This window comes from Flavobacterium erciyesense (assembly GCF_018069925.1).
In the GTDB taxonomy this organism is placed as follows: domain Bacteria; phylum Bacteroidota; class Bacteroidia; order Flavobacteriales; family Flavobacteriaceae; genus Flavobacterium; species Flavobacterium erciyesense.
On the sequence record NZ_JAGPXB010000005.1, the window covers coordinates 115344 to 230686 of the forward strand.

Sequence of the window (115343 nt, forward strand, 5' to 3'; positions counted from 1 at the left end):
TTGGTCGCCCCAATAAGTTGGCATGGCATCTACAAACTCTCGTACTTGATCTTCTCGAGCTCCTTGACCAATTAAATACTCATATACATTACTATCAGTGCCTACTGCTTCACTATTTGATCCTCCAAAAAGCCTTGGAGCAATTAAGTTAAAACTTTCTGTAATGCCGTAACTGTACTCGGTTATATACTCTGTAGACATAGCCGATGTAGTTTCATTCTTGCTACCATCCGGATTATAAGTCAACTCGCTTTTACCACGAATACTATAATCGGTATATTCTTTAGTAGCTAAAAGACTTGTAGCGTTGGCCCCAAGAGACAATATTCCAGCAATCAAAAGCACTCCAAAGGCGATACCTAAACCTTTGTAATCTTTTGACTTAATAAATTGATAGGTATAAAAAACAACTAAAAATAATAACAAAAACAACAAATAATACGTCATTTGGAAATGGTTCGCATTGATTTCTAAAGCCGTAGCAATCAATGTTAATAATCCACCAAAGATGTACCTTTTTTGAAAAACTAGCATAAAACCAGCTACAACTAGTGGCATGTAGGCAATGGCGTGCGCTTTAGCATTATGTCCAACACCAAGAATTACGATTAAATATGTAGACAATCCAAAAGCTAAAGCACCAAAAAACGCTTTAAGCGGATCTACCTTAAGCACTAACATCAACCCGTAAAAACCTAGGAAGTATAAAAATAAATAATCGGCTGGACGCGGTAAAAAGCGCAAAATATCGTCTAGCACTCCCACATAATCATGCGGATATTGCGCTCCCAATTGGTACGTTGGCATACCACCAAATGCAGAATTAGTCCAATAAGGTTCTATATTTTCAGCCGCTCTGAAGTCGTTTTGCTCCTTTGCCATTCCGGTATATTGAACAATATCCGATTGAAATATTTGTTTACCTTGTAAAACAGGGTAAAAATAAAGAACAGAGACCAAAACGAATCCCAGTAAAGCAAGAACGTGCGGATAGAACTTTTGTACTATTTTCAATGTAAAAAGAATTTGAATTAAATAAATCTAATGCTAAAAAGCGCAAATTTAGTCTATTTCTTCGTAATCCACATACTCTCCTACTTTTTTGGTCTCACGTGGTTTTTTTACGTTTTCGGTATTGTAGACAACATCTTCATTAGCGCGTGACTTGTTCCAGTTATTTTGCTGCTGGTATTGCTGTTGCTGCATATTTTGACCTGCTTTTTCAACTACTTTTTTTACAACTAGCGGTAAAAATAATTTAGCCAAAAAGCGAAAAATATAGTAGAAAGCAATCATGAAAAATATTGCATTCATAAAACCTTTAAATGAAGCTGTTTGCATATTGGTATATTTTTTTTCAAAATTACTAAATCCAAAGTTCAAAAGTAAGTTATCAATCTTAAATAAATAATAAAAAATAGTACATTTGAAGAGCCTTGTTAATTTTAAAATCAAAAAACAATGAAGCATTTAAAACTCTTTCTATCTTGCACAATGATGGCCTTTTGCACCGTCAATTATGCACAACATACTGATGAAATCAATTCAAATCGTCCCGGAGAAACCATGTCTGCTTTTTCAGTTGGTAAATCTGTTATTCAAGTAGAAACGGGAGTCTACGGCATTCGTCAAAAGCATTCTATTTTAAATTATGAATCAAATGGCTTTGGGGTAGACGCTGTGTTGCGTTGGGGAGTTTTTTCAGAAAAATTAGAACTTATTGCCGATTTACAGTATCAAAACGAAACAATCAATAGTTTATTTAGCTCAACAAAAATATCTAATTTAAAACAAACAGTACTTGGTGCCAAATACTTGATTTACGACCCGTTTAAAAACTACGAAAAAAAGGTAAATGTCTACAGCTGGAAGGCCAACAGAGCTTTTAATTGGAGACAATTAGTACCTGCAGTTTCCGTTTTTGCTGGCGCAAATGTTACTATGGCAGACAATCCCTATGCTTTTGATTTACAATCGAGTATTTCACCGAAAATCATGCTGATTACTCAAAACCATTTGGGCGATGGCAAATGGGTTTTTGTAACTAATATTATTGCTGATTACATTGGTACAGAATTCCCAAGTTATGGCTACGTACTTACTTTAACCAGAGGCATTACACAAAAATGGTCAGGGTTTGTAGAAAATCAAGGCTACAAAAGCGACTTTTACAGCGATGCCATTGTTCGAGGTGGAGCCGCTTACTTACTTAATAAGGATATGCAAATTGACGCATCAATTAGTACGAGTTTAAAAAACACACCCTCTATTTTTTACGGAGGGCTTGGATTTTCTTGGCGATACGATGCTAATTATAAAGAGGTACGCATCAATATCGATAGCCCAAAATCGGCATCAAAAAAATCCAAGAACAACAAAACATCTAAAACGGGATCAAAAAATTAACACCAGACTTTTCTAAACATAATGATTACAATACACGAAGCGATTACCAAAAAAGAATTAACTGATTTTATTAAGTTCCCTTTTACCATTTACAAAAACAACGAAAACTGGATTCCGCCGCTAATTGCAGATGAATTAGAAGGCTTTGATAAAAAAAACAATCCAGCTTTTGAAAATGCTGAGGCATATTTCTATGTTGCCAAAAGAAATCAAGAAATAGTAGGACGAATTGCTGCCATAATTAATTGGAGCGAAGTAAACGACCAAGACAAACGCAAAGTCCGTTTTGGCTGGTTTGACGTAATTGATGATATCGAAGTTACAAAAGCACTATTAGAAAAGGTATACGAATTAGGTAGAAAACACCAAATGATTTATGCTGAAGGACCAATGGGTTTTTCCAACTTAGATAAAGTAGGGGTTTTAACCGAAGGTTTTGATCAAATTGGCACAATGATTACTTGGTACAACCATCCCTATTATGCACAACATTTTGAACAATTAGGTTATATCAAAGAAAAAGAATATATCGAAAGTACCTTTCCTTTTGCTAATGTGAAACCCGAGTTTTTTGAGAAAGCAAATGACTTGGTTCGTAAAAGATACCAACTTAGTCCACTTAATTTCAAAACTACTGCAGAGGTAATGCCTCATGTAGATAAAATGTTCGATTTATTTAACAAGTCTTACGCGTCACTATCGTCGTTTGTAGCTATTTCTGACACTCAAAAAGAATATTTCAAAAAGAAATACATTAGTTTTATAAATCCTGAATACATCAAGTTTGTGGAAGACAAGGACCACAATATCGTCGCTTTTAGCATCGTTATGCCTGACTTTGCCCCAGCTTTGAAAAAGGCAAAAGGAAAGTTATTCCCTTTTGGATTTATCCATCTTTTAAAAGCCAAAAAACAGAGCAAAAATGTCATTTTTTATCTAATTGGTGTTTTGCCCGAATATCAAAATAAGGCAGTGACCGCCATCATCTTTAAGGAATATTACGAAACTTTTAAAAAATTGAATATTCAAGATTGTTTTAGAACACCTGAACTTGCGGACAATGCAGCTAGTATGAATTTATGGAAACATTTTGATCCAAAAATTCACAAACGCAGATGTACCTACAAAAAAGATTTGTAGAACTATTGCGTAAGCCGAAACTTAAAACCATAAAAAAAGGAGTAAAACAATGTTTTTCTCCTTTTTTAATTTATCTCCAAGAACTTAAAATAGTTAACTTCTTTGAACTATGTTGTCTAAATTCGTTTCGGAATTATGCTTCCATATCTACAGTAGTGGTTGCTGCAATTTGTTTGTAAGTTCCATTTACTAATTTCTCGCGGATAGCTTCAAAAGCTGCCAAAGTTTCATCAATATCAGCTAAAGTATGTGAAGCAGTTGGAATCATACGTAATAAAATAATTCCTTTTGGAATTACTGGATACACCACAATTGACAAGAAAATACCGTAGTTTTCTCTTAAGTCGTTCACCATTACCATTGCTTCAGGAATACTTCCTTCTAGGTAAACAGGTGTAATACAAGTGTTCGTATCTCCAATATTAAAGCCTTTTTGTTTTAATCCGTTTTGCAACGCATTAACATTCTCCCATAATTTATCTTTTATCGCAGAAGATTCACGCAATAATTGTAAACGTTTTAACGAACCGATGGTTTGAATCATTGGTAATGCTTTAGCAAACATTTGAGAACGCATGTTGTATTTCAAATAATCAATAATGTCTTTATCTGCTGCTAAAAAAGCACCAATATTCGCCATTGATTTTGCAAAAGTCGAAAAATACACATCAATTCCGTCTTGACAACCTTGCTCCTCACCTGCTCCAGCACCGGTTTTTCCTAAAGTTCCAAAACCATGCGCATCATCAACTAACAAACGGAAATTGTATTTTTCTTTTAAAGCTACAATCTCTTTCAATTTTCCTTGTTGCCCACGCATTCCAAAAACACCTTCGGTAATGAACAAAATCCCGCCGCCAGTTTCGGTTGCCATTTTAGTAGCACGCTGCAGGTTTTTCTCCATACTTTCGATATCGTTATGCTTGTATGTAAAACGTTTTCCACTATGCAAACGTACACCATCAATAATACATGCGTGCGCATCAACATCATATACAATAATATCGTTTCTTGTTACAAGAGCATCAATTGCTGACATGATTCCTTGGTAACCAAAATTCAATAAATATGCTGATTCTTTCATTACAAAAGCAGCTAATTCTTGCTCCAATTGCTCATGGTATTTCGTGTGTCCACTCATCATACGCGCACCCATCGGGTAAGCAGCTCCAAATTGCACAGCTGCATCAGTATCTGCTTTACGTACTTCAGGATGATTGGCTAGACCTAGGTAGTCATTCAAACTCCAATTCAAAATATTTTTTCCACCAAACTGCATTCTTGGTCCTAATTCACCTTCTAATTTTGGAAAAACAAAATAACCTTCGGCTTGAGAAGCCCATTTCCCTAAAGGTCCTTTATTGTTTTGAATCCTTTCGAATAAATCTTTTACCATAATATGTCAAGTAATAATTTTAATTTTAAGAAGTTGCAAAAATAATTATTTAATTTTATAAAGGACTTGAAAATAAATTTATTTTTTTCGGTTATAAATAGCTTAAAATCATGAAGAATTCCTGCAGACAAGTAAAAACTTCACAAATTATGCAAGCAATTTTCTAACAGTCGATAATATTGTAGATTATAATTTTCATAGTACCGTTGCCATTTTAACTTTGTATATTTGGCTGCAGCTTGTTAAACAATAATAGATCATGTCACAAAACACCAAAGAGTTAAAATTAGCCGTATTAATTGACGCCGACAACGTACCTTACAGTAATGTAAAAGGTATGATGGAGGAAATTGCAAAATTTGGCACACCCACCACTAAACGCATTTATGCAGATTGGACCAAACCAAACGCTGCAGGTTGGAAAAGTGTTTTGTTAGAACACGCCATTACTCCAATTCAGCAATACAGCTACACTGTGGGTAAAAACTCTTCAGATTCAGCAATGATAATTGATGCCATGGATTTATTGTACTCTGATAAAGTGGATGGATTTTGTATTGTGTCTAGTGATTCCGACTTTACTCGACTAGCCATTCGATTGCGTGAGTCAGGCATGAAAGTAATTGGAATTGGAGAACAAAAAACACCAAATTCATTTATTGTAGCTTGTGACCGATTTGTTTACATCGAAGTTTTGGATGGTGCCACAAAAAAAGTGTCTCCCAAAAGAGCCAACACCGATACGAAAAAGACCGTGACCAAAAGCCTAAACAAAATTGATTTGCAAACCATTGAACTTATTGAGGCAACAATTGAAGATATTGGTGACGAAAGCGGCTGGGCTTTTCTTGGTGATGTAGGCAATTTGATTGTCAAGAAAAAACCTGAATTTGACCCCAGAAATTATGGATACACGAAACTAACACCCATGTTAAAATCACTAACTGATATTTTAGAGATCGACGAACGCGACTCCGATAAAAAAGGAATAAAACACGTATACGTACGCTTGCGTTTTAGCTAAGTAATCGCTGAACTATTTCGAACAAAGTTTCTTTTTTTATAGGTTTTGTAATGTAATCATTCATACCTATTTCTTTAACTCGATCTCTGGTAGTTTCCATTACGTCTGCGGTAACGGCCACAATTGGTACATTGGTATTTTGCATTCCTGCCTCGCCGTTTCTTATTGCAATTGCGGCTTCATAACCATCCATAATTGGCATCTGCAAATCCATTAGAATCAAATCATAATCACTTTCCAATAGAAAATCAATGGCCTCTTGACCATTATTTGCGTAGGCTACATTAGTGTTTAGCCATTTTTTGGTAATCATTTTTATAACCATCTGATTAATCGGGTTATCCTCTACAACCAAAATAGATTTACCAGACAAATCATACTCAATCACCGTTTTAATAGGCTTGAATTTTTCAACATCCTTCAAAACAGCAAAATCAAGAGCTATTACGCAGGTCGTACCAACATCAACTGTGCTATTAATTCGGACTTGTCCTTTTTGCATATCAACCAAGGTTTTAACGATATATAAACCCAAACCTAAACCACCAAATTTTCGTTTGTTATTGATATCATTTTGCGAAAAAGAATCAAAAATACTTCCAATTTTTCTTTTGGAAATCCCAATTCCAGTATCAGAAACAGTCAATACCACATGAGCATTATTACCCTCAATGATTTCGCAACTTATAGTAAATTTGACATGACCTTGACCTGTAAATTTTATAGCATTATTCAAGACATTGTTGACAATTTGAACAAATCTATTTACGTCTCCTTCCACACGATCGGGAAAAGTACCACTTTGCACAAACTCAAACTCGAGTCCTTTGTCTTTGGCGCGATAAATGGCATTATTTTTTAAATTATTCAATACTTCAAGAAGATTGAAAGGACTTTTATCTAATCTTAGTTCTCCTTTTTCAATTTTAGAAAAGTCTAAAATATCGTTTACAGAACTCAATAAACTGTGCGAAGAGTATTTAATAATTTGACAATTTTCTCGAATTTTATCATCTTGAACCTCAGTAGAAATATTTTCGATTAAGTTTAAAATGGCATTCAGCGGCGTCCGCAATTCATGACTTATGTTCGATAAGAAGTACGATTTCAAATCGTTCATCTCTTCAGAACGAACCAAAGCAAGACGATTTAATTCGTTTTTTTCGTTCTTAAGATTTCGAATTAAATTAGACATTGATAATGATAGAAAGATTACCTCAAGTGCTGTACCTAATTTAGAGCTATTTTGTGTAAAAAAAGTAATAGGTAACAATCCAAAATTGTATAATAGAAAAACACCAAAACCTAAAATTAAAAACAAAATTCCTACCGTAAAATAGGAGTCTACCGGTTTTTTAGTATAATATAAAAAACCTATTGAATACACAATAAGTAATAAAAAAACTAAAGTTAAGACGTTTACTAATACATAAGAAAACAACAAAATACTCGGTAAAAAAAACACGGAAAATAGGAGAAAAATCAACAAACCATAGGCCACCTTAAAAAGCATATAGATTGTTTTACTGTTTTCTTTAATTTTCAAGTATAGTTGGCTGTACATACCTGTCAAAAACACTGCAACGATAGCAATAAGCAAAATGGCATGTTTAGAAAACCAACTTCCATCAGACACCACTAGTTTATAAAAGAAACCATCTAATGCAAATTGTAAAAAACCAACAAACAAGACATACAAACTGTAAAAAAGAAAGATTTTTTCCTTTAAAGCCAAGAAGAAGAAAAAGTAAATAATGGCAACAATCAATAACATGCCATAGAATATACCGAAAAATAGATTTTCATTAGCCAACTTAGCAACGTAACTATCCGTTGAGTAAATCAGCATTGGAGTTTTAAGAACCTCGCCATCACTCTTCAAATGCAAATACAAATCAAACTGACTATTTGGAGGTAGAGTTAATTCAAAAATTGATTTTCGACTAGTAAAGTCACGACTCTCGAAGGGTTTTGCGTCTCCACTAATTTTTTTGGTGGTTTTACCAGTTATACGATCAATAACATACAATTCAACGACATCAGTCATTGGTCTTGCCGTTTCTAAATAATAATGAAACTCCACATTTGTAGCGTTTGCTATACCTGTTTTTAACCAAAAATGATGTTGTGAGAAACCTAAATCATCATTTTCAGTCTGCAAAGGAGTAGGTTTAAAACTATCAAAACCTTTTGTCACTTGCTCAATAGTTAAAACACGATCTTCAACGTCAATTATAGAAGTATACTCGTGTAAAGAAAACGTATTTAATGAAGTATTACTTTTTATAACAAATTGTGCTCGGGAATTAACAGAGAGTAAAATAACTAAAACCAAACCCAAAAAAGCGAAATTATTTTTTGTCTTTTTTTCTCCCATACTGCTATAATTCTAGAATCCCTGCGATGATATTTACGTGCGAATCGCACATTTGGTTTTACTTGACAAGCTAAAGTTAATTATAAAAAAGACACAAAAGTAAAATTTAATAAAAGGTTTTAGTGAAAAACACTATTAAAAAACAAAATCGAATTGATTCGTGAATAAATTGTACTGCTACTAAAACAAGAAAGTAATTTACTTGTATCGTTTCCCTAGGCCTTCTGCAAATTATTATATTTGCTAAAATAAACAGATATCATGAAAATAGTTTTTGCCTCCAACAACCCAAATAAAATAGCCGAATTACAAAGCATGATGCCAGACAGCATTACCATAATGTCACTGGAAAGTATTGGTTGTCATGAAGAAATCCCCGAAACTGCATCCACAATTGAAGGCAATGCCATTTTAAAAGCGAATTACGTTACCCAAAACTACGGCTATGATTGTTTTGCCGATGACACAGGTCTTGAAGTAGCTGCATTGAATGGCGAACCGGGAGTTTATAGCGCCAGATATGCCGGAGAGCAACGCAATGCTGATGACAATATGAACAAACTTTTAGGAGCACTTGCAACCAAAAATGATCGAAGTGCTCAGTTCAAAACAGTTATTGCACTGAACCTTAACGGAGAACAGCATCTTTTTACAGGAATTGCAAAAGGAGAAATAACAACTGAAAAAATTGGTAATGAAGGCTTTGGATACGACCCAATTTTTCAACCCGAAGGATATCAAGAAACATTCGCTCAATTGCCCCTGAGCTTGAAGAACAAAATCAGTCATAGAGGTAAAGCAACACAGCAATTGCTTGATTTTCTTCGTGAAAAAAAATAGCACTGTTGAAACATAACATTTTTACAACAATTCCATACTAAACAAGTCATAATTTAACACATTATTTTTTAAAAAGCCTTTATCTATTTGAACAACAAAACATAACTTTCTGATAATCAAATTGTAATAAAACCACAAATCTTCAGATTGCATTAGTTTATATGGATATTTTAGAGTAATTTTGCACCCTATTTTAAAAATACATATGAATAAATTTGAACAATTAGGATTGAGTGAATCGTTACTGAAGGCGGTTTTAGATCTAGGATTTGAAAATCCGAGCGAAGTACAGGAGAAAGCGATTCCCCTATTATTGGAAAAAGATACAGATATGGTTGCGTTGGCTCAGACAGGGACAGGGAAAACGGCAGCTTTTGGTTTTCCAGTTATCCAAAAAATTGATGCTAACAACAGAAACACACAAGCATTAATTTTATCTCCAACGCGCGAGTTGTGTTTGCAGATTACCAACGAACTTAAAAACTACTCTAAATACGAAAAAGGTATTAATGTGGTAGCAGTTTACGGTGGAGCTAGCATTACAGAACAAGCTAGAGAAATAAAGAGAGGCGCACAAATCATTGTGGCAACTCCAGGAAGAATGCAAGACATGATTAACAGAGGTTTAGTAAACATCACTGGAATCAACTACTGCATTCTAGATGAAGCAGATGAGATGCTAAACATGGGATTCTACGAAGACATTGTTAACATTTTATCTACAACTCCAGACGACAAAAACACTTGGTTATTCTCTGCAACTATGCCTGCTGAAGTAGCACGTATTGGTAAGCAATTTATGACCGATCCAGTTGAAGTAACTGTAGGTGCTAAAAACTCTGGTTCAAACACAGTATCACACGAATTTTACTTAGTTAACGCACGTGATCGTTACGAAGCTCTAAAGCGTTTGGCCGATGCAAATCCTGATATCTTTTCAGTTGTTTTTTGTCGTACCAAAAGAGACACACAAGCAGTTGCTGAAAAATTGATTGAAGACGGATATAGCGCTGCAGCACTGCACGGAGATTTATCTCAAGCACAGCGTGATGGAGTTATGAAATCGTTCCGTGGTCGTCAAATTCAAATGCTTGTAGCTACTGACGTTGCCGCTCGTGGAATTGATGTTGATAACATTACACACGTAGTAAACTATCAATTACCTGACGAAATTGAAACTTATAACCACCGTTCTGGCCGTACAGGTCGTGCAGGTCGTTTAGGAACATCAATTGTTATTGTTACCAAAAGTGAATTGCGTAAAATTTCTTCCATCGAAAGAATTATTAAGCAAAAATTCGAAGAAAAAGTTATTCCATCAGGAATCGAAATCTGCGAAATTCAATTGTTGCACTTAGCTACAAAAATAAAAGATACTGAGGTTGATCACGAAATTGACAACTATTTACCAGCTATCAACAGTGTTCTTGAAGGTTTATCTAAAGAAGAGTTGATCAAGAAAATGGTTTCAGTTGAATTCAACCGTTTCATCAATTACTACAAGAAAACAAGAGACATTTCTTCACAATCTGGAGAAAGACGCGAAAGAAGCGACGACAGAGAACCGAGAGAAAACAACAATGGCGGAGCAACTCGTTATTTTGTAAACATCGGGTCAAGAGATAACTTTGACTGGATGTCATTAAAAGATTACTTGAAAGAAACATTAGACTTAGGTCGTGATGACGTTTTCAAAGTAGATGTAAAAGAAGGTTTCTCTTTCTTTAACACGGATCCAGAACACACTGATAAAGTAATGGAAATATTGAATAACGTTCAATTAGAAGGACGTAGAATCAATGTTGAAATTTCTAAAAATGACGGTGGCGGAAGACGTGATCACAACGGAAGAAATTCTGGTGGTGGTTTTGGCGGAAGAAGTTCAGCTCCTAGAAGAGAAGGAAGTTTTGCACCAAGAAGAGAAGGTTCAGGCGGATTTAAAAGTGATAGAGGCGGTTTTTCTTCAAGAAGAGAAGGCGGTTTTTCATCGGATAGATCAAGAAGCGAAGGCGGATCTGACAGAGCACCAAGACGTTCTGAAAGTTTTGGAGACGCTCCTAGACCAAGAAGACCAAGAAGAGACTAACGTTTAGTTAATTTTCTTATAATTATAAGAGAACTACAAAATATTTAATCTTGATTTATTACTTTTAAAGTCTTAAATCTAAGTATGAAATATTTTGTAGTTTTTCTATTTATAACACTTTCAATATCTGCTTTTTCGCAAGTTAGAGAGCCATCACAAAGAGTAGAAGGAATCATCCTGAGTAACACGACCAAGCAACCGCTTTCGAGCGTAAACATCATCAACGTCAATAAAGTACGAGGAGCCACAACTGATGAAAGCGGCCACTTTGAACTTGATGTACAAGTAAATGACACTTTACACATTACTAGTTTAGGATATCAATCTTTGCGCGTGCGCGTTACCAATGACTGGATCAAAAACAGAACCACTAAAATTCAATTGACAGAAAAGGCTATTGCACTTGAAGAAGTTGTTATTAGACCTTTCAATTTAACTGGATATTTAGAGGTAGACAGCAAGATAATCCCTGTAAAAGAAAACTACCGCTACAGTATTTCAGGCTTAACACAAGGCTATGAAGCTGGGCAATACTCTCCAAACGCATTTGGAAAAGTTTTAGGATCGATATTCAATCCCGCCGATTTACTCTATAATTTCTTTGGTAAAAATCCGAAAGAATTGAAGAAGTTAAAAGAGATGAAAAAAGATGATACGGTACGCAAACTACTAGAATCTAAGTTTGACCGAGAAACCATTGCGGTTTTATTAGGGATAGATAAAAATGAAATCCCTGAAATATTACAACGTTGCAACTACTCTGAATCGTTTATTAAAACTGCTAACGATTTGCAAATTATGGATGCCATAAGTGCTTGCTACGAAGATTATAAAGTCCTAAAAAAGAAATAAAATAAAATAGAATAAAGTTACTTATTGATAAAATCCTCTTTTGATAAAACAAAAAGAGGATTTTTTATTTAAAAGAATTTCAAACAAAAAAAACACTCCTAAAAGAAGTGTTTTCAAAAAGATTTTATGACAATCTGCAGCTCCTAATTTCATCAAGAACTGCGGTCAAAAATTATTTTATTTAAGAGGAATATTAGCCAATATTTCAACGAAGAATTTCCAAAACTTTTGAGAAGAGGATATGCTCGCTCTTTCATCTGGCGAATGCGCTCCGTGAATTGTTGGCCCAAATGAAATCATATCCATATCTGGATAATTTGTTCCCAAAATACCACATTCTAAACCGGCATGACAAGCCACAACTCGTGGTTTTTCGCCATTTTGCTTTTCATAAAGCGGCACCAAAACATCTAAAATTTCAGATTTAGAATTCGGTGTCCAACCCGGATAAGAGCCTGAAAACTCTACTTCGCAGCCCATTAATTCAAATGCAGATCGCAAACCATTAGCCAAGTCAAACTTAGCTGTTTCAACAGATGAACGAGTTAAACACTGAACTGTAAGTTGCCCCTCTCCTAGCATCACTTTTGCAATGTTATTGGAAGTTTCAACTAAATTATCAAAGTCGGCACTCATACTGTACACGCCATTGTGTGCAGTGTACATAGCGCGCACAAAATAAAACTGCGCAATCGAAGGCATTACTTTAGCTGGTGTCGCCTCTAATTTTTCAAAAACAACTTCTAAATTTGGCTCGGTCGTTTTTAATTCGGTTTTGATTTCGTTTACAATTTGCTGCATGTCAAAAACAAAAGCCTCATCGTACACTTCGGCAATAATTACTTTAGCCACACTTTCTCTCGGAATAGCGTTGCGCAAGCTACCACCTTTTATTTCAGCAATTTGCAATCCAAAATTATCAAATCCGTCAAATAACAAACGATTCATAATTTTGTTGGCATTTCCTAATCCTTTGTGAATGTCCATACCTGAGTGCCCACCATTTAAGCCTTTTACCGTAATGTTGTAACCTACAGAACCTTCAGGAGTTTCCTCTTCGTCATATTCGGCTGTGGCTGTAACATCAATACCACCAGCACAACCTATGTCAATTTCATCATCTTCTTCAGTATCTAAGTTCAATAAAATTTGACCTTGCAAAATACCACCTTGCAGGTTCAACGCTCCCGTCATACCAGTTTCCTCATCAATGGTAAACAAAGCTTCAATAGCTGGATGCGCAATTGTAGTGCTCTCTAAAACAGCCATAATTGCTGCTACTCCTAAACCATTATCGGCACCTAAAGTGGTACCGCGCGCACGAACCCAGTCGCCATCAACATACATGTCAATACCTTGCGTATCAAAATCAAATGCGGTGTCTCCGTTTTTTTGATGCACCATATCCAAATGTCCTTGAAGCACAATAGGTTTGCGGTTTTCCATTCCGGCAGTAGCAGGTTTACGAATAATCACATTGCGAATTTCGTCTTCAAAGGTTTCCAAACCAAGGCTTTCGCCGAAGTTTTTCATGAAAGCAATTACACGATCTTCTTTTTTTGAAGGTCGAGGTACTGCGTTCAAATCTGCAAATTTATTCCAAAGCGCTTTCGGCTCTAGGTTTCTTATTTCTTGACTCATGTCGTCTATTTAGATGTTTACATTATTGAAAGTTCAAAGTTACAAAGTTTAAAATCGATTACGATAGAAATGATATTGTAATTATATTTACGGGAATAAAAAAAATACTCGTGCGCAAATCCTACTTCTTGTCCCTTTTTCTATTATTTCAAATTGTACTATTACAAATTTTGCCGTATTTCCCTGAACAGGTCGAAACATTGTACAGCCACACGTTATACCCTATTTTTTCGCGATTTTTAAGAAGTAGTTTGGGAAAAATTCCTTTTTCAGTGGGAGATGTTCTCTATTTTATTTTGATATTGTTTTTAATACGATGGGTTTGGAATTTAAAAAAATCTTGGCTTTCCAATCGAAAGAAAACCATTCTGGGAATACTAAACTTTTGTTCGGTGCTTTATTTTTGTTTTCACTTTTTGTGGGGATACAATTACTACCGACAACCTTTGCACGAAAAGCTACAGCTTCAAAAAGAATACAGCAACGAAGATTTACTGCTTTTTACAGAAAAATTAATCGTTAAAACCAACGCTATTCATCATCAAATTACGGGAGTAAAAAACAAAAAAATGATGATCCCTTACAGCGCCGCTGCTATTTTCAAAATGAATCAAAACGGTTACGATAACTTAGCAAAAGAATATCCTTTCTTGAAATACGAAAAAGCGAGCATAAAAAAATCGCTTTGGAGTACACCCTTAACTTACATGGGTTTTGGTGGTTATTTGAATCCTTTTACGAATGAAGCTCAGGTAAACTCGCTCGGACCGATGTACAGTTTGGCCATGACTACCAATCATGAAATGGCGCACCAAATAGGATATGCAAGCGAAAGCGAATGTAATTTTATTGGATTTATGGCTAGTACTAAAAACACGAATCCTTACATCAAATATTCTGGCTACAGCCTTGCGCTGCGGTATTGCTTGGCTAACTGGCAGGCTCGAGATGAAAAACAATATCAAATTTTACTAAAGAAAATAAATCCTGGAATCATTCAGAATTACAAAGAAAGCATTGCTTTTTGGGAACAATACGATACTTTTATCGACAAGGCTTTTCACGCTTTTTATGATCAATTTTTGAAACTCAATCAGCAACAAGACGGCTTAAATAGTTACAGCAAATATGTTGATTTGATGGTAAACTATTACAAAGACAAACCGCTGTAACAAAACAATAAATTCGGCATATTGAACAGAATAACAAGCTACATTAGACTACAATTCATCAGTAGTAAAAGTGGTAAAACTTCTTTTTTTGTAGGGTCTAATAATTAATCGGCCTTCACGATCAAATCGAATATAGTTGTACACCCAATTCAAGAAAACAACAGCTCGGTTTTTAAAACCAATCAAGGCAAATAAATGCACAAACATCCAAACGAACCAAGCAAAAACGCCATGAAAATGATATTTTGGCAAGTCGACTACCGCTTTGTTCCTACCGATAGTTGCCATAGAACCTTTGTCATTGTATTCAAAAGCTTTCATGGGTTTGTTATGCATGAGTTGCACTAAGTTTTCGCCTAATAATTCTCCTTGCTGTAAGGCAGGCTGCGCCATCATAGGATGCCCTTGCGGAAACAAGTCTGACTCCATAGTAGCTATATCACCAATGGCGAAAACGTTATTACATCCGCGAACTTGATTGAATTCGTTGACTCTAATTCTAGCTGCTTTATCCACGAGTTCACTCCCTTTGATTCCGGCTAGTAAAGCACCTTGTACGCCCGCTGTCCAGATCACAGTAGCGGTTTCAAATTGCAGCTCAGAATTGGTACTAATTGTTCGACCATCATAATTGGTCACACGTACATTTTTCCAAATCACCACACCCAAGCTTTCTAGAAACTGTTGCGCCGCTGCAGATGATTCTTCGCTCATAGTATTTAAAATGCGATCACCACTTTGGATTAGATTAATTTGCATTTTGCCCATGTCTAAATCGGGATAATCCTTTTGCAAAATGGCTTTTTTCATTTCGGCCAGAGCACCCGCTAATTCTACTCCCGTTGGGCCGCCGCCCACAAGAACAAAGTTCATCAACGCTTTTTGCTCTGTAGGATCTTGTGTGAGCACCGCTTGTTCAAAATTTTCAAGAATCAAACTGCGAATATTAAGCGATTGCGGTATGGTTTTCATTGACATACTGTTGCGTTCAATTTCTTTATTACCAAAAAAATTGGTTTTAGAACCAGTTGCAATTACTAGATAATCATAGGTTAAATCACCAATTTCGGTACTGATTTTCTGGTTTTGAGTATCAATTTCTTGCACATTGGTTAACCTGAAATAAAAGTCGCGGTACTCCTGAATTACTTTTCGGATGGGATAAGCAATCGAGCCCGCCTCTAAACCTCCAGTGGCCACTTGATACAACAAAGGTTGAAACGTATGGTAGTTGTGTTTGTCAAGCAACACGACTTGCAAATTTTTGTTTTTGAGTTTTTTAGCAACTGCTAAACCAGCAAATCCGCCTCCAATGATAACAACGCGCGGCAAAGTAGATTTAGGAATATTCATAGTATTCAAAATGAAAATAGTGTATTCAAAGGTACATTTATTTTGTAAGTAGCAAGATCAAAGCAATAAAAAGCCAAAATAAAATTATTAGTTTTATGAAAATTAATCGACTTTAGAGCCCCGATAGCAGCGGCATCCCTCGCCATTTTTTTTGGCGAGGATATAGCGGAGAGCGGGACTAGGCGACTTATGGAAAGGGAAAATTCCTGCTCCTAGAAAAAAAATTAGGACTTTTGTAACAAAATTCAGAAGCGCAGTACTAACGTAAATATGAATACACAATTAGAACAATCCTTTGTGCAGCAATTGCAAGAAAACCAGAATATAATCCACAAGATTTGTCGGTTGTATACCAATGGTGACGATGCGCATAAAGACTTGTTTCAAGAAATCACGATTCAATTATGGAAGGCGTATCCTAAATTTAGAGGGGATAGCAAGTTTAGCACTTGGGCCTACCGCGTGGCCCTAAACACAGCCATTACGCTTTACCGCAAAACCAAACGCTCAATAAATACCGTTGAATTTGAAGGGAGGCAGCATTTTTTAAATGAGGTGGAGTACAATTATGAGGAGGAAGAACAATTAAAATTAATGTATGCCGCTGTTTACCAATTGAATGATATTGAAAAGGCGTTAATTTTTATGTATTTAGAAGATAAAGATTACCAAGAAATATCAGAAACATTGGGTATTAGCGAAGTTAACGCAAGGGTAAAAATGAACAGAATTAAAGGGAAATTAAAAAAAATATTAAATCCATTAGGATAATGAAAGAACTGGATTTACTTAAAAAAGACTGGCAAAGGAGCGAAAACTCTTTCGAACAAGTGAGCGCAGATGCGATTTACCAGATGATACACAAAAAATCATCATCGGTAGTGAAATGGATATTAATTGTGAGTATATTAGAGTTTGTTTTATTGAATGGTTTATCATTTTTCCTAAACAGCAAGGAATACGATGCTTTTGTGTTGGCGCATCCGATTATCAAAACGATTGAGATCATCAATTACGTTGTAATTTTTGGTTTTATTGTATTGTTTTTCAGGAACTACAGATTAATATCCACCCTAACCTCGGCTAAAGAACTCATCAAACAAATTTTGACCACACGTAAAGTCGTTAAATTTTATATTTTGTGGAATATAGTGTTTGGTGGACTCACAGGTACCTATACAGCAATAGAAGGTTTCAATGAAGGGCAAAAAGCAGCAAATTCACAAGCAGAGCTTTTAGATAGCGAAAACATACTTGTAATATTGATTTTTGCACTGATTATCATGGGTTTAATTTGGTGTTTTTACAAGCTCATTTACGGTAGTTTCTTGTCGAGATTATCAAAAAATTACACCGAATTGAAAAAAATTGACTTATAATATGAAGTTATGACCTCAATGAAATACAAACAGACAAAGTTTTTCATTATGGAGATTCACTTAAAAAATAAAAGTTCGTAAGCACGGAAAACGTTTTATAAAACCAAGGAACCAAAAAACAATCGCACTGTTTTTTGGTTCCTTTTTTTATGTGAAATTAGAGTATAAATAGTTTCAAATAAAATCTGATTTATATTTACTTCCACAATCGCATCATTTACTGAAACAAACCTAGGCCAACTATTGCTTGTGTTTTTGTAAAGGGCTATATTTGCAGTATAAAACTATCAAACAATGATTAAGATTACTTTGCCCGACGGGTCAATTAGAGAGTTTGCTCCAGGAGCGACTCCCATGGATGTTGCTAAAAGCATAAGCGAAGGATTTGCAAGAAATGTAATTTCGGCTTCTTTCAATGGTACCACTATTGAAACCACCACTGCATTGACCACCGACGGAAGTCTAACATTGTATACTTGGAACGATGCGGAAGGAAAGAAAGCTTTTTGGCACTCGACTTCGCACGTAATGGCTCAGGTTTTAGAAGAAATGTACCCAGGTATAAAGTTAACTCTTGGACCAGCTGTTTCTAATGGATTTTACTATGATGTAGACTTTGAAAATCATAAAATTACTGATGCTGATTTCAAAAAAATCGAAGACAGAGTTTTAGAGATTTCAAGAGGGAAACACGAATTTAAATTGCGTCCGGTGTCAAAAGCGGAAGCACTCGAACTATACAAAGACAACGTTTACAAAACAGAATTAATCACTAATCTAGAAGACGGAACGATTACGTTTTGTGATCACGATACTTTCACAGATTTATGCCGTGGTGGCCATATTCCGAACACAGGAATTATCAAAGCCATGAAAATCATGAGTGTTGCCGGAGCTTACTGGCGTGGAGACGAGAAAAACAAACAGTTGACTCGCGTTTACGGTACCTCATTCCCAAAACAAAAAGACCTAACAGAATACTTAGAATTACTTGAAGAAGCGAAAAGACGCGACCACAGAAAGCTAGGTAAAGAGTTAGAGCTATTTGCTTTTTCACAAAAAGTTGGACAAGGATTACCATTGTGGTTACCAAAAGGAGCTGCATTGAGAGACCGATTGGAGCAATTTTTGAAAAAAGCACAGAAAAAAGCGGGTTACGAGCAAGTAGTTACGCCACATATTGGTCAAAAAGAATTGTATGTAACATCAGGTCACTATGCAAAATACGGAGCAGATAGTTTTCAACCAATAAACACGCCTGCTGAAGGAGAAGAGTTTTTATTGAAGCCGATGAACTGTCCGCATCACTGTGAAATTTACAATGTACGTCCGTGGTCATATAAAGATTTGCCAAAGCGTTACGCTGAATTCGGAACTGTTTACCGTTACGAACAGAGTGGAGAATTGCACGGTTTAACTCGAGTACGTGGATTTACTCAAGATGATGCACATATTTTTTGTACACCAGAACAACTGGATGAAGAATTCAAAAAAGTAATTGACTTGGTACTTTACGTTTTTGGATCACTTGGTTTCGAGAACTTTACCGCTCAAATATCATTGCGCGATAAAGAAAACAGAGACAAATACATTGGTACGGATGAAAACTGGGAAAAAGCAGAAAATGCCATCATCAATGCCGCAGCAGACAAAGGTTTAAATACCGTTGTAGAATACGGCGAAGCGGCGTTTTACGGACCAAAGTTAGATTTCATGGTTAAGGATGCTTTAGGAAGACAATGGCAGTTAGGAACCATCCAAGTAGATTACAACCTTCCGGAGCGTTTTGACTTAACCTACAAGGGTTCTGACAATGAATTACACCGCCCTGTGATGATTCACAGAGCACCATTTGGATCGATGGAACGCTTTATAGCTATATTATTAGAGCATACAGCAGGAAACTTCCCTCTTTGGTTAATGCCTGAACAAGCTATAATATTGTCTTTGAGCGAGAAATATGAAATATATGCGAAAAAAGTTTTAGATTTGCTAGAAAATCACGAAATTCGCGCCCTCATTGACAACAGAAATGAGACTATCGGCAAGAAAATTAGAGATGCCGAGATGCAAAAAACACCGTTCATGTTGATTGTAGGTGAAGAAGAAGAAAAGAACGGAACTATTTCAATTCGTCGTCACGGACAAGAAGGAAAAGGTAATGTTACCGTTACAATAGAAGAATTTGCAGCTATTGTAAATGAGGAAATTAGCAAAACATTGAAAGTATTTACAGTTTAACTTAAATTATAAAGTCATAGCAATAAGAAGCAACAGAGGTTACCAACCTCGCGTAGAAAAAAAAGATGCACACAGAATAAATAATCTTATTCGTGGTGTACAAGAAGTAAGGCTTGTAGGAGAAAACATCGAACCAGGTGTTTTTAAACTAGCAGAAGCATTGCGTTTAGCCGATCAGTTTGAACTAGATTTAGTTGAGATCTCGCCAAATGCAGAGCCGCCAGTTTGTAAAATCATGGATTACAAGAAATTTGTTTACGAGCAAAAGAAACGTGACAAAGCGCTAAAAGCGAAATCTACACAAGTTGTGGTAAAAGAAATCCGTTTCGGACCTCAAACAGATGAGCATGATTATGAATTTAAAAGAAAAAATGCTGAAAAGTTTCTAAAAGAAGGAGCTAAATTAAAAGCATTTGTATTTTTCAAAGGACGTTCTATCATTTACAAAGATCAAGGTCAAATTTTGTTGTTAAGATTAGCAACAGATTTAGAAGAATTTGGAAAGGTAGAAGCGATGCCAGTTTTGGAAGGAAAGAGAATGATTATGTTCATTGCTCCTAAGAAGAAAAAATAAGTCTTAAAGTCAAAAGTCTTAAAGTCAAAAGTAAATAACTTTCGGCTTTAAGACTTTAAAAGCTTTACGACTATGCAATATAAGTAAGTAAGAATAAATTAAAAACACTAGGAAAAAATGCCTAAAATGAAAACCAAATCTAGCGCCAAGAAACGTTTTAAAGTTACTGGTTCTGGAAAGATTAAAAGAAAGCATGCTTTTAAAAGTCACATCTTGACTAAAAAATCTAAAAAACGTAAATTAGCTTTGACACACTCAGCGTTAGTTCACAAAACAGATATGAAAAGCATCAAACAACAATTAAGAATTATCTAATAAGTCCAAAGTTAGAAAGTCTTAAAGTCTAAAGTTCACACTTTCGACATTCGGCTTTTGACATTTGACTAAAGATTTCTTTAGGTTAAAACAATTTCAATAACCTTGGAGTATGGCCTTTAAGTTCTCTTGATTAAATTCGGGACGCCTGCTACAAAAAAAAATTAAAAATTATGCCAAGATCGGTAAATTCAGTTGCTAAAAGAGCAAGAAGAAAAAAAATAATGAAGCAAGCCAAAGGTTTCTTTGGTAGACGTAAAAACGTTTGGACAGTTGCTAAGAACGCAGTAGAGAAAGCAATGTGCTACGCTTACCGCGATAGAAAAGTGAATAAGAGAAATTTCCGTTCATTGTGGATTCAGCGTATTAACGCAGGAGCTAGATTAGAAGGAATGTCTTACTCACAGTTTATGGGTAAAGTAAAAGCTAACGGTATCGAATTGAACCGTAAAGTTCTTGCTGATTTAGCGATGAATCACCCAGAAGCTTTCAAAGCAGTACTTAATAAAGTAAAATAAACGTTTTATCAACATATATTTAAACTTACTTACTTATAAAAAATCCCAATCTAACGATTGGGATTTTTTTTTATAATTATTATTACAAAACAATATATCAGTACCTTTGAAATAATCACTTTTTTAATAAATAATGCAGCCAAAAATTTTAACCTTAAATAGCAATGATGGATTACCAAATGATCAAATCCATAAAATTGCAAGCGATTCCTATGGGCGACTTTGGCTTCCAGGGCCGTCTGGCATATCCTTTTACAACGGTAATAAAATTAAAGTTTTTGATACACAAAATAGTTTAGATTGCCCAGGACTTAGAACAGTAACAATTTCAAAAAATCAAACTATTTGGATTGGTACTGACCAGGGAATAGAAGCTTTAAAAATAGATGGCTCAAAAATTAAACTTCATCTAAATTTTAATTGGAATTTTGGAATTGCAGAAAGTATATTTATTGATGATAATACCATTTGGATTGGAACGTCTTATGGATTAATTAAGCTTGAGAACAATAATTTTAAACTAAATTTAATTGCGTCTTATGATTTAGGTTTGGTAAAAAATATTATTCAAAAAAACAAAGAAAATATAGTAGCAATTAGTGCAAAAAAAGGAGTTTTTGAATTATCTGATAATCAAATAAATGTTTTATGTTTAGATTTTTTAAATGAAATCTACCCAACTTCAATACATAAATCTATAGATAATCACTTTTTTCTAGGAACAACTAATGGGCTTTATTTCCTAAATTCAAAATTTGAACTATTACAGCATTGTACACCCAAGACTGGTAGTTATAAAGTAACATCTATTAATAGTACATCAAACGAATTGATTGTAGGTTTTAATAAAAATATAATTATTTATGAGTACAATTCCAGCTCATTAAATGAAACAGAAGTTATTTATATAAATAGTCTAATCAATGATATTTATATAGATGGTATTAAAAATATATGGGTAGCAACCAACAATAATGGACTAAGAAAGATATCTAATATCAGAAAATCAATTTTTCAAATTGATACAGGATTTTTGGATGCTGCATTTTCAATATCTCAATCAAAAAAAGGGAACGGAATTTTAATAGGGGGATCAGAGTATTTTTCTCTTATATCTAAACTTAATTTGAACCTAGAAAACCAATCACTATTTAAATCAATAGTTTGGGACGTAATTGAAGATTTCAACCAAGACTCCAATATTTGGTTAGCCACTCAAGATGGATTATTTTATACGAATATTAATAATCTTGCGAAATTAGAGCATAAATTTTCATCCGTTATTTCAAGTCCAAATCGAGTTTTATTATCCCGAAATGATGAATTATGGGTAGGTACTGTTAGTGGATTATTTTGCATTAAAAACAATACTGCAAAAGAAATATTAACCAACAAGAACGAAAAATTTGGCTATGTATATACCCTCACGTTAGATGTAAATAATAGAATTCTAATTGGTACCCTAGGTCAAGGTTTATGGATTGAAGCAGAGGAAGGGATAAAAAAAATCACAAATGAATTAATATCAGAAAATGGGAATACATATTCAATCATTTCAAATAATAGTGGAAGACTTGTCATTATTCAAGAAGAAAATATTCTATTAATTGACGAAAATTATAAAACCTCTTTAATTTTAAAAGAATTCCCGCTTGGTGGTTGGACTGCAGTTTGGATAGACGATAATACTATTGCAGTTGGTTCTAGTGATGGAATTTGTATAATAGATGTTGCAAATAATAAACTGCTTCATCGAATAAATCTATATTTAGACAAATCTGAATGGCAATTTACCAGCTCAAGAGCTTTGTTTTTAGATGCTGAGAAAAATTTATTTTGTGCGCTTAACAACGGTTTGTATTTTGTTGATTTTAAAAATATAATTTCAAAACCCACTCCTCCAAATGTACTTGTAAACGAAATAATTTGGGAAAATACCACTCCCATTTTAAACAACAATACTTATGAATTAATTGAAGGGAAATGGTCAGTAAATATCTCTGTTTTTAGCGATTGGTATGTTGACGAAAAACAAATAAAATACAGATTTATGTTAGCTGGTTTCGACAATGGATGGACAGAATTGAATAATGGTACAATAAAATACAACTCATTAAATACAGGCAAATACGAATTATTAGTTCAATCGCACACTCCTATAACAGGCTATAGTGACCCATTTGTTTTACTTATTTTTAAAGTAAATTACACCTGGAATTCGAAAATTAATTCACTAAGAAAAAAAATCGGCTTGTTTTTTGATCTTTTTAAATCATCATCTTTTAAAAACAATTTGCTTTTAGAACAAAATGAATTATTCAAAAAAGAACTTCAAGAAAGAAAAATTATACAAAATGAATTAACACAATATAAAGAGCAATTAGAAGACCTTGTTTATAATAGAACCAAAGAATTAGAAAAAGAAAAAGAAAAAGCTCAAAAAGCCGACAAATCAAAATCAACATTTTTAGCCAACATGTCTCACGAAATAAGAACACCGCTAGGTGGAATTATTGGATTAAACAATATTTTACAAAAAACAATTTTAGATGAAAATCAAAAAGATTATGTTGAGAAAATTGAGAATTCGGCAGATCATTTATTACAAATTTTAAATAACATATTAGATATTTCTAAAATTGAATCTGATGAAATTGAGTTAGAAAATATTCCTTTTTCATTAGAAAAATTAATTTTTGATCTCAAGGAATTTGCTCAAATAAAACTAATTGACAAACCAACATCTTTCATTATTAATAAAAACATAGAAACCCAATATATGTTAATGGGTGATGTTTTAAGATTAAAACAAGTTTTAATCAACCTTTTAAGTAATGCCCTAAAATTTACCGAAGAAGGCACTATTACTTTATACATAAATCAACTAAAATCAATCGAAGAAAAAACAATATTACACTTTATTATAAAAGATACTGGGATAGGAATGACCCCAGAACAAATTAAAAATTTGTTCATAGCTTTCAAGCAAGCAGATTCAAGCATTTCTAGAAAATATGGCGGAACAGGTTTAGGATTAAATATTAGTTTTAAAATTGTAGAATTAATGGGGGGCGTTTTACATTGCAAAAGTACGCCTAAAAAAGGAACTAGTTTTTCATTTACAATTGCATTTGACACAAATGATAGTATTGATAATATGTTACAACAACCAAAACTTATTAATGATATTGTACAAAATTCTGATTTAGAATTAAATCTTGAAAACAATGAAATCAATATTCTAATTGCTGAAGATAACTTAATCAATCAATTAGTGATTAAAAAAACGCTCGAATTCAAAGGATATAATGTTACTCTGACTAACGATGGACAGAAATGTGTTGATGCTTTTAGTCAAAATTCAAACTTTGATATCATTTTTATGGATATCAATATGCCAAAAATGAACGGAATTGAAGCAACAAACTATATAAGAAAGACGCTAAAAAACACTACAATCCCAATCATTGCACTCACAGCCGATGTGACTCTAGAAACTCAAAACAGTATTGCTAAATACGGAATGAACGATTATCTTTCAAAACCCATCAGCGATGAAATGCTGCAAAAAATCCTTGAAAAATGGTTGTTAAAAAAATAAATAAAAGTTTTAATATTATGCTTAAAATAACCTTGAAGTATGGCCTTAGGTTTTATTGAATTGAACCGTAAAGTTCTTGCTGATTTAGCAATGAATCACCCAGAAGCTTTCAAAGCAGTACTTAATAAAGTAAAATAAACGTTTTATCAACTCAATTTAGATTACTTACTTATAAAAAAAACCCATCCACATTCGAGAGATGGGGTTTTTTAATTGTTCTAAATGGAAGAATTAGAAGATTAAAATTATTTTGATTTTAAAATAAAATAGGTATTTTCGTAATATGAAATACCACAAAATTTCCCACCTCTTTTTATTGTTTACAATTATATTTATCTCTTTTTCTTGCCAAAAAGAGAAAGTAAATCCTGCTTTTAAAAAGAAAAAACTAGCAGAGATTGAAAAACTATTTGAACGTGGATATTCTGATTTCGACGAAGCAAAGCACGACAGTGCTTTTTACTATTTTAATAAAGCCAAAAACCTAGCTGAGCAAATTCAAGATACTTCCAGAATTATTTATTCTTTGACTTGGATAGCGACAATAGAGCACAATCAAGGAGACTACGTCGGTAGCGAAGCTACAAGTACTGAAGCACTACCCTATTTAAATGGACCAAGAAGATTCCCTTATGGAGAAACCAATATCTATGCTCACATTGGTTCAAATTACATCGCTACCCAAGATTATAAAAACGCCGTTTACTATTTAAAAAAAGCAATTAACTATAAAACTGATGAATTATTTAAAGGAACCATTTACAACAATATTGCACTAGCTTACAAATATCAGGAGCTTTACAATAAAGCTGAATCTATATTAAGACCACTTTCTTCCAAAAAAATAATATATCAAGATTCATCCTTAGTAGCAACTATAAAAGATAATTTGGGCTTTGTGCAATACAAATTAAACAAACCCAATTCTCTAGCAAACATGATGGAATCTTTCAAAATAAGAAAAGCTATCAAAGATAATTACGGCTTACTTTCTAGTTACAATAATCTCTCTCTTTATCATGCTAATTCTGAACGTAAACTGGCAATAGCATATGCAAAAAAAGGATATCAAACAGCACTTAAAATTAGTCATCCTGATTCCGTTTTAGAGTTTTTAAAATTATTAATCCAAACCGATCCCGGTAAAGATCTTAAAAAATATGCAGATAATTACATTAGGATTAATGACAGTCTTGTTGGAGCAAGACAAAAAGCCAAAAATACATTTGCAAGGATTAAATACGACTCCAAGCGAGAAAAAGATGAAAATTTACGTCTTAAAAACGAAAGTATTCAGCAAGCACAAAAAATACAAAAACGCAATATAACCATTGTCCTCACCATTGCAACTATGACCTTGATTGGATTTTTTATCATTAGAAAAATCCGACTTAATAGCAAAAAAGAAAAAGTAAATGCTGCTTATTCTACAGAAGTACGATTGTCACAAAAACTACACGATGAGTTAGCAAATGATTTATTTCAAACCATAGCATTTGCCGAAGGTCAAGATTTATCAACAAAAGAAAATAAGGAAACACTCATTGCTAATTTGGATATAATATACAATCAGACTCGAAATATTTCACGAGAAAATAATAGTATAGAAACTGAAGCGAGTTACTTGCCCAATTTAAAAGGACTGTTTTTTGACTTTAATACGCAACAACAGCATATTATTACCGTAGGACTAGACACTATAAAATGGAACAGTATTGAAAACCATACAAAAATCACTATTTTCAGAATCATACAAGAACTATTAGTCAATATGAAAAAACACAGCAATTGCACTGTAGCTGTTTTTAACTTTGAAATAATATTGAACGTATTACAAATTTCATATCGCGATAATGGGCTTGGTTTACAAAATCAAACATTACAATTAAAAAACGGTTTGTCAAATTTAGAAAGTAGAGTTCAAAGTATTGACGGAACAGCTACTTTTAATACGATGAATGAATCTGGTTTTAATGCACAATTTCAAATTCCGATATAACATCTCTTATGTTTAAAAAAGTTTTAATAGCTGAAGATTTAGATGCAATTGCAGTCTCCCTCATTGATACGATCAAAGAAATTGGGGTTGAAGAAATTCATCATACCAAATATTGTGATGATGCCTATTTACAAGTAAAAAAAGCCTTAAACCAGAACAAATCTTTTGAGCTTGTTATTTGTGACTTATCATTTAAACCAGACCACAGAGAAAACAAAATCAATTCTGGAGTAGAGTTAATAAATGCCATTAAAAAAATTCAAAAAAACATAAAAATAATTGTATTCTCGATTGAGGATAAATCTTATCGCATTCAATCACTTTTTAAGAATTCTGGCATTAATGCATATGTCCCTAAAGGGCGCGATAGTTTAACCGAATTAAAAAAAGCTATTGAACAACTGTATAACAACGAAACTTATACTCCTATTAATTTTGTAGCAAATGCACTGCAAGACAAAACTATTTTTGAAATCGAGCATTATGATATTGAACTTTTAAAGCTGTTGGCAAATGGATGTACAATTGAAGAAATTTCACTGTCTTTCAAAAAAAATGGACTCACGCCCAATGGTCACAGCAGCATTGAAAAAAGAATCAATAAACTCAAATTATCTTTTAAGGCAAATAATAATGTTCAATTAATAGCTATCACTAAAGATTTTGGATTGCTTTAATATTTGAGAATTTTAAGTTTTTACGTATTTCAACAGCAATTTAATGCCAGTAATCGTTTTTTTAACAGTTTTTCTACTCATTTAAACCAAAAAAAAGTAAGCCTTTACGGATTCCCGTAAACTTTTGTGTTTTAAAGATGCTACGTTTGTAACTGCAAAACTTTAAGACAACAAATAATGGCCCTTTTTACAAGTAAAGATTTATCCTATTCTGGTTATTCACAATCAATTATTGATAGTACTCATCCTGATGCCATAGCTGTTTTGCAGGGCGAGTATGTTGACAAAGCAGAGGAAGCCGAAGTAGTTTACTTTTGTAATCAATTTCTTAAAAAATATAAAGTTCCCAAAACTAAAGCTACTTTTCAAAAAGTTGAACATTTTTTGCACCACGAAGCGTTAGAAAATGAAATACATAGAAGTCAGTTACAAGATTGGATTGCTACCAATTGGATCAAACTGTAGTAGCAATTTCAATGCTTCCATTCGCTTATTTTTATAGTTTATAGTATTATCTTTTTTAAACTAAATATTCCAGCTCCTACTTTTTATGGAATGAATCTAGATATAAAATTGTCTATAAACATAACGCTAATGGTAAATTGTTTTTTAAGTATACGCTTAATCTTTGTAAACCCAAAACCAACAACTAGACTGCTGCAACCATAAAAAATGAAAAAAACACTTTGGATTTTAACATTAGTTTTAATTTTAATCTTTTCATTCCCGGCAAAACAAAAACACATCGGAATAATAGAGTCCGATTATACGAACACAAATACCATCTTGTTCAAGCAGCACTTTAAACGAGACGATGATACCAGATTATCGATTAGTCGCATCAACAAAGAAAATCGCGTAAAAAGTGATCCCAACTATCGTACCCGACGTAAAAAAGGAAAGATAATATTTTCGAATTCTGTACTTTTACAATCGGAATCTAAACCTGATTTTAAAACCAAAAAATAGTCGGATGAATACCATTTCTATTTACGGAACACCATTACAATTATTCATTGACAATCTATAGTACCATTTAACGGTTTGAAAAGATTTATACCTCTATTGCTGCTATTTTTTATTTCATTTTACACTTTTGCTCAACTAAAAGTAGCCTCTTGGAATATTGAAAACCTTGGTAAGTCAAAATCTGCAAACGAAATACTTTTTATAGTCAATACCGTAAAAGATTTTGATATAATTGCTATCCAAGAGGTGGTTGCAGGACCCGGAGGAGCACAAGCTGTTGCTCAACTCGTTGACGACCTCAATCGAAAAGGGAAGCAATGGGATTATGTAGTAAGCGATCCTACAAGCAGTAGTGCTTATAAAACCGAACGTTATGCTTTTATTTGGCAAGCATCAAAAGTTAGGAAGCTAGGAAATGCTTGGCTTGAAAAAAAATTCAATAAAGAAATTGATAGAGAACCTTTTTACTGTACATTCAGAAACGGGAATAAAACCTTTACTTTGGTAAATTTTCATGCCATCACCAAGCAACGTCAACCCGAAACAGAAATCAAATTTTTTAAATTATTACCCGAGCAATACCCAAATCTAAACTTGATATTCATAGGCGATTTTAATTGCCCACAATCTCACAGCGTATTTAATCCTTTAAAAAAAATGGGATATGAACCAGTTTTTAAAGGCCAAAAAACTTCGTTAAAAAAGAAATGTATTGCAGGAAATTGTTTGGCATCAGAATTTGACAACATTTTTTACAACAAAGTAAAGATAAAAGTAGATCAAAAAGGCGTAGTGCCTTTTTATATAAGTTTCACTACGTTACTTGAGGCAAGAAAAATTTCAGACCACATTCCTATTTGGTTTCAATTTTCGTTGCTCTAATTTTTAAAAAAAAATCTTTACCTGTTTTACACTTTGTACAACATTATAAAAGATTTAGATTATTAACCGAATTGCTTTAGGTTTTTAACTTCTTTTTCTTTGCTGCGGGAAATAAAACATTGTTCAAAATTAATCTGAAACCAGGAGAATTGGGATGCAAATCGAGAACCGTTGGCGCATCACCCACTTGATGTTGGTAATCTTCAGGATCATGACCTCCGTAAAAAGTAAACATTCCTTTGCCTTTTTGCCCATGAATATAGCGTGCTTCGTTATTGAGTTCACAAGCTCCCATGACCAAAACATTAGACTTTATTAAATTAGAATCATAAGCAGTGGTTTGCCCCATAAATCCTTTTACTAACTGTGTATGATTTTGACATAACATACTTGGGATAGGATCCCATTTTGCCGAAAATTCCATTAAAGTAAAATAGTCTTTATCCATCGGAATACGGCGTTTAGAAGTCATGTCAATATCTGAAAACTCATATTGTTCCGGTTTACGCTCTAAAGTAAAATCCTTAAAAGCGAAAGCGCTCGTATAATTCAATTTTGATTGGTAATTGGCCTCACTCGCATCACCATCAAACATAGTTTCGCAAATGTCTAATCCATCAGCTGCCAATGCAATATCGAAGCTGTCAGTTGCTGAACACATCGCAAACATAAATCCTCCACCAATTACAAAATCTCTAATTTTTTTTGCAACTGCTCCTTTTTCGTTTGATACTTTTGCATACCCTAAAGAGGAGGCTAAGGTTTCAGCTTCTTTTTTTTGCTCAATGTACCAAGGTGTATTTTTGTACGCACCATAAAACTTACCATATTGTCCCGTAAAATCTTCGTGATGTAAGTGTAGCCAATCATACAAAAGCAATTGGTCTGTCAAAACCTCCGAGTCATATATAGCTGTAAAAGGAATTTCGGCATAGGTAAGCACGAGTGTTACGGCATCATCCCACGGTTGTTTGCCTTTTGGGGTGTAAACCGCAATTTTTGGAGCTTTTTCTAAGAGAACAGCTTCCATATTTTGGGACGGACTGTTTATCTCGTTCAAGATTGTTTGTTGCTCATCATCTGAAAGTACTTCAAAACTAACTCCTCGAATTTGGCATTCTTTTCTAATTTCATCGGCATCAGGTAATAAGAAAGATCCGCCTCGGTAATTTAAAAGCCAGCTAGCTTTGTAACTTTTATCGATACACCAAAACGTGATTCCATAAGCTTTAAGATGATTTTTTTGCGAAGTTTCATCCATTGGCAACAAAATAAAAGAGGCTTTTGCCTGTATCGAAAGGAACACTACCGCTAAAAAAAGAAGTCGCTGCATCATAGGATATTTTTTTTGATATTTCAAAGATAGAAACTAAGGAGAATAGTAAATCTAATTTTAACTATAAAATGACTCCGCATGTTAAATTTACTTCAAATCACGTAAAAACACGTACAAATGGTTTCTAGTGTAGTGCTAAATTCGCAAGTAGTTAAAACCAAAACTATGAGAACCTTAATAATGATACCAAACCCAAACAACTCACCATTTAAAATGTTGACATTATTAAAAAAATTAGGAATTATAGTCCTAATTGGGTGTATACTATTTTTCTATATTTTGTGCTTCCGGTTTTTAAGCCAATAACCTAATTCAATAAACACTTTTTCTTTTGAAAAATTACCACGTCAATATCGCCCAAGAAATGCTTTCGATTGCTCAAAAAGGAGGCGATACTAGTGCGCATCGCAGACAACTGTTTTATATTCGAGCCTCAAATCTTCAAAATAGCCTTACAAACGATTGTTTAAAAATTGTATTTTGGCTCAACTTATACAATGCTTTTTACCTATTACAACAAAATGAAATAGCACAAAATAAACAGCACCATAAATTAAAAAAGATAAAAGTAGCTCGATCAGTGCTTTCTTTGCATGATATCGAACACGGTATTTTAAGAAAAACAAAACTAAATATAGGTTTTGGGTATTTAAAAAATCCTTTTTACTCTTCCTTCATTAAAAATATGGCCGTAGAGCAATTGAATTACAATGTGCATTTTGCTTTACAAAAAATCAAAACAAATTCCGGCGGAACGATAATCTATGATGCCGAAATCTTACACACGCAGCTAAAAAAAACTGCTATTACCCTCTTACAAGAGCAAACTCAAGAAGACACAGCACAAAATATACTTTTTACACCTTCTTTTTTACGCCAATATGCAGGTGATTTTGGTGGCTTTGGTAGTATCAAAAATATACTGCAATTAATTTTAAACAGAGACTTACAAAAACACAGCTTGCGATATAAAAAATTCACGTAATATAAATGAAATTTTTTTTATAAGTCAAAGAGCATTAGGTCGTTCTGCACCGCAAAAACTACTAAACCTGCACTGTTTTTAGATTCTGTTTTTAAAAGTAAATTATTGCGATGCCCTTCAACAGTTCTGGGACTTATAAAAAGTATTTCAGCAATTTCTGCTGTACTTTTTTGTGCGCAAATTAGTCCTAAAACCTCAATTTCACGAGCCGTCAAAAAATTAGCATCAAAAACAGATTTCATTTTTTTAGAATTCAAACTATCTTCTTGAATAATTTTTAAGACATCCTCTGTATAATAAAAACCTTTTTCAGCAACCTCATTTATAGTAAGCAAAAGCTCTTGCGGAGTGGCGTTTTTAATTAAATAAGCCACAGCTCCTACTGCAATCATGTTCGCTATAAAAGATTTGGTTTGGTAACTTGTCAGTGCTATTATTTTTATATCTGGAAAAGAAGTATGAATAATTTTAGTAGCCTCGACTCCATTTATTTCGGGCATTTTAAGATCCATAATAATGATATCAGGCACATTAACATTTTCATCATGTAAAGCATCTAGGAGTTCTTGTCCGTTCGCCGCTTCAAAAACAACGTTAATATTTTCTTCGCGGTCTAGTAAAAATAATATTCCTTTGCGAAATAAAATTTCATCATCTACAAGCGCAATTTTTACAACGTTTTTCATTTTCTAAAAATTAAAATTTACTTTGACTCCTTCATTAATTCCTGATTGCAACTTCAAATTCCCATTCAAAAAAGTCACTCGGCTCTCGATGTTTTTCATTCCTAGACCTTTTTGATTCTCAAATATTTTTTGATCGAAACCGACTCCATTATCAGTATAAAAACCGTGTTTTTTGCCGTTTTTTTCATCTAATACAAGATTAATTTCGGTTGCTTTACCATGACGCAAAGAATTATTCATTAATTCTTGCAGAATCCTAAAAACATGTAAATGTCTATCATTTTCGGCAAGATCAAAACTAGTATTGCAGGTAAAATTCACTTTAACTGCCTTACTACTACTGAACTCCTCACAGAGCTCTTCGATTCCTGCTTGCAAACCAAATTTCTCCAAAACTGGAGGCAGTAAGTTATGAGCTATTTTTCGCGAATTATCAAGTGCTTTACCTGTTAAATCAATAATGGTAGTTGTGATTTCCTTGACTTGTAATTCTGATAATTTGGGGGTGTTAAGCAAATGACTATTCAAAGAAACAATGTTCAATTTAGAACTTATATCATCATGTAAATCTTGTGCAATACGTTTCCTCTCCTCTTCTTGTGTAAGAATTACAGCAGTCAATAGCTCTTTTTGATATTGAATTTCTAGATCTTTTTTCTCAAGCTCTTTTTGAATAATTTTCTTTCTTGAAAAATAAAAAAACAAGACCAACACAATTCCCATCAGAATAAATGTAACGCAACTATAGATAATAATCTCTATTATTTCATTTTCAGCAAGGGTGTTTGGTTTCATAATTCGCTCTTAATTTCGTTGTATGAAAATCTTCTTTTCCAATCGATCAAAATAATTATTTGATACAAAAGATACATAAAACTATTCAAAACCCATGGTATTTTATTAAATTCTGCACTCAACGACGTCATTAAATTACCTACAAGAAATAAAATGGTACTTCCTAATAAATAAACTAGAATCCCAATGTTCACGTAATAAAATTCTTTTTTTTCATTCAGTAAATTATAAAAATGAAAACTTGCCAACACAACTAATACAATTGAAGTAATTACAATTTCTAATAAATTGAACCTAAAAAACAAAGTGTTATCAGAAGCAAATTGCACGCCTAAAATCAATAAAACAACTACGAAACAAGCTGTTACAATTTTATTTTGCATACCATCTTGTTTTAATATTTGCTTGTAAAACCCACTTAACAAGATGAATTGTCCTATAAAATAAAAATGAGAAAGGAATAAATTACTACTCTTTTGCAAAATTAAAATTTCAGCCCACACTTGAATAATACAGGAGAGCGCGAGATAAATTGTAAAGATTTTATAGGCCTTGGTTTCTTTAAAAAATTGAGTAGAAAAAAGAATTAGATTAAGTAATAAAACAAAATATCCTGTGTATGCGAGAATTGTAATCATTTCTATTTTTGTAATAATGGACTACTTTCATCACATACAGTTGGACAGGGTCTGGTAAAATCATAAATATCGTCTTCTCCTTGGGTAACACCATCAACACCAACAGTAATCATGTCAACGTATGTATTTGTTGCTGCATCAAACTTAGTACCTACGATCATTAATTTTTCTACATTGTTGTCATCAACTCCAATATAAGCTCTTACCGCATCAACACCCTCGGCCAAAACTTCAAGTAAGTCTTCCTTTGGAATTAAAAATGCATTTAACCGATGGTGTTTGTTATAATCACCTTCTTTTTTAGACCAACGTTTGGCCCATTTTTGAGCAGTTTTTAATGAAATTGAATTTGGTTTTTTACTCGTTATACTTTCTTTTGAATTGGTTTGTTTTTCCATTATTGAAAGAATTAGGTTGCTTAATTTGATTCAAGAAAATGATAGGCTAAACTACCATTTTTTTATTATTTTAACAAAAAGAATACGATATTACAATTTACTAAAAAAGCCTAAACTTTTTGAAATTTAGGCTTTTATATCATGCAAATACTTTTTTCGACTACTTTAATTAAAACGGAACATCACTATCATCATCATCATCATTGAAATTACTACCAAAAGCCTCATTTGCTGATGGTAAATTTTTAGTAATAAAAGGATTATCTTCTTGATTCATACTTGAAGGCAAATCATCATAACCTCCGCTGTAATCTTCCAAGTTATCAAATTTACCTAGGTGTCCTAAGAATTTCAAACGAACGTTCTCGATACTACCATTACGGTGCTTGGCAATCATAATTTCGGCTTGACCCGCTGTTGGCGCTGCTTCGTCATCATCCCATTCATCAATTTTATAATATTCCGGACGGTATAAGAACGATACAATATCGGCATCTTGCTCAATCGCTCCAGATTCACGAAGGTCAGAAAGCAATGGTCTTTTACTTGAACCACGAGTTTCAACGGCACGAGACAATTGCGAAAGTGCAATTACTGGCACATTTAATTCTTTTGCTAATGCCTTCAAGTTTCGAGAAATCGTCGAAATCTCTTGCTCTCGATTTCCTCCTCCTTTTCCGCTACCACCAGCAGTCATTAATTGCAAATAATCGACAATGATGATTCGAATTCCGTGTTGCGAAACCAAACGTCTTGCTTTTGCACGCAAATCAAAAATCGATAATGAAGGTGTATCATCTATAAAAAGGGGCGCTTTCTCCAAATTTTTAACCTTAGTACTCAACTGCTCCCACTCGTGTTTTTCTAATTTTCCGGTACGCAATTTTTCTGAAGACAAACCAGTTTCTGAAGATATCAAACGTGTAATCAACTGTACCGATGCCATCTCCAAAGAAAACAAGGCTACAGGCATTTTAAAATCGATTGCCATATTACGAGCCATAGACAATACGAATGCCGTTTTTCCCATCGCAGGTCTCGCAGCAATGATAATTAAATCACTTGGCTGCCAACCAGAAGTCACCTTATCTAATTTGTCAAAACCAGTGGCTACACCACTCAAGCCTTCTTGACCAGCAATTTCTTCGATTCGCTTTTTAGCTTGTAAAACCAAACTTTGCGCTGTTTCAGAACTACGTTTGATATTTCCTTGCGTTACTTCGTATAGTTTAGATTCTGCTCTGTCTAATAAATCAAATACATCTGTAGTTTCATCGTAAGAGTCTTCGATAATTTCAGTAGAAATTCGAATCAAACTACGCTGAATGAATTTTTGCAAAATGATTCGCGAGTGAAATTCAATGTGTGCCGAAGATGATATTTTTTGAGTCAGTTGAATTAAATACAAATCGCCACCAGCGAGCTCCAATTTGGCATTCTTTTTTAATTGTGCCGATACAGTCAACAAATCAATAGGTTGCGTATCAGTAAACAATTGGGTGATTGCTTCAAAAATATGCTTGTGTGCTTCTTTGTAAAAAGCATCAGGTTGCAGAATATCAATAACATCATCTACACCTTTTTTATCAATCATCATGGCGCCAAGTACAGCCTCCTCTAATTCAATAACTTGAGGTTGTAATTTTCCTTTTTCTAGGCTTATAATTGTCGATTTATCAACCTTCACTGGATTGATGTTTCTGAAGTTTTCCATAGCACGAAAGTAACAAAATTTAAAAAAAGATTAAGCCGGAGTTATTACAAATAAATGTTCATAAGTAACTATTTTTTGTTTATAACCCCAAAAAAAACCGTCTCATAGCAGTACGAGACGGTTAGGTAAATATAAGTTTGGAGTGCTTATTCCTTGTACTCTCCCATTTTGCTGTATTTCTCCATTCTTTGCGCAATTAAATCAGCTGTTGATAAGTCTTTCAGCTCATTATAACCTTTCAAGATGTATTGCTCTACGGTTTTAAACGTAGTTTCTCTATCGTAGTGCGCTCCTCCAAGAGGTTCTGGAATGATATCGTCAACTAATTTTTGTTTTTTCATATCGGCTGATGTCAATTTCAAAGCCTCAGCAGCTTGTTCTTTGTACTCCCAACTTTTCCATAAAATTGAAGAACAAGATTCAGGTGAAATAACAGAGTACCAAGTGTTTTCCATCATGTAAACTCTATCTCCCACTCCTATTCCTAGTGCACCACCTGATGCTCCTTCACCCACAATGACAGTAATAATTGGCACTTTCAAGTTAACCATCTCAAAAATGTTTCTCGCAATAGCTTCTCCTTGTCCACGCTCTTCAGCCTCAAGCCCTGGATAAGCACCGGGAGTATCAATTAGGGTAACAACTGGAATACCAAATTTTTCAGCCATTTTCATCAAGCGCAATGCTTTTCTGTAACCTTCAGGATTTGCCATCCCGAAATTACGAAACTGACGCATTTTAGTATTGATCCCTTTTTGTTGACCAACAAACATAAATGATTGCCCGTTTATTTGGCCTAAACCACCTATCATGGCTTTATCATCTTTAAATGCTCTATCCCCAAAAAGTTCCAAAAATGTACCTTTCGTAAGATTAGTGATATGCTCTAAAACATAAGGTCTATTTGGATGTCTAGACAGCTGAACACGTTGCCAAGCTGTAAGATTTTTGTAAATATTTTTTTTGGTTTCTTCTAGTTTTTTGTTGATTTGTTTACAGGTATTTGTAACGTCAACATCTGATTCTGTACCAATGATAAGACATTTCTCTAACTGCTCTTCTAACTCTTTTATAGGAAGCTCAAAATCTAAATATTCCATAGGATTTTTGCGTTTTTGTTTTTATTTCGAACCGCAAATATAAAATTTTAAATCGTTCGAAAAGGTAATTATTGTGTTAATGTATATTTTTTTGAATGATTTGAATAGGTTACTATTCCTTAATTTTTGCTTTTTGATAATGTTTGATTACCCCATTTAACAACACAGTAAGTACTATAATCACAGCACCAACATAAAACTCGAAACTCATTTTTTCTTTTCCGCCCAGGATAAAATAAGCTAATACAATTCCGTACACAGGCTCTAAATTAGTGGTTAACATAACCGTGTAAGGAGTAAGTTTTTGCATCACTTTGACCGAAGCTGTAAAAGCATAGGCAGTACATACTGAAGCCAAAACTAAAATTAGCACCCAATTTTTGGTAGTTAACGTAAAAAAGTCAGCAGTAAAAACGCCTTGGTACAACAAATAGATCGAAATAAAGAAAACGCCAGCTACAAATTCATAAAACGAAATTACAGCGGGATCGTGCTTCGCAATTAGCTTTCCGTTACTGAGGGTAAATAAAACGCCCAATACAATTGAAGCTAAGGCAAACAACATTCCGTTGATATAATTTACCTCAACTTGCATGATCAAAGCCAAACCAGCGATAATTATTAATCCAAAAAACACCTCGTACCAGAGTACTTTACGTCCATAAAAAAGTGGTTCTAATAGGGACGCAAAAAAGGCTCCCAAAGAAAATACAGAAAGCGTAATGGACACGTTTGAAACTTTTATAGCTTGAAAAAAGAAAATCCAATGCAAGGCAATTAGCAACCCTACAAAAAGTAGTTTGAAGAAAGATCGTAAAGGCACACGAAACGATTTTTTGGTAGCCACTATAAAAAGTGCCAAAAACAGTCCGGCAAAAAACATTCTAAACCAAACCAAAGCATCCGATTGAATGGTAATCAATGCGCCTAAAATGGCCGTAAAACCCCAAATAAATACAATTAAATGAAGGTTTAAGTAACTTTTTAAATTATCGTTTTGCATTTCGTAATAAGTAAATGGCTAAAATTCCAAAAGCAATATTTGGCAACCAAACGGCTAGTAATGGCGGGATACTCGATTTTTCGGCCAGTACACCAAATATTTTATCAAAAAATACAAAGGCAAATGCTAGTGCAATACCTATTGCTAAATTGGTCCCCATACCGCCTCTACGTTTCATTGACGAAACCGCAACGGCTATAATGGTTAAGATAAAAGCTGAAACAGGAATACTGTATTTTTTGTACAACACCACCAAATACACATTGATATTCGATGAGCCACGTTCTCGTTCTTTGGCAATAAAAGCATTCAATTTGCCCAAATTTAAGGTCTCTGCAATATAAACAACAGGAGTTAAATCTTCTAAATCAAAAGCAAAAGTGGCTTTTTTTTCAGGTAACTTCACAATAACATCACTTAATTTGCCTACGGTTCGTTTGGTGTAATCGTATAATGTATAGGTACTGTCCTTTGGATTCCAAGTAATTCTCGTTGCGGTTATTTTGTGCAGCAACTTATCATTCTTGAATTTTTCAAGTGTAAAATTGTAGGCTGTTTTGGTTTCGGTATTAAAGCTGTTTACGTAAATAAACTCATTGTCATTCAATTGGCGGTATACATCAGTATTATCGCCACGCATGGCCTCTTTACCATTTCCTTTTAAGTAAGTGTACCTAAAATTATTAAACCCTTCACTTGCTGATGGCACTACGTAAAAACCCATCAACAAAACAAAAACCGACACAATAGAAGCGCCAATCAAATACGGTCGTAAAAAACGAGTAAATGAAATTCCGGAACTCAAAATAGCAATAATCTCAGTATCATTAGCCAATTTTGACGTAAACCAAATCACCGACAAAAACAAAAAGATAGGAAATAGCGAGTTAGCAAAGTACACCGTAAAGTTGTAATAGTAAAGTGCTATATCTGCAAACGGAACCTTGTTTTCGAGTAATTTATTAATCTTTTCAGATACGTCAACCACGATTCCGATTGGGATAAACAGCAACAACATGACCACAAACGTGGCCAAATATCTTTTCAGGATGTACTTGTCTATTATTGTAAGCATGTTTTTGTTTAAAGTTTAAAGTTTCAGGTTTAAAGTAAGCGCTAGAACGTTAAACTTGAAACCTTAAACATTTTTTTTACAAACGTTGACTCATGTTTTTCACCATCATTTCTTTCCATGGCTTGAAATCGCCAGCTAAAATATGCTTTCTAGCCTCACGAACCAACCACATATAAAAACCAAGGTTATGTATTGTAGCAATTTGTTTACCCAAGTATTCGTTGGCAGCAAACAAATGACGCAAATAAGCTTTGGTATACTCCGTATCCACGAAAGTGATTCCCATTTCATCAAGTGGCGAAAAATCGGCTTCCCACTTTTTATTTTTAATATTGATGGTACCGTTGGCTGTAAACAACATTCCGTTTCTCGCGTTACGAGTAGGCATCACACAGTCAAACATATCAACTCCTAACGCAATATTTTCTAGAATATTTATTGGCGTACCTACACCCATTAAATACCTTGGTTTGTCTTCTGGTAAAATTTCGCAAACCACTTCGGTCATGGCATACATTTCCTCAGCAGGTTCTCCTACTGATAAACCTCCAATGGCATTTCCTTGTTGATTTGAATTGGCAATATACTCTGCTGATTGCATACGCAAATCCTTATACGTACTACCTTGAACAATTGGGAAAAAAGTTTGCTCGTACCCGTATTTAAAAGGTAATTTATCCAAATGACTAATACATCTATCCAACCACCTGTGCGTCATTTTCATAGAGCGTTGTGCGTAACGATAATCACAAGGATAAGGCGTACACTCATCAAAAGCCATGATAATATCAGCACCAATAGTACGCTGAATTTCCATTACATTCTCTGGCGTAAAAAAGTGGTACGAACCGTCAATATGCGATTTAAACTTTACCCCTTCTTCTTTAATTTTACGATTTGCTGATAACGAATACACTTGATATCCACCAGAATCGGTCAAAATATTACGGTCCCAATTCATGAATTTGTGCAATCCGCCTGCTTTTTCGAGAATTTCAGTTTGCGGACGCAAGTATAAGTGATAGGTATTTCCCAGAATAATATCTGGATTGATATCGTTTTTTAATTCACGCTGATGCACTCCTTTTACAGAGGCTACCGTACCTACAGGCATAAAAATTGGGGTCTCAATCACCCCATGATCAGTAGTTATACTTCCCGCTCTAGCTTTGGATAGCGGATCTTTTTTTAATAAATCAAATTTCATCTGGTACTTCTATTTTTTCAGTCGCCTAAACCTTCCACAAAGACTTTCTTTAACAAAATCAGCCTGCGTAACGCCTTTCGTGCGAACCTATTTCACCCGTTTGTTCGGCTGGCAAAGATAGGTTAAATAGAAATCCGCATCAAAAAAAATATTCCAAGCCGTTTACATACTCATTTTGTGAACTACAGTAGCATCAAACACCATATTTCTTTGGGCGCGACCCCATTTCACTAGCGTTACATTTGGGGTCGGGCTATTCGTTGCAATCTTTTTTAGCGCACAGCTATTCGCTGTTCTCTAAAAAAGGATTTCCACTGCTATCCCTCGCGCAAAAAAAACTGTTTACAGCACAAAATAGCTGCAAAACGAGGAATTGCTTATTGAGTCACACTATCCATAAAACGAATCATTTCTTCAAATCTAGCGCTCCAAGGTTTAAAATATTGTACCACCATCGGAACATGCTTTTTCCTCAAACGAATGGTTTGCACCTCAGGTTGAAAAACTTTGATGGCTTTTTCAAAACGTTGGGTTCCCTCAATAATAGAGGGATAGGTTTTTGTACCAACATACAATAAAACTGGCGGCGTTTGGGCATTAACATAATAAATTGGCGAAGCTGCTTTCCATTGCTCAGGATCGGAAGTCCAAGTGGCTAAATAATCGTCTTGATTGGTAGGAGGATATTTCTCGAGATAGTTTTTCATATCGAGTCCAGCCGCATCGTTTAAAATAATTCCAGCAACACTCTTAGGTTGCACACCATATTTAGGATTCATAACCGCCAAGGCACCAAGATGCCCACCTGCAGAATGTCCGGTTACAAAAATCTGGTTCGCATTGCCGTTGTACTGACTAATATTCTTTTTAGTCCACTCAATCGCAGTTGCAATTTGCTGGGCCATAACATCATAGTTTACCTTAGGACTCAGCGTATAATCAGGTATAACGGTTATAATTCCTCTTTTGGCAAAATTACGACCTAATAAATTATAAGTTTCCTTACGCCCGCTATTCCAATTTCCACCATGTACAAAAATCAAAACTTTAGCTCCTGCTTTATTTACTTTTTGAGGAACAAAAATATTGAGCTTGGGCGCTATAGTCGCATTTTCAACCGTAGTTGGTTGGTAAACAATATTAGAAGTCTTTTTGGAGGCACAACTCGTTATCAGAAAAACCGATATTAAAACAGTAGGGATTTTAAACAAACGCATCATGTATTTTTTTTTACGAATATACTATTTAAAAAAATCGTAGCCATTAGCAAGTCTCTAAAATTGACCCAACAATGCCTGTAGACTTAAAGTAATTTTCTCCTTTGGCACATTGTAAATCAAAAAAAACGGTCAATATCAAGGATACGAACCGTTTTTAATGAAGCTTTTGATTAACAAATGACAATCAAATAAGAATTATTTAGATTAATTAAATTGCGCTGTCACGTACTCAACTAAACTTTGATCTGACATTTTATTTGAAGTGCTTTCTGTAGCTACTACATTTTTGTACTGTGGAGTTTCATTCAAAAAATTTATAAATTGCTCCTGAGCAGTTCCTGTTCCTGTTACGTGCAATTCATCTACGTTTTGCATGTGAGCGGTAATGCTTTTAAATAGTTTTCGCAGCTGATCTCTCTCGGCATTGTTAGCGGCATTTTCACTGGTATTGTAGCCTTGTCCGTCAACGGTTTCATGACCTAGTACTAAAAAATCTCCGGAATCTACATTTTCTCTTCCTACAATGGTAGCGTGATGGGAATCCATCCACACTCCAAATTGCTTTTTGCTGTTCTGTGACATGATTATTTATTTAAGTTATAACACCTTTTGCATCAGCTGTATTTTGCTGATTATTAGTATTCTTATAAAGGTAGCCCATCTACATTTAATAAAGTTGCATTTAACAAAGTCTTATGCTCTCTAAAAATTGAAGTCCAAATTCTTATTTCACAGAAACAGTTCTAAAAAATTCAATTTTAAAGCGGTAAAGTAGTTAATTAGTTGTCAAATAAAATACCATTTTTTTATAGGTACTTCAGTAACACAGCAACAAACAAGACTCTAAAAACGGGAATTGTTTGTATCTTTACTAGCTCATTAAAAAACTACTATTTGTGCGATGTACGACTCACTAATTCGTTATATCCAAAGCAGAGCTGCAATAGAAAAAGAACAATTGGATCTCATTTGTTCCCGTTTTTCTGCTTTAAAAACAAAACGAAATGAAATTTTAGTACGCTACGACGATATTTGCCAACACTATTATTTTGTAAACAAAGGATGCATTCGCCTTTTTACCATCAATAAAGAAGGGATAGAAACCTCTCGCTTTTTTGCTTTTGAAGGAAGTTTCGGAACGGCATTGCCTAGTTTTATTGATCAAAAACCCACTTTTGAGTACTTGCAAACCATAGAAAAATCGGATCTACTTGTTATTTCTAGAACTGATTTTTATCAATTAGTAGACACCATTCCTGCTTTTGAAATGATTTACAGAGAAATTCTAGAGTTGGGTTTTATAACTGCTCAAAAACGAATCTATGGCTTTCAAGGATTTAATGCTTTAGAAAAAGTGCAATGGATTATTGCTAATCAACCTCAATTTTTATTACGTGTGTCCAATAAAATGGCTGCCTCCTATTTAGGGATTACGCCATCAACATTAAGCCGCATCAAATCCAAACTCTAAAAAATGTTGACATAGGACAATCTTTATAACGTCGCTCATTTTTAATTTTGACAAAAAATTAATTATGAAAACAACCGCTTTTTTATATGCACTGCTAATCCCAATATTTGCAGCAGCACAAAACAAATCGCCAACTAACCCTGCGGGTAACCAACTGCCTTTGCAGCAGGAACAACAGTTTACTAAAACAGTTAAACAATTAACACTTAAAGCGGCCGTTGCTATTACTGAAAATGCAAGAAAAGCTGCAACGGGTTTACAAAAAAATGTTACTATTGCCATCCTTGACCATTCAGGACAAACCTTGATGATTACTCGAGGCGAAGAGGTTGGCCCACACAATACGGAAGCCGCAAGACGAAAAGCGTACACCGCACTATCAACTAAAACACCCACATTATTACTTTCTAGAAACGCTCGAAATAATCCCGATACGCAAAATTTAACATCACTTCCTGAACTGTTATTACTGGCAGGCGGCTATCCGCTTTGGTACAACGGGCAAGTCATAGGAAGCATAGGAATTGCCGGCGGAGGAAGTCCAGAAAATGACGATTTTATCGCTAAATCAGGAGCAATACCAAGTGCTCAAATCACTACATATTAATTCACATAAAAATAAAAAAAATGAAAAATTTACTTTTTAGTTTTCTATTTCTAGTTGCAGCAACAGCAACCTACGCACAAAATAACAACTATCAACTATCTAGTCATATCCTAGATATTTCAACAGGAAATCCCGCAGTAGGTGTTCCAGTGGTATTAGAAAAATACGATGAACCTACAAAAGTTTGGTCGTATGTCACTGAGAAAATTACGGATAAAAACGGACGTATAACCGATTTTTTACCTAACAAAGAAAGTAACAACGGAATCTATAAACTTCGATTTTTAGTTGACGATTATTTTAAAACTAAAAAAACAGCAAGTTTTTATCCTTTTATCGAAGTGGTATTCCAAATCAAAGATGCAAACCATTACCATGTTCCTATCACCCTTTCAAGCTTTGGTTATTCCACATATCGTGGCAACTAAGTGTAAGAAGCATGATCAATATCTTTAGCAGTATTTAAAAATTTCAAACGCTACTCTTCTGTTTGAATAAAATGTTACCGATAAAGCTTTATTTTTGTAACAATGAATTTTAGATTCGAAACAAAAATAATCCCAATGAAAATAGCTCAAATTATTAAAGAAAAAAGAGGAACCTTAATTGACGTGCGCTCTTATGCAGAATTTACTGGAGGTCATGTTGCTGGGTCTTTAAATATCCCGCTTCAAGAAATACCACATAGAATACAGGAAATCCAAGAACTTAAAACACCATTAGTATTGTTTTGTGCCTCTGGTAACAGAAGCAGTCAAGCACAAGTATTACTAACTGCGCAGGGAATTGAATGTTATAACGGCGGTTCTTGGCTGGATGTAAATTTTATGCAAGCACAAGCTGAGTAATATTTAAAATGATGATTATTTTCAATTGAAATAATAAAATGTAAAAGCCCGCTACTTGCGGGCTTTTGCATTTTATTGATTCGTCTAAATCAATTTTTTCAATAATCAAAAGACTTAGTCATTCAAAGCTGGATAATCTGTATATCCTTTTACTGTATCGGTGTAAAATGTAGTTGGATCAGGTGTGTTCAAAGGCGCATCCGTTTCATATCGTGCTACCAAATCAGGATTTGCAATAAAAGGAACGCCATAAGCTACCAAATCAGCATCACCATCTTCTAACACTTTCATTCCTGTTTCCTTATTGAAACCTTTGTTAATAATCAAAGTTCCTTTGTACAACGGTCTGAAGTGTTTGGCTACTTCAGTTACTGCAAAAGGCACTTCAGATACATCTGTAAAAGGTTCCGTTAAGTGAACATACGCTAATCCGTAGTCATTTAATTTGTTGATAATGTACTCGTAGGTCGGAATTGTTTCTTCATCCAACATCATCCCTTGCGCATTATGCAAGGAAGGATTCAAACGCACTCCCACTTTTGAATAGTCGATAACTTCTTTCAAAGCATCTAGAATCTCAAAAAGGATTTTTGATTTGTTTTCAATAGATCCGCCGTATTCATCGGTACGATGATTGGAATAACCATTAAAAAATTGTTGCAACAAATAGCCATTAGCAGCATGCAATTCAACACCATCAAATCCTGCAGCAATTGCATTTTTCGCTCCATTTTTGAAATCTAAAACAGTTTGTTTGATGTCTTCGATTGTCATTTCCTTTGGCACTACGGTATCTTGAAAACCATCTTTGGTGTACGCTTGCGCAAAAGGATTCAATGCCGATGGCGCATGCGGCAATTCACCGTTGTGCAAATCTGGATGCGACATGCGACCTGTATGCCATAATTGTGCAAAAATAGTCCCTCCTTTTTCGTGTACCGCATTGGTAACCAGCTTCCATCCTTCGGTTTGCGCTTCACTATAAATTCCTGGTACATTAATAAAACCAACTGCTTTGGTACTTACAAAAGTTCCTTCAGAAACTATTAAACCTGCTGTTGCTCTTTGTGCATAATATTCTGCTGTAAGTGCTGTAGGAACGTTTCCTTCATTATTAGAACGGCTGCGAGTCATAGGTGCCATCACCATTCGATTATTTAAAACACTATTTCCTAAAGTGTAAGGCTGAAATAAAATTGATTTACTCATTTGATTTTTTTTTAGATAATTAAAACCGCCACCACATAAATTCAAATCATGCAGTAAAACGGTAAGTAAGAGAAGAAATTAAACAGACACACATTATTTTCTTGATGCACGTCAGTTTAAATAAAAGTTCTATCTCCTTTCTTTATCGTACAAAGGTAAATCAGGACCACAACTTATTTCGTTGACCTAGGACAAGAAACGACATAGATATAAAATTTTTTAGCTGCTAATTTTTCTCCTAACCCTACTAAGTGTGGCCGGAGTACAACCCAAATAAGAAGCTATCATGTGTTGCGGAACTCTTTGAACAATGTTTGGGTATCGATGAAGCAATTGAACGTATTTCTCCTCGACGGATGCAGTCAGCACACTGTTAATGCGCTCTTGATTGGCAACGTAGGCATTTTGCAAAAGCAAACGCTGGTATCTTTCAAATAAAGGCACTTGCTCCATTAAAACCTCACGAGTGGCTGAAGTTAGTAATAATACCTCTGAATCCTCAAGCGCCTGAATCGTGTAAATAGAAGAGCTTTGGGTTAAAAAACTAGCTAAATCAGTAATCCACCAGCCTTCGACTGCAAATTGAATCGTATGTTCATTGCCTTTTTCATCGACATAAAAGGATCGAAGTACTCCTTTTTCAACAAAAATATTATATTGACAAATTCCGCCAGAAACTTGTAGCATTTCTTTTTTTAAAACTCTTTTAGGTACAAAATAAGTTTTACACAACTCGCGCTCTGCTTCACTCAAAGCTACTTTTTCTTGAATACTTTTAAACAATTGATCAAACATGTTTGCAAGTTACAAAATACTATAAAAACAGTAGCGTAGCATTTACAACTAATAACAATTCAACCTTGATAACTAATGATAAATCTAAAAATGGAACCTAATATTAATCAAATTATCTGATTATATTTGCCGAGTCTAATTTAACACACAAATGAAACCAAACACACAACAATTAAAGGATTTAACAATCCAAGTTAGAAGAGATATTCTTCGCATGGTACACGCAGTCAACTCAGGACACCCAGGTGGTTCCTTAGGTTGTGCTGAATTTCTTGTCGTATTGTACCAAAACATAATGGATCGCAAAGAAGGTTTTGAAATGGACGGAATAGGTGAAGATCTTTTCTTTCTTTCTAATGGTCATATCTCACCTGTATTGTACAGTGTATTGGCCCGAAGCGGTTATTTTCCAGTTGCTGAATTAGCTACTTTCCGTTTGATCAATTCTAGATTACAAGGTCACCCAACTACACACGACCATCTTCCAGGAGTACGTATTGCATCTGGTTCTTTAGGTCAAGGATTATCTGTAGGGATTGGTGCTGCTCAAGCTAAAAAGCTGAATGGTGACAATCATATCATCTACACCCTTCACGGTGATGGTGAATTACAAGAAGGTCAAAACTGGGAAGCTATCATGTACGCATCTGCTAAAAAAGTAGATAACTTAATTGCAACAATCGATTTAAACGGAAAACAAATTGATGGAACTACTGACGAAGTTTTAGCTATGGGAAGTATCCGTGCTAAATTTGAAGCTTTTGATTGGGATGTTTTAGAAATCGAAAAAGGAAACGATATCGAGGCTATTATTGCTGGTATGAACGATGCCAAATCAAGAACTGGAAAAGGAAAACCAGTTTGCGTATTGTTACACACAGAAATGGGTAACGGTGTCGATTTTATGATGTACAGTCATGCATGGCATGGAAAAGCGCCAAATGATACGCAATTAGAAATTGCTTTAGGGCAAAATCCAGAAACTTTAGGTGATTATTAAAAAACGTTTAGTTGCCAGAAATTAGTATTCAGTAGATTAGAGATAAAAATCAAAATAGAACAGTGAAAAAAAGTATCTTGATTATCGTAATTCTCATTTATCAAAACGTGCTTTGTCAATCGTTTACATTTGATAGATTTATTGAATACAAAGACAATATGGGTCGGACCTCTATTTTTATGATCAACTCTAAAAACAGTTCATATCATTTTTTTGGAAGTAGTTTTACAAATGAAATTTCAGGTAGTGTTTTTGATACTAACAAGAATATCAGGCACCATTATTCATTGAAAAATGTTGCAAACGCTGTTCAGTTCGATTATATCGACTCCTCTTTTGAAAAACCAAATAAGATACCATGTTACGATAATAAAAACATAATTGAGGTAAAAGAAAAACAGCTAGATAGTGCATCAACTAATTTTAAAGTTCTAAAATTCAAGAATAGTAAAAAAAAGAAGGCGATTCAAAGTTCAAACATAAAAGCTATTAAATCTGGAATACCAGTTTTTTCACTAATAATAAAGCCGTTTTTCGGTCACTTTATTTTTTGTAAGAAGATAGAATTACCTGAAAATTATTTACCTACTATTGTTGAAATAGATTATTTCAACGGCATTAAGACCAACACTGAACTGATTCAAAATAAAGAAGTTAATGTTCTTTTATCACTAAATAAACAAGACATTAAATTAAGAAATTAAGAAAATGAAAAAATATACAAATACAGGAAGTAAAGATACTCGCTCAGGTTTTGGAGCGGGAATGACTGAATTAGGTCAAAAAAACGAAAATGTAGTAGCACTTTGTGCCGATTTAATTGGTTCTTTAAAATTTGACGATTTTAAGAAAAACCATCCAGAGCGTTTTTTCCAAATCGGAATCGCAGAGGCGAACATGATCGGAATTGCAGCAGGATTAACCGTAGGAGGAAAAATTCCTTTTACTGGAACTTTTGCTAACTTTTCTACAGGAAGAGTGTACGATCAAATTCGTCAATCAGTTGCGTACTCTGAAAAAAATGTAAAAATTTGTGCATCACATGCTGGATTAACTCTAGGAGAAGACGGAGCAACACACCAAATCCTTGAAGATATCGGGTTGATGAAAATGCTACCTGGAATGACTGTAATTAACACATGTGATTACAACCAAACCAAAGCGGCTACTTTAGCACTTGCTGATCATAACGGACCGGCTTACTTGCGTTTTGGTCGTCCGGTTGTGCCTAACTTTATGCCAGCTGACGAACCGTTCGTAATTGGTAAAGCAATCACCCTTACAGAAGGATCTGATGTGACGATTGTAGCTACAGGACATTTGGTTTGGGAAGCGTTGCAAGCTGCTGAAGCTCTTGAAGAAAAAGGAATTTCTGCAGAGGTAATCAACATTCACACTATCAAGCCATTAGATGAAGAAGCAATTTTGAATTCTTTAGCAAAAACAAAATGTATTGTTACTGCTGAAGAACACAATATTTTAGGTGGTCTTGGCGAAAGCATCTCTAGAGTATTGGCTTTAAACAGTCCGGCTCCACAAGAATTTGTTGCGGTAAATGACAGCTTTGGTGAATCAGGAACGCCAGAACAATTAATGGAGAAATACAAACTGAACGATCAAGCCATTATCGAAGCAGTAGAAAGAGTAATGAAAAGAAAATAATCTTTTCGATTTATTCCATAAAAAAAACCAGACTGCCTTAGCAATCTGGTTTTTTTATGCCTTTTAATTTCTAGTTACATTTAACCAAATGCCTTTTTATTCTTGCTGGATTGGTGACATTACCATCACAACTAGGAATGTCAGCAAAAGGAATTAACTTGCCGTTAACTGTAATTTCAGTTCGTGTACTTACACCATCGCCATCATCATCAGTATCTAAATAATTAGGAATACCATCTTTATCTGTATCATCTGCAAACCGAATAGCATCCACAGGAAATGTAGGATAATCTATTTTGTTGGCATAATTAAACATGTATCCATCTCCATCTAGATCCTCGTTGACATCCAAAACACCATCTCCATCAGTATCACTTCTACTAATTTCATACAATTTAAAACTAAATACTAAGGGAGCGTAAGGTGGAATTGAATTAGCACCACCAGCATAATATGCCAATGCTGATGGAATAATCATTACACCTGCTCCGTAATTACTGTAAGAAATAGTACCATCAGGATTTGAACTGTAATTCCCAGTTTTAAATTCAGGCAAATAATTACCCCATTTAGCAGTTAATGTCGGTAAAACAAAAAAGGAATCTTGATTGTTTATTTCTTCAAAAAAAGTTGATGTTAAAGTTGACACATCTCCTACTTTAGTTTTTGACAAATACTCTCCTCTGTATGCAGTTAAAACGCCATCAGTACTGGTTGGAGACTGACCTGTCCCCTCACGCAACATAATATAATACAATTTGTATTCCACATCATGAACAGTAACTTTTTTCATCAATAGCTTTGGAAAAGAACTACTATTTAAATAATTCCAAACTGGTATTTGAGTTCCTCCAGCAGGTATTTTTGATATTTTAGTGAGTACATCTGGATTTGTATCCTCTATATAGTATGTTTTTAAGTAATCTTCTATATCTACACTTTCAGTGGCATATTGGTCCGCATAAGCTTTTGGCGGAGTCAATGCCGCCGCTTCATCTTTTGAACATGAAAATAAAGAGACTGTTGTAATTAATAAAATAAAATAATACTTAAATTTGTTCATTATAGCTAAATTTTTTAAGTGCGCAAGATACAATATTGATTGATTTTTGTAAACAATTTAACGCTGATTTTAGAAAAATTATGAGAATAGATAAATATTTATGGTGTGTTCGTTATTATAAAACCAGAAACATGGTAACGGAGGCCTGTAAAAAAAACCATATTACCGTTAATGGCCAAGTAGCCAAAGCCTCAAAGGAAGTTTTTCCTACCGATAAAATCACCTTTAGAAAAGATCAAATAACACAAATTATAACCGTTCTTGACATTCCTGAAAATCGTGTAGGCGCCAAATTAGTTGATATGTACCGCCGCAATGATACGCCTGCCGAAGCTTTTCAGCATTTAGAATTGCTGAAATTATCCAAGGAACATTACCGTAAAAATGGAACTGGTAGACCAACCAAAAAAGATCGTCGTGACATTGATGAATTTGGGAACGAGATAATCACTGATGATGAGGAGGATTAAACCATAATTTTTCATCAAATAAAAAAATCATTTTCACAACTTAATACTGCTAAACAACAACTTTATATAATGAGCAAAAATATCATCTTGAACAATCAAGAAATAGAACACAAAATAAAACGAATTGCCTATCAAATCTACGAAACCTTTGTAGATGAACAGGAAATTGTAATTGCCGGCATTGCAAGCAACGGTTTTACTTTTGCCAAAAAAATTGCAGCAGTACTTGAAATCATTTCTCCTATCAAAGTATCAATCTGCGAGGTGCAAATAAACAAACAACATCCGCAGTCGCCTATTGAGACCTCGATAACGCAAGAACAATACGCTAATAAAGGACTAGTTTTAGTAGATGATGTTCTCAATTCAGGCACTACACTGATATATGCTGTAAAACACTTTATTGATGTACCACTGAAAAAATTCAAAACAGCGGTATTGGTAGATCGAAATCACAAAAAGTACCCTGTAAAAGCCGATTTCAAAGGCATATCACTTTCTACTTCACTTTTCGAGCACGTACAAGTTGTGTTTGACGAAAACGGAGACAACTACGCGTACTTAAGCTAACAAGGCAATAATTTCGACAACCGTTTGTTCGATAGATTTTTCATCAACCACTACTTTATACTGTGCTTGATTATAGTAAAAACTTCTATCGAACAAATGTTTTGCTATAAACTCCCTCATTTCTTCTTCATTTTTACTCGCTATAAGTGGTCGTTTGCTTTTATTTTGATGCAATCTTTGAAATAAAGTTTCAATCGAAGCTTTCAAATAGATCGAAAAAACGTTTTCTCCATTAAAAAATTCATGATTATTGGCATAACAAGGCGTTCCTCCGCCCAAACCGATGATCATTTCCTCGGTTGATTGCATCAAATCGACAAAAACTTCGTGTTCTATTTTACGAAAATAGATTTCTCCGTGCTTTTCAAAAATAGCATTTACAGATAAATTGAGCTTTTTTTCGATCATTTCATCTAAATCTACAAAAGGGACCTGAATACTTTTTGACAATTTTTTAGCAATAGTAGACTTCCCGCAGCCCATATAGCCTAATAATATGATTTTTTTCATCTTAATAAAACCTTACAAATTAAGGTGTTGTGTTTTTTTGTTTAAAAAAGACAAATTTATAATAAAAATGCTTGCAATAATCCGAAATTAGTTCTTATATTTGCACCCGCATTCAAGGAAAGAATATGACTCGATAGCTCAGTCGGTAGAGCACATCACTTTTAATGATGGGGTCCTGGGTTCGAGCCCCAGTCGGGTCACAAATTTAGTGATCAACACATAATTTTCTTGAAAGCAATGACTCGATAGCTCAGTCGGTAGAGCACATCACTTTTAATGATGGGGTCCTGGGTTCGAGCCCCAGTCGGGTCACAAAAGGTTGTTCGCCATGGCGAATGACCTTTATTTTTTTTAGGCCACGTGGAGAAACGGTAGACTTGCCATCTTGAGGGGGTGGTGCTCGTAAGGGCGTGTGGGTTCAAATCCCACCGTGGTCACTTTAAAAGCCTATTTTAGAGGCTTTACAGAGGTTTTAGTCAACATTTAGTCAACCAATTTGAAAAAGTGTAGATTAAAACCTTTTTTTATGGTAGTATTCGATAAGATGAAACAATAAAAAGCATAGCAAACCATTTTATCTCACTTGGAAATTCTCTTCCAAAATTTTAGAAAATTCAAATCAACTAGCCTTACTCTAAAATAAACTTCCTTCAAAAAATATAATTCACTCCGTCTTTTATATTCTCCCAGTCAAATTGAATTGCTTTAAAAATTTAAAAGCGATAATTAAGAACCAAATTAATTCAAGAAAAACCATCTCCCCAATTACATCTCATAATTACAATTAACATCTAAAGTACATTTTACAATTATGTAATTTTTGGAATGTTAAAGCAATTTCGTTAACCAATTCGCAAACCAATTGGTCTACTGGATATTTACATTATACTACAATGATCTATTGAAATACGAAGGCAAACATTTTTGTAATACATAGTGTAAACAATCTATCAATTCCACTAAAGTTAACCAAATCATTAATGGAATCTATCATACAAAAGAAGAAATAGCTCAAAACCTTTTAATTATAGATAAAATCTCCAAACCTTCCGACCAATTCCCTAGCCAATTCGCTAGCCAACTGGTTAACCAATTGGTTAACCAATTGGATGACGAAAATTTTCAAATACAAGATAGAGATCGTTTTGTAAAGCAATTATAACTATTTTTATTTAGGTAGTTGCATAATTGGCTTAGATGCTCCATTTTACAGCAACGAATACATATTTAGAGCCAAAAAAAAAGAAATTATCTCAAAAGAATTAAAGAATTAAAACATCTTGATCTTTTCCCGTTAACCAATTCGTTAGCGAATTGGCTACACAATTGGCTACACAATTGGTTAACGATGCCATGGCGATTATTAATAAACCAACTATTTGATGTTTTTTTCAAGCCGAATATCACTAAAAGTGGGTATTTCAAAAAGCTTTAAAATAGTGTTCCTTTACGTTTTAAATCAAGTTGATTCATGCTTCTACAAAATCGCAATTGGCAATAGTCCATTAATTTTTATTTTCAATACCTTAGCAACAATTGTGATTTCCAAAAACAAATACAACCTAATGAGTAAAAAGAATCTATCAGAAAGAGACATTTGCACCAAATTTATAACCCCTGCTTTAAAAAATGCAGGTTGGGATATTAACAAGCAAGTACTTGAAGAAGTAGCTTTTACAGATGGTAAAATACATGTAAGAGGAAAACTTACCGCTAGAGGAGATAGAAAACGAGCCGATTACATTCTGTACTTTCAGGACAATCCCGTGGCAGTGATTGAAGCCAAAGACAACAAACATTCCATTCGTTCAGGGATTCAACAAGCCTTGGGCTATGCTCAAATATTAGATATTCCGTGCGTGTTTAGCAGTAATGGTGATGGATTTTTATTCCATGACCGCACAGCAACTGATGCATCCATTGAAACAGAACTTTCCTTAGATGAATTTCCTTCGCCTGAAGCACTATGGGAGAAATATAAAAAATACAAAAATATTGCGACACCTACTGGTGAAAAAGTAGCCTTACAAAAGTATTTCTCTGATGGCTCTGGCAGAAAACCAAGATATTATCAACAAATTGCTGTCAACAGAACCGTTGAAGCCATTGCAAATGGTCAAAACAGAATCATCCTAGTGATGGCAACGGGGACAGGAAAAACCTATACTGCGTTCCAAATTATTTATCGTTTATGGAAATCAAGAACTAAAAAGAGAATTCTTTTTTTGGCTGATAGAACTGCGCTTGTAGATCAAACCCGAAAAGGCGATTTTAAGCATTTCAAAGATAAAATGACTATCATTAAAAAGAAAGTTATTTCTAATGGAAACGGAAAAGATGAACTCGTTAGCAACAAGAAAAGAGGCATTGATACTTCTGATAAAGCGTACGAAGTCTTTCTAGGATTGTACCAAGGATTAACCAATAATGAACCAGGGATTGAAGACGCCTACAAAGATTTTTCACCTGATTTTTTTGATTTAATAATTATTGATGAGTGCCACCGCGGTAGTGCGAATGAAGATAGTTCTTGGAGAGAAATTTTAACGTATTTCAATCAAGCAACCCATATTGGTTTAACAGCAACCCCGAGAGAAACTAAGGAAGCTAGTAATACCGAATATTTTGGAGAACCCGTTTACACCTATTCTTTAAAGCAAGGAATTGACGATGGCTTTTTGGCACCCTACAAAGTTATTCGTGTAGCCTTAAATGTAGATTCAGAAGGCTATAGACCACAGCAAGGGAAAACCGATAAAGAAGGAAATGCAATTGAAGATCGCATTTACAACCGTAAGGATTTCGATAGAAAATTGGTGATAGACGAACGGACAGATATAATTGCCCAAAAAGTAACGGAATATCTCAAAGGGCTAGATCGTTACGCTAAAACCATCATTTTTTGTGTAGACATAGATCATGCTGAACGAATGCGTAATGCAATAGCAAAGCACAATGCCGATTTAGTAGCCGAAAATTACAAATACGTGATGCAAATTACGGGTGATAATGAAGAGGGCAAACGTGAACTTGATAATTTTATTAATCCCGAAGAAAAATATCCTGTGATTGCAACAACTTCGGAGTTGATGACTACGGGAGTTGATGCGCAAACCTGCAAAGTGATTGTACTGGATGCCAACATCAATTCGATGACCAAATTCAAACAAATTGTTGGTCGAGGAACACGCATTAACGAAGAGTTTGACAAACTCTATTTTACAATATTAGACTTTAGAAATGCAACGGATAATTTTGCCGACCTTGAATTTAATGGACCTCCTTTGCGAGTAAAACCAATTACGGAAGAAGCTGATTTAACCACAATAATCGAAGAGGAGTATGAAGATGATTCACCAATAATTGATAGTGTAACTGGAGCAGAAATTGTAATTGAAAAACCAACTATCAGAACTCCTGTTAATGAACCTAATTCTGATTATAAAAGTCGCCCAAAACAATACATCAATGGTGTAGACGTTTCGGTATTGGTAAGTAGAGAATTGTTTTTTGACTCGAATGGAAAACCAATAACAATCAGCCTACAAGACCACACTAAAAGCATTATTAATGGCAAATATGCTTCACTTGATGATTTTTTAACCACATGGAACAAAGCCGATAAAAAAGAGGCAATTATAAAAGAATTACAAGAACAAGGCGTAATGGCGGAGGCTCTTCATGAAGCTGTTGACAAACCCGTAGACTTGTTTGATTTGATTTGCCATGTTGCTTACGATCAGCCTCCTTTGACCAGAAAACAAAGAGCCGAAAATGTGAAACAGCGTAACTATTTTGCAAAATATGGTGAGCAAGCCCGAAAAGTATTAGAAACGCTACTCGATAAATATGCTGATGAAGGAGTAGAAAATATTGAAAACATTGATGTACTGCGCGTTAAGCCATTTGATGATTTTGGCTCTGCTTATGAAATTGTAAATGGTATCTTTGGCAGCAAAACCAAGTACCTAGAAGCCATCAAAGAGCTAGAAAATGAATTATACAAACAAGCGTAACCATGTGCCAGATTTCAAATAAAATCAAGTTTTGCACTTGTGCCGCAACCTCAGTAAATCGATTAAAACATTATTGGATTTGGCATCAATTCAATAAAAATAAGTTCACCATGATAGTTGGTGAGATTATGATCCCTGATTTTATTGTGAATCCTGATTTTGCTAAAAATAAAAAAATTCTAAGCAATCGATTAAATGAAATTGACGCTTTTGATACGGCTTTAGAATTTAAGAATAAAGACTTATTAGAAATAGTTATTGATCACAAAATCCCTCATGCATATAGATCTACGTACCTATTTGAGTTTAAAAAAGATAGTTGGCGCAGTGTAAAATATGATCCTTTTCGTATTGCAGCACATCATGATGAAGCAAATTCAGGGAAAATAAAAAACGCCTTAAAAAGAACAAACAATAAATAATGAGCAACATTTCAGGAATATTAAAATCCATTCAAAATATTATGCGTCAAGACAATGGTCTTAATGGTGACGCCCAACGCATTGAACAACTCGGTTGGATGCTTTTTTTAAAAATATTTTCAGACAAGGACAAAGAACTCGAATTACTAGACGACAATTATATTTCGCCCATTCCAGATGTATTTCATTGGGTGAACCAAAAAGGCAATTGGGCGGGCGATAACGAAGGAATGACAGGTGACGAATTGCTAGAGTTTGTGGACCGACAATTATTTCCTGCCTTGCGCAACATTGATGTAAGCACAGGAAACCGCAGGGCATTGATTGTTCGTGAGGTTTTTGAAGGCAACAACAACTACATGAAAAGCGGAATCAACATTCGCAAAGTGTTGAACAAGCTGAATGAAATGGACTTTAACGTGGCCAAAGACCGTCACGCTTTTGGCGAACTGTACGAAACCATTTTGAAAGGGTTACAAAGTGCTGGAAATAGCGGTGAGTTTTACACACCTCGAGCCATTACCAGTTTTATCACCGAAATGATTAACCCACAACTGGGAGAAAAAATTCTAGACCCATCGTGCGGAACGGGTGGTTACCTCACTTGCACCATTGATCATTTAAAAAAGCAAGCCAATAGTGTAGAGGAACGCCAGAGTATAGCTAAAAATGTAATTGGTTGGGAGTACAAACCTTTACCTTATTTGCTAGCCACAACCAATTTGATTTTACATGACATCGAAGTACCGAATATCACATACCGCGATTCACTAGACCAACCTCTCAGTGTGTATACCGAAAAAAATAGAGTAAATGCCATTCTAGCCAATCCACCTTTTGGGGGTATTGTTGCCAATGGTAACGAAACCAATTTTCCGCAAAACTACCGCACCAAAGAAAGTGCCGACTTGTTCCTGATTTTAATGATTCATTTATTAAAACAAGGCGGTCGTGCCGGTATTGTATTGCCTGATGGTTCACTTACGGGCGATGGCGTGAAACAACGCGTACGCCAGAAATTACTAGAAGATTGCAACCTACACACCATTATACGTTTGCCTAACTCCGTGTTCCAACCGTATGCTACGGTAGCTACCAATTTATTGTTTTTTACAAAAGGCACACCAACTAAAGAAGTTTGGTATTACGAGCACAAATTACCCGAAGGAGCAAAAGCTTACAACAAAACCAAGCCCATTCAAGTCAAAGAATTTGACCCAATAAAAACGTGGTGGAACGACCGCAAAGAAAGTGATTTTGCTTGGAAAGTACCTATACAAACCATTATTGACCGCAACTACGATTTAGACATTAAAAACCCTACCAAGCAAGAAGAAGCGCACGAATACAATAGCGTGGAATTGATGGAAATGTTACATACTTCTTTTGAAAAGAGCAATTCATTATTGGAACAACTTAAAGAAGTAGTGAAATAATGAGTATCGAAATAAAATACATGCCATTATCATTTATCAACACTGATGAAGAAATTTTAAAACAAATTAAAAACACTGTACTATTTTCTTATCTATTTCAAGAATTTGAAGAAACTTCTTTGTGTCACTATCTAGAAAGTACTCAATATGGTTATACAGCATCAGCTTCTGAAATTGGTACACATCAACTAGTTAGAATTACTGATATTAATAGTGGTAAAGTTGATTGGAATACTGTACCGTTTTGTGATTGTGAGGCGGAAACTAAATATCTATTGAAAGATAATGATATTCTTGTAGCTAGAACAGGAGGCACTACAGGAAAAAGTTTTATTGTTAATTCAGCTCCTAACAATGCCATTTTTGCAAGCTACTTGATTCGTTTACGACTTAAAAATGAAGTGAATTTACAGTTTATCAATTTATATTTAAACTCTTATGCTTTTTGGAGTCAAATAGTTGAAATGAAATCTGGTTCAGCAATGCCAAATGTAAATGCCGAAAAACTAAAAACGCTTAGAATACCAAAAATAAGTTGTGAGGAACAAAGTGATTTTGTCACTGCTTTTAAAAATATTGAAAAAGCTGAAAATTTAAATTCTTTATTCGATAAGATTAACGAGGTAGAAAGTTTATTTATTAATTCTAAAAAAACAATAAACGAACTCACCCACCAACTCGACCTAATCAAACAATTGCGTCAAGCGTTTTTGCGTGAAGCCATGCAAGGCAAACTGCTCACGTCTGTCACTTCGAGCGCAGTCGAGAAGCAAGCAACCGGTCATGAATTGTTAGCCAAAATTAAAGCAGAGAAAGCCCAACTCATTGCCGAGAAAAAACTCAAAAAAGAAAAAGAGTTAGCACCCATTACTGAGGATGAAATTCCTTTTGAAATTCCAGAACATTGGGCTTGGTGCAGGTTGGGTGAGATTTGTTCAAAAATAGGGTCAGGGAGTACCCCAAAAGGCAGTAATTATTCTGAAATTGGTTTGCCTTTTTTTCGATCTCAAAACGTTCATGATAGTGGTTTAGTTTATGAGGATATTAAATTTGTTTCAAATGAAGTTCAAAAACAAATGAATGGAACAATTGTATTATCAAATGACATTCTGTTAAATATTACAGGTGGTTCAATAGGTAGATGCGCTTTAGTACCTAGCGATTTTAAAGAAGGAAATGTCAGTCAACACGTTTGTATAATTAGACCGTTATCAATTGACTATATCTTTCTTCACAAACTCGTATTATCACCATATTTTCAAAAACTAATATTTAGTTCAACAACTGGTGCTGGTCGTGAAGGATTGCCTAAATACAATTTGGAGCAATTTATTATACCACTACCACCGCTTCACGAGCAAGAGCAAATTGTAGCCAAGTTAGAAGAGTTAATGGCGTTTTGTGATGGTTTAGATCAAAGCATTAAGGAAAGTCAAGGATATAATGAAATGTTGTTGCAACAGGTTTTGAGAGAGGCGTTGCAATCAAATTAATAAAAAACAAAATGGAGCGTATTTCATATCATTCAAATTTTAAAAATGCAATTCAATTGGCTAAGGATAAAGGTTTCTTTTTAGGTAGTGGTAATCCCAATGCTAAATTGTTATTCATTGGTAAAGAAGCTGCTATTGATAGTTTAAATTCATCGGAACAACACAAACGAGAGATTTGTAATAATACTCAGGATTGGGAATTAAACATTCAAAATAATACACAATTTTCAGAAGTCGATAATTGGTTTGTCACGCCACAGTACAATCCATTATACCCATACAAAGGACAAAGAAAAGCGGTCGAAAGTCGCAACGAAAATGGTGACATAATAGGAGGTAAAGAAGGCACAAGTAGAACCTGGTTCAATTATCAAAAATTAACAGATGCCATTTATTTTGATGGGATACTTCTTGATACCATAAACTTTCATGAATATGCTTTTCTAACCGAATTGAATCAGATTACGGGCAAGTACAGTAAAGATGTTCCAAAAAAAATTAGAAAAGAAAGCATTGAAAAAAGAAAAGAATTACTCCAAACGCCTTTTTTTAAAGATTTCCCAATAATTATAGTCGCCGTAGGGCATTATGTTAGAGATTTTGATATTGATTTGCAAGATCTCTTTAAAGTGAAATTTGACAAACTCTCTTCAGAAAAATACTCTAAGGGACTTTCAAAAGATTTTATCAATATCCACTTTGATAATTTAGAACAACCAACCAAATTACTTATCCACACCAACCAATTGAGTATGGTAAGTAATGAGTTGATTAATAGATTAGGACAAATTTGTAATGATTATTTGAGACAAATTCAATAACCACAAAAAAAAAATTATGGCCGTTTATAAACTAAAAGCAAAAAACAACTATGGCGACATGCCTAAAGGATATGAATTTCAAGTAGTTTCAGCAACAATTCCAATACCTGATGTTAATGATATAGAAAAAGAAATCATAAGATTAGGTTTTAGTGAGCAAGCCCAATCATATAAAAGTTCAGGAAATTTTGAAGTTATTAAAGGTTAAATTGTATCCCTAAATACGTTCAAATTATCCTTTAAAATTATTAGACATATAGATTTATCGAGGAGTTTTAAAGGAAAAAAATAAAAGAATAAAGGTATGAGTTATTGCATAGAATGTGGCTGTACTATTAGCCAAAATGTTTTTGATTATTCGGTCAATTACTTGGGGCATCCACTATGTATAAATCATCAGCAATGGTTAAATGCCATTTACAACAATAGTTCCACGACCCGACAAGCCATTGAACTATATTTTGCTCTACGAAGACGAGGTGTACCGGCTGAGTTAGAAAAATGGGATGGTTCTAAAACTATTGATATTGCCGTAACACAAGCAATGGTAAATATAGAAGTAGATGGTCAACATCATAATTATAACCATCAGCAGGCTTTAAGTGATTTAAAACGTACCTTTTACAGTTTTCAAAAAGGTTTTTTAACCTTAAGAATTCTTAATAGTCTTGTCGAATGGAGCATTGAAGAAACCGCAGACTATATCACAGAATTTCTAATTGAGAACAAAAACAGGAAATATAATAGGTTCTAAATTACAAGGCAAAGAAGAAAACAGTGTTTAAATAAAATAAAAGTGAGAGTTTTAAAGAAGATTCACAGCCATGAGAAATAATTAAAATATGAGTACTAACAAAAAGAATATCTTCTGTTTAGAAGGCGATTGGAAAGAAAATTTAAAACATAAGAGTTCTATTCTACCTGAATTAGAATTATTGGAACTCAACAAAGGAATCCAAAGCATATATAAAACTTGCGGAAGTTATGGAGAGTTTGAAGTGCGTTTAAAACAAATCTTGGCTGACAAAAGAAAATACGACTCGTTTGAAATAATTTATTTGGCTTTTCATGGTAGAAAAAATCACATCATTATTGGTGAGGTAGACTATTCTTTAGAGGAAATTGCTAAAACTTTTGAAGGAAGATTAGACGGTAAAATGATTCATTTCGGGAGCTGTAAAACATTGTCGATAGGTGAAGAACAAGCTAAATATTTTCTTGAAGTCACAGGAGCAAAAGCAATTTCGGGTTACGGTAAAAATGTTGCTTTTATTTCAAGTACAGTAGTCGATATTTTATTTTTTGAAATGTGTCAAAAGTTCGAACGCCTGCACTCCATTAGAGATAACATGCACAAACATTATGGTGATCTATGTAGAGCATTAGATTTTAAATTCTACCTGCATAGATCATAAAGAATGATCTATAAGTTAAGATTTTAAGATCCTAATATAACTCTACAGTCTCGAGGATTTAGAGAGAAGTGTAAAAAAGTCAATGGTGTAACTAATAGTTGTTGCAACAGGTTTTAAGAGAGGCGTTGCAGCCAAGAGAGGAAGTTTAATTAAAATATATTTATTTATGGTGAATTTTAGTGTCGAAGAATTAGAAAAAAGGTTCAACGAAGTTGAACAACTTGTAGAAAATCAAGAAGATGGTTTCGAAAACAAAGTATTTAAGCTAGAGGAAGATGTTCAATTTGAAATTGAAATGCTGCAAGATCACATCAATGGTTTGGATTTTGACAAAACCGAAGCTTTAGAGGAAGTATTTTCTAAATATGAAAATATTGCAAGAAGAATAAAAATCTTAAAAAGCGAAAATGATTTTTACGATGAAGATGCCGAATTAGATCGTATGTTTCCAAATCGAAACGATGAGGATTTTGATGAAGATTCAATGTCCTATGATAGTGTTTTTGGGAGTGATTAAAGTCCTAAGTTAAATCAAATTTTGGTCGAACAGATATTTCTACAGATATCAAGAAAGTAGTCGTCACTTAAAAAAATAAAAGATATGAAGTATGATATCCAATTAAAAAATGAACTTATTAGACTTGCAGAAAGTTATGGTACAAAAAATTTTGGTGATCAATACGCTCATCCTAATGAGCTTAAAAATAGTTCTGTGATTTTTAATGATATCAGGTATAGTTTTCACAATGAATCCTTTTCAAATATTGAAAGCAAAGATGAAAATTTTAAAAGAACACAAAAAAAGCATAGCAGAGTCCAAACTAAAAATGCAGGTATTCTAGAAATGCAATCTTCAAATAGTTCGGATGCATTGGCAATGAATGTCTTTTGCCATCCCGATTTTTCTAATTGGGTAGAAATGAAAAAATTGTTTCAGGTAACTGAATTTACTTCTATAGATTTTGGACATAAAGCCAGAGTTGATAAAACAATTAATAACATAAAGAAAAAAGACAATACTGAAGTAGATGTATTTATAAACGGTAATATATTCATAGAGTGCAAATTAACTGAAAAAGATTTCAGCTCAAAAAAAATGGAAATCGTTGAACATTATTCAGAGTTTAGAAATGTGTTTCATGTGGAGAAACTACTTCAAACCAAAACGCATTATGAAAATTACCAACTCATTAGAAATATATTAGCTGCTAATCAACATAAAGCACAATTCATCCTTATTTGTGATATACGCAGACCTGACTTAGTAGAAAGTTTCTGCCAAACGGTAGCGTGTATAAAAGATAACTATTTAGGCCTAAGAACCAATTGCAAAATAATCTATTGGCAAGATCTAGCCAAAGTTGTTGGTGATGAATTAAAAATTTTTCTACATGAAAAATATGGGATTAATTAACTTTTAAAGAAAGTTTAGGGTATAACGAACAATTGTTGCAACACGTTTTTAAGAGATGCGTCTAAAAGAAGAACAAGAAACAAAAAATAGGTAAAATGAAAAAATTAGGATTAATTATTCTGTTATTATATAGTATCAATAGTTTTTCACAAAAAATGTCTTGTGATGAATTATTAAATTTTGTTAAAACCGAAGGAAGGTATGTAAGTTCATTAAGTAGTTATATCATGGCTTCTTCTTGGCTAAAAGAAGTAACCCTTTATAGTTATGAGGGCAAATATTTTGTAATTGCCAAAATCAAAAAAGATGAATATAGCTATTCAGCTAATACTTATGTTTTTTGTGGTATTCCATATAATAATTGGTCTAATTTTCAATACGGTGGCTATGGAGATTCAAAATCTTATGGAGAACGATTTCACAAATATATTATTGATTACCAGTGTAGTTGCTATTAATCAATAGTAAACCTTTTTTTTAGCAGGCCAACTGTATTGTAAATTAATAGAATACTTTGTAAGAGTAACAAAAATCATAGTCAAAATGAAAAGCTGCTTGAACAGGTTTTGAGTTAGGCGTTGCAGGGAGAAAAAAAATAAATAAAGAATTATTAAAAAAGCAAACATGAAAATCGCATCAGTTTATATAACATTAATCTCATTACTAATATTTTCTTGCGGTAAGGAAGATAAAAAGGAAAGTACAAATAAAAAAGCTGAGACTACAACCGAGGGAAATTATATTTCAAAAAAATGGAAGAGTACCAAAGAAGTTTTTGTCGATAGTGATTCCCTGCTAAAGATAAAAAAGGACAAATATTTTAAAGAATTACGAAATAAATATCCCGAATTTAAATATGTACAAAAGTGGTTTGAGTCTAATCCTAAAGAGTTATTAGGTCTTAAAGGTGATTATTACAAAATGATTAAGGCTACCTATGAAGATGATGCTAACATCACTTATGAAAACTTAATAGCACCCGGTGATCGAGGAACTTTTAAATATCTATTTGTTAATGATGACGCTTACTATATTTATGAATTTTTATTAAAAGAGCGTAAAATTAAACCTGTAGATATAAGAAGAATAAGAAAAGGATACGGAGCCGAACCTATGCATGAGCTTACATTTGATAGAAATCATCTTCTCGAAAAAGAAATTTTTAAAGGAGATGTAGACCAAGACTTATTTACTAAAAACGGTCATCTTTTCTTCAAATTCGGAAAAGATGTAGATGACAAGAGAGTTACAAACACGATTGATTTAGGAACTGAAAGAGATTTTTAAAATGCAGAAAATATTATTGTTTTTTTTACTGGTTACACTTCTTGGTTGTTCAAAAAAAAAGGATAATATCCCACTTGACTCTATCGGGAGTAGCTTTGAAAAATCTCGAAAATTCGAAGATTTGACAATTGAAAATTATTCAAATGAAGCAGAAGAGATTTTAGAAAAACACAAGCAAAAATTAAAGATAATTCTTCCTCGCTTAATTGCTGACGAAGTAATAATTTATGAGAAATTTTTAACAGAAGTTGAAAAGTCGCCAATTAAAAATCTTAGTTATCATGATACAAATCAGTATTTATACGAAGAATTATCTAACACTAAGAATCGTTTAATGATTAAAGAAATGGCTTTGAATAAAGCGTACTTTCAATTGTTTAATGAATTGTCATTTTTAAATTTTAAATACCGTTTTTTTAGAAGTAATCTAGTTTTTAAAGATTTCTACGATGCAGGACCTATTGTTTTATCCGAGGAAGTTCTAATCAAAATCGACGAAATGGTTAAAGATGAAAAAATACGCGTTGCAATTGAAAAAAAAATTAACACTTCTAAAATTGTAGGCAGTGGGTTAAGTATTCTTACAAACATTGTAAGTTTTTCAAAATGTGGTAAATCCTTGAAAAGTGTCACAGTTGGCGCTAAAGCTGCGAAAAACAAGTTTTTTTTAAAATCCGCTTCTAATTACAAAAGTAAACTAACATATTTAGTTCTTGAAAAAAATATGGCGCAAAAATTGTCCCAAATCTTAAGTAACCAAAATAAAAGGGATTTTATCGTAGGGAGATCTGAAGAAGCTTTTTTAGCATTATCTGTTGTTAACCATTTAAATGACCGTAGAGAAGATAAGCTATTAGAGTCTTTTCAAAATATCAATAATCAAATAAATGGTAGAATTGGTGATTTTTCAGATGGTATTTTAGCAGTCCACTTGCAAAAAGTAAGGGGTATAATAAAGGATAACACCACTAAGCTAGCAGAAGCTAGTGCAAACGAACTGTCTGACAAAATCAAAGTAAAGTAATTTTTTTTGTAATCTGGTGGATCGTTTTAAGAGTGTTAATCAAATTGTGAGCCGCCAACATTACAAAATATTTTTATGAAAGTAATTGCTGCAGTAAAATTGACATTTAATGCAAGAGGAAAGATACATCAGGATAAACAAAGTCCTTAGAGAATTAAATATTAGTCTTGAAAAAGCAGTCAGTTTTTTAAAAGCTGCAGATATTCATATAGATGCAAATCCTAACACTAAAATTAGTGAAGAGGAATATAATTTTTTAAGGTTAAGAGTTGGTCTTAAAGCATATAAACCAAAAGTGCGACCAGAAATCACAAATCCAGAAATTGCTACGAGGATAAGGCTCAATAAGGGTATTCCTAAAACGGTATTCAAGTACTTCGGTACACAAGATTACCATTTATCCTCCTTAAGAGAGGGCTACTTATTCCATTCAAACTTTAATGACTTTAACGATCCATTTGATTGTAACATTAAACTAATTGATTTTGAAAAGCTGGGCAAATCAAAAAAGGATAAATCATTAGAAAAAACAATAAGAGAGCGATTTCCAGACATTGGCATTTGCTGTTTTAGTCGCATCCATGACTCCATATTAATGTGGTCTCATTATGCTAATAATCACAAAGGATTCTGTATCGAGTTTTATTCAAACAAAAGACCAATTGGTATCAATCCTTTAGATGTAAATTACACAGAGTCTTTTGTAAAAGCCAATTTTTACAATGAGCAGCAAAAAGCCCTATTTCATATGGTTTTTACCAAAGCAAAACAGTGGGAATATGAACATGAATTAAGATCAATAGCGACTCATTTTAAAGATAACAATTCTAGAAAAGTCCCCTTTTTAAAAGAAGATGTAAAAGCCGTATATCTTGGTGTAAATTGTGATGATAATTTTTTAAACGAAATTTTATCTATTGTAAAAGAAGTTTACAATAATGCTATAACTGTTTTTCGAGGCAGTTTATCACCTCATTCATTCGAAATCCAGTGGCAGGAAATAAAATTATCTAATTAAAGAAATAGTATTATTGCTTGATTTGAAAGTAGTTTAGCAAAGAAATGAAATTACAAATGAATAGACTTATTATCATAGGAAATGGCTTTGACTTAGCACATGGTATTAAAACCAGTTACCAAGATTTTATTTTAGACTACTTCAAAACATGTTTAATAAAATGTTTAGAAAGCGGAAGTTATAAATTATCAGGTTCAAGTTTGCAACGTATTGGAGGGTATTACAATGATGAGTTAATAGAAATTAAACTAATAAATAAATACAGCAACATAAATTATATAGAACAATTAAAAAGCATTATATCGATTAAAGAATTAGTTAATTTTTGTGCTAAATATGAATTTAAATTGTTTTATAGATTTGAGTTATTACAAGATACTATTGAGGATTATTGTCAATTAAATTGGGTTGATTTAGAAGACAGGTATTTTGATTTATTAGTAAAATATAGTGACAAAGCAACAAAACTTTATAGTAGAGAACAGATCAAATTGATAAACGATAAATTTGAAATTTTAAAAAAATTATTAAAAGAATATCTAGAAAAACAACAATTAGAATTTAGCAATTTATCTGATAAAGAACCTTTAATTAATTGCTTTTGTGACAAGATTTACAAGCATGAGTTAGTAACCGTAAAAATAAAAGAAAGCGAAATACCCGAAAATCTATATTTTCTAAACTTCAATTATACTAACACTTTCGAAGATTATTACAGATACTGTAAAGTGATCATACCATCCGATTTTAATTATATTCACGGTAATCTATATGGTGCTCATGGTCATGCCATATTTGGTTTTGGTGACGAATTGGATAAAAGGTATATAGGTTTCGAAGACCAAAAGAACAACGATTTATTCAAGCATATCAAATCATTTGAGTACTTAAAAACAAAAAATTATTATTTGTTAACACGTTTTGTTGAATCTCAAGATTTCCAAGTTCATATTTACGGTCATTCCTGCGGAATTTCAGATAGAACGATGCTTAATCAAATATTTGAACATGATAACTGTAAGTCTATAAAAATATATTACCATAAAAAAGAAGATGGGTCAAATGACTATACCGAAAAGACCTATGAAATTTCGCGACATTTCAAAGATAAGGGATTGATGAGAAGGAAAATAGTACCTTTTGATTTATCCCAAGAAATGCCGCAACCAACCAAACTGCAATAACGAAGAAGAGTTTAAAATCCAAAAAGAAAGTTAGGGACCGTTTTTTAGTCACGAAAAAATTACGAGGAAAACAAGAGCGAAAAATTAGTAGATGTAGTCTTTAAATTTTTAAAAAATATTCAACCGTAAGGTAAACTTGAAAAGCAAACACAATGAGCGAAAAATTAAAATATATCAAAGCCGAGAAAATCTCAATAAGACAACATTTCAATGAGAAATGGTTGCAAGATAGAATTGAAGAAGATACCAGTATTTTGGGGTTAGGAGATCTAGATGTAATACATAGAGAAAGAAAACAATCAAGCGGCGGAAGAATTGATTTTTTATTTCTTAATAATGAAACTGACAGAATGTATGAGACAGAAATTATGTTAGGTAAAACAGATGAAAGTCATATCATTAGAGCAATTGAATATTGGGACATTGAAAGAAGACGCTATCCGTCTAAGGATCATCGGGCAGTTATCATTGCAGAGGATATTACTAATCGTTTTTTTAACGTAATTGCTTTAATGAATAGAGCAATTCCTATAATTGCAATTCAAGTAAGCGCACTTAAAATTGACAATCAAATTATTTTGAATTTTACGACAGTGCTTGATATTTATGAAGAGCCTGAAGATGAAGTGAAGCTTGGTGGAGAAGAAGTAGGCAGACCATACTGGGTAAAGAAATCGCACGCAAAATCCATTGTAATGTTGGATGAGTTGATACGATTTGGAGAAATACCAAATGAAGATTTGAAAGTTACATACAATAAACACCACATTGCTTTAGGAACAGACAGACAAAATTGTATTTGGCTTAGACCAAGAAAAACTCCAGGTATTTGTCATATGGAAGTGAAAGTTGGAAAGGAAAACATTGAATGTGCAAAAGAAGAACTTGATGAGCTTGCAATCTCTTTTAACTTAAGAAAAGACGATATTTTCGCAATTTCAATTAGGCAAGAAGATTTGAACAAACATCAAGGAAAAATCAAAAGCTTAATAACTGAATCACTAACGTATTATCAATAAACAATTATAGAATTTAGGAAAAGGGCCTAATTCAAAAGGAATTGTAACGGCTGTTCATTAGTAAGATCAGATTCATATATGATAATAACCTTCGATCAGAAGTAAAAAATAAAGTGTAAAAGTTATATCCATTAATTATTACAAAAATTAAGGAAATTATCTACATACACTTGTAATAACGTACTAAAAGTTTTATATATTTGAAAAAGATATAAGGTGAGACAGACCTTCGTCAATTCACTCAAATGTATGTGAAATACGAAAATTTGTTTCGGATATATACCAGTTGGCAGAAATTATTACGCAACCGCATCCAAAAGACAAATAAATTATGGCACACAAATGTTTTATTTCCTTCAAGACTCAAGACCATGCTTATAAAAAATATATTCATGACGAGCTTGATGTTGACATGATTGATAAATCATTACATGAACCTATAGATTCTGACGATGAAGATTACATAATGAGAAAAATAAGAGAAAATTATTTGTCTGATTCGACAGTTACAATTTTCTTGATAGGTACAAAATCTGCTGAAAATTCATTTTTTGAAAATCAATCATTTATTAAAAGGGAATTACAAGCATCGTTATATCATGGTGTGAATAATACCAAAAATGGAATTTTAGGAATTGTTCTTCCAGATATGGTAAACAGTATATATTTAGGAACAAATAATTGTTTGACTTGTGGCGGTTCACATTCCATCGTTAAAATAGATGATAATACAGTTATCAAAGAATTTTCATATAACTATTATATTCCAAATAATAAATGTGCATGGAGTGAAGATGATAGATACTGCGTATTAACAACTTGGGATAATTTTTGTAATAATCCTAATTATTTCATCGACCAAGCATTTGATAAAAGAACTCATGCAATTTCAGTTTCAACTAAAGTCAGACCGTAATGAAAGATAAAGATTTTCCAAATTATTTTCGAGCAGGTGATCAAGCTTCACTTATTGCTCAAACCACGTATGTAAATTATGTGAAATGGGATTTAATATTTATGGTTGTCGCTGCTAGTTTGACAATTTATAATTACCAAGAAGAAAATAGTAAAACAATTATTTATGTTATTTCAGGAATTTTACTTTTGTTTGCAACAATTCTCTCATTTGTTATAAAAAACAAACAATACGAAGACACTTGGTATCGAGGAAGAGCATTAGCTGAATCATGCAAAACATTAACTTGGAGATATGTAACTTGCTCTGAATATTTTGAAAATAATTTAACAACATCTGAAGCTAGAAAAAGATTTACCGAAAGAATTATAGAAATAAAAGATGAGTTCTCTGATTTGAACAAAGAGTTAAGCGCAAAACTACTTGCTCTCCCAATCATAACAGAAGAAATGAAAAATGTGAGAGGATATACTCTTGAGAATAGAAAGAAATATTATTTAGACCATAGAATTGACAATCAAATTAATTGGTATAAAAATAAGGCAGACCAAAATAAAAGTAAATATGAAGGTTGGTTTTGGGCAGTAATTATAGCACAAATATTAGCTTTAATTTCCATAGGGTTATTAATAAAATTCCCAAACTGTAACTTCAACTTTGTTGGTTTCTTTTCAACTTTATCAGCTTGTTTTTTTAGTTGGTTACAGTTAAAGAAATATCAGGAAAATAAGGAAGCTTATACAACTGCAACTTCTGAATTAAACTTGATAAAGCAAGAAGCAGAAGAAGTTAATACAGAAGAAACATTTTCAAAATTCGTTTTAGATTCAGAAAATGCAATGTCAAGAGAACATACGATGTGGTTAGCCCAAAAAAGAAAATAACTTCTGCCAATGCACGTTTGGAGCAATTGCGAAGTTTGTAGTAAATTCACGTTCACGTTTCGCAATAAATATTTTCTTAATGGTAAATAATCAGTTCCGAAATTCGCAACTGACAAGAAGCGACAAAACGTTAGTGGCAAGTAGACCTAAAATACTAAAAAAATATGAAAAATTTATATCAATTTATCATCGTTATTTCAATGTTTTATGGCTGTAATTCATCTCCAAATATTAAGCCTAATGAAACTAACATAAACAGAAAAAGTACGGAAAAAATAACTGAAAAGGAGAAAATAACTCCTAAAATAAAGATTGATTCTGTAAAAATGCACGCTTTTGATAATATCTATTTTGGTTTTCAGAATGATCCTATTAAAAGCAAATATATGATAAATGGTATGGAATATTATATATCTATGTCGACAAGTTTACCATCTAAAGGCTTACAATCGTTTACTTTACAAAATAAAAAAGTATTTAAAACTGAAAAGAATGCAAAACAAGTACTAAGTGATTTACAAAAAACTATTTCTACAAAATATAAAAATACAACTGTTTTGAATAAAACCTTTTATATTGAAGAGGAACTAAAAAGAACTAATGATTTTGAAAAAAACTTTTTGAATAAATATGATGAAAATAGAATTGGTGAACCATATGAATTTATTTCTTGCATATGGAATCTGAAATATAAAATTATACAAATTGGATATTTAATTAGCTATCCAAATATGATGACAACGACTGAATCAACTCCGAGTTACAGCATATATATAGAATTTGAAAGTAAAATAATTACGATGAAAAAGCAAAATGAACCAAATTATAAAAAAAATGATTCTAGTAAATTTTAAACAACCATAAACATCTGTTTTCAATCCTTACTAAAAATTAATCTATAAAAATGAACAATAAAACTAAACCTTTTGGAGGTTAAAATCAAAAGAAATAGGTTAATTTACGTTCTGAAATTATCACATAATCAAGTAATAAGAAATTATGGGCATCTGCAACAGGTTTATTAAATGACAAGCTTGAAACAAGGTATTTGAAACCAATCTACAGAATTCTTTTTATGTGAATTACTTCTGGTGAGGTATCCGCTGTCATGACATTAATTTGTAGACTTATTGAGTTCTTACAAAGTTATTATGAATACCAAAAATATGATTATCAATTGACTAAATCACTATATACAAAAGTTAGTTATGGTAATTTTGGTAAAAAAATTAAATCATTTTTAGAACAACATCAGCCATTTAAAATTATTTTTTCAAAATCAATTTCTAAACCCAATTGCTTTATCTAGAAATTTGCTGATGATTTTAATCAAATGTTTGATGTTCATTTCTTCTCGAAGCATCGACCAAGAATGGTTGGACAATAAAAGCTAACAAAAAAAACATCCATAAATCTTGTTGATATCATTAGTTAAAATAACAAAATTATTAGAAGAGACAATTTTTTTGAAGAGATAATAATAAAAACATAAAATTAAACTCCAATCCCTTGAGTGAGCAAAGCACTATTTGATAATATTGAGAAGAACAGTAACACTAGCACATTAAAAGTATAAAATCAAGAACATTCTATGGCACTATCGGATATAGCAAGCAACAAAATAGCTTGGAGAAAAGCAGAAATTCAAGAATTATTAAATGGCTTTAATCATAAAACCGTACGACGAAAAATGAATGAAATTATTTCAATAGAAATGAATATTTCAATTGAAGAAGCTGGCAACATAAAAACCATTAAACAATCGATTGTAAAAAAAATTTTATTAGAATTTGAATAAATTTTGGGTTGTCAATTATAATCCTTTCTGCCTGAAAAACATATAAACATCAGCCAAATCTGTCCCCACACTAAATTCATTTTGTGTTTCTAACCAATTGCTAACTCTAATATTAAAACCAAAACTATTCAATTGATTGGCTTTTTCAAGCCATAAATCATATACCCCCTTATCAGGAAAAGCAATAATTTTCTGCTCTTTAATGGGCTTCAAAAAATCAAATTTAAATCCTCCCTTCCCTCCCGTCGACAACCAAACATATTCGGGCTTGAATATAGACATTATAATTGCTGATTTCTCCGATTCTATCAATGCAATTACTTTTGTGTTTTCACCAACTAAATGAAGACCAAATAAACATTGATTAAATCCTATCTTATCGATATTTAAACGACTTCGAACACTAGATATTATTGCATTCCCATCTTTACCTACTACCCTCTTTCCCGTTTCAGTATTATACAACATTAATTTCCCATGGTATACTCTTTCTTTTTGATCAATCTGCCAAAAAACGGTAATACCTTTCCAATCACTCCAACTACCAATTAAATAATTTAGAACAGCCGTTTGAACTTCCCTTGAAGTAAATAAAGTCTTGAGGAATATGATAAAATTATTCTGACTATCAGGAACCAAAACTGTTTTTTCGACTAGTTAGATCGTGAAACTTCGGTTGCTGTTTTGGCATAAGTAAACGATCAAAGGGTTTTGTAATAGTTTGGCTATCCGGGTAAAAAGCTTGATCACAACTGTGACAATATCCCTCTTTCAAGTATCCTTGAAATGGCGCAAATTTCCCATTTGAATTACTCTTCCCACATGGGCAATATTTAACTTGCCCACGATTCCTGCTAAATTTATATTCTTTCATTACTTTATTACTTTAAAGTACTTTAATTAAAATATCATTTATCACTTTAATACTTTACCAGCGTATATTTACGCTTAAAGTAAAGTAATTGAATAAAAAAAATCAAGATTTTTTGTATTCACCAAGTGTATAATGACCTTTTGGTTTTTCTTGTAGTAACCATAAATTGTTTTTACAGTCAGTTATTAGTTTTACGACTGCGTTTACACCAAGTTCTTTTTTTAATTGATTCTTAGAAGCTATCTTAATCTGAGTTTCCAATTCCTTGTAACTGTAACTTTTGTTGTGAGTAAAAACCTCTGTCAAAATTTGATACTTTTTTATGCTTTCTAATTTCGTGACATCATACCTATTCTTGATGGTTTCGGTTCTTAATTCTAGGTTTTCCACAATAGCTGGCAAGCCATCTACAATTTCAAAAGCAAAAACTTCAGGATCTATATTTCTACATTGTTGTGGCTCAACAATAGAAACATTATTATCACTCTCACATTTAGTGATAGATAAAACTGTTTCAGCTTTATTTATTAGCTCCGTTCCAATATGTCCTCGAGCATTGTTATCGCTTTTGTTTTGATGGAGTACAGTGACTATATGAATATTTCGTTCTTCTGTCCACTTTAGCAATTTACTTGCTATCATAGAAGCTTCTGATTCATCATTAATTGAAGTTACTAAATCTTTAATACCATCTATGATAACAAAACCAACCTTAGGATTATTATAAATGAGCGCTTCAATGATTTGTAATCTTTCCATTGGAGATTTACTTCTCAAATGATAAACGTGTAAATTTTTTGGTTCATTGATATTAATTTGTTTACATATTCGCTTTAAAGCTAATTGCACGTGATATTTCCCTTGCTCGGTATCGAAATATAAAACCTCGTTTTGTTTTTGCGGTAGTTCACTTTTGAATCTGTTTAAAATGATATCATTACTGACTGCAGTAGAAACAGCAATATTGATAAAAAAAGATTTTCTACTTTTGGCTTTACCAATTATCAAACTGAAGTTACCTAATGTACCCAGAGTACTGCATCCTTCCGTTTTTAAATTTGTTATTTGCCAAGCAATTTGCGGAGCCTGTAAATATTCATTAACATCAATTTTTAAAGATTGAGCTATTAGTAAAAGCTTTTGTAAATCAATATTATGATGAAGTTTCATTTCTTCATCGATAGCATGACCTAAACTATTAAGTCCACTTATTGGAAATGTAGTTTCCATAGCCTTAAAAATTTAGTGGTTTTACTGCTTGTAAAACTTGCTCTCTTGAGTAAAAAACCCTGTTCCCAAGTCCAAAACTTTTTAGTTTCCCGCTTTTAGTATGTTTCCATAGCGTTGAAAAGTTTATACTCAACAAATCACAAACCTCTTTTCGGGTCATTAAATCGTTAGCTTTTTCAGTCTGTTCGTTTTTACAACCTAAAAGTTCAAGTGTACGTAAGGCAATTTTTTCAGTTAATTCTTCTACTGAAACTGGAGTTAAAATTAAATTGTGCATTTTTCTAATTTGGTTTAAATTAATAATGCACAAAGAATGTGAGGTAATTTCTGGGTGTACATTTAAGGTATTTACCTTAAAATACCCAAATCATGAAGAATATTTATTTTCTAAATAAGTTTTGACGATTGGATCATTATTAGAAAGTTCAATGATAACATTTTGCCAATTATCGCCAAAGCTATTTTTTAGAACCTTCGAATTGTTTAAGTCAATAGTAATAAAACTTCTGTAGAAACCTTGACCTGACTTGTTTGTCATTTTGCGACCAATTATTTCTAATTCTTTTTTCCTAAACTCACCTTCCGTATTAGATGGTGGCAATTTTCCATTGGCACATAATTGTATCCAATACAGCAAAGCGTACCATTTGTCAGCAATTTTTCTGGGTTCATCAGTTGTACTTAAATCTTTAATATTGTTGTCATGTTCATTTATTTTATCATCTGATAAAACAAATAATTCAGTCGCTTTTTTGTTGATAAATTGCTCTTTCCATTTATTTTTAAGTTCAATTAAATTTGGTAGAACATTTTTAAGTAAAAAATTAAATTCTGGTAATTTGTAGCCCTCAGTCTTTTCGATTAATTGAACAAAATGACTCATTTTATTTTTTCTAATGATCTCATTTATAACATCTAGATCATATCCTTGGTTTTGTAGATCCCTAATTTGTAAGTCCATTACTATTTTCGCGTCGATCATTTCTTTGATAATCTTTTTGTATTCAGCTGGACTTTCAAATGGAAAATCATAAGACGAATCGATGTTGATTACCATTCCGCTTTTAAGAACAAAATCTTTATTACCTGATAAGATACCTGATAATTTTAAGTTTAGAATGTTGTTACAATCCCAACTAAACAAAAGGTCAATATCGGATAGAATTTTAACTGATAAATCTAAAAATTTCATATCGACACTCTTTTCTGCCCATTCGTTAAGCAACTCAGTATTGTTGAGTATCCCTTGAGTTAAATCTGTAATGTAAGTAGGTTTGTTTTTTTTCATAAACTTTCTATGGTTATTGTGCAATAGGCCTAATAACTTCCATTACGGGAGCAACTTGGCTTTTAGGTGTTAACTTGCTAAAATATTCTAACATATGATAAGCACTATCATATGGCGTTTTACCGATATAAGCTAAAAACATTCTTTCAGAACCATGTCCTGTGATATCTTTTAAGATTGGAGTTGGAATACGACCATAAAAATTAGTAGCAAATGAGCGCCTACAGATATGACTAGTCACCATCTTATATTTAGGATAAACATCTTTCACATTTGGCTTCCTTTGATTTATTTTTTTACGTCCTTTGATAGGAGTATTAAGCCCAGCCGCAAGACATACCTCCTTTATATATTCATTAAAATGTACAAGCGAGATTTTGTATGGCAAACCACTTTCTACAATTTGCACTGCATCAGGCAATAAGGGTATAGCAACCATTTTACCTGTTTTTTGCTGCTTTAATTCTATAATTTTAACACCATTTATCTCCTTGATATTATTCTGGGTAATACTCAGTAAATCTCCTCCACGTTGACCAATTAAACAACCAAGTAAAAGCCACTTTCTTGCATTTAGTAATGCCTCTCTTAGTAGTGGCGCTGCTTTTATAGATTCCTGTTCTTCCTCTGTTAAAAAAATAATATCCTCGGGCTCTTTACTCTCTGAAATTCCTTTAATGTTTTTAATTTGTGGCGAAGTTTCAACTTCATTTTTAGATGCATCAAAACAGATAGTTCTTATGTTAGCTATATTTTTACCAACATAATTCGGAGAATAACCTTGATTAAATAGCCATATTTTATAGCGTTCTACCCATCTTAAATCAATATCTTTAATGAGGATGCTTTTCTTTTGCAAAAATTCTTCCTCATAACGGATAATTGTTTTCTTAAAAAGTTTTAAATTTTGAACTCGGCCGTTACTTAATCCAAGACCTTTTTTAGCATTTTGCTTAAAGGGTGCTTCATCGATATATTTTTGAATGTAAGTGGTCAAAATATCCAAATCAATTACAGGAACTTTATTATTGAATAAATCAATTTGAAGTTGAAGCCAATCACCATTAAATTCGATTCCTGCACTTACTGCTTTATTATGCGCTTCATTGATAAAAAAGGCTAACTTTTCCAATTTTATTCTCAAGCCTTTCAACTCTTCATTGCTTGTTTTCGGAAGAGATTTATCAATGCTCCAATCTTTTGCATCGATCAAAAAACCTGTTTTCCGTTTTAAAACAATATCCCTACTTACCGAATATCGAACATAAATATTAGAGTTTTCTTTTTTGCTTTGAAGTAAGAATTTTACAGTAGCCATGATAGTCTTTTTTATAAACTCAAATATAGAAAAAAATTGTAAAATCTAGTCAACCGTTAGTCAACCAACTTCATATTTAATCATATTTACTCATATTTAAACACATCTATTAAATTATAAAATACTGACTATCAATATATTTAAATATTTTTAAAAATATGCAAATATATGGGTAATGTCCCCACCGTGGTCACTTTAAAATTTAAATCCCATCTTGATGGGATTTTTTTGTTTCAAACCTTTCTGTACCCAAATGAAAGACATGAAATAAAATTCGAAAAAAATCTTCTACAAAAGCATTTCTCAAAATCATCATACTCGCTAGTGTTATTATCATCGAATAAAAAGTATTTCCGATTTTTACTTCATATTTTTAAAACTAACTGATAAAAACAATAATAAACCAAGCATAAAATCGTTGTATATTTTTAGTAATAAATGTACTTTTATTGCAATTAGAAAATAATCAAAAAAAGAAAACCCAAACTGTACCAATCCTCATGAAAAAAATATTTTTACTTGCCATTTTATTGAGTTCTTACGTAGGATGGAGCCAAGATCCAGCTGCTTACGCCTTGTTTGACAAAGCCATCAAAAAAGCAGAAGCAGGAAATTCAAAAGGAGCTATAGACGATTATACAAAAGCAATCAAAATTGATCCTTTGTTCGCATCAGCATATCTCAACAGAGCACTTTTAAAACAAAAATTAGGAGACATAAATGGAGCCTTGAGTGATGTAAACATAACTATAAAAATAGAACCACAGCGAGCAGATGCTTTCACTACTCGAGCAGATATCAGCTACAAAGCAAAAGATTACAAAACTACCATTCAAGATTGTACCACTGCAATCAACATGAATGCAAAAGATTACATTGCTTATAACCTGCGAGGCTTGGCAAATTATCATTCAAAAAATACCAAAAATGCTTGTGCCGATTTTACAAAAGCTATTCAACTCGGTAGCCAAAGTGCGGTGAAAAATAAAAAAACCTTTTGTAAATAAAACTTCAAACGCTTTTTTTGTAAAAATGACTTACTCAATGGTAGGTCATTTTTTTTTTCAAATCTCAAGAAACAGCTTGTCTCTTAAAACAATACAATACCTAATTATTTTCACTTTCAAAATTTAACATCTGATCTATTTATAATTCTAAAGGAACAAGTACTTTTGCAACGTCAAATTACACACTTTGAAAAAGTTCAGTATCTACATACTTTCTTTTATTTTACTCCTGCCCACTTTTGGCAGCTCTTTTACGTATTTGAACTTTAAACTCCAGCAAGAAGAAATTGCCAAAACCATTTGTGTGCAACGCAAAATGGTTTTTAATAGTTGTAACGGACGATGCGAACTGCAAAAAAGCCTAAAACGCTACACTGATAACGAAAAAAGTATGCAAAACACCCTCAAAGAAAAAGTTGATGTGGTGTACGTGCAAGAACTGCTTACTACTTCATACGAGTTGGTACAACCTGTCGTTATTACAACAAAAACCGAAACTGTTGTAAACCGTAAACCGGTTTCATTTTCGGCTTACACCTTTCGCCCTCCCGCTTATTTCATTTAAAAAGATCATTCTGTTTTAGAACGAAAGGCGCATTATGTTGCCTATTTCGTTTTACAATATTGCGCAGGCACTAACCGCGTCTTGATTTTTCGTGCTTTGTTTGCTTGCTTTTTAGCCTTGCAAACATTTTAAACCCACTAATTTATTAATTAAGTTTTGCAACTTAATTAAATGAGGATTCTGGGTTAAATTTTCACTGAAATAAGATTTTTACACCTTTCAAAAAAAAATGAAAAAATTGATTTTTGTAATGCTTTTGGCGTTACAATATACCTATGCACAAAAAACTGCTGCAACAGATAGCAGCGCCGTAGAAAACCTAAACGAAGTAGTAATTACTGCCAATCGTGGCAAGGCCAAACGAAGTGAGGTGCCAGTGGCAATTTCTAAACTATCTACAAAACTCATACAAGAAACTAAAGCAACTTCTGCTTTCGAAATTGTGAATAAAACGCCTGGCGTAATGATGACAAATCTCGGTAACGAGCAACACGGAATGTCCATCAGGCAACCTATGGGTTTGAGCCCTTACTATTTGTATCTCGAAGACGGTTTGCCTATTAGACCACTCGCCGTTTTCAACCATAATGCGTTACTTGAAATGAATCCGTTTAATTTACAAAATTTAGAAGTGATCAAAGGTCCCGCTTCATCACTTTACGGTCCTGAGGCTGTGGGCGGAACCATAAATTTTATTACTGTAAAACCAAGCCGCGATCCCGAATTTAAAGTAGGCATTCAAGCAGATCAATACGGCTACCGCAACCTGCAAGCCTTTGGGAGCGCTACCATCGGTAAATTTTCGTTTGCTATTGCGGGCGCAAGCACTGACCAAACTAACAGTTGGCTCACTTTTTCTGATTACAACAAAAACAATTTGAACGCTAAATTCCAATACAATTTTAGCAATAGTCTCCGTTTGATTAGCAGTACTTTTTATGGGCAATATTACTCGGACATGACGGGAAGCGTGAATGAGCAAGATTTTAATAATCGTTCCTACAAAAGCTCAACCGACTTTACCTACCGAAAATCAGAGGCTTTACGCAGCCGTTTAACACTTGAAAAAGAATGGTCTGAAAACAGCCAAACCGTTGTAACAGTTTACCACCGAGACAATAAATTAGGACAAAACCCAAGCTACGGCATTCGATGGAATCCTACGCCATCAGCAACCAACGATCCTACAAAAGCAACTGGCGAAATCAATTCGAACGATTTTAAGAGTTACGGAATAGTAGCGCAGCACACGCAAGGATTTTCGTTTTTAAACTCTAAACTAATCGCTGGAACTACTTACGATAGGTCACCAAACGATTATTTTTCGCACCAAATTAAACTACAAGCCAACCGAAATCCGGATGGAAAGACGGTAAACAATTACCAAATTTTAGAAGTTCGACCAGATTTACGCATTTCAAGTTACAATGCTACCATTTACAACAACTCGGGCTATGTGCAATACAACTTTCAACCCCTTTCAAAAGTAACGGTAACTACAGGGGCGCGCTACGACTACATCAAAATTGATTACACCAATAACATCAATGCTACTTCGGGAGCCAAAACCTACGATCAACTAACCTTTAAAGCGGGTATCAATTACAATCCGCTTACTAATGTTGGGTTTTATGCCAACTATTCTCAAGGATTCTCTCCGCCTTCGGTGACTACTTTATTCCGTCCAAAACCTGGAGTTACGCCCGTACAATTTTACACGGATCTTGATGCGGCAAATTTTTCAAACTATGAAATTGGTGGTTATAGCAGTTTGCTAAAAAACAAATTGACACTAGATTTTGCCGTGTATGTACTTGATGGTCGCAATGAATTATTGAGCATTCGTCAACCTGACAATTCAACCGATACCCAATCAGCTGGAAAAACAAGTCATAGAGGAATTGAACTTGGGTTACAATACAATCCGTCATCACAGCTTGCATTTCGCCTTGGCGGAACCTACGCGCGTCATGAATTTATCGATTTTACTATTTCCAGACGAAGCACCGATGCGGTTCAAAAACTCGACGGCTTTGACATGCCTATCGCACCGCGATGGATTGCCAATTCTGAGCTCAATTACTACCCTAAATGGTTCCCTAACTTCCGTGCAGCGCTAGAGTGCCAGTACGTTTCAAGCTGGTTTCAAAACCAAATCAACACTGTTTCCTACGGCGGCTACACCCTTTTTAATGCTCGATTAGGCTACCGTTACAAGCAAGTTGAAATTTTTACTAATATCATGAACTTGACCGATAAATTGTATGCCACCAATGTTTCTCGAGGCAATGCAGCAATCGATCAGGCTACGTATACCGCCGCCGCACCCCGCATTTTCATGATGGGATTGCAGTACAATTTATCGTTAAAAAAATAATTATCAGGAGCTTATCCGGCTATCCGCTTTATCTTTTTTGAGGCCAAAAAAAAGGCCTCAAAAAAGGATATCGCTCCTATCCGGGCTAAAAAACACACAAAATGAAAAAAGAAAATCAAAAGACATCTACACGAAAAAAAGATTCCAAGTGGATCAAAAAAATCAAGCAGCACGTCTACGCGTGGCACCGAACTTTGGCCATAATCACCATTATTCCGGTTATATTTTGGACACTTTCAGGCATCATGCATCCGTTTATGGCGCATTTTTTTAAACCCGAAATCGCCAATCAAGAACTACCACAAACCGCCATTAATCAGAGTCAATTGCCATTGACTTTGAAAGAGGTTTTGCAAAAAAACCAAATCAAAACGTTCAAAAACTTTCGCCTAGTCAGCCTGAAAGATAAAACCTATTATCAAGTAAAAACCGAATCAGGAGTGCTACTCTATTTTGACGCAACCACTGCTCAAAAACTTGAAAACGGCGATCAAAAATACGCCGAAGTTCTGGCGCGTTACTTTTTACAAGACAGCACCAGCAGCATTTCAAACAGCAAAGTCCTCACTGAATTTACAACGCAATACAAGTACGTCAATCGCTACTTGCCCGTATACCAACTGAGTTTTGATCGTGCCGATGAAATGCAAGTTTATGTAGAAACGGCCTCAAGTAAACTAGCTACTTTCAACCCGAAATCACGCCAAATTTTTATTTGGTTCTTCGATACCTTTCACAATTGGTCGTTTATTGATGCGATTTCCAATAACAGTTTGCGCATCATAATCATGATTGTACTTTTGTCTGTGATCTCCTTTTCAGCAATAAGCGGACTCTTGATTTATGGTCTTTTCTGGAAACAATTCAAAAAAAGTGATGCGCTTGCTCCCAAAAAAGGCATCCGCCGATACCACCGACAAATCGGGATTTGGATTTCATTATTTACCTTAACCTTTGCTTTTAGCGGTGCATACCACGCCACTACCAAATGGGATCCGTACACACTCTCGCAAATGGTGTACGAACCTAGCTTTAAAACCGAAGCACTTACAACTTCACTTACTGATTTAAAACTAGATTGGAATCGGTTTGAAAATGCCAGTATAGTTGCTTTTCAAGACAGTTTGTACTACCGTTGCCAACAGCTTCCAAAGCAAGTAACAAAGACCAACACAGCCATCAGCGCACCCGAGTCAAAATGGGCGAAGAAAGACAAACAACCACTAGAAATAGTTTACATCAACGCACAAACCAATCGCATTTCGGCCAATCTAGATATGAAATATGCTGAATTTTTAGCGCATTATTTTACAGATGGCGCACCAAAAGCCGCTTGTTGCGAAATGATCCCTGAAACTGATGAACCTGAAACTTCTTTACAAAACGCTAAATTGGTTGAAACGAAAACCATTTACGAATTTGAAAGTCGCGAGTATGGCTTTGTGAACAAGCGCCTTCCCGTTGTAAAACTTGCTTATGACACGCCTGAAAATACTACTTATTTTATAGAAACAGCCACCTCAAGATTAGCCGCAAAAGTAGAAAACGCAGACAAAAGAGAAGGTTATTCTTTTGCTATTCTACACAAATTTTTATTTTTAGATTGGGCAGGCAAAAATATACGTGATGCAGCAATGGTTTTGGCCGCACTGGCAATTTTAATCGTGAGTGTTTTAGGATTGATTTTATTCCTGAAGAAAAAATAAAAGCCAAAAAAAAGCGTCATAAACAAGAGTTCATGACGCTTTACTTTTCAATAGCACTAATTATTTCATCAATTGTTGTAAAGGTTTTAGCTGTTCCATATCTATTTTTGATTGCTGCAACACACTCATCATGGTCATAATATGCGTCGGGTTCATGTCTTTGCCCAAAACACGTACAACTACAAAACCGTTTTCTTTTTTGTTACCGTACAAAATAAACTCATCGATGTGTTCATCAGTACCTACAAAACTCACCGAAGCACCCTCTTTTCCAGAACCAAACTTCATCAATTGTTGGTACTTTTTGTCTTTTAAAATCAAATCGACTTTAGCACGCTCTGTTTCAAACTCTGCTTTATTGGTCGCATTTGCCTTAAAGGCCAACACATTCATTTTGTCAAAAGATTTTAATGCTTCCGTTTGAGCGACTGATAATTTGCTCGCATCCACATTTAAAATATTAGGCGAAACATCTAAGGCAACAAAGTTTTTATTTTCGGCATGTTCAACAAAATACTTTTGCAAAGAAGATTCATTGTTGCAACTCCATAAAAAGAGCACCATTAGTACGGGAATTCCGAATCGCAATTTCATCTTACTTTTTACCTTTAGTTGCTTTTTTCAAGTCGTCACCGCCAGGAATACGCATTTTATCTGTCAAAACCGAAAGTTGATTCAAGTCGAAATTTCCTGTTAATGACATCAAAACGGTATCTTCGTTTTTGGCTCCTTCAATAAACATCAACAACTCGCGTATTTGCGTATCGGTCGTCCCTGATTTTACCATGATTTTTACATTTCGGCCATTATCGTTCACACGCATTAACTCTTCAAGACCTGCTGTTTTGACATATTTTTCAGCTGCAAGTTTCATTTCGCCTTCTACTCGAGTACTTTTAGTAGTAAACACTTTTAGGTTGTCTAACTTTTTAATTAAAGCTAAATATTGCTGCGTATCTTTATCGGATGCATCCATTTTAACTTTGCTCATTAAGTCGAACATTTTTTTGTTTACAATGATAGAAGTAACATCGTCTTGACCGTCAAATTTATCAAACGCCGATTGTGCAAAAAGCGAACTTGTAGCCAAAAACAATGCTAATGTGAGCGCTATTTTACGAAACGATTTTCGAATTGAAATTCCATTTGTTGCGTTAACTAACGCTTTTTGATTGATTGATTTCATGATATAATTGGGTATTTGTGATTACTTAATTTTAGATAATAATTCTTGATTAACTGCCTTGCTGTTTCGCAACAGGCTTCTTGAAAACTTTATTTTTTGCAATTTGATACTCTTCAATATACTGTACACTTTCTATGCCAACATTTACTTGACTAGACAACATTGATAATGCCTTTTGTGTTGCCTCAAATGCTACTTTAGGATCTTCGTAAGTACCTAAATCTGATTGCTCAGTTCCGTTTGTTTGTAAAAGAGCAAAAGTACTCCAACCTACAAGCACCACTACAGATGCTGCCGCTGACCACCACAGCATTCTATTACGGGCTGGTTTTACAGTTCTAAAAATTGGCAATTGTTTAGGGCACTCTTCTACTTTTGCTTGATCAAAATAACCAAAAAGCGACTGGTATTGTTGCAAATGTGGAGCAGGAACTTGCGTGGAAAAATAATCTCGTAGTTGCTGCTCTTCGTTCAAAGAAGTTTCTCCGTTAAAATATTTTTCTAAAAGACTATCTACCTCGCTCCATTCCATAATTGTGTGTTTTTGTCATATTTTCTCTAATTGTTTTACGCGCCCTTGATAGCGCTACGCGAATGGCACTTTCGCTCATCTTCAAAATTTCAGCCATTTCGTCAAAATCATATTGTTCAATGTCTCTCAACTGAATTATTACCCTCTGTTGTTCAGGCAACTGCAGCATTATTTTGTTAACCCATTCTAGGCTATCAGTATCTTCAACAGTTTGTTCAACTCCCGCTGCTCCGTCAGTGTAATTGGTATGAACCAGTTGCATGTTGCCAGAACGCTTGGCTTTCAACTGATCTAAGCAATAATTTTTGGTCATTGTCATAGCCATCGCCTCTGTGCTTTTGTAGGTTTGTAAATTGTCGCTCTTAGTCCACAACTTCACCAAAACTTCTTGTGTAGCATCCTCAGCTTCTTCGGTACTCACCAACAAACGTTTGGCCAATCGAAAGAGTTTGTCTTTGAAGGGTAAAACGACTGTTAAAAATTCATTTTGGTTCATACTAAGGGTACTGTTTGACCGTTTACAAAAAGAAGACGATTCACATTTATTTTTGCAACAAAAAAACGTAAAATAAAACTAAAGATATTATTTTTACGTTAATTAAAGAATTAAACCAAATTTATGAAAACCTACTTTAAACTATTACTAGTAGCGCTTGTTACTACTTTTTTTGTTCAAGGCTGTCAAGACAATGACGATATAGTACCACCAGCAACTCTTGAAATTCAAGATTTTATCTGGAAAGGAATGAATCAATACTACTTATGGACGGACGAAGTCGCTAATTTAGATGAGAATAGATTTCCAAATCAAGGTGCTTTGAATTCATTTCTACAAAACTACAACAAACCAGAAGATTTGTTCGCGGCTTTACGAGTAAGTTCAGATTTAGACAAATTCAGTTGGATTGTTGATGACTACTTGGAGCTTGAAGGACAATTTCAAGGGACAACCAACAACAACGGCGTTGAATTTGGTTTGGGCAGAATATCAGCTGGATCATCGGAAATTTTTGGTTTTGTACGATACATTATTCCAGGATCAAATGCATCAACTAAAGATATTAAACGTGGTGACATTTTTACGGGAGTAAACGGAACACCACTTACCATAAGTAACTATATTTCATTACTTTACGGAGCTAACAATGATTACACATTGAACATGGCTAATTTGGTAGGAAACACGCTAGTTGCAAATGGGAAAAATATTGCTTTAACTAAAACGGTTTTGACAGAGAATCCTATCTTAGTTAACAAAGTAATTACTGTTGGATCTCGCAAGATTGGTTATTTGATGTATAATGCTTTTACCGCCACATTTGACACCCAATTAAATAACGCTTTTGGAACTTTAAAAGCACAAGGGATTACTGAACTAGTTCTTGACTTGCGTTATAATGGCGGAGGATCAGTGCAAACTGCAACTCGATTGGCGAGTATGATTACAGGTCAATTTACAGGCAAAATATTTGCAAAACAGCAATGGAATAAAGCAATTAATGATTATTTTGAAGCTGAAGATCCAAACGCTTTAAACAACTTTTTTACCGATAAAATTGAAAGTACGCCAATTAATAGTTTGAATTTGACCAAGGTTTATATACTGACATCATCTAGTTCAGCATCAGCGAGTGAATTGGTAATTAATGGCTTGAAACCTCATATTACAGTTGTTCAAATTGGAGATGTAACTGTAGGTAAAAATGTTGGTTCCGTAACTTTATACGACTCACCTACTTTTGGTACTGAAAACAGAAATCCAAAACATCGTTATGCCATGCAACCAATTGTACTTAAAATTGTCAATTCTTTGAATTTTGGAGAGTATCAAAGCGGATTAAGACCGGACGTTTCTGTATTAGAATCAATAGGGAATTTGGGCGTTTTAGGTGACGAAAATGAGCCATTATTGCGTGCCGCTATTTCACGAATTACAAATAATGCTCGATTGATACCGCAAAGTAAAGTCACGAACTTTCAAGCAGTAAGTAACCCTATGGAAAACAACGGCTTTAACCAAATGTATCTTGAAAAAGCGCCGGAAGGTTTATTGAAAGCTTTAGAACAAAAATAATTTTCGACCACAAACATATTTAAAGTGCCACAACAAGAAAGGTTCAAGCCTTTTTTGTTGTGGCATTTTCTATTTTAAAAAACTTGGAAACGAAAATTTTTAAAGTCTGACAAATAAAAATTAATTCAACGAGCAATAAACTATATATTTTGTAAGTTTATAAATACTAACACTTAAAAAACTACAACCATGAAAAAAGCAATTCCGTATTTTGTCGCGCTAACCGCACTAGTAAGTTTAAGCTTTACGCAACCTAACTTCAATAACAACAAGCAAATTCACGTAGTTATTGATGCCGGGCATGGAGGAAGCGATTTTGGCGCAAGCTCTATTCTTTATAAAGAAAAGCAAATTGTTGCTGCTATATCCCAAAAAATAAAAGCATTAAACCAAAATCAAGACGTAATAATTCATTTTACAAGAGAAGAGGATGAATTTTTATCCTTGACAGATCGAGCCAAGATGATCAGTGAAATCAAGCCTGATTTAGTACTCTCACTTCACGTGAATCAAAGTGCGAATATTGCGAAATCCGGAATGGAATTTTATGTGTCAAATACTTCAAAAGACAATGATGCAACGCACACTATTGCCCAAGCGCTGCAAGAAAAATTCAAAAAAGACAATGCTATCAGTGCAACCGAGATCAAAAAAGCGCCTTTTTTCATTTTAAAAAAGTCAGCTGCACCAGCCGTTTTAATCGAATTAGGATACCTTTCTAATACTGCAGACAGAGCAATGCTAACCGATGAAAAACAGCAAGAAAAAATTGCATCCACAATTCTATCTTTTGTTTCAGAACTAAAATAAAAAAATAAAAAAGCGAGATCATCAGTACTGAGTCTCGCTTTTTCGTTTCCAATTCAAACAAAATCTATTTTATAATCTTAAAATAAGAAATTCAAACCTACTTTAAAGCTTCGACCTCTGGTAGAATACCCTCTAGTCTCAACAAAATCACGATCAAAAATATTATCAACGGCTCCAAAAACTTGAAGTCTATTCTTTAGTAAATCATAACGTGCATTAGCATGCACTAATTGGTAATCTTTCAAAATTTCTGAATTTAACACCGGATCAAAAGTTGGCGCAGGATAGGTTGTGTATTCAAAAACCCTGTCTGAAACAAATTGATACACCATATTAAAAGCCAATCTAGAAGAGGCTTGATAATCAAGAGTAGCGTTTACTTTGTGTTTTGGATTTAGAATTCGAGACTGTCTTTCTAATTCTGTGAAGGTATAGTTAGCTGCTGCTTTTACTTTATCCGAAAAAGCATAAGAAACCATAGTCTCAAGTCCGCGTGCCTTGTTTTTACCAAGTACATTAAAATATTTATAATCGATTAAATCAAACCCTATAGCATCCTCTTCTTCACGTTGAAAAGCAACAGCATTAACTACTAATTTTTTGTTCAAAACACTAGTTTCAAAACCCAATTCAGCCGTAGCATCTTTCTCTGGTGCCAAATCTAATTTTCCGTATTCAGAGTACAATTGGTACAAACTTGGAGTTACAAAAGCCGTACTAAATGAAGCCAGAACTTTAAAATTTGAGTTCACATTGTAGGACGGATTAAAATTGTAAACTAGGTTGTTTCCGTACTCATTATGCATGTTGTAACGTGCACCAGCATTTACGTTTAGTCCAAATTCAGCGTTATAAACCAAAGTAACATAAGGATCAATCATGTTGAATTTTGCCAATTCAGTTGGAATTACAGCAAACTCACTTTCGTTTGACATTTCATGAAACTGAAATTGCGCACCAGTTACCAAGAAAAATTCTGAGCTAAAATTATATTTGTTGAATAAATCAGCATTGACATTTCTTGATTTGTAGTTGCTTAAGCTCCCAAAATTAAAAATTCCTCTTTCAATCAATCCTGCACTAGCATTCAAAACTAATTCACCTTTAGCATATTTCAATTTTGGTGTAAACCCAGCTCTAAACTGCTCAGAAACGCTAAAATTATCTTTATTGTCTGCAAATGAACCTGAATCAAAATCGCTTTTCAAACGATCATAATTAGAGAAAAAATCTAATGAAAAAGCATCATTTACTTTAAAGCCTACTTTTACCACTGCATTAACGCGGGAAAAAGCATCATTTTCAAAAACATCAGCATTTGATGCAGGACGCGCCTCAGAAATACCAGTTGTTTCAGTGCTATTTAGTGCCGTGAAGTAACTGAATTTTTTAGAAGTACCGTTTACTGCGATACCTTGATTAAAATCTTGCAAACTATAATCAACAATTTTAGCAGCCGTTTGCGAACCCATATTCACGTAGGCATTTCCGGCGATTTCTTTTTTGGCTGCTTTTTTAAGTGTAATATTGATTACTCCTGTCGCAGCTCCAGAACCGTACAAAGTACTTGAAGCTCCTTTTAAAATCTCGATGCTTTCGATTTGTTCAACTGGCAAAAGGCGTAAATCGTAAGACAAACTAATTCCAGAAGCATCCGTTACTGGAACTCCATCGATCATAACTAAAACTTGGTGATTGCGTCCGCCGCGAATGTAAAGTCCTAAATCTTTACCCATTCGGCTTTGGTTTCCGTTGATTTCAACACCAGCAACAGTACTCAAAATGGAGGCTACTGACTGTCCCGCTCTCTTTTTAAGATCTTCGGCGGTGATTTTAACAATTACTTTTCCTGATTTTTCTTTAGCTAAAGCAAATTTTGAATCAGATACTACTACCTCATCTAGTTTTTGAGGATCTTGTTCTTGTGCAAACGCACCCATTGCAAAAAATAATGCAAGCGCACTAAAGCGAATGAATTTTTTGTTCATTTTAAAAATGTAAAATTTTAATAACTGGGAGAAAAGCACAGAATTACCCATACCCAAACCTTTTTTCCCGAAAGTTTGATACTCGATGTAATGGGCAGGTCTCCTGGCTTGCGTCTTGTTGTTGACCTTCCCACTCGCCGCGGCGAGCAGTGGTTTTGTAGATAACAACAAGCTTGGTAGCTTACAGTTGCGGGTACAGCTTAGGTTTTGAACCTAATTCCCTTTTAATGCTATTGGAACAAACTGAACCAATAACAACCTCAATACGGGCGCAAATATAGAATTATAAAAGTTTAAAATGCAACAGAAATTTGATTTTTATATTTCAAGCCGAATAACTTGACCAAAATCGACCTTGTTTTGAAAAGCATCTTTCAGCGGTAAATTGCTGTAGGTACATAAAATACTTCGAATTACGCCGGCGTGAGCGACGATTACAATTGGTTTTTGTGATGGATGGCTTAATTCTGTTTCAATAAAAGACAAAACACGATCATGTAAATCAAGAAAAGATTCGCCGTTAGGAACACGAACCGAAACAAAATCAGCCATCCAAGGTTGTAAAACGGCTTCATCAATGGCATTCCATGGTTGGAGTTCCCAATCGCCAAAATTCATTTCGAGCAATCGATCGTCATGCTTTATTTGAGGGATTGCAGCCTGCTTTTGAATAAATGTTGCCAAAATACGGCAGCGTTGCAAGGGACTAGAAAACAACTCAAAATCAGAAGGCAGTTGTTTTACTATTGCTTCAAAAACAGATTCGTAAGGTGATCGAATCTCGACATCGGCATGACCGTAGCACACTCCTTTTTCGCAAACAGTTTCGGTGTGGCGAACTAAATAAATTTCCATATTGCAATACTTGAAAGATAAAAAATAACTTCGCATACTTGTTGCGTAGCACCCAAACAATCACCCGTATAACCGTCAATCCATTTCTGGAAATAGCGTGCCATAAAAATTCGCGTTACTGCTACAAGAACAATAGCTAACAAAAATAAAGGTTGTTGCATGGTCAATAAAACCAAAGGCAGCAATCCAAAAAAACTAGCTCCTACTACTTCACGCCAAGTAAAATTTTGAGCAATAGGTTTGCTTTTACTTGTGGCGTCATCCCTTGAATATTGGTGGGTAAATACAATTGAAATAGCCGCAAATCGACTCAGGGAATGACCACAAATAAAAAATAAAGCAATGCAGTAAAATGCAGTGCTATTGACTGTAATGAGCTCGTGTAAAGCTAAAAATTTAAGTAAAAAAAGTAAGATCAACCCGATGGCTCCGTAGGCTCCAATAGCGCTATCTTTCATGATGAGTAAGATTTTTTCTTTGGTCCAACCGCCACCAAAACCATCACAAACATCGGCAAAACCATCTTCATGAAAAGCTCCGGTGATCAAAATGGAAGCAATCATGGACAAAACCAAAGCTATACTTTCATTAAAAAGCTGGCTACCCAAAAAGTAAATTCCAAATGAACCGCCCCCAACTATCCAACCAATCAAGGGGAAATAACGAGATGCTTTATTCAGGGAATCAGCATCATGTTCGATGTTTTTGGGACAAGGAATCCTGGTGTAAAACATCAAGGCAGTAAAAAACAAGTGTATTTCTTTTTTCATTTGTAGTGTATTAAAAATCAATTCCTCCTCTTGGAAATTATCGAACAAGCATTAAATTTCTTTCGAGTTTACTCCGGCACTTTCAAAACTGGCCATTTCATTCAAAAAAGCTACAGCCGATTGCACCAAAGGAAATGCGAGCGCGCAGCCCGTTCCTTCACCTAAGCGTAAATCCAATTGCAACAAAGGACGAACGCCTAAGTAGTTTATGATTTTTTGATGCCCTTGCTCAGCTGATAAGTGACAAAAAATCGCGTTGTGCAAAACAGCAGGATCTTTTTTAAAAGCAACCAAAAAAGCAACTGTGGCTATAAAACCATCCACGAGTATCAACATATTTTGTGCTTTTGCCTCGAGCATAGCTCCCACCATTTGCATGATTTCGAAACCTCCAAAATAGGCCAATTGACTATCTAATGTTTCAGGACCGGTGTAATTATTCAGCGCTTTTTTGGCAATTTCTTGTTTGAATCGGAGTTTTTCATTGGCAATTCCTGTTCCTAAACCGATACATTCTTCGATGGGGATTTGCAACAAAACACTCATCAAAACAGCTGCTGTTGTAGTGTTCCCGATGCCCATTTCGCCAAAACCGATGCAATTGCAATTAGTTTGCGCTATAGTACGAACAATTTCGGATCCTTTTGAAAAACACAATTGCAACTCGGTGCTACTCATGGCCGGTTCGTTCAAAAAAGAAGCCGTGCCCTTTCCTATTTTAGCAGCAATCAAGGCTGTGTTCGTTGGGAAATCGTAGTTTACACCTGCATCAACAATAGAAAGTGCAATATTATTTTGTTTACAAAAAACATTGATTGCGGCGCCACCATCCAAAAAGTTTGTCACCATTTGCCGCGTAACATCTTGCGGATAAGCGCTGACGCCATGATTGGCAATGCCATGATCTGCGGCAAAAACAACCAAATGTGGCGCGATAATTTTTGGTGAATCAGTTTGAAAAACTACCGCTATTTGCTTCGCCAAATTTTCTAAAACACCTAAGGAAGCGGTAGGTTTTGTTTTTTGATCTATTTTGAACTGAATAGCTGTTTCAAAAGAGAGATTTTTTGATTGTTGTCGAGCAACAGCAGGAGTTATAACATCCTCCAAAGGGTGTAAAAAGTCAATCGTTGTTACCTGCGCAGCGGACTGTTTTTCTCGCCATTCCAATTGTTGCAACATGGGTTGCTTGCCATAATCCGTAGCCGGTTTGCCAACACAAAAGTAGCCCAAAGGCTCAATATGTTCTGGTAATCCGAGTAATTGTTTGAATTGATGGTAATTTAAAATCGACACCCATCCCATAGAATAACCTTGCTCTGTGAGCGAAAGCCAAATATTTTGTGCTGCGCAAACCGCACTAAACTTGATTGACTCATTGCTGCCCACGGTGCCAATGGTAAACGAATTTAGGACCGAACGATCGTAGGCAATTACTAATCCAACAGGCGCTTCCTCTATTGCTTCTAATTTCAAGGCTTTGTAGGATTGCTCTTGTTCATGATTGTCAGTTTGGGCAATTGCTTTCGCATCATAAGCCACAAAAAGTTTTTTTATTGCTTTTTTTACCTCAGCAGAATGAATCGTGTAATAGCGCGTAGCATCAGTTAAACCTACAGATGGCGCATAGTTTCCGGCTTGTAAGGCTTTTGCCAAAACATCATCCGGAACAGGATCTGCGGTAAAATGACGGGTATCGCGACGCGATTGCATGATTTTATCTAATTGTGTCATTTTGCTTTTTTAATTTCAACCGGAATTCCTGAAACCATCAGCACCACGTTATCGGCTTTGCTCGCTATATATTGATTCATCCAGCCCTGCAATTCGGTAAACTTGCGTCCAACCGCAGTTTCAGCATGAAGTCCCATTCCGATTTCGTTTGTAACTATGATAATTGTAGCATTTTCTTGTTTTACTAAAGCATCAATTTCAGCTTTGGCTTGTTCCAAACATAAGGGTACATCATTTTTTGTATCGACAAAAAAGTTAGTCAGCCAAAGCGTCACGCAATCAACCACTGCTACTTTACCAGAAAAATCAATCTCGCTCAAAAATTTCTCTTTTTCGATATTGATCCAACGTTCGTCTCTGTCTTTTTGATGTCTGTCAATACGCTCTTGAAAATTAGCATCCCACTTGCGCGCAGTTGCTACATATAAAGGTCGTTCTGCTAACTTTTTCGCGAGGTTTTCGGCAAAGGAACTTTTGCCTGAGCGCTCACCGCCTGTAATTAAATACATCATTTGAAATTCATTTATTTGCCAGACTAAAAACTAAAAAGTACTCTCGCCCACATTTTTTTGAGGGGTAAAGATAGTGTTTGTTGATTTTTTTACTGCAAAAAATAAACAAGAAAATAGATTAATTTGGGCTACCTTTGCCGTGATTTTAAATTTACCTCATGAGAATTTCAGTACCAAATTTACTTATGCTCCTTGTTTTTGTTGCTTTAAACTCTTGCAAAAACGAGGTAAAATCGGATAAAAAAACCACCAAAAAAAGCCAGAATAGCATTTCGTACGCAAGTGGTTTATCAATTGTATCCTATGATGGTTATGATGTTGTAACCGTATCGGATGCGTGGCCGCAAGCTAAAAAAGATTTTACCTATGTACTGAAAGAGCAGCAAGCTCAAATTCCAGATAGCTTGTCTGAATATGAAACTATAAATGTGCCATTGCAAAGTATCGTAGTTACCTCAACTACTTCGATTCCGTTTTTAGAAATGTTGGGTGTTGAAAAAAAATTAATTGGTTTTCCGCATACAGATTATGTTTCATCTGTTAAAACGCGTCGACTTATTGATGCTGGAAAAGTGACTAATATTGGGCAAAATGAAAAGCTAAATATTGAACAATTAATTGCGTTATCACCTGATGCCATAGTGACTTTTGGTATTGATAATTCAAATCCAGTTTTGGATAATTTACAAAAAAGTGGTTTAAAAGTATTGATCCAAGCCGATTGGATGGAACAAACTCCCCTTGGAAAAGCAGAATGGATTAAACTGTATGGCGCTTTGTTTGGCAAGAAAAAAGAAGCCAACACACTTTTCAATACTATTGTAAAAAATTATAAAGAGGCGCAACAAATGGTAGCTACTAAAAAACCTTCAAGCACAGTGTTATATGGGTCGATGTACGCAGACACTTGGTACGTTGCCAAGGGAAACAGTTGGGTAGCACAATTCATGAAAGATGCAAAAGCCAATTACCTTTGGTCAGATGTGGCCGGCTCAGGAAGTTTGAATTTACCATTTGAAAAAGTTCTTGAAAAAGCTCAAAATGCAGATTATTGGATTGCCACTGGAGCGATCAAAAGCAAAGCTGAATTTGAAAAAAGTAATCCGCATTATGCTCAATTTACAGCCTTACAAAAAAATAAAGTTTTTACTTTTGAGGCCAAATTAGGAGCCAAAGGCGGCACGATTTATTATGAAATAGCTGCCAGCAGACCTGATTTGGTTTTGAAAGATTATATTAAAATTTTTCATCCAGAGGTGCTGCCAAACTATAATTTTACCTTTGCGGAACAATTGCAATAATCGCAAAACATCTTTTAAAACATAACTTTTCAAACAAAAGCAATCAGAAATTAATCTTAAAAAACATTGAGTTCAAGCAAGAGAAATAGCTTTTTATTTGTAATCCTAGCCATTGGGTTGGTAGTGTTGTTTTTTGTAAACATCAGTTATGGCGCGATTCAAATTCCAACGGCAGATATTTATAACAGTCTCACGGGAGGACATGCAAGCAAAACAACTTGGGAATACATAATTATCAATTACCGCTTACCAAAAGCCATCACGGCTATCTTGGTAGGTGCTGGATTGTCAATAAGTGGTTTATTGATGCAAACCTTGTTTCGAAATCCGCTTGCGGGACCGTACGTTTTGGGTTTAAGCTCAGGAGCGAGTTTGGGAGTAGCCTTTGTAATTTTAGGAGCTGGATTATTGCCCTCATTTTTAAGTACCCTCATCACCTCGCCTTACGGAATAGTACTAGCGTCGACCATTGGAAGTTCACTGGTTTTATTGGCCGTATTGGCGGTTTCACAAAAGCTGCGAGACACTATGGCTATCTTGATTGTCGGATTAATGTTTGGTAGTTTTACAAGCGCTTTTGTTGGTGTTTTAACTTATTTTAGTTCGGCAGAACAACTACAAAAATTCACCTTTTGGTCAATGGGAAATTTAGGAAACCTATCTTGGACATCAATTGGTCTCTTGACTTTTTGTGTGATCGTGGGGATTTTAATCAGTATTTTCAGCATCAAACCTTTGAATGCGCTACTTTTAGGCGAAAATTACGCTCGCAGTATGGGTTTGAATTTTAAACGCACTCGAAACATAATCATTTTAGCTACAAGTATTTTGGCAGGAAGTATTACGGCATTCGCGGGCCCTATAGCCTTTGTTGGCTTAGCTGTACCACACATCGCTAAATTGGTTTTTCAAACTAGTAATCATGCCGTTTTATTTTGGAGCACGCTACTATTTGGTGCAGCAATCCTTTTGTTATGTGACGTTTTAACACAACTACCAGGTTTAGAAGTCATGCTGCCAATTAATGCTATTACCTCGATTATTGGTGCCCCAATTGTCATTTGGTTATTGGTACGCAAACAAAAAATGATTGCCTAATGAATGCAAAAACACTCATATCAGCAACTGATATTAGCATAGGCTACACGCACAAAAAAACAACAATTACCGTTGCTTCAAAGGTGAACGTGCAACTTGAAACTGGTAAACTTGTTGCTCTTGTTGGTGCCAACGGAATTGGAAAATCTACATTGCTAAAAACGCTTACAGGAATACAAAAACCATTACAGGGAACTGTTTCTTTGGAGGATAAAAAAATCGATACATTCAGCCCGCTAGAACTTGCGCAAAAATTAAGTTTAGTTTTAACCGAAAAATTACCACCGAGTAATCTTACTGTTTTCGAATTGATTGCACTGGGCCGTCAACCTTATACCAATTGGATAGGCACATTAACGCCAAATGACATTTCCAAAGTAAATGAGGCAATGGAGCTCACGCAAATTAGCCATTTGGCACACAAAAAGCATTTTGAAATTAGCGACGGTCAACTTCAAAAAGTACTGATTTCGCGAGCATTGGCACAAGATACGGAGCTGATAATTCTCGACGAACCCAGCACACACCTCGACTTATTGCACAAAGTGGCTCTTTTTAAATTGCTTAAAAAATTAACCTCGGAATTAGGCAAATGCATTTTATTTTCAACACACGATATTGATATGGCCATACAATTGAGTGACGAAATGATCATCATGACACCCGAAGCTACTTTTCAGGACCAACCTTGCAATTTTATTTCTAAAGGAACTTTTAGTACACTTTTTAAAGATGACCACATCGCTTTTGATACTGAAAAAGGAAAGTTTGTAATCACTTAAACGCAAATTAAAACAGCTGTAGCAACTTATTTTGATTTGAAATAAAGCTGTCTTTTGGCCTCACCTACCACAAATGCTACGGAATTGGCAATATTAAAACTTCTAATTAAGGGCGACATCGGAATTTTTAATTGATTTTTCTTGTCGAATAAATTCAAAACTTCTTGACTTAAGCCAACGCTTTCTTTACCAAAAACCAACCAATCTTCGTCTTGAAATTCAATATCTAAATACGAATTTTCGGCATGCGAACTCATCAAAAAAACACGTGATTTATCAGGAACTTGATCGAGCCACTCGCTTACATTTTGATATTCGGTTACATCAAGGTGTACCCAATAATCCAATCCTGAACGTTTTAAATTTTTATCATTAATGACAAAACCAAAAGGGTGAATTAAGTGCAAACGGCTTTCGGTACCTACTGATAACCTGCCAATGTTTCCGGTATTATTTGGAATTTCAGGTTCTACTAAAACGATATTTAACATTTTATACTTTATTATGAGATTGGAAAATTAAAAGGCTGAAAATTAATCCTACCTTTTAACTTTCTATTTGAAAATTTTCTACTTCAATTACTTCTCCTGCCTGCAAATTTTTAAGATTTACGTTTCCTATTCGTACGCGAACTAATCGCAATGTAGGAAATCCAACTGCAGCAGTCATTTTACGCACTTGCCGAAATTTACCTTCGTTAACTGTGATCGATGCCCATGAAGTAGGACCATGACGCTCGTCTCTAATTTTTTTTCCGCGTGGGCCAAAATCGGGTACAAACTCAAGTGCATTCGCTTTGCAAGGCTTGGTTATGTATTTTGTACCATTAAACCCAATTTCAACACCAACTCTAATTTTCTCAATAGCTTCTTGAGTGATTAGCCCATCAACTTGAACAAAATATTCTTTCTCGACTTTTTTACTTCGTATCCGTTCACTCTCTTTTCCGTCTGTGGTTAAAAGTAGAAGTCCCTCTGAATCCTCATCCAAGCGACCAATAGCCATTGTACCTTCCGGAAAATCATACAATTCACCAAGTAAGCGTTTTTTTCGCTTTAGCTCGTAAATAAACTGGCTTAAATATCCGTAAGGCTTGTGAATGATGAAATGGCGGTGCATGCTTAGATTCTTTGGCTACAAAGATAGGTCGTTTCTCTATTGTAAAAAAACAGCACCTAGTTTCCTTCAAAATCTATTTTTTTTAAAAAAAAGCAACTGATAATATTGGCTTAACCTTAGGAATTCTATTTTTGTGGCCAATTAATTAATTGTTACCCTATGAAACACAATTACGCATTTAAAACCTTAGCGTTTTTCTTATTAGCACTTCTGGCATTCAGCTGGAATATTTCGGCACAAGCCACGCAGCCAACCCCTCAAGCCTTACCCTTTCTACAAAATTTTAATGGTCTTGATGTTGCATCAACTACTTATCCAGATGGATTTCAAGGATGGACAGCCAGTACTTCACCTGGAAGCAGTTACAACACTTCAGCAACTATAGCTGCTGACAGAGTTTTAGTAGGTAGTAGTACCGCTGCAACAAGTAGTGGAAACGTGCACAACTACAACGGTAAAATTGGTTTTTTAAACACTGGCTCATTAGATTTAAGTATTGGCTTGGCTATAAAAACTACAGGTAAATCCGGAATTTTTGTAGAATATGATGCTATGGTTATTCGTAATCCATATAACGGAACGAACAATACCCGCATCAATGATATGATTTTACAGTATCGCGTAGGAACGACAGATGCTTTTGTAAATTTACTTTCCACTGCTTACGCAAATACTACTACTCCACAATCAGCAGGAACAGCAGAGCAAAATCCACAAAAGATAAAAATACAATTGCCAGCCGATTGCGACAACAAAGATATTGTTCAACTCAGATGGATTTCAAAACAAACATCTGGCGGAGGTGCAAGACCATCTTTTGCAATCGATAACATCAGCATTACAAACGATACCGAAGCCCCAAAATATGCAGATGGTTTTCCAAAAATAAACAATATCCTTTCAGAGGGATTTGACTTTGCTACGCAACTTAATGAAAACGGAAAAACGTTTTTTGTTGTTTTACCAGCTGGAAGTAATGCTCCTAGCGTTGCGCAGATTAAAGCAGGAACCGACTCTAATAATACGGCTGCACTTAAAACAGGAGTTCTTGTTATAGCCGATCCTGCTGTTGTTTACACTGCTGCAGTGAGCGGATTAACATTAGGAACAAGCTACAATGTTTACGCTGTATCTGAGGATACTTCAGGGAATTTACAAGCTGCAAGCACCATATTAAATGTAACTACTTCGAATGTTGTAGTACCTTCAATTACAACCACTATAAATGAATTGAACTTTAGTTTTGTGGAACAAAATACTTTAAGCTCAATTTTAAACTACGGTATTCAAGGACAAAATTTAACCCAGGCGGTTACAGTTACTGCTCCTTCAGAATTTTCAATTTCAAAAACAGAAAGCACTGGTTTTCAAAGTAGTTTAAGTTTTGAAGTTAGCGAATTCGCAAACAACGCTACTCCAAAAGTTTTTGTACAATTTAACCCAACAACAACTGGGGTAAAATCTGGAGTAATTACACTTGCTACTACTGGTGGCTCATCAAAAACAGTAGCTGTTACTGGAATAGGAATCAACCCGTACACTCAAGATTTTAACGATATAAATGTATTGACTAATAGCGGCTGGACTTCATATAGTGTAGCAGGAGATAAAGTAAAATGGAGCAGTACAACTTCTCGTTTTAATAGCTCACCTGCAGCAGTACAAATGAATGGATTTTCAGAAAATGGACCAAGTAAAGATTGGTTGATTTCGCCAGCAATGCGTTTAAATTCATTTGATAAATTCCCATTGTTATCTTTTTTCAGCAGAAAATTCTTTTCTGGAAATACTTTAAAATTAATGGTATCTACCAATTATGATGGAAAAAGCAATCCTGAAACAGCTACATGGACTGCTTTAAATGGTGATTTTCCAACTACAACAGGAACTTTCAAACAGTCGCAATTTATCAATCTAGAAGCCTATAAATCAAACAGCACCTATGTTGCATGGGTATATGAATCAGGTTTGAATGGAGCTACAGACAGTGCTGAGTGGACACTTGACGATGTAAAAATTACAAATGAAGCTGCTTTCATCGCAACAATACCAACTTTAAATTTTGGTGAAATCGCCCCAAATACAGTTTCTGCTAGCCAATCTTTTACTTTCATGGCTGGAGGATACGGCGCTATAACTGTAACAGCACCTTTGTACTATCAATTAAGTTTGGATAATACTAACTTTCAAAACAACGTACAAGTAACTGCTGAACAAGCATTGGCTGGAATTACGCTTTATGCTCGTTTTGCTCCAACTACAAAAGAGTTAAATAGTGCTGGACCATTGCAATTAAATGGAACAGGATTGAACCAACAATTAGGTATGTTAACTGCATCATCTTTAACTAAATCTGAAACTTTTGATATCGTTACTTACAATTTAGAGTTTTTTGGAACTGACGTAAAAGATACTAGCGGAGCTGAATTCGGTCCAACAGATGACGCACTACAAATAGATAACGTAGCAAAAGTAATGAACACTTTAAATGCAGATGTATACGCTGTACAAGAGGTATCTGATGATGCTGCTTTAGAGACTTTAATTACAAAAATAAATGTGAACGGAAAAACTTTCGCAAAAGCAGTTTCTCCTGTGTGGTCACGCTCTTTCCAACCAGCCGATCCTACTTTTCCACCTCAAAAGTTAGTTGTATTGTACAACACTCAAACTACTTCTGTTAAAAAGACACGTGTCATGTTTAGTAAATTGTACGACGATGTTCGTGCTGGGACAACTACTTTACCTAATTACCCAAGTACTGGTGAAAGCTTTTATTCATCTGGTCGTTTACCGTACATGGTAGAACTTGAAACTAATATTGGTGGTATTAAAAAAGACCTTAAAATAGTTAATTTACACGCTCGTGCTAATAGTGGTACTGATATTACGCGTTACAATATGCGTAAATATGATGCTGAATTACTAAAAGACAGTTTAGATACTCAATATCCAGATGCTAACATCATTTTGTTAGGTGATTTTAATGACGACGTAGATGTCTCTGTAATTGCAGGTAATCCTTCATCATACCAAAAATTGGTTGAAGATACCGCTCGTTACAATGCATTGACATTAGACATTAGTAAAGCAGGTGCTTTTAGTTTCTTATCATCTGGAGGATTTTTAGATCACATCTTAATCTCGAATGAGTTGAATGACGAGTACATCGCGAATTCTATTCAAGTATACGACCCACGTCCTGAAATTACAAATTACGTTAACACCACTTCAGACCATGGACCAGTTATTGCTCGCTTTGAATTAAAAGCAGATCCTACACTTGGATTATCTAATCCAGTAACCAATAGCACTGCTGTAAACGGTTATCCAAATCCAGTGAACGATATTTTTACTGTAAATGTAACTAGCACTGATAGTGAAAAAACTAGTGTGCAATTCTACGATCTTCTTGGTCGTAAAGTAGGAAAACCAGTTATTTTAAAAGCTACTTCAAATGGTAGTTCAGCTGCGATTGATGTAGCGCAATTACCTACAGGTATTTACATTTATACCGTGACAAGCGGTGAAAAAGTAATTTACACTCAAAAAATAATTAAAAAATAAGCTTTAAAAGCAACTCTAAAAAGCCAGATTTCATACTCTTGAAATCTGGCTTTTTTTTATGCAACAACACGTTAAAATGCAATACTAATTTGTTTGTCACAATCAAAACCTAGAATCTTTTCCTTACTTTTACCAACTGACAAATATTTAATTTATGACCAACCTACTAACATTTTTAATCGTTTTTATTGTAGCCCTAGGCATTGGAATTTTTATCGGAAAATTGCTTTTTACCGCTCAAGCAAAAGGCGAAAAAATAAGTTTAGAAGAAAAAATTCTTGCTCTTACGCAACAATATTCACAATTAAAAGAACAAGCCAATGCAGAGCAACTTCAATTTGAAAAACGGATTGAAGTAATAAGCAATGAAAAAGAACGCATAAGAGACGAGAAAGACAGCCTAGCGATTCAACTCTCTAAAAAAGAAGTAGACTTTGAAAATCTTTGGGAACGCAACAAGGAACAAAAAGAAGAAGTGGAACAACTACAAGCTAAATTCACTAAAGAATTTGAAAATTTAGCCAATAAAATTCTCGAAGAAAAATCGAATAAATTTACCGAACAAAATAGAGAAAACATGAAAAATATCTTGTCACCGCTACAGGATAAGATTCAGTTGTTCGAAAAAAAGGTCGAAGATACCCACAAGGAAAGTATCGATTATCACGCTGCATTACGCCAACAAATTTTGGGCTTGCGCGAAATGAATATTCAAATGAGCAAAGAGACAATTAACCTTACCAAAGCATTAAAAGGCGATAGCAAAATGCAAGGAAATTGGGGCGAATTAGTTTTGGAACGCGTTCTAGAAAAGTCAGGACTAGAAAAAGGACGAGAATACGAAGTGCAACAAGCTTTTACGACCGAAGAGGGCAATCGTGTTTTTCCTGACGTAGTGATTAACTTACCTGATGGCAAGAAAATGATTGTCGATTCAAAAGTATCCTTAACAGCCTATGAAAAATACAGCAACGAAGAAGATGATACTATAAGAAGTGGTTGGCTAAAAGAACATGTAAACTCTATAAAACGTCACGTAGAACAATTAGGCAACAAAAACTACCACGATCTATACCATATTGAAAGTCCTGATTTTGTATTGCTATTTATCCCAATTGAACCCGCTTTTGCTGTTGCATTAAATGAAGATAATAGTTTGTACAACAAAGCTTTTGAGAAAAATATCGTCATCGTAACGCCATCTACATTACTAGCTACTTTACGCACCATTGATAGCATGTGGACCAATCAAAAACAACAAGAAAACGCACTCGAAATTGCAAGACAAGCAGGCGCACTCTACGATAAATTTGAAGGCTTTGTCAATGATTTGATTAAAATTGGTAAAAAAATTGACGAAAGTAAAACAGAGTATGCAGCGGCCATGAACAAATTAGTGGAAGGAAAAGGAAACTTAATAATTAGTGTAGAAAAATTAAAGAAAATGGGAGCCAAAGCTAAAAAAGCACTACCCGAAAGTATTATAAACCGAGCAGAAAAAGACGAAAATAAACTACTAAACTAAGTACAGATACAGATGAGAAAATTTTTAATGATCACTTTAGCAATAATAGTCTTAGGACTTGTTTCCTATTTTACCTTTTTATACAATGCCACTTACAGCGAAGGAGTGCGCTCTGGCGAATTAATAAAAGTGAGCAACAAAGGAGTTATTTTTAAAACTTGGGAAGGCGAAATCAGTCAAGGAATCTCAGGTGCACAAATATTTTCATTTTCTGTTTTAGACAGCCAATCTGATGTAATTACGCAGCTACAAGAAATGGAAGGGCAATATGTACAAGTAAATTATGTTGAAAAATACCGCACTTTCCCATGGTGGGGTGACACGCGTTACTTTATCACTTCAGTAAAAAAAGTAAATTCTCCTTTCAAAATCAAGTAGATGAAAACTTCCTATAAAACCGTGGCGAGTTCAGATATTAAAATTTCTGAATTGATGCTTCCATCCCATACCAATTTTAGCGGAAAAATTCATGGCGGCTACATTTTATCCCTTTTAGATCAAATTGCTTTTGCATGTGCTTCTAAATTTTCAGGACATTATTGCGTTACGGCATCAGTAGATACGGTCAATTTTTTACGCCCCATTGAAGTGGGCGAATTGGTAACGATGAAAGCAAGCGTGAATTACGTAGGTAATAGTTCTATGATTGTAGGCATTCGTGTGGAATCAGAAAACATTCAAACAGGTGAAATAAAACACTGCAACTCCTCTTATTTTACAATGGTTGCCAAAGACAATAACGGTAAAAGCATAGCCGTTCCTGGTTTGATTTTATCGAATATGAATGATGTACGACGTTGTTTTAATTGCATCAAACAAATTGCTCAGAAAAAAGAAAAAGACCTACACGAAGAAATATTCGATTACAGTTCGCCCGAAGCACTTGCTAGCTTAGAGCAGCATCATATCCAATTGGATTTACGCTAAAAATGACATCAAAAATATACCAAGTCCTATTGATAATCTTAGGACTTTTTTTGTGTATCTAAGAAACGATTCGTAAATTTAAGTGTTTATTGTTAATTAGTAGTCATGAAAAAGATGGTCCTTTTGCTACTCACTTGCAGCCAACTATCAATGTTGGCACAAGACCGTTTGAGCACTACAAAAGGAATAACAGAATTTGAAGCCTCAATACCCATGTTTGAAGAGGTGAAAGCCTTGAATACTAAAACCTCTTGTGCCCTACTAACCAAATCTGGGAACATAAACTGCTGGATGAACATTAAGGATTTTAATTTTCCCCGCGCCTTAATGCAACAACATTTCAACGAAAATTACATGGAGAGTAATCGGTTTTCACGAGCTTTATTTAAAGGGAGTATTGAGAAATTTGACCTTGAAAAATGCAGCAATACGCCTCAAAATTATATTGTTTCAGGAAAATTAACGATCAAAGGGATCACAAAAAAAATTAGTATTCCGGCTACTATCAAAAAAACAAGTGAAGGATTGTCTTTTCAAGCTAATTTTACAGTCAATACAGACGACTACAACATCGAAATTCCGCTTTTGGTTCGTTCAAAAATTTCTAAAAAAGTAAATACAAGCCTCCTTTTTGTCTTACAATAAACTTATTTTATTAAACAGTTGCGCAAGGCACCTTCAAGGTTTTTGAATTGAAAACGAAAACCAGCAGCTTCAATTTTTTGAGAAGAAACTCTGCGACCAGTCAGTACAATTTTTGACATTTCGCCCATTGCTAATTTTATAACGAACTCCGGAACCGCCGGCAACCAGATGGAATAGCGATATACACAGGCAAGAGTTTTAGAAAAAATAGAATTGTTAGTGTCATCTTGAACCGCAGCATTATAAGCACCTTGCATTTCATTGTTTTCTAGCGCCATAGCATACATCTCACACAAATCATCAATATGAATCCATGGCATATATTGCTTACCACTTCCAATAATCGCACCCAATCTGTACTTAAATAAGGGAGCCAATTTAGACAAAAAACCATCGCCTTTTCCTAGTACTAAACCAGTTCGAATTTTAACAGTTCGAATGTTTCTGTTTTCAATAAAGTCCAAAGAATCCTCCCATTTCTGGCAAGTATAGCCCAAAAAATCATTTGCAGGAGGCATATCCTCTGTACAAATCTCAGGTCCATCAACAGCACCATAAATACCAATTGCTGAAGCAGATACAAAAGCCTCAAGCTTTTTATTTTGTTTTTTAATTACAGAATACAGCAAAACTGTAGATTGCTCTCTACTTTCAATAATTGCCGCTTTACGTTTTGCCGTCCATCGTTTCTCAGCAATGTTTTCACCAGCTAGATGTACTATATAATCAGCCTTGGCAACAGCTTTTTCATCTATAGTTTGCTGAGCAACATCCCATTGATAGTAAAAAACATCTTTTTGATTGGCTTGCACCTTTCGAGTTAAAATTGAAACTGAATAGCCTCTTTTTAACAAAAGTGCCGTTAAATGCTTCCCTACAAATCCAGTACCGCCGCTAATTAATACATTCTTTTTCATAATACCGTAAAGCTAGTGATTTTTTGATGATATAAAATTATATTAAATTTTGTTTAACTTTATTAATATATAGTTAAACATTTAGTATCTTTATACCCTAATTAGAAATACACAAACAATGGCTACCAAGAAAACAGCAATTACGAGAGATAAAATAGTTTCCATGTACATGGAGTATGTATTAGAGCACAGCGAAAAACCTAAATCAGTATACAATTTCACCAAAACTAACGGTTTCACCGAAACGGAATTTTATGCGTTTTTTGGAACTATCGATAGTATAGAAAAAGAAATTTTCAGAATGTTCGTTGAAAAAACAATTGAACTTTTGCATAAGAACAGTGAATATGAGACCTACGATATGAAAAGTAAAATGTTGAGTTTCTATTTTACCTTCTTCGAAATCCTAACAGCCAATCGCAGTTATGTTGTTTTGGTTTTAAAGGAGCACAACAACCAATTGAAAAAATTGAGTTTACTAGCTGGTTTGCGTGAGCGCTTTAAAGAGTACTTGACGGAAGTAATTGAAGATGATTTTAGAACACAGCAAGAGCGTTTTCAAAATTTTCAAGAAAAAGCATTTCAAGAAACTTCTTGGATTCAGTTGTTACTTACACTCAAATTCTGGTTGGATGACGCCTCACCCGCTTTTGAGAAAACAGATATTTATATCGAAAAATCAGTAAAAGCAACTTTCGAATTAATGAACATTGCTCCTATTGATAGCCTAATTGACTTTGGAAAATTCATTTTCAAAGAAAAAATATACAAAAAATAATGAAAACGATAGACTATATACCTACCTCAAAAATTGAAAGAGCATCAAAATTAGTACAAACAGGTGCTAAAATTGGTGTGAATTATTTGAAGTATTACGGCGAAAAAATGGTCAATTCTGATTTGACTCGCGATAAACTCAACGAAGACAATGCTGAGGATATTTACGACGGATTGAAAAGCCTAAAAGGAAGCGCCTTGAAAGTAGCTCAGATGCTAAGTATGGACAAGAATTTCTTGCCTCAAGCTTACGTTGAGAAATTTTCATTGTCTCAATTTTCGGTTCCGCCTTTGTCTGCGCCGCTGGTCTTAAAAACATTTAAAAATAATTTTGGTAAAACGCCAACTGAAATTTTTGATGATTTTAATGCTAATTCAGTTAATGCTGCTAGTATTGGCCAAGTTCACGTGGCACACAAGGACGGAAAAAAATTAGCCGTAAAAATTCAGTATCCTGGAGTTGCGAACAGTATTTCATCTGATTTAGCAATGGTAAAACCAATTGCGATTCGCATGTTTAACCTTCAAGGAAAAGACTCTGATAAATATTTCAAGGAAGTTGAAGACAAACTAATCGAAGAAACAAATTATCTATTGGAGCTAGAGCAAAGTACTGAAGTAGTTAATGCTTGTTCTAAAATTGACAACTTGGTTTTCCCTAGTTACTATCCGGAATTTTCATCGGAAAAAATCATCACAATGGATTGGATGACAGGCAAACACTTGTCTGAATTCACCAAAATCAATACTGATCAAGAGGCTGCAGATAAAATAGGTCAAGCCCTTTGGGACTTTTATATGTACCAAATTCACGTACTAAAGAAAGTACATGCCGATCCGCATCCTGGTAACTTTTTAGTAGATAGCAACAATAATTTAGTCGCACTTGATTTTGGTTGTATGAAAAAAATCCCAATGGATTTTTACATTCCTTATTTCGAACTCATCGACAAAAAAGTAATCAATGATGCCGCTTTATTTCACAATAAGTTATTAGAATTAGAAATTCTACGTCAAGACGATACGAAAGAAGAAATGGCTTATTTCACAAGTATGTTCCATGATTTATTGTCATTATTTACCAAACCGTTTCAAGAAAAAACTTTCGACTTCTCTGATGAGAAATTCTTTCAAAGTATTGGCGAATTAGGAGAGCGTTTTTCTAAAGACACCAATCTTAAAAAGATGAATGGCAGTAGAGGTTCAAAGCATTTTATTTATATGAACAGAACATTCTTTGGTTTGTACAACTTAATGTTTGATTTGAAAGCGAAGATTGTAGTAAACGAATTTGAGAAATACACCTAGTGAAAAAAGAACATTTACCCACCAAAATGTGTTTGGTATGCGATAGGCCTTTTGCTTGGCGCAAAAAATGGGAAAAAGTTTGGGATGAAGTAAAATATTGTAGCGAAAAATGCAGAAGAAACAAAAAGGTTTAGTTTGGTTTAGAAACGATTTACGTGTTCATGATAATGAAGCGCTTCATCTTGCAATTAAAGAAAATGAAGCGGTTGTGGCCGTTTACTGCTTTGATCCGAGACATTTTGCGAAAACAAAATACGGCTTCAAAAAAACAGAGAAGTTTAGAGCGCAGTTTTTGCTTGAATCAGTTGCTAACCTTCGTAAAAATCTCAAAGAACTGCACATTCCTTTGTTTGTGTATTTCCAAGAACCTGAAAATGTTGTGCCCGTATTGATCGAAAACCAAGAGATAACAAAAGTTTATTATCAGGAAGAATGGACAACTGAAGAGCTGGCTGTAGCCAATGTGTTAAAAGCTAAAGCTACTGATAACGTAATATTCAAAGCTACATACGGACAATTTTTGTTTCATCCAAATGCAATTCCGTTTACGATTGAATCGATTCCGAATGTATTTACACAATTCAGAAATCAATGCGAAAAGAAAGCAAAAGTAAGTGCCGAATTTAAATTAGGTTCACTCACAGCTGCTAATTACCAAGAAACGAATACGACGCTACCAACTTTACAGGAGCTAGGATTTGAAGCTTTTGAAAAAGATACGCGAACTGCATTTCCGTTTAAAGGTGGAGAGCAAGAAGCGTTACGCCGAATGGAAAATTACTTTTGGAATACTGAAAAACTAAGTTCTTACAAACTCACGCGCAACGGACTAGTTGGTACCGATTATAGTTCAAAATTTTCGCCTTGGCTTGCTAATGGTTGCATTTCGGCAAAAAGAATTTATTGGGAAGTAGCACAATATGAAAGAGAAGTTGAGAAAAACGAATCGACTTATTGGTTGCTTTTTGAGCTAATATGGCGTGATTATTTCAAATACATTTCACTTCAAAATGGTACTGCCATTTTTAAAATTGGAGGCATTTTGAAACGCGATTACGAATGGAAAAACAACAAATACGCCATCAACAAATGGATTAACGGCACTACCGAAGAACCTTTTGTAAATGCCAATATGATCGAATTACAGCAAACGGGATGGATGAGTAATCGCGGCCGACAAAACGTAGCTTCTTATTTTGCTAAAGAAATGTTGATGGATTGGCGCATTGGCGCTGCCTATTTTGAAGCCATGCTGCTGGATTATGATGTACACTCTAACTATGGTAATTGGATGTACGTATCTGGCGTAGGCAACGATCCTCGAAACCGAAAATTCAACATCAAATTGCAAGCAAGCAATTACGATGGACAATCGAAGTTTCAAAACTTGTGGTTACAACAACAATTATTCTAAAAAAACATGACGACCAACAAACCAAAGATTAATGTAGTATGGCTCAAAAGAGACCTTCGTTTGCAAGATAACGAAGCAATTTTTAACGCCACAAGAACTGCTATTCCTACTTTGTTGCTGTACGTTTTTGAAAAATCACTAGAGCAAGACGCCCATTACAGCAGCAGACATTGGAATTTTATTAAACAATCTATCGTTGACCTGAATAAACAGCTAGAGGCTTGCAATACCAAAATTTTAGCCGTTTCATCTGAGGTGATTCACGTATTTAACATTTTAGAAGAAAGCTATAAGATTAATGCTGTTTTTTCACATCAAGAAACTGGGCTTCGCATTACATACGAGCGCGACAAAGCATTCAAACGCTTTTGCAAAAACAACTTTATCACTTGGACAGAAAATATAAATAACGGCATTTTTAGAGCGTTAAAAGACCGTAGCAATTGGGTACAAAAATGGGAAGATTACATGAATCAACCACAATGCCAATTTGATTTTACACCATCAAAATACCTCAATTTAGAGGAGATTGCGGCTCTTGAAACCTCTTTAGAAGTGCAAGATTTAGAAACCCTACCCGATGCTATTTTCCAAAAAGGAGGTTCGACCATGGGTTGGAAATACATGAATAGTTTTTTGAACGATCGCTATCACAATTACAGTGCGCACATTTCAAAACCTACTTTGGCTCGAAAAAGCTGCAGTCGTTTGTCGCCGTACATTGCGTGGGGTAATTTATCCTCGAGACAAGTCTTGCAAAAAGCAGCAACCTTTCGATTGACTTGCAATAACCCAAAGCAAATCGATTCATTTGTATCGCGTTTAACATGGCAAGCGCATTTCATTCAAAAATTTGAAATGGAAGACATCATGGAGTTTGAAAGTGTGAACAAAGGCTTTCATTCTTTACAGAAAAAAGTGAACGAAAACTATATTGAAGCCTGGAAAACCGGTCAAACAGGTTTCCCGCTAATTGATGCGTGCATGCGATGCTTGAACGAAACGGGTTATTTAAACTTTAGAATGCGTGCCATGCTAGTATCGTTTTTTACCCATAATTTATGGCAACCTTGGCAGGAAGCCACACAGCATTTATCGCAAAAATTTTTAGATTTTGAACCTGGCATTCACTTTCCGCAATTACAAATGCAAGCGGGTGAAACAGGAATCAATATGTTGCGTATTTACAACCCAATTAAAAACAGTTATGCGCACGATCCACAAGGGGAATTTATCAAAAAATGGGTGCCTGAATTGCGCAATTTGCCAACCAATTTTGTACATGAACCAAATAAAATGACCTATTTGGATCAGAAATTTAATGATTTTGAAGTTGGTGTGCATTACCCAAAACCCATTGTCAATATGGAACGTACCCGAAAGTTTGCAAGTGACTTTTTGTGGAAAATGAAAAAAAATCCGCTTGTGAAGGAAGAGAGCAACCGAATCCTGCGCCTGCACACCATGGCTGATATTGGCGATTCAGATAACTAAAATACAATAGAAACCATTTACGAATATAATAACCGTTGACCGTGACTACAAAAAGAGAATTAACCGACCTTGAAAAAGACAGAATCATAGAGATGGCCTGGGAAGACCGTACTACTTTTGATGCGATCCTGAGACAATTTGGACTTAAGGAACAAGAAGTGATTAACTTGATGCGTACCGAAATGAAACCCTCAAGTTTCAGAATGTGGCGTGAGCGTGTACAAGGGCGCAAAACCAAACATGAAAAACTGCGCGAGTTCAGAGAAGGTCGCTTTAAATGCAGTATGCAAAGACAGATAAACAACAATAAGATTTCCAAACGATAAGCTCAAGAGCAGCAACATATTTAATAACTGATTGAACAAAACACATGAAAAACATCGTAATCATTGGTGGCAGTAAAGGAATTGGCAGCGCCATTTTGTTGCAACAACTAGAGACAAATATAGTGTACAACATCAGCAGAAATGCACCTGAAATCACGCATCCCAACTTAAAACATTTTTCAGTAGATGTTTTGCAAGACGCACTTCCTGATTTGGAAGCTGTTGATACCTTGATTTATTGTCCGGGATCAATTAACTTGAAACCAATTGGCAGTTTGAGTATTGACGATTTCAGAAACGATTTCGAAATCAACGTGATTGGCGCCGTAAAAGCTATTCAAAAATACTTACCCCTTTTGCGTAAAGGAACCAATCCTTCTATTGTACTTTTTAGTACAGTAGCAGCAAAACTCGGAATGCCGTTTCACGCTAGTATCGCTACAGCAAAAGCTGGAATTGAAGGTTTAGTAAAATCGCTTGGTGCTGAATTGGCATCAGTAATTCGCATCAATGCAATTGCACCAACAATTACCGAAACTACGCTTGCGGCAGGCATTTTGCGCAACGATCGCATGAAAGAAAACATGATCGAAAGACACCCAATGAAAGGGTATTTGAAACCAACAGAAGTAGCCAATATGGCCCATTTTTTAATATCAGATCAAGCAAAATCTATTTCAGGACAAATTTTTGAAATGGATTATGGCATTGTCTCTTTTAAAATCTAATACAATAAATTACATAAATAGAAAACCGAAACCCATGATCAAAGAAATGAAAAGTTACGAGAAAATCGAACAATACGACACCGAAATTACTTCAGCATTAGCGGACAACTATAAAACCATAATTGACAATTTAGGTGAAGATGTGACTCGTGAAGGACTTGAAAAAACACCAGAGCGCGTGGCTAAAGCCATGCAATATTTGACTCACGGGTACGGATTGGATCCTTTAGAAATACTTAAATCAGCTATGTTTACTGAGGATCACCAGCAAATGATCGTTGTAAAAGATATCGAAGTGTACTCTATGTGCGAGCACCACATGTTACCATTTTTTGGAAAAGCGCACGTGGCTTACATCCCAAACGGAAAAATTGTAGGTTTAAGTAAAATTCCACGCGTGGTTGATGCATTTGCACGCAGAATGCAAGTACAAGAGCGCTTAACTGACCAAATTAAAAACTGTATTCAAGATGCTTTAAATCCGCTAGGTGTAGCCGTAGTTATAGAGGCACAGCACATGTGTATGCAAATGCGCGGGATACAAAAACAAAATTCGGTTACTACAACCTCTTCTTTTACAGGTGCTTTTACAAAAGACAAAACAAGAAAAGAATTTATTAGCCTAGTTTCGAATAAATTAAGCTAACTTTATGTAGGTAATTCAACATTAATAATTGCCACAAAGGCGCAACAATACAAAGTCATACTCTCCTATTTTAGATTGTCACCTTTGCCATTGTTGCGCCTTTTGGTTTAAAACAGAGGCACTATGAAAATTCTACTAACAGGAGCTACAGGATATATTGGCAAGCGACTTTTGCCTATTTTGGTAAGCAACGGGCATGATGTCGTGTGCTGCGTTCGGGACAAGAACCGATTTTACTGCCCTATTGATTTACAAGATAAAGTTCAAGTTGTTGAAGTAGATTTTCTTGATGAAGATTCATTAGTAGCCATCCCTAAAGATATTGATGCTGCGTATTACCTCATTCATTCGATGTCAGGATCAGCCTCTAATTTTGATGATTTAGAAAGCTTGTCTGCACATAATTTTGTCGAATATTTGAATACCACACAAGTAAAACATGTTATCTACTTAAGCGGAATTGTAAATGACAGTGCGCTCTCTAAACATTTATCATCGCGACTGCGTGTTGAAGAAATTTTAAGATCTGCGAATTTTGCAACCACTACCCTACGCGCCGGAATTATTGTCGGCTCCGGCAGTGCCTCCTTTGATATCATTCGCGACTTGGTGAATAAATTACCCGTGATGATTACTCCCAAATGGCTCAACACCCGTTGCCAACCCATTGCAATTCCTGATGTTTTAGATTTTTTATACAAATCCCTATACAATCCTTTGACGTACAACCAAAGTTTTGACATCGGCGGACCCGATGTACTCACCTATAAAGAAATGCTTTTGGGGTTTGCCAAAGCTAAAAACCTAAAACGATACATTTATACCGTTCCGGTGATGACTCCTAAATTATCATCGTATTGGCTGTATTTTGTAACCTCAACTTCGTACCGCTTGGCATCGGCATTAGTGAGCAGTATGAAAGTAGAAGTAGTGTGCCAAGATAATCGAATTAATGATTTATTGGGCGTGCAACCCATGACCTATCAACAAGGTTTGTCGCGTGCATTGATAAAAGTTGATGAAGATCAAGTGGCATCGAGTTGGAAAGATTCGTTGGTAAGTGGTCGCTTCAACCGTAATCTATCACCATATTTAAAAGTCCCGAAGAAAGATTGCTATATCGACCGCCGTAAAATGGAAATTATTGATCGTGATTTCACTATACGCCGCATTTGGTCAATTGGTGGCGAAACGGGTTGGTATTATGGCGATTGGCTTTGGGATTTACGCGGATTTATTGATAAATTGTACGGAGGTGTTGGCTCTCGTCGCGGACGCACCAACCGACATGACATCCACGCAGGCGATGCCTTGGATTTTTGGCGTGTTTTGTACGCCAACAAACAAGAAGGAAAATTGATTTTGTTTGCCGAAATGAAACTTCCAGGCGAAGCGTGGCTCGAGTTTAAAATTATCAATAATACCTTGTACCAATCGGCTACGTTTAGACCGCGCGGCATTTGGGGCAAATTGTATTGGTACTCCGTTTTGCCTTTTCACGGATTCATCTTTAAGGGAATGCTTGAAAAATTAATTCGCTGATTCCAATTCCAGAAAATTTCAAAGATAGTATGCAACAAAAAAGGCTCGAAACGAATTCCGAGCCTTTATTTTTTTGATATAAAAATGATTTTGGTCTATTTTAAAATACCCGCCTTGTAAGTCGCAATAGCGCGATCGCGGGCCATGGCATGCTCCACCATTGGTTTTCCGTAACCTAAATTGAATTCTTTAATCCAAGTGCGGATATAAGCTCCTTTCTCATCGAATTTTTTCTGCTGAATATCCGGATTAAAAACTCTGAAATAAGGCGCTGCATCGCAACCTGTTCCTGCTGCCCATTGCCAATTGCCAACATTGGCTGACATGTCATAATCTAACAGTTTTTGAGCAAAATAGGCTTCGCCCCATTGCCATTCAATCAACAAATGTTTGCATAAAAAACTCGCTACCACCATACGCACGCGGTTGTGCATGTAACCTGTTTCGTTGAGCTGGCGCATACCTGCATCAACCATAGGATAGCCTGTTTTTCCTTCGCACCAACGTTTAAAATCGTCTTCATTGTTGCGCCATTGAATGCCGTCATAAGCCGACTTAAAATTTTTATTGGCCACTTTGGGAAAGCTGAATAAAATTTGCATGAAGAACTCGCGCCAAATTAACTCACTTAAAAAGACATCGTTTTTGTGAAAAGCCCAATTGACTAATTTGCGAACACTTACAGTTCCGAAACGCAAATGCGGCGATAAGTATGAAGTTTTGTCCATGGCTGGAAAGTCACGTGTGTCGTGATAATTAGCTATAAACTTTAAATTATGCGGTTTTACTTTGATTGGACTTGGTTCAAATCCAATTGCTGAAAGAGTTAAAATTTCTCCCTGATGCGGGTACAACTTACTAAAATGCGCTGCAGTATCCCACTCTTGAACAGGCGCTAATGTTTTGTACTTTTCTAACCATTTGTTTTTAAATGGCGTGTACACTGTGTACGGCAAACCATCTGCTTTTACGATTTCTTTTTCTTCAAAAATAACTTGGTCTTTGAATGGAGAAACGCTTACTCCACGCTCTTGCAACAAAGTTGTAATTTGCGCATCGCGTTGCAGTGCATAAGGTTCGTAATCTTTGTTATAAAAAACCTCTTTGACATCGAACTCATCCAATAGCGATTCCCAAACACTATTGATTGCTCCGTGGCAAACACGCAACCCACTAGAATGCTCTTGCAACTGGGCATGCATTTGCTGTAGATTTTCATGTATAAAACCTACTCGAGCGTCATTTTTTGGGAGTTTACTCAAAATAGCTTCGTCAAAAATAAAAATAGGAAGCACCGGATAATCGGATTGTAAAGCTTGGTACAAACCTACATTATCTTCAAGGCGTAAATCACGACGAAACCAAAAGATAGAAACAGCTGCTTTGCTCATTACTTCGAATTAAAAAGTTCATCTACTTTTTGAACACGGTATTCAAATATGGATTTTAATTTGTTTTTGACCACCAAAGTATTCATGATACGACCGATAAAACCTAGCGGTAATCCGTAATGAACCACATCAGTCATTTTGGTTCCGGTGGCAGTAGCTTCAAAAAAATGTTTGTGATGCCAAAAACTGTACGGACCAAATTTTTGCTCATCAATGAAATAACTATTTTCTTTTACGGCAGTAATTAAAGTCATCCAAGAAAGTGTAACCCCAAAAAGCGGCGTGACTTTGTATTGAATAATTTGACCGGGATACATTGATTTTTGATCAAAATCAGTGATTTGGAATCCCATGTCTTGAGGTGTTATTTTTTGAAGGTTTTTAGGATTTGAAAAGAAAGCCCAACATTCCTCAACCGATGCATTGATGTGTTGCACGGTTTCTTGTTTGTATATTTTCATGGTATTTTGTTTAGGATATTTAGCAGCGGTCCGCGTGAGGGACAGCAGTGGAGCTCTTTTTTAGAGCCCTTTTTTTGGGCGATAAAAAAAGCGGGAACGGATTGCCCGACCCCGCTGTAACGCTAGTGAAAGCGGGGTCACGCCCCAAAAAACTTTACATTTTATAATATTTGAATGGTACGAAAAGCATTCCGAAACACTCGCCATCCTCTTTACCTAGGTGTTTGTGGTGTACTTTGTGTGCTTTACGAAGACCAATTAAGTATTTGTTGTTGGTATGCTTGAACCACTTGAAACGCTGGTGAATTAACACATCATGGATCAAGAAATAGCACAAGCCGTAGAACATGATACCAAGGCCGATAAAAAATTTGTAATTCAAGCCGCCCTCTACTCCGTAGTAAAACAAGGCGATGCTTGGCGCTGCAAAAATGACAAAAAATATGTCATTGCGTTCAAATATATTGGCATATTTAGGCTGGTGATGATCGGCGTGGAAATACCACATAGAACCGTGCATCACGTATTTGTGTGTACACCAAGTTATGCCTTCCATGGTCAGAAAAGTACCCAAAAAAATCAAAAAAAAGATCATTTT

Annotated in this window: 114 protein-coding genes, 3 tRNA genes, 1 pseudogene and 1 riboswitch (1 of these 119 only partly in view); of the genes and pseudogenes, 76 read left to right on the top strand and 42 right to left on the bottom strand. The window is 34.6% G+C overall.

Annotated elements, in window-relative coordinates; translation table 11 throughout:
- Both KBJ98_RS07395 and KBJ98_RS07400 read right to left on the bottom strand, forming a co-directional pair.
- Positions 1 to 1014, bottom strand: the 5' end (the start) of a protein-coding gene (locus tag KBJ98_RS07395) for a YfhO family protein (RefSeq protein WP_210789128.1). 1404 nt of this gene lie to the left of the window's left edge; the window shows 1014 of its 2418 coding nt (coding positions 1–1014); it begins with the start codon at positions 1012 to 1014; its stop codon lies beyond the left edge, outside the window.
- Positions 1015 to 1062: 48 nt separating this feature from the next.
- Complete coding sequence (locus KBJ98_RS07400; protein ID WP_210789131.1) at positions 1063 to 1341, bottom strand: DUF4834 family protein; 279 nt, start codon at positions 1339 to 1341, stop codon at positions 1063 to 1065.
- A gap of 120 nt (positions 1342 to 1461) precedes the next feature.
- On the opposite strand from KBJ98_RS07400, the gene KBJ98_RS07405 reads away from it, so the two are divergent.
- Both KBJ98_RS07405 and KBJ98_RS07410 read left to right on the top strand, forming a co-directional pair.
- Positions 1462 to 2406: a transporter gene (locus KBJ98_RS07405; protein ID WP_210789132.1), complete on the top strand. Its 945-nt coding sequence runs from the start codon at positions 1462 to 1464 to the stop codon at positions 2404 to 2406.
- Positions 2407 to 2427: 21 nt separating this feature from the next.
- The gene (locus tag KBJ98_RS07410) at positions 2428 to 3546 is read left to right on the top strand and encodes a GTP cyclohydrolase (protein WP_210789134.1); all 1119 of its coding nucleotides are present in this window, start codon (positions 2428 to 2430) and stop codon (positions 3544 to 3546) included.
- Between the two features lie 133 nt (positions 3547 to 3679).
- Here the strand turns inward: KBJ98_RS07410 and KBJ98_RS07415 are convergent, their stop codons facing one another.
- Entirely contained in the window at positions 3680 to 4942 is a 1263-nt protein-coding gene (locus KBJ98_RS07415; protein ID WP_210789136.1) for an aminotransferase class I/II-fold pyridoxal phosphate-dependent enzyme, read from the bottom strand.
- Positions 4943 to 5201: 259 nt separating this feature from the next.
- Between KBJ98_RS07415 and KBJ98_RS07420 the strand changes: the two genes are divergently transcribed.
- Positions 5202 to 5966: an NYN domain-containing protein gene (locus KBJ98_RS07420; protein WP_187038256.1), complete on the top strand. Its 765-nt coding sequence runs from the start codon at positions 5202 to 5204 to the stop codon at positions 5964 to 5966.
- On the opposite strand, the gene KBJ98_RS07425 is transcribed toward KBJ98_RS07420, so the two are convergent.
- The gene (locus tag KBJ98_RS07425) at positions 5959 to 8343 is read right to left on the bottom strand and encodes a hybrid sensor histidine kinase/response regulator (protein ID WP_210789138.1); all 2385 of its coding nucleotides are present in this window, start codon (positions 8341 to 8343) and stop codon (positions 5959 to 5961) included. The two genes, KBJ98_RS07420 and KBJ98_RS07425, sit on opposite strands and share 8 nt — an antisense overlap.
- A gap of 261 nt (positions 8344 to 8604) precedes the next feature.
- On the opposite strand from KBJ98_RS07425, the gene KBJ98_RS07430 reads away from it, so the two are divergent.
- The 3 genes from KBJ98_RS07430 (at position 8605) to KBJ98_RS07440 (ending at position 12121) form a co-directional block, all read left to right on the top strand.
- Positions 8605 to 9183, top strand: a complete 579-nt coding sequence (locus KBJ98_RS07430; protein WP_210789139.1) for a non-canonical purine NTP diphosphatase — start codon at positions 8605 to 8607, stop codon at positions 9181 to 9183.
- A 205-nt stretch (positions 9184 to 9388) separates the two neighbouring features.
- Positions 9389 to 11269: a DEAD/DEAH box helicase gene (locus tag KBJ98_RS07435; RefSeq protein ID WP_210789141.1), complete on the top strand. Its 1881-nt coding sequence runs from the start codon at positions 9389 to 9391 to the stop codon at positions 11267 to 11269.
- Positions 11270 to 11353: 84 nt separating this feature from the next.
- A complete protein-coding gene (locus KBJ98_RS07440; RefSeq protein ID WP_210789143.1) occupies positions 11354 to 12121 on the top strand; it encodes a carboxypeptidase-like regulatory domain-containing protein in 768 nt (255 codons plus the stop codon).
- Positions 12122 to 12298: 177 nt separating this feature from the next.
- On the opposite strand, the gene KBJ98_RS07445 is transcribed toward KBJ98_RS07440, so the two are convergent.
- Entirely contained in the window at positions 12299 to 13762 is a 1464-nt protein-coding gene (locus KBJ98_RS07445; protein ID WP_210789144.1) for an aminoacyl-histidine dipeptidase, read from the bottom strand.
- A gap of 110 nt (positions 13763 to 13872) precedes the next feature.
- On the opposite strand from KBJ98_RS07445, the gene KBJ98_RS07450 reads away from it, so the two are divergent.
- Positions 13873 to 14934, top strand: a complete 1062-nt coding sequence (locus tag KBJ98_RS07450) for a DUF3810 domain-containing protein (RefSeq protein WP_210789146.1) — start codon at positions 13873 to 13875, stop codon at positions 14932 to 14934.
- Positions 14935 to 14982: 48 nt separating this feature from the next.
- Here the strand turns inward: KBJ98_RS07450 and KBJ98_RS07455 are convergent, their stop codons facing one another.
- On the bottom strand, positions 14983 to 16287 hold the full coding sequence (locus tag KBJ98_RS07455) for an NAD(P)/FAD-dependent oxidoreductase (RefSeq protein WP_210789147.1): 1305 nt from the start codon (positions 16285 to 16287) through the stop codon (positions 14983 to 14985).
- A 270-nt stretch (positions 16288 to 16557) separates the two neighbouring features.
- Here KBJ98_RS07455 and KBJ98_RS07460 point away from each other — a divergent pair, with 270 nt between their 5' ends.
- The 13 genes and pseudogenes from KBJ98_RS07460 (at position 16558) to KBJ98_RS07520 (ending at position 29442) form a co-directional block, all read left to right on the top strand.
- Positions 16558 to 17058: an RNA polymerase sigma factor gene (locus KBJ98_RS07460; protein ID WP_210789148.1), complete on the top strand. Its 501-nt coding sequence runs from the start codon at positions 16558 to 16560 to the stop codon at positions 17056 to 17058.
- Positions 17058 to 17666, top strand: coding sequence for a hypothetical protein (locus KBJ98_RS07465; RefSeq protein WP_210789149.1), 609 nt, complete (start codon positions 17058 to 17060; stop codon positions 17664 to 17666). The genes KBJ98_RS07460 and KBJ98_RS07465 overlap by 1 nt, the downstream gene beginning before the upstream one ends.
- 294 nt (positions 17667 to 17960) lie before the next feature.
- Positions 17961 to 19907: a threonine--tRNA ligase gene (gene thrS / locus KBJ98_RS07470; protein WP_210789150.1), complete on the top strand. Its 1947-nt coding sequence runs from the start codon at positions 17961 to 17963 to the stop codon at positions 19905 to 19907.
- 16 nt (positions 19908 to 19923) lie between these two features.
- Positions 19924 to 20481 carry a translation initiation factor IF-3 gene (gene infC / locus KBJ98_RS07475; RefSeq protein ID WP_370637578.1) on the top strand — a complete coding sequence of 186 codons (558 nt, stop codon included), beginning with the start codon at positions 19924 to 19926 and terminating at the stop codon, positions 20479 to 20481.
- A 117-nt stretch (positions 20482 to 20598) separates the two neighbouring features.
- Positions 20599 to 20796 carry a 50S ribosomal protein L35 gene (rpmI, locus tag KBJ98_RS07480; RefSeq protein WP_022827375.1) on the top strand — a complete coding sequence of 66 codons (198 nt, stop codon included), beginning with the start codon at positions 20599 to 20601 and terminating at the stop codon, positions 20794 to 20796.
- A 173-nt stretch (positions 20797 to 20969) separates the two neighbouring features.
- Positions 20970 to 21314, top strand: a complete 345-nt coding sequence (gene rplT / locus KBJ98_RS07485; protein WP_086453231.1) for a 50S ribosomal protein L20 — start codon at positions 20970 to 20972, stop codon at positions 21312 to 21314.
- A gap of 133 nt (positions 21315 to 21447) precedes the next feature.
- Positions 21448 to 24915 (top strand): hybrid sensor histidine kinase/response regulator, encoded by a 3468-nt coding sequence (locus tag KBJ98_RS07490; protein ID WP_210789151.1) that lies wholly within the window; start codon positions 21448 to 21450, stop codon positions 24913 to 24915.
- A 54-nt stretch (positions 24916 to 24969) separates the two neighbouring features.
- Positions 24970 to 25053 (top strand): annotated as a pseudogene (locus KBJ98_RS07495) (50S ribosomal protein L20); the annotation flags it as partial.
- 145 nt (positions 25054 to 25198) lie between these two features.
- Complete coding sequence (locus tag KBJ98_RS07500) at positions 25199 to 26914, top strand: tetratricopeptide repeat-containing sensor histidine kinase (protein ID WP_210789152.1); 1716 nt, start codon at positions 25199 to 25201, stop codon at positions 26912 to 26914.
- Between the two features lie 8 nt (positions 26915 to 26922).
- On the top strand, positions 26923 to 27591 hold the full coding sequence (locus KBJ98_RS07505) for a response regulator (protein WP_210789154.1): 669 nt from the start codon (positions 26923 to 26925) through the stop codon (positions 27589 to 27591).
- 177 nt (positions 27592 to 27768) lie between these two features.
- Positions 27769 to 28056 carry a hypothetical protein gene (locus KBJ98_RS07510; protein ID WP_210789156.1) on the top strand — a complete coding sequence of 96 codons (288 nt, stop codon included), beginning with the start codon at positions 27769 to 27771 and terminating at the stop codon, positions 28054 to 28056.
- Between the two features lie 207 nt (positions 28057 to 28263).
- Entirely contained in the window at positions 28264 to 28560 is a 297-nt protein-coding gene (locus KBJ98_RS07515; RefSeq protein ID WP_210789157.1) for a hypothetical protein, read from the top strand.
- A gap of 75 nt (positions 28561 to 28635) precedes the next feature.
- Complete coding sequence (locus KBJ98_RS07520) at positions 28636 to 29442, top strand: endonuclease/exonuclease/phosphatase family protein (RefSeq protein WP_210789158.1); 807 nt, start codon at positions 28636 to 28638, stop codon at positions 29440 to 29442.
- A gap of 76 nt (positions 29443 to 29518) precedes the next feature.
- Here the strand turns inward: KBJ98_RS07520 and KBJ98_RS07525 are convergent, their stop codons facing one another.
- Positions 29519 to 30775 carry an asparagine synthetase B gene (locus tag KBJ98_RS07525; RefSeq protein ID WP_394369368.1) on the bottom strand — a complete coding sequence of 419 codons (1257 nt, stop codon included), beginning with the start codon at positions 30773 to 30775 and terminating at the stop codon, positions 29519 to 29521.
- 334 nt (positions 30776 to 31109) lie between these two features.
- Between KBJ98_RS07525 and KBJ98_RS07530 the strand changes: the two genes are divergently transcribed.
- Entirely contained in the window at positions 31110 to 31763 is a 654-nt protein-coding gene (locus tag KBJ98_RS07530; protein WP_210789162.1) for a DUF547 domain-containing protein, read from the top strand.
- Between the two features lie 17 nt (positions 31764 to 31780).
- Here KBJ98_RS07530 and KBJ98_RS07535 read toward each other — a convergent pair whose 3' ends face one another.
- The 11 genes from KBJ98_RS07535 to KBJ98_RS07585 form a co-directional block, all read right to left on the bottom strand.
- Positions 31781 to 32449 (bottom strand): response regulator transcription factor, encoded by a 669-nt coding sequence (locus KBJ98_RS07535; protein ID WP_210789164.1) that lies wholly within the window; start codon positions 32447 to 32449, stop codon positions 31781 to 31783.
- Between the two features lie 3 nt (positions 32450 to 32452).
- Positions 32453 to 33244, bottom strand: coding sequence for a sensor histidine kinase (locus tag KBJ98_RS07540; protein ID WP_210789166.1), 792 nt, complete (start codon positions 33242 to 33244; stop codon positions 32453 to 32455).
- Entirely contained in the window at positions 33241 to 33882 is a 642-nt protein-coding gene (locus KBJ98_RS07545; protein WP_210789168.1) for a hypothetical protein, read from the bottom strand. Before KBJ98_RS07545 ends, KBJ98_RS07540 begins: the two co-directional genes overlap by 4 nt.
- Positions 33883 to 33884: 2 nt before the next feature.
- Positions 33885 to 34280, bottom strand: a complete 396-nt coding sequence (locus KBJ98_RS07550) for a hypothetical protein (protein WP_210789170.1) — start codon at positions 34278 to 34280, stop codon at positions 33885 to 33887.
- Positions 34281 to 34449: 169 nt separating this feature from the next.
- Positions 34450 to 35994, bottom strand: coding sequence for a replicative DNA helicase (gene dnaB, locus KBJ98_RS07555; protein ID WP_210789172.1), 1545 nt, complete (start codon positions 35992 to 35994; stop codon positions 34450 to 34452).
- Positions 35995 to 36140: 146 nt separating this feature from the next.
- Positions 36141 to 37094: an acetyl-CoA carboxylase carboxyltransferase subunit alpha gene (locus tag KBJ98_RS07560; RefSeq protein ID WP_210789174.1), complete on the bottom strand. Its 954-nt coding sequence runs from the start codon at positions 37092 to 37094 to the stop codon at positions 36141 to 36143.
- A gap of 112 nt (positions 37095 to 37206) precedes the next feature.
- Positions 37207 to 38097 (bottom strand): DMT family transporter, encoded by an 891-nt coding sequence (locus KBJ98_RS07565; protein WP_210789175.1) that lies wholly within the window; start codon positions 38095 to 38097, stop codon positions 37207 to 37209.
- Positions 38084 to 39172: an LptF/LptG family permease gene (locus tag KBJ98_RS07570; protein WP_210789176.1), complete on the bottom strand. Its 1089-nt coding sequence runs from the start codon at positions 39170 to 39172 to the stop codon at positions 38084 to 38086. The genes KBJ98_RS07565 and KBJ98_RS07570 overlap by 14 nt, the downstream gene beginning before the upstream one ends.
- A gap of 76 nt (positions 39173 to 39248) precedes the next feature.
- Entirely contained in the window at positions 39249 to 40379 is a 1131-nt protein-coding gene (gene tgt / locus KBJ98_RS07575; protein WP_166137227.1) for a tRNA guanosine(34) transglycosylase Tgt, read from the bottom strand.
- A gap of 377 nt (positions 40380 to 40756) precedes the next feature.
- Complete coding sequence (locus KBJ98_RS07580) at positions 40757 to 41599, bottom strand: alpha/beta hydrolase (RefSeq protein ID WP_317192487.1); 843 nt, start codon at positions 41597 to 41599, stop codon at positions 40757 to 40759.
- Positions 41600 to 41803: 204 nt separating this feature from the next.
- Positions 41804 to 42181, bottom strand: a complete 378-nt coding sequence (locus KBJ98_RS07585) for a hypothetical protein (RefSeq protein WP_210789178.1) — start codon at positions 42179 to 42181, stop codon at positions 41804 to 41806.
- A 319-nt stretch (positions 42182 to 42500) separates the two neighbouring features.
- Here KBJ98_RS07585 and KBJ98_RS07590 point away from each other — a divergent pair, with 319 nt between their 5' ends.
- The 4 genes from KBJ98_RS07590 to KBJ98_RS07605 all read left to right on the top strand — a co-directional run bounded on the left by KBJ98_RS07590 (position 42501) and on the right by KBJ98_RS07605 (position 44525).
- Positions 42501 to 43070: a Crp/Fnr family transcriptional regulator gene (locus KBJ98_RS07590; RefSeq protein WP_210789180.1), complete on the top strand. Its 570-nt coding sequence runs from the start codon at positions 42501 to 42503 to the stop codon at positions 43068 to 43070.
- A gap of 64 nt (positions 43071 to 43134) precedes the next feature.
- On the top strand, positions 43135 to 43677 hold the full coding sequence (locus KBJ98_RS07595) for a GlcG/HbpS family heme-binding protein (RefSeq protein ID WP_210789182.1): 543 nt from the start codon (positions 43135 to 43137) through the stop codon (positions 43675 to 43677).
- A gap of 20 nt (positions 43678 to 43697) precedes the next feature.
- Positions 43698 to 44105 carry a hydroxyisourate hydrolase gene (gene uraH / locus KBJ98_RS07600; RefSeq protein ID WP_210789185.1) on the top strand — a complete coding sequence of 136 codons (408 nt, stop codon included), beginning with the start codon at positions 43698 to 43700 and terminating at the stop codon, positions 44103 to 44105.
- Positions 44106 to 44207: 102 nt separating this feature from the next.
- Positions 44208 to 44525, top strand: coding sequence for a rhodanese-like domain-containing protein (locus KBJ98_RS07605; protein ID WP_225899082.1), 318 nt, complete (start codon positions 44208 to 44210; stop codon positions 44523 to 44525).
- 114 nt (positions 44526 to 44639) lie between these two features.
- Here the strand turns inward: KBJ98_RS07605 and KBJ98_RS07610 are convergent, their stop codons facing one another.
- Positions 44640 to 45734, bottom strand: a complete 1095-nt coding sequence (locus KBJ98_RS07610; protein WP_210789187.1) for an alkene reductase — start codon at positions 45732 to 45734, stop codon at positions 44640 to 44642.
- Positions 45735 to 45953: 219 nt separating this feature from the next.
- Positions 45954 to 46529: a Crp/Fnr family transcriptional regulator gene (locus KBJ98_RS07615; protein ID WP_210789189.1), complete on the bottom strand. Its 576-nt coding sequence runs from the start codon at positions 46527 to 46529 to the stop codon at positions 45954 to 45956.
- A gap of 151 nt (positions 46530 to 46680) precedes the next feature.
- Between KBJ98_RS07615 and KBJ98_RS07620 the strand changes: the two genes are divergently transcribed.
- The 3 genes from KBJ98_RS07620 (at position 46681) to KBJ98_RS07630 (ending at position 49191) form a co-directional block, all read left to right on the top strand.
- Entirely contained in the window at positions 46681 to 47529 is an 849-nt protein-coding gene (locus KBJ98_RS07620) for a transketolase (protein ID WP_210789190.1), read from the top strand.
- A 62-nt stretch (positions 47530 to 47591) separates the two neighbouring features.
- A complete protein-coding gene (locus tag KBJ98_RS07625; protein ID WP_210789191.1) occupies positions 47592 to 48233 on the top strand; it encodes a hypothetical protein in 642 nt (213 codons plus the stop codon).
- 4 nt (positions 48234 to 48237) lie between these two features.
- On the top strand, positions 48238 to 49191 hold the full coding sequence (locus tag KBJ98_RS07630; protein ID WP_166137207.1) for a transketolase family protein: 954 nt from the start codon (positions 48238 to 48240) through the stop codon (positions 49189 to 49191).
- 70 nt (positions 49192 to 49261) lie between these two features.
- Here the strand turns inward: KBJ98_RS07630 and KBJ98_RS07635 are convergent, their stop codons facing one another.
- Positions 49262 to 50254 (bottom strand): FKBP-type peptidyl-prolyl cis-trans isomerase, encoded by a 993-nt coding sequence (locus KBJ98_RS07635; RefSeq protein ID WP_210789192.1) that lies wholly within the window; start codon positions 50252 to 50254, stop codon positions 49262 to 49264.
- 80 nt (positions 50255 to 50334) lie between these two features.
- On the opposite strand from KBJ98_RS07635, the gene KBJ98_RS07640 reads away from it, so the two are divergent.
- Positions 50335 to 50724, top strand: a complete 390-nt coding sequence (locus KBJ98_RS07640; RefSeq protein WP_210789193.1) for an RNA-binding S4 domain-containing protein — start codon at positions 50335 to 50337, stop codon at positions 50722 to 50724.
- Between the two features lie 69 nt (positions 50725 to 50793).
- The gene (locus tag KBJ98_RS07645) at positions 50794 to 51294 is read left to right on the top strand and encodes a phosphoribosyltransferase family protein (RefSeq protein WP_210789194.1); all 501 of its coding nucleotides are present in this window, start codon (positions 50794 to 50796) and stop codon (positions 51292 to 51294) included.
- On the opposite strand, the gene KBJ98_RS07650 is transcribed toward KBJ98_RS07645, so the two are convergent.
- A complete protein-coding gene (locus KBJ98_RS07650) occupies positions 51286 to 51804 on the bottom strand; it encodes a shikimate kinase (protein WP_210789195.1) in 519 nt (172 codons plus the stop codon). The genes KBJ98_RS07645 and KBJ98_RS07650 overlap by 9 nt on opposite strands.
- A 127-nt stretch (positions 51805 to 51931) precedes the next feature.
- Here KBJ98_RS07650 and KBJ98_RS07655 point away from each other — a divergent pair.
- From KBJ98_RS07655 to KBJ98_RS07765, 23 genes are all read left to right on the top strand, one after another.
- Positions 51932 to 52004: transfer RNA gene (locus tag KBJ98_RS07655), tRNA-Lys, on the top strand.
- Between the two features lie 39 nt (positions 52005 to 52043).
- Positions 52044 to 52116 (top strand) — tRNA-Lys (locus tag KBJ98_RS07660).
- Positions 52117 to 52158: 42 nt separating this feature from the next.
- Positions 52159 to 52241 (top strand) — tRNA-Leu (locus tag KBJ98_RS07665).
- Between the two features lie 1128 nt (positions 52242 to 53369).
- The gene (gene hsdR, locus KBJ98_RS07670; RefSeq protein ID WP_210789196.1) at positions 53370 to 55820 is read left to right on the top strand and encodes an EcoAI/FtnUII family type I restriction enzme subunit R; all 2451 of its coding nucleotides are present in this window, start codon (positions 53370 to 53372) and stop codon (positions 55818 to 55820) included.
- Between the two features lie 110 nt (positions 55821 to 55930).
- A complete protein-coding gene (locus KBJ98_RS07675) occupies positions 55931 to 56242 on the top strand; it encodes a hypothetical protein (protein WP_210789197.1) in 312 nt (103 codons plus the stop codon).
- The gene (locus KBJ98_RS07680) at positions 56242 to 57678 is read left to right on the top strand and encodes a class I SAM-dependent DNA methyltransferase (RefSeq protein WP_210789198.1); all 1437 of its coding nucleotides are present in this window, start codon (positions 56242 to 56244) and stop codon (positions 57676 to 57678) included. Before KBJ98_RS07675 ends, KBJ98_RS07680 begins: the two co-directional genes overlap by 1 nt.
- Entirely contained in the window at positions 57678 to 59171 is a 1494-nt protein-coding gene (locus tag KBJ98_RS07685) for a restriction endonuclease subunit S (RefSeq protein ID WP_210789199.1), read from the top strand. Before KBJ98_RS07680 ends, KBJ98_RS07685 begins: the two co-directional genes overlap by 1 nt.
- Before the next feature lie 11 nt (positions 59172 to 59182).
- A complete protein-coding gene (locus tag KBJ98_RS07690) occupies positions 59183 to 59992 on the top strand; it encodes a hypothetical protein (RefSeq protein ID WP_210789200.1) in 810 nt (269 codons plus the stop codon).
- 16 nt (positions 59993 to 60008) lie between these two features.
- The gene (locus tag KBJ98_RS07695; protein ID WP_210789201.1) at positions 60009 to 60200 is read left to right on the top strand and encodes a hypothetical protein; all 192 of its coding nucleotides are present in this window, start codon (positions 60009 to 60011) and stop codon (positions 60198 to 60200) included.
- Positions 60201 to 60296: 96 nt separating this feature from the next.
- Positions 60297 to 60746, top strand: coding sequence for a DUF559 domain-containing protein (locus KBJ98_RS07700; RefSeq protein ID WP_210789202.1), 450 nt, complete (start codon positions 60297 to 60299; stop codon positions 60744 to 60746).
- A gap of 88 nt (positions 60747 to 60834) precedes the next feature.
- Positions 60835 to 61407: a DUF6642 family protein gene (locus tag KBJ98_RS07705; protein WP_210789203.1), complete on the top strand. Its 573-nt coding sequence runs from the start codon at positions 60835 to 60837 to the stop codon at positions 61405 to 61407.
- Between the two features lie 166 nt (positions 61408 to 61573).
- Positions 61574 to 61924: a hypothetical protein gene (locus tag KBJ98_RS07710; RefSeq protein WP_210789205.1), complete on the top strand. Its 351-nt coding sequence runs from the start codon at positions 61574 to 61576 to the stop codon at positions 61922 to 61924.
- An 84-nt stretch (positions 61925 to 62008) separates the two neighbouring features.
- Positions 62009 to 62821: a PGN_0703 family putative restriction endonuclease gene (locus KBJ98_RS07715; RefSeq protein ID WP_210789207.1), complete on the top strand. Its 813-nt coding sequence runs from the start codon at positions 62009 to 62011 to the stop codon at positions 62819 to 62821.
- A gap of 95 nt (positions 62822 to 62916) precedes the next feature.
- Positions 62917 to 63279, top strand: a complete 363-nt coding sequence (locus tag KBJ98_RS07720; protein WP_210789209.1) for a hypothetical protein — start codon at positions 62917 to 62919, stop codon at positions 63277 to 63279.
- A 166-nt stretch (positions 63280 to 63445) separates the two neighbouring features.
- The gene (locus tag KBJ98_RS07725; RefSeq protein ID WP_210789211.1) at positions 63446 to 64108 is read left to right on the top strand and encodes a hypothetical protein; all 663 of its coding nucleotides are present in this window, start codon (positions 63446 to 63448) and stop codon (positions 64106 to 64108) included.
- 1 nt (position 64109) lies between these two features.
- Complete coding sequence (locus KBJ98_RS07730) at positions 64110 to 65132, top strand: hypothetical protein (protein WP_210789213.1); 1023 nt, start codon at positions 64110 to 64112, stop codon at positions 65130 to 65132.
- A gap of 595 nt (positions 65133 to 65727) precedes the next feature.
- Entirely contained in the window at positions 65728 to 66150 is a 423-nt protein-coding gene (locus KBJ98_RS15265) for a DUF2971 domain-containing protein (RefSeq protein ID WP_225899089.1), read from the top strand.
- A 44-nt stretch (positions 66151 to 66194) separates the two neighbouring features.
- On the top strand, positions 66195 to 67334 hold the full coding sequence (locus tag KBJ98_RS07740; RefSeq protein WP_210789215.1) for an AbiH family protein: 1140 nt from the start codon (positions 66195 to 66197) through the stop codon (positions 67332 to 67334).
- 152 nt (positions 67335 to 67486) lie between these two features.
- On the top strand, positions 67487 to 68353 hold the full coding sequence (locus KBJ98_RS07745; RefSeq protein ID WP_210789216.1) for a hypothetical protein: 867 nt from the start codon (positions 67487 to 67489) through the stop codon (positions 68351 to 68353).
- 331 nt (positions 68354 to 68684) lie between these two features.
- Positions 68685 to 69269, top strand: coding sequence for a TIR domain-containing protein (locus KBJ98_RS07750; protein WP_210789217.1), 585 nt, complete (start codon positions 68685 to 68687; stop codon positions 69267 to 69269).
- Positions 69269 to 70153 (top strand): DUF4231 domain-containing protein, encoded by an 885-nt coding sequence (locus KBJ98_RS07755; RefSeq protein ID WP_210789218.1) that lies wholly within the window; start codon positions 69269 to 69271, stop codon positions 70151 to 70153. The genes KBJ98_RS07750 and KBJ98_RS07755 overlap by 1 nt, the downstream gene beginning before the upstream one ends.
- A 164-nt stretch (positions 70154 to 70317) precedes the next feature.
- Positions 70318 to 71007, top strand: coding sequence for a hypothetical protein (locus KBJ98_RS07760; protein ID WP_210789220.1), 690 nt, complete (start codon positions 70318 to 70320; stop codon positions 71005 to 71007).
- A 737-nt stretch (positions 71008 to 71744) separates the two neighbouring features.
- Positions 71745 to 71951, top strand: coding sequence for a hypothetical protein (locus KBJ98_RS07765; protein WP_210789222.1), 207 nt, complete (start codon positions 71745 to 71747; stop codon positions 71949 to 71951).
- Between the two features lie 15 nt (positions 71952 to 71966).
- Here the strand turns inward: KBJ98_RS07765 and KBJ98_RS07770 are convergent, their stop codons facing one another.
- The 5 genes from KBJ98_RS07770 to KBJ98_RS07790 all read right to left on the bottom strand — a co-directional run bounded on the left by KBJ98_RS07770 (position 71967) and on the right by KBJ98_RS07790 (position 76661).
- The gene (locus tag KBJ98_RS07770) at positions 71967 to 72590 is read right to left on the bottom strand and encodes a DUF6371 domain-containing protein (protein ID WP_210789224.1); all 624 of its coding nucleotides are present in this window, start codon (positions 72588 to 72590) and stop codon (positions 71967 to 71969) included.
- Between the two features lie 337 nt (positions 72591 to 72927).
- The gene (locus KBJ98_RS07775; protein WP_210789225.1) at positions 72928 to 74055 is read right to left on the bottom strand and encodes an AAA family ATPase; all 1128 of its coding nucleotides are present in this window, start codon (positions 74053 to 74055) and stop codon (positions 72928 to 72930) included.
- A 4-nt stretch (positions 74056 to 74059) separates the two neighbouring features.
- Positions 74060 to 74332, bottom strand: a complete 273-nt coding sequence (locus tag KBJ98_RS07780; RefSeq protein ID WP_210789228.1) for a helix-turn-helix domain-containing protein — start codon at positions 74330 to 74332, stop codon at positions 74060 to 74062.
- Between the two features lie 90 nt (positions 74333 to 74422).
- Complete coding sequence (locus KBJ98_RS07785) at positions 74423 to 75343, bottom strand: hypothetical protein (RefSeq protein WP_210789230.1); 921 nt, start codon at positions 75341 to 75343, stop codon at positions 74423 to 74425.
- Between the two features lie 13 nt (positions 75344 to 75356).
- Entirely contained in the window at positions 75357 to 76661 is a 1305-nt protein-coding gene (locus KBJ98_RS07790; RefSeq protein WP_210789232.1) for a phage integrase SAM-like domain-containing protein, read from the bottom strand.
- Positions 76662 to 77161: 500 nt separating this feature from the next.
- On the opposite strand from KBJ98_RS07790, the gene KBJ98_RS07795 reads away from it, so the two are divergent.
- From KBJ98_RS07795 to KBJ98_RS07810, 4 genes are all read left to right on the top strand, one after another.
- On the top strand, positions 77162 to 77668 hold the full coding sequence (locus KBJ98_RS07795; RefSeq protein ID WP_210789234.1) for a tetratricopeptide repeat protein: 507 nt from the start codon (positions 77162 to 77164) through the stop codon (positions 77666 to 77668).
- Between the two features lie 187 nt (positions 77669 to 77855).
- On the top strand, positions 77856 to 78233 hold the full coding sequence (locus KBJ98_RS07800; RefSeq protein ID WP_225899083.1) for a hypothetical protein: 378 nt from the start codon (positions 77856 to 77858) through the stop codon (positions 78231 to 78233).
- A gap of 229 nt (positions 78234 to 78462) precedes the next feature.
- Positions 78463 to 80610 (top strand): TonB-dependent receptor family protein, encoded by a 2148-nt coding sequence (locus KBJ98_RS07805; RefSeq protein WP_210789236.1) that lies wholly within the window; start codon positions 78463 to 78465, stop codon positions 80608 to 80610.
- A gap of 101 nt (positions 80611 to 80711) precedes the next feature.
- Positions 80712 to 82316 (top strand): PepSY-associated TM helix domain-containing protein, encoded by a 1605-nt coding sequence (locus KBJ98_RS07810; RefSeq protein ID WP_210789238.1) that lies wholly within the window; start codon positions 80712 to 80714, stop codon positions 82314 to 82316.
- 60 nt (positions 82317 to 82376) lie between these two features.
- Here KBJ98_RS07810 and KBJ98_RS07815 read toward each other — a convergent pair whose 3' ends face one another.
- Genes KBJ98_RS07815 through KBJ98_RS07830 form a run of 4 tightly spaced genes read right to left on the bottom strand, consistent with a single transcriptional unit; the run spans position 82377 to position 84530 of the window.
- Positions 82377 to 82910, bottom strand: a complete 534-nt coding sequence (locus KBJ98_RS07815; protein WP_210789241.1) for a DUF4252 domain-containing protein — start codon at positions 82908 to 82910, stop codon at positions 82377 to 82379.
- 1 nt (position 82911) lies between these two features.
- On the bottom strand, positions 82912 to 83502 hold the full coding sequence (locus tag KBJ98_RS07820) for a DUF4252 domain-containing protein (protein ID WP_210789243.1): 591 nt from the start codon (positions 83500 to 83502) through the stop codon (positions 82912 to 82914).
- 49 nt (positions 83503 to 83551) lie between these two features.
- A complete protein-coding gene (locus KBJ98_RS07825; RefSeq protein ID WP_210789244.1) occupies positions 83552 to 84034 on the bottom strand; it encodes a hypothetical protein in 483 nt (160 codons plus the stop codon).
- On the bottom strand, positions 84012 to 84530 hold the full coding sequence (locus tag KBJ98_RS07830) for an RNA polymerase sigma factor (RefSeq protein ID WP_210789246.1): 519 nt from the start codon (positions 84528 to 84530) through the stop codon (positions 84012 to 84014). The genes KBJ98_RS07825 and KBJ98_RS07830 overlap by 23 nt, the downstream gene beginning before the upstream one ends.
- Positions 84531 to 84653: 123 nt before the next feature.
- On the opposite strand from KBJ98_RS07830, the gene KBJ98_RS07835 reads away from it, so the two are divergent.
- Together KBJ98_RS07835 and KBJ98_RS07840 are read left to right on the top strand one after the other, a co-directional pair.
- Positions 84654 to 86108, top strand: a complete 1455-nt coding sequence (locus KBJ98_RS07835; RefSeq protein ID WP_210789248.1) for a S41 family peptidase — start codon at positions 84654 to 84656, stop codon at positions 86106 to 86108.
- 189 nt (positions 86109 to 86297) lie between these two features.
- Positions 86298 to 86918, top strand: a complete 621-nt coding sequence (locus KBJ98_RS07840; RefSeq protein WP_210789249.1) for an N-acetylmuramoyl-L-alanine amidase family protein — start codon at positions 86298 to 86300, stop codon at positions 86916 to 86918.
- A 77-nt stretch (positions 86919 to 86995) separates the two neighbouring features.
- On the opposite strand, the gene KBJ98_RS07845 is transcribed toward KBJ98_RS07840, so the two are convergent.
- From KBJ98_RS07845 to cobU, 5 genes are all read right to left on the bottom strand, one after another.
- The gene (locus KBJ98_RS07845; protein WP_210789251.1) at positions 86996 to 88906 is read right to left on the bottom strand and encodes a TonB-dependent receptor plug domain-containing protein; all 1911 of its coding nucleotides are present in this window, start codon (positions 88904 to 88906) and stop codon (positions 86996 to 86998) included.
- A gap of 76 nt (positions 88907 to 88982) precedes the next feature.
- Positions 88983 to 89174: riboswitch (cobalamin riboswitch) on the bottom strand.
- Between the two features lie 50 nt (positions 89175 to 89224).
- The gene (gene cobC / locus KBJ98_RS07850; RefSeq protein ID WP_210789253.1) at positions 89225 to 89761 is read right to left on the bottom strand and encodes an alpha-ribazole phosphatase; all 537 of its coding nucleotides are present in this window, start codon (positions 89759 to 89761) and stop codon (positions 89225 to 89227) included.
- Positions 89746 to 90531 (bottom strand): adenosylcobinamide-GDP ribazoletransferase, encoded by a 786-nt coding sequence (locus tag KBJ98_RS07855; protein ID WP_210789255.1) that lies wholly within the window; start codon positions 90529 to 90531, stop codon positions 89746 to 89748. Before KBJ98_RS07855 ends, cobC begins: the two co-directional genes overlap by 16 nt.
- 51 nt (positions 90532 to 90582) lie before the next feature.
- Positions 90583 to 92265, bottom strand: coding sequence for a nicotinate-nucleotide--dimethylbenzimidazole phosphoribosyltransferase (cobT, locus tag KBJ98_RS07860; protein WP_210789257.1), 1683 nt, complete (start codon positions 92263 to 92265; stop codon positions 90583 to 90585).
- A complete protein-coding gene (cobU, locus tag KBJ98_RS07865) occupies positions 92262 to 92777 on the bottom strand; it encodes a bifunctional adenosylcobinamide kinase/adenosylcobinamide-phosphate guanylyltransferase (RefSeq protein ID WP_210789259.1) in 516 nt (171 codons plus the stop codon). Before cobU ends, cobT begins: the two co-directional genes overlap by 4 nt.
- 158 nt (positions 92778 to 92935) lie before the next feature.
- On the opposite strand from cobU, the gene KBJ98_RS07870 reads away from it, so the two are divergent.
- The 3 genes from KBJ98_RS07870 (at position 92936) to KBJ98_RS07880 (ending at position 95958) form a co-directional block, all read left to right on the top strand.
- Positions 92936 to 94078, top strand: a complete 1143-nt coding sequence (locus KBJ98_RS07870) for an ABC transporter substrate-binding protein (RefSeq protein ID WP_210789261.1) — start codon at positions 92936 to 92938, stop codon at positions 94076 to 94078.
- Between the two features lie 66 nt (positions 94079 to 94144).
- The gene (locus KBJ98_RS07875) at positions 94145 to 95176 is read left to right on the top strand and encodes a FecCD family ABC transporter permease (RefSeq protein WP_210789263.1); all 1032 of its coding nucleotides are present in this window, start codon (positions 94145 to 94147) and stop codon (positions 95174 to 95176) included.
- Positions 95176 to 95958 (top strand): ABC transporter ATP-binding protein, encoded by a 783-nt coding sequence (locus KBJ98_RS07880; RefSeq protein WP_210789265.1) that lies wholly within the window; start codon positions 95176 to 95178, stop codon positions 95956 to 95958. Before KBJ98_RS07875 ends, KBJ98_RS07880 begins: the two co-directional genes overlap by 1 nt.
- A gap of 26 nt (positions 95959 to 95984) precedes the next feature.
- Here KBJ98_RS07880 and KBJ98_RS07885 read toward each other — a convergent pair whose 3' ends face one another.
- Together KBJ98_RS07885 and KBJ98_RS07890 are read right to left on the bottom strand one after the other, a co-directional pair.
- Complete coding sequence (locus KBJ98_RS07885) at positions 95985 to 96449, bottom strand: tRNA (cytidine(34)-2'-O)-methyltransferase (RefSeq protein WP_210789266.1); 465 nt, start codon at positions 96447 to 96449, stop codon at positions 95985 to 95987.
- 55 nt (positions 96450 to 96504) lie between these two features.
- Positions 96505 to 97077, bottom strand: coding sequence for a pseudouridine synthase (locus tag KBJ98_RS07890; RefSeq protein ID WP_210789268.1), 573 nt, complete (start codon positions 97075 to 97077; stop codon positions 96505 to 96507).
- Positions 97078 to 97236: 159 nt separating this feature from the next.
- On the opposite strand from KBJ98_RS07890, the gene KBJ98_RS07895 reads away from it, so the two are divergent.
- The 5 genes from KBJ98_RS07895 to KBJ98_RS07915 all read left to right on the top strand — a co-directional run bounded on the left by KBJ98_RS07895 (position 97237) and on the right by KBJ98_RS07915 (position 103741).
- Positions 97237 to 100644, top strand: coding sequence for a T9SS-dependent choice-of-anchor J family protein (locus KBJ98_RS07895; protein WP_210789270.1), 3408 nt, complete (start codon positions 97237 to 97239; stop codon positions 100642 to 100644).
- A 154-nt stretch (positions 100645 to 100798) separates the two neighbouring features.
- Positions 100799 to 102169 carry a DNA recombination protein RmuC gene (rmuC, locus tag KBJ98_RS07900; RefSeq protein WP_210789272.1) on the top strand — a complete coding sequence of 457 codons (1371 nt, stop codon included), beginning with the start codon at positions 100799 to 100801 and terminating at the stop codon, positions 102167 to 102169.
- Between the two features lie 12 nt (positions 102170 to 102181).
- Positions 102182 to 102547 carry a 6-phosphogluconate dehydrogenase gene (locus KBJ98_RS07905; RefSeq protein WP_210789273.1) on the top strand — a complete coding sequence of 122 codons (366 nt, stop codon included), beginning with the start codon at positions 102182 to 102184 and terminating at the stop codon, positions 102545 to 102547.
- Positions 102548 to 103096: an acyl-CoA thioesterase gene (locus tag KBJ98_RS07910; RefSeq protein WP_210789275.1), complete on the top strand. Its 549-nt coding sequence runs from the start codon at positions 102548 to 102550 to the stop codon at positions 103094 to 103096. It abuts the gene before it with no gap.
- A gap of 105 nt (positions 103097 to 103201) precedes the next feature.
- A complete protein-coding gene (locus tag KBJ98_RS07915; RefSeq protein ID WP_210789277.1) occupies positions 103202 to 103741 on the top strand; it encodes a YceI family protein in 540 nt (179 codons plus the stop codon).
- Positions 103742 to 103743: 2 nt separating this feature from the next.
- Here KBJ98_RS07915 and KBJ98_RS07920 read toward each other — a convergent pair whose 3' ends face one another.
- Positions 103744 to 104658: a TIGR01777 family oxidoreductase gene (locus tag KBJ98_RS07920; RefSeq protein ID WP_210789279.1), complete on the bottom strand. Its 915-nt coding sequence runs from the start codon at positions 104656 to 104658 to the stop codon at positions 103744 to 103746.
- A gap of 118 nt (positions 104659 to 104776) precedes the next feature.
- Here KBJ98_RS07920 and KBJ98_RS07925 point away from each other — a divergent pair, with 118 nt between their 5' ends.
- From KBJ98_RS07925 to KBJ98_RS07965, 9 genes are all read left to right on the top strand, one after another.
- On the top strand, positions 104777 to 105436 hold the full coding sequence (locus tag KBJ98_RS07925) for a TetR family transcriptional regulator C-terminal domain-containing protein (RefSeq protein WP_210789281.1): 660 nt from the start codon (positions 104777 to 104779) through the stop codon (positions 105434 to 105436).
- Positions 105436 to 106743 carry an ABC1 kinase family protein gene (locus tag KBJ98_RS07930; RefSeq protein ID WP_166137090.1) on the top strand — a complete coding sequence of 436 codons (1308 nt, stop codon included), beginning with the start codon at positions 105436 to 105438 and terminating at the stop codon, positions 106741 to 106743. Before KBJ98_RS07925 ends, KBJ98_RS07930 begins: the two co-directional genes overlap by 1 nt.
- Positions 106743 to 106877 (top strand): DUF2256 domain-containing protein, encoded by a 135-nt coding sequence (locus tag KBJ98_RS07935; RefSeq protein WP_166137087.1) that lies wholly within the window; start codon positions 106743 to 106745, stop codon positions 106875 to 106877. Before KBJ98_RS07930 ends, KBJ98_RS07935 begins: the two co-directional genes overlap by 1 nt.
- Positions 106853 to 108157 (top strand): DASH family cryptochrome, encoded by a 1305-nt coding sequence (locus tag KBJ98_RS07940; protein WP_210789283.1) that lies wholly within the window; start codon positions 106853 to 106855, stop codon positions 108155 to 108157. Before KBJ98_RS07935 ends, KBJ98_RS07940 begins: the two co-directional genes overlap by 25 nt.
- Before the next feature lie 6 nt (positions 108158 to 108163).
- Complete coding sequence (locus KBJ98_RS07945) at positions 108164 to 109651, top strand: cryptochrome/deoxyribodipyrimidine photo-lyase family protein (protein WP_210789285.1); 1488 nt, start codon at positions 108164 to 108166, stop codon at positions 109649 to 109651.
- 41 nt (positions 109652 to 109692) lie between these two features.
- A complete protein-coding gene (locus KBJ98_RS07950) occupies positions 109693 to 109977 on the top strand; it encodes a TIGR03643 family protein (protein ID WP_210789287.1) in 285 nt (94 codons plus the stop codon).
- A gap of 44 nt (positions 109978 to 110021) precedes the next feature.
- A complete protein-coding gene (locus KBJ98_RS07955; RefSeq protein ID WP_210789289.1) occupies positions 110022 to 110705 on the top strand; it encodes an SDR family NAD(P)-dependent oxidoreductase in 684 nt (227 codons plus the stop codon).
- A gap of 34 nt (positions 110706 to 110739) precedes the next feature.
- Positions 110740 to 111351: a GTP cyclohydrolase I FolE gene (gene folE / locus KBJ98_RS07960; protein ID WP_225872928.1), complete on the top strand. Its 612-nt coding sequence runs from the start codon at positions 110740 to 110742 to the stop codon at positions 111349 to 111351.
- A 123-nt stretch (positions 111352 to 111474) separates the two neighbouring features.
- Positions 111475 to 112893: an SDR family oxidoreductase gene (locus tag KBJ98_RS07965; RefSeq protein WP_210789291.1), complete on the top strand. Its 1419-nt coding sequence runs from the start codon at positions 111475 to 111477 to the stop codon at positions 112891 to 112893.
- Positions 112894 to 112988: 95 nt separating this feature from the next.
- Here KBJ98_RS07965 and KBJ98_RS07970 read toward each other — a convergent pair whose 3' ends face one another.
- The 3 genes from KBJ98_RS07970 to KBJ98_RS07980 all read right to left on the bottom strand — a co-directional run bounded on the left by KBJ98_RS07970 (position 112989) and on the right by KBJ98_RS07980 (position 115340).
- Complete coding sequence (locus tag KBJ98_RS07970) at positions 112989 to 114284, bottom strand: cryptochrome/photolyase family protein (protein WP_210789293.1); 1296 nt, start codon at positions 114282 to 114284, stop codon at positions 112989 to 112991.
- Positions 114284 to 114745, bottom strand: a complete 462-nt coding sequence (locus tag KBJ98_RS07975; RefSeq protein WP_210789294.1) for an SRPBCC family protein — start codon at positions 114743 to 114745, stop codon at positions 114284 to 114286. Before KBJ98_RS07975 ends, KBJ98_RS07970 begins: the two co-directional genes overlap by 1 nt.
- Positions 114746 to 114899: 154 nt before the next feature.
- Positions 114900 to 115340 carry a sterol desaturase family protein gene (locus tag KBJ98_RS07980; protein ID WP_166137063.1) on the bottom strand — a complete coding sequence of 147 codons (441 nt, stop codon included), beginning with the start codon at positions 115338 to 115340 and terminating at the stop codon, positions 114900 to 114902.
- Positions 115341 to 115343: the final 3 nt, after the last annotated feature.

Bases quoted from the DNA above. Each gene is read 5' to 3' on its own strand.
- KBJ98_RS07705 (WP_210789203.1), top strand. From the start codon at position 60,835: ATGAGTACTAACAAAAAGAATATCTTCTGTTTAGAAGGCGATTGGAAA.
- KBJ98_RS07425 (WP_210789138.1), bottom strand. From the start codon at position 8,343: ATGGGAGAAAAAAAGACAAAAAATAATTTCGCTTTTTTGGGTTTGGTT.
- KBJ98_RS07910 (WP_210789275.1), top strand. From the start codon at position 102,548: ATGAAAACTTCCTATAAAACCGTGGCGAGTTCAGATATTAAAATTTCT.
- KBJ98_RS07650 (WP_210789195.1), bottom strand. From the start codon at position 51,804: ATGAAAAAAATCATATTATTAGGCTATATGGGCTGCGGGAAGTCTACT.
- KBJ98_RS07930 (WP_166137090.1), top strand. From the start codon at position 105,436: ATGAAAACGATAGACTATATACCTACCTCAAAAATTGAAAGAGCATCA.
- KBJ98_RS07840 (WP_210789249.1), top strand. From the start codon at position 86,298: ATGAAAAAAGCAATTCCGTATTTTGTCGCGCTAACCGCACTAGTAAGT.
- KBJ98_RS07895 (WP_210789270.1), top strand. From the start codon at position 97,237: ATGAAACACAATTACGCATTTAAAACCTTAGCGTTTTTCTTATTAGCA.
- cobC (WP_210789253.1), bottom strand. From the start codon at position 89,761: ATGGAAATTTATTTAGTTCGCCACACCGAAACTGTTTGCGAAAAAGGA.
- hsdR (WP_210789196.1), top strand. From the start codon at position 53,370: ATGAGTAAAAAGAATCTATCAGAAAGAGACATTTGCACCAAATTTATA.
- rmuC (WP_210789272.1), top strand. From the start codon at position 100,799: ATGACCAACCTACTAACATTTTTAATCGTTTTTATTGTAGCCCTAGGC.
- KBJ98_RS07780 (WP_210789228.1), bottom strand. From the start codon at position 74,332: ATGCACAATTTAATTTTAACTCCAGTTTCAGTAGAAGAATTAACTGAA.
- KBJ98_RS07645 (WP_210789194.1), top strand. From the start codon at position 50,794: ATGAGCAAAAATATCATCTTGAACAATCAAGAAATAGAACACAAAATA.
- KBJ98_RS07455 (WP_210789147.1), bottom strand. From the start codon at position 16,287: ATGAATATTCCTAAATCTACTTTGCCGCGCGTTGTTATCATTGGAGGC.
- KBJ98_RS07745 (WP_210789216.1), top strand. From the start codon at position 67,487: ATGAGCGAAAAATTAAAATATATCAAAGCCGAGAAAATCTCAATAAGA.
- KBJ98_RS07435 (WP_210789141.1), top strand. From the start codon at position 9,389: ATGAATAAATTTGAACAATTAGGATTGAGTGAATCGTTACTGAAGGCG.
- KBJ98_RS07805 (WP_210789236.1), top strand. From the start codon at position 78,463: ATGAAAAAATTGATTTTTGTAATGCTTTTGGCGTTACAATATACCTAT.
- KBJ98_RS07585 (WP_210789178.1), bottom strand. From the start codon at position 42,181: ATGTCACAGAACAGCAAAAAGCAATTTGGAGTGTGGATGGATTCCCAT.
- KBJ98_RS07715 (WP_210789207.1), top strand. From the start codon at position 62,009: ATGAAGTATGATATCCAATTAAAAAATGAACTTATTAGACTTGCAGAA.
- KBJ98_RS07750 (WP_210789217.1), top strand. From the start codon at position 68,685: ATGGCACACAAATGTTTTATTTCCTTCAAGACTCAAGACCATGCTTAT.
- KBJ98_RS07975 (WP_210789294.1), bottom strand. From the start codon at position 114,745: ATGAAAATATACAAACAAGAAACCGTGCAACACATCAATGCATCGGTT.
- KBJ98_RS07920 (WP_210789279.1), bottom strand. From the start codon at position 104,658: ATGAAAAAGAATGTATTAATTAGCGGCGGTACTGGATTTGTAGGGAAG.
- KBJ98_RS07775 (WP_210789225.1), bottom strand. From the start codon at position 74,055: ATGGAAACTACATTTCCAATAAGTGGACTTAATAGTTTAGGTCATGCT.
- KBJ98_RS07550 (WP_210789170.1), bottom strand. From the start codon at position 34,280: ATGGAAAAACAAACCAATTCAAAAGAAAGTATAACGAGTAAAAAACCA.
- KBJ98_RS07560 (WP_210789174.1), bottom strand. From the start codon at position 37,094: ATGGAATATTTAGATTTTGAGCTTCCTATAAAAGAGTTAGAAGAGCAG.
- KBJ98_RS07825 (WP_210789244.1), bottom strand. From the start codon at position 84,034: ATGGAATGGAGCGAGGTAGATAGTCTTTTAGAAAAATATTTTAACGGA.
- dnaB (WP_210789172.1), bottom strand. From the start codon at position 35,994: ATGGAAAACTTCAGAAACATCAATCCAGTGAAGGTTGATAAATCGACA.
- KBJ98_RS07635 (WP_210789192.1), bottom strand. From the start codon at position 50,254: ATGAACAAATTTAAGTATTATTTTATTTTATTAATTACAACAGTCTCT.
- KBJ98_RS07545 (WP_210789168.1), bottom strand. From the start codon at position 33,882: ATGATTACAATTCTCGCATACACAGGATATTTTGTTTTATTACTTAAT.
- KBJ98_RS07680 (WP_210789198.1), top strand. From the start codon at position 56,242: ATGAGCAACATTTCAGGAATATTAAAATCCATTCAAAATATTATGCGT.
- thrS (WP_210789150.1), top strand. From the start codon at position 17,961: ATGATTAAGATTACTTTGCCCGACGGGTCAATTAGAGAGTTTGCTCCA.
- KBJ98_RS07505 (WP_210789154.1), top strand. From the start codon at position 26,923: ATGTTTAAAAAAGTTTTAATAGCTGAAGATTTAGATGCAATTGCAGTC.
- KBJ98_RS07755 (WP_210789218.1), top strand. From the start codon at position 69,269: ATGAAAGATAAAGATTTTCCAAATTATTTTCGAGCAGGTGATCAAGCT.
- KBJ98_RS07760 (WP_210789220.1), top strand. From the start codon at position 70,318: ATGAAAAATTTATATCAATTTATCATCGTTATTTCAATGTTTTATGGC.
- KBJ98_RS07890 (WP_210789268.1), bottom strand. From the start codon at position 97,077: ATGCACCGCCATTTCATCATTCACAAGCCTTACGGATATTTAAGCCAG.
- KBJ98_RS07870 (WP_210789261.1), top strand. From the start codon at position 92,936: ATGAGAATTTCAGTACCAAATTTACTTATGCTCCTTGTTTTTGTTGCT.
- KBJ98_RS07490 (WP_210789151.1), top strand. From the start codon at position 21,448: ATGCAGCCAAAAATTTTAACCTTAAATAGCAATGATGGATTACCAAAT.
- KBJ98_RS07640 (WP_210789193.1), top strand. From the start codon at position 50,335: ATGAGAATAGATAAATATTTATGGTGTGTTCGTTATTATAAAACCAGA.
- KBJ98_RS07415 (WP_210789136.1), bottom strand. From the start codon at position 4,942: ATGGTAAAAGATTTATTCGAAAGGATTCAAAACAATAAAGGACCTTTA.
- KBJ98_RS15265 (WP_225899089.1), top strand. From the start codon at position 65,728: ATGTGGTCTCATTATGCTAATAATCACAAAGGATTCTGTATCGAGTTT.
- KBJ98_RS07610 (WP_210789187.1), bottom strand. From the start codon at position 45,734: ATGAGTAAATCAATTTTATTTCAGCCTTACACTTTAGGAAATAGTGTT.
- KBJ98_RS07525 (WP_394369368.1), bottom strand. From the start codon at position 30,775: ATGCAGCGACTTCTTTTTTTAGCGGTAGTGTTCCTTTCGATACAGGCA.
- KBJ98_RS07685 (WP_210789199.1), top strand. From the start codon at position 57,678: ATGAGTATCGAAATAAAATACATGCCATTATCATTTATCAACACTGAT.
- KBJ98_RS07965 (WP_210789291.1), top strand. From the start codon at position 111,475: ATGAAAATTCTACTAACAGGAGCTACAGGATATATTGGCAAGCGACTT.
- KBJ98_RS07720 (WP_210789209.1), top strand. From the start codon at position 62,917: ATGAAAAAATTAGGATTAATTATTCTGTTATTATATAGTATCAATAGT.
- KBJ98_RS07430 (WP_210789139.1), top strand. From the start codon at position 8,605: ATGAAAATAGTTTTTGCCTCCAACAACCCAAATAAAATAGCCGAATTA.
- KBJ98_RS07535 (WP_210789164.1), bottom strand. From the start codon at position 32,449: ATGAAAAACGTTGTAAAAATTGCGCTTGTAGATGATGAAATTTTATTT.
- KBJ98_RS07790 (WP_210789232.1), bottom strand. From the start codon at position 76,661: ATGGCTACTGTAAAATTCTTACTTCAAAGCAAAAAAGAAAACTCTAAT.
- KBJ98_RS07730 (WP_210789213.1), top strand. From the start codon at position 64,110: ATGCAGAAAATATTATTGTTTTTTTTACTGGTTACACTTCTTGGTTGT.
- KBJ98_RS07510 (WP_210789156.1), top strand. From the start codon at position 27,769: ATGGCCCTTTTTACAAGTAAAGATTTATCCTATTCTGGTTATTCACAA.
- KBJ98_RS07465 (WP_210789149.1), top strand. From the start codon at position 17,058: ATGAAAGAACTGGATTTACTTAAAAAAGACTGGCAAAGGAGCGAAAAC.
- KBJ98_RS07955 (WP_210789289.1), top strand. From the start codon at position 110,022: ATGAAAAACATCGTAATCATTGGTGGCAGTAAAGGAATTGGCAGCGCC.
- uraH (WP_210789185.1), top strand. From the start codon at position 43,698: ATGAAAAATTTACTTTTTAGTTTTCTATTTCTAGTTGCAGCAACAGCA.
- KBJ98_RS07880 (WP_210789265.1), top strand. From the start codon at position 95,176: ATGAATGCAAAAACACTCATATCAGCAACTGATATTAGCATAGGCTAC.
- KBJ98_RS07460 (WP_210789148.1), top strand. From the start codon at position 16,558: ATGAATACACAATTAGAACAATCCTTTGTGCAGCAATTGCAAGAAAAC.
- KBJ98_RS07515 (WP_210789157.1), top strand. From the start codon at position 28,264: ATGAAAAAAACACTTTGGATTTTAACATTAGTTTTAATTTTAATCTTT.
- KBJ98_RS07695 (WP_210789201.1), top strand. From the start codon at position 60,009: ATGGCCGTTTATAAACTAAAAGCAAAAAACAACTATGGCGACATGCCT.
- KBJ98_RS07410 (WP_210789134.1), top strand. From the start codon at position 2,428: ATGATTACAATACACGAAGCGATTACCAAAAAAGAATTAACTGATTTT.
- KBJ98_RS07620 (WP_210789190.1), top strand. From the start codon at position 46,681: ATGAAACCAAACACACAACAATTAAAGGATTTAACAATCCAAGTTAGA.
- KBJ98_RS07905 (WP_210789273.1), top strand. From the start codon at position 102,182: ATGAGAAAATTTTTAATGATCACTTTAGCAATAATAGTCTTAGGACTT.
- rplT (WP_086453231.1), top strand. From the start codon at position 20,970: ATGCCAAGATCGGTAAATTCAGTTGCTAAAAGAGCAAGAAGAAAAAAA.
- KBJ98_RS07855 (WP_210789255.1), bottom strand. From the start codon at position 90,531: ATGAAAAAAGAAATACACTTGTTTTTTACTGCCTTGATGTTTTACACC.
- KBJ98_RS07810 (WP_210789238.1), top strand. From the start codon at position 80,712: ATGAAAAAAGAAAATCAAAAGACATCTACACGAAAAAAAGATTCCAAG.
- KBJ98_RS07830 (WP_210789246.1), bottom strand. From the start codon at position 84,530: ATGAACCAAAATGAATTTTTAACAGTCGTTTTACCCTTCAAAGACAAA.
- rpmI (WP_022827375.1), top strand. From the start codon at position 20,599: ATGCCTAAAATGAAAACCAAATCTAGCGCCAAGAAACGTTTTAAAGTT.
- KBJ98_RS07925 (WP_210789281.1), top strand. From the start codon at position 104,777: ATGGCTACCAAGAAAACAGCAATTACGAGAGATAAAATAGTTTCCATG.
- KBJ98_RS07420 (WP_187038256.1), top strand. From the start codon at position 5,202: ATGTCACAAAACACCAAAGAGTTAAAATTAGCCGTATTAATTGACGCC.
- KBJ98_RS07400 (WP_210789131.1), bottom strand. From the start codon at position 1,341: ATGCAAACAGCTTCATTTAAAGGTTTTATGAATGCAATATTTTTCATG.
- KBJ98_RS07835 (WP_210789248.1), top strand. From the start codon at position 84,654: ATGAAAACCTACTTTAAACTATTACTAGTAGCGCTTGTTACTACTTTT.
- KBJ98_RS07690 (WP_210789200.1), top strand. From the start codon at position 59,183: ATGGAGCGTATTTCATATCATTCAAATTTTAAAAATGCAATTCAATTG.
- KBJ98_RS07945 (WP_210789285.1), top strand. From the start codon at position 108,164: ATGACGACCAACAAACCAAAGATTAATGTAGTATGGCTCAAAAGAGAC.
- KBJ98_RS07820 (WP_210789243.1), bottom strand. From the start codon at position 83,502: ATGAAATCAATCAATCAAAAAGCGTTAGTTAACGCAACAAATGGAATT.
- KBJ98_RS07785 (WP_210789230.1), bottom strand. From the start codon at position 75,343: ATGAAAAAAAACAAACCTACTTACATTACAGATTTAACTCAAGGGATA.
- KBJ98_RS07615 (WP_210789189.1), bottom strand. From the start codon at position 46,529: ATGTTTGATCAATTGTTTAAAAGTATTCAAGAAAAAGTAGCTTTGAGT.
- cobU (WP_210789259.1), bottom strand. From the start codon at position 92,777: ATGATGTATTTAATTACAGGCGGTGAGCGCTCAGGCAAAAGTTCCTTT.
- KBJ98_RS07630 (WP_166137207.1), top strand. From the start codon at position 48,238: ATGAAAAAATATACAAATACAGGAAGTAAAGATACTCGCTCAGGTTTT.
- KBJ98_RS07765 (WP_210789222.1), top strand. From the start codon at position 71,745: ATGGCACTATCGGATATAGCAAGCAACAAAATAGCTTGGAGAAAAGCA.
- tgt (WP_166137227.1), bottom strand. From the start codon at position 40,379: ATGAAATTTGATTTATTAAAAAAAGATCCGCTATCCAAAGCTAGAGCG.
- KBJ98_RS07440 (WP_210789143.1), top strand. From the start codon at position 11,354: ATGAAATATTTTGTAGTTTTTCTATTTATAACACTTTCAATATCTGCT.
- KBJ98_RS07795 (WP_210789234.1), top strand. From the start codon at position 77,162: ATGAAAAAAATATTTTTACTTGCCATTTTATTGAGTTCTTACGTAGGA.
- KBJ98_RS07500 (WP_210789152.1), top strand. From the start codon at position 25,199: ATGAAATACCACAAAATTTCCCACCTCTTTTTATTGTTTACAATTATA.
- KBJ98_RS07590 (WP_210789180.1), top strand. From the start codon at position 42,501: ATGTACGACTCACTAATTCGTTATATCCAAAGCAGAGCTGCAATAGAA.
- KBJ98_RS07700 (WP_210789202.1), top strand. From the start codon at position 60,297: ATGAGTTATTGCATAGAATGTGGCTGTACTATTAGCCAAAATGTTTTT.
- KBJ98_RS07970 (WP_210789293.1), bottom strand. From the start codon at position 114,284: ATGAGCAAAGCAGCTGTTTCTATCTTTTGGTTTCGTCGTGATTTACGC.
- KBJ98_RS07605 (WP_225899082.1), top strand. From the start codon at position 44,208: ATGAATTTTAGATTCGAAACAAAAATAATCCCAATGAAAATAGCTCAA.
- KBJ98_RS07445 (WP_210789144.1), bottom strand. From the start codon at position 13,762: ATGAGTCAAGAAATAAGAAACCTAGAGCCGAAAGCGCTTTGGAATAAA.
- KBJ98_RS07675 (WP_210789197.1), top strand. From the start codon at position 55,931: ATGATAGTTGGTGAGATTATGATCCCTGATTTTATTGTGAATCCTGAT.
- KBJ98_RS07580 (WP_317192487.1), bottom strand. From the start codon at position 41,599: ATGATGCGTTTGTTTAAAATCCCTACTGTTTTAATATCGGTTTTTCTG.
- cobT (WP_210789257.1), bottom strand. From the start codon at position 92,265: ATGACACAATTAGATAAAATCATGCAATCGCGTCGCGATACCCGTCAT.
- folE (WP_225872928.1), top strand. From the start codon at position 110,740: ATGATCAAAGAAATGAAAAGTTACGAGAAAATCGAACAATACGACACC.
- KBJ98_RS07885 (WP_210789266.1), bottom strand. From the start codon at position 96,449: ATGTTAAATATCGTTTTAGTAGAACCTGAAATTCCAAATAATACCGGA.
- KBJ98_RS07595 (WP_210789182.1), top strand. From the start codon at position 43,135: ATGAAAACAACCGCTTTTTTATATGCACTGCTAATCCCAATATTTGCA.
- KBJ98_RS07565 (WP_210789175.1), bottom strand. From the start codon at position 38,097: ATGCAAAACGATAATTTAAAAAGTTACTTAAACCTTCATTTAATTGTA.
- KBJ98_RS07915 (WP_210789277.1), top strand. From the start codon at position 103,202: ATGAAAAAGATGGTCCTTTTGCTACTCACTTGCAGCCAACTATCAATG.
- KBJ98_RS07725 (WP_210789211.1), top strand. From the start codon at position 63,446: ATGAAAATCGCATCAGTTTATATAACATTAATCTCATTACTAATATTT.
- KBJ98_RS07540 (WP_210789166.1), bottom strand. From the start codon at position 33,244: ATGAAACCAAACACCCTTGCTGAAAATGAAATAATAGAGATTATTATC.
- KBJ98_RS07570 (WP_210789176.1), bottom strand. From the start codon at position 39,172: ATGCTTACAATAATAGACAAGTACATCCTGAAAAGATATTTGGCCACG.
- KBJ98_RS07740 (WP_210789215.1), top strand. From the start codon at position 66,195: ATGAAATTACAAATGAATAGACTTATTATCATAGGAAATGGCTTTGAC.
- KBJ98_RS07405 (WP_210789132.1), top strand. From the start codon at position 1,462: ATGAAGCATTTAAAACTCTTTCTATCTTGCACAATGATGGCCTTTTGC.
- KBJ98_RS07940 (WP_210789283.1), top strand. From the start codon at position 106,853: ATGCAGAAGAAACAAAAAGGTTTAGTTTGGTTTAGAAACGATTTACGT.
- KBJ98_RS07845 (WP_210789251.1), bottom strand. From the start codon at position 88,906: ATGAACAAAAAATTCATTCGCTTTAGTGCGCTTGCATTATTTTTTGCA.
- KBJ98_RS07710 (WP_210789205.1), top strand. From the start codon at position 61,574: ATGGTGAATTTTAGTGTCGAAGAATTAGAAAAAAGGTTCAACGAAGTT.
- KBJ98_RS07815 (WP_210789241.1), bottom strand. From the start codon at position 82,910: ATGAAATTGCGATTCGGAATTCCCGTACTAATGGTGCTCTTTTTATGG.
- KBJ98_RS07980 (WP_166137063.1), bottom strand. From the start codon at position 115,340: ATGATCTTTTTTTTGATTTTTTTGGGTACTTTTCTGACCATGGAAGGC.